This is a genomic window from Pantoea sp. USMM079 (assembly GCF_037153115.1).
In the GTDB taxonomy this organism is placed as follows: Bacteria; Pseudomonadota; Gammaproteobacteria; order Enterobacterales; family Enterobacteriaceae; genus Pantoea; species Pantoea communis.
The window spans coordinates 1-115,343 of record NZ_JBBCKX010000013.1 but is presented as its reverse complement, the minus strand read 5'-3'; the positions used below and the strand labels follow the sequence as shown (position 1 = coordinate 115,343).

Here is a 115,343-nt window from a genome sequence, read left to right as displayed (position 1 = left end):
CATGATCAATAGCAACAGCAGTACCATTCCCACCACATTGGCAGGCAGCGGCAAATGCAGCCAGCTCACCAGTTTGTCGCTGGCCATAAACAGGCCGATATACAGCACCAACTGCAATGGCACAAAAACACGTTGCAGGATGTCCGTTCTGCGCGGACTCAATGCAAGCGCCATTTTCCTTCTCCCCTGAATTAAACGTTGGGCTTAGTATAAATCCGCGTCAAACTGTGAAAGAAATGAATTAAAATTATTCAAACTATGCCAAAAAGGAATGCTTGATGGACGTCCGCGCCCTACGCTATTTCACCGAGGTGGTACGCCAGCAAAGTTTCACCCGTGCCGCTGAGAAGCTGTTTGTCACGCAACCTACCATCAGCAAAATGCTGCGCCAGTTAGAGGAAGAACTCGGCTGCACGCTGCTGCTGCGTGAGGGACGCAAGCTGCATCTCACCGACAGCGGTCAAGCGGTGTATCAGCGCGGGCTGGCGATTTTGCAGGAGTTTCATCAACTGGAAGCGCAGATTGGCGATATCAATGAATTGAAAACCGGTGAACTGCGGCTGGGCATCCCGCCGATGGTCGGGATGCAGATCGCCGGTTCGATCTCCGCGTTTCGCCGCCGCTATCCGGGTGTGCAATTGAAGATTGTCGAATCCGGCGGCTTAACGGTGCAGCAGGCCGTGCTGAACGGCGGGCTGGATATCGCCCTCACTGCGCTGCCGGTCGATGCGGATTTGCCGCTCAATACGCTGGAACTGATGCGTCATCCTTTGTGCGTGCTGCTGCCGCGCAGCGCGCAGTGGCTCAATCGCAGCAGCCTGGGTCTCAAGGAACTGGCGGCTCATCCACTGCTGATCCTGAATGAAGAGTTCTCGCTTAATCGTCAGTTGATGAAGGCATTTCAGCGTCAGGGGCTGACGCCGGAGATTGCGGTGCGCAGCGCGCAGTGGGATTTCCTGGCAGCAATGGTACAAGCCGAAATGGGACTGGCAATTTTACCCGAGCCGATTTGCCAGCGGCTGGATAAGCAATCGCTGCTATGGTTGCCACTGGAATCGGAGTTGCAGTGGAGTCTGGGTTTGATCTGGCGAGAAGGCAGCTATCTGTCGCGCAGTGCGCAGGCGTGGATCGATTGCTGCCGCGAGCATTGGCCGGACGCGCCGCCACGGTTATCGGTGTAGCGGCGCTATATGCTAGCTGTTGAGCTGTGCTTACTCCTCTTTCTCAATCAACAACGCTTCCAGCAGGTCGAGATCGCGCAACAGCTTCTGCATCGTCTCGTTGGAGATCTCCTGCGTCGCGCGCAGATGGTAAACCTCGGCGCGCTCGGCACGCAGGGCATTGAGGCGGAAACGACGCTCCAGGTTTTCGGCAAACAGCGCCTGATCCACCTCATCTTTGCCCACCACGCGGCGGCGCAGATTGCCAATCACACGCAAACTGACCTCTTTCAACAGTTCCGGATCGATATTCTCTTCTGCATCGTTTTCCAGTCGCTGCTCCATTTTGTGCAGGCTCTCAATCGCCACATTGGCCATTGCCGCACGCGCATGCTGGATTTCACGACGATGTCCCGATTTGTCGGTGCTTTCCATACCGCGTAACAATATCGGCAGCAGAATCACCCCGACAAACAGCGAGAACAGAATCACGCCGGTGGCAATAAACACCAGCTCATAGCGCGCCGGGAACGGTTCGCCATTGCTAAGAAACAGCGGAATCGACAGCACACCGGCCAGCGTAATGGCACCACGCACACCGGCAAAAGAGGCGATGAGCAACTCACGGAATGAGTAGTTTGAGAATTCCAGCGGCTTCTTCTTCAGGAAACGCAAACTGGCACGTTGCATCATCCACAACCAGCCAAAGCGCACAATCATCAAAGCGACATACACCAGGGCAACATCGGTGAACAGCATCCACAGCTCGACGTTCGGATCGGCATTGGCTTGCGCGACGGAAGTTTCCAGAATGTCCGGCAGTTGCAGGCCCAGCATCAGGAACACCATGCCGTTAAACACAAACTCCAGCATCTGCCATACGCTATTCGCACGTAAACGCATTGCCAGTGGTGCCTGGCGGATAATGCCAGAGCGCGTGATGGTCATACCCGCCGCAACTGCCGCGAGGATACCTGACACGCCCAGATGTTCAGCAATCAGATAAGAGGCGAAAGGCAGCAGCAGCAGTAGCACGGTTTGCGTCGCCGGATCGTCACCGCTCCAGCGGCTCAGCAGACGCAGCGAGCGGCCATATAGCCAGCACACCGCCACACCGGCGACCAGACCGCCGATCGCCACTTTGAGGAACTCCACGCTGGCTCCACCCCAGGTAAACACCATGGTGCCCATCGCCACCGCGACCGCAAACTTCAGTGATACCAGGCCGGATGCGTCGTTCATCAGGGCTTCGCCCTGCACAATCGACATGATCTTTTTCGGGATGCGCCCTTCCCCGACAATGCCGGAGAGCGCCACGGCATCGGTAGGTGACAGCACCGCAGCCAACGCGAAGGCAGGGATCAGCGGAATACCCGGCACCAGCCAGTAAATCAGATAACCAATTCCGACCACGGTAATCAGCACCAGCACCAGTGCCAGGCCCATGATTTCGCGTCCGTGGTGCAGGAATTCGTTAATCGGTGTTTTCCAGCCATCGGCAAACAGCAACGGCGGAATGAACAGCACGAGGAACAGTTCGGGGTCAAAATCGACATGCAGGCCAAAGCTCGGCACGGCCAGCAATGCACCAGCGGCAATCTGCACCAACGGCAGGGGAATTTGGAACGGCAATATGCGCGCCGCCACGCCGGAGAGTGACACCACCAGCGTCATGATGAGAATAGTAAAGAAGATTTCCATGCTTTCCTTAGGCGAATCAATTTCATTAAAGCGATGTTGTTGCGCAGGAAAGTGTAAAACAAAACGCCGCACAAAGGGGCAACCCTGCGTGCGGCGTGAACCAGAAAGAGACTTATCTGGAAATAAGCGCGTTCAAAAGTCAGATGGCCCAGCCACCCGCGTAGAAGGCCACCAGTGCAACAGCAATCACCACGGTGCCCACGTTCAGCCTGCGCCATTCACCCGCAAAGAGGCGGCCAATCACCAACGAGCCGAAGCCGAGCATGATGCCAGTCACGATGTTGCAAGTCAGGACGATGAACACGGCAGTGACCAAACCCGACATCGCATCGACAAAGTCATTGAAGTCAATCTTCGCCACGTTGCTCAGCATCAGCAGGCCAACGTACATCAACGCTGGCGCCGTCGCGTAGGCCGGAACCAGATAGGCCAGCGGGGACATAAACAGAATCAACAGGAACAACAGACCGACGACAATCGCTGTCAGGCCAGTTTTACCGCCCGCAGCCGTTCCGGCTGCAGATTCGATATACACCGCCGCAGGCGAAGCACCGACTAAACCGGCAAACAGGCTGCTGACGGAGTCGGTGGTCAACGCGCGGCCACCGTTAATGATCTGGCCGTCTTTATCCAGCAGATTCGCCTGGCCCGCCACTGCACGAATGGTGCCGGTGGCATCAAATACCGCGGTCATCACCAGCGCCAGCACACTTGGCAGCACCACCGGTTGCAGCGCACCCATGATATCGAGACTAAACATCGCGGATTGGCCGTTGGCATCCTTCAGGCTCGGCATAGCGAATAGCCCCTGATAGGTGACAGCCGGATCAAAGATCAGACCCACCACAGAAATCGCTACGATGGTCAGCAAAATTCCGCCTGGCACACGACGTTTTTCCAGACCAAAGATGGCCGCCAGCCCGATCAGCGCCATAATCACCGGGAACGAGGTGAAGTGGCCGAGTGCCACCGGCAAGCCCGGCGCTGGGTTCTTCACAACCAGGCCAATACCATCGGCCGCAATCAGCAGCAGGAACAAGCCAATACCGACTCCCGTGCCGTGCGCCACGCCCATCGGCAGGTTACGCAAAATCCAGGCGCGAATCCCGGTGACCGAAATTAACGTGAACAGCAAGCCCATCAGGAATACCGCGCCAAGGGCAACCGGGACGCTAATGTGCTGGCCCAGCACCAGGCTAAACGCGGTGAAGGCGGTCAGGGAAATCGCACAGCCGATCGCCATTGGCAGGTTGGCCCACAATCCCATGATGATCGAACCAAAGCTGGCGACCAGGCAAGTTGCCACAAACACAGCGGTCGGTGAGAAGCCGGCTTTACCGAGCATACCCGGCACGACAATGACGGAGTAGACCATGGCTAAAAAGGTGGTTAAACCCGCCAAAATTTCCTGACGCACGCTGCTGCCGCGTGCCGAGATGTTGAACCAGGCGTCCAGTTTTCCACTGGCCGGGCGTGAGTCGCCAGACATAGTAAATCCTCTGCGTTTTTTAAGATGTAATGAGCCCCACGGCCCGCGTTTGCGCATCATCCTGGTGAAGGTTCTCAAAGAGAAAAGAGGCAAACGTTTACGTGGCCGCGTATTCCAGGTCGTAAAAGGGGGACACGGAAAAAGGCAAACGATTATCTGGCGTTTGCTATGGGGTTTTCAACTACTAATAGATTATCAGGCAGGATAAAGCGCAGACTGGCGCGGGTTAACAATGTGGTTACACTGCTTTTAGCGAAACTTAAGGGGTCGGAACTGGCTGGAAAATATCGATATTTTTCATTCATCGCACAGTTTTCCTCCCCAACTGCACCGATGGTAAGAGGTGGATGCCTCATGAAGCGATAATTAACTTGAGGCCCAGCAAAGGCCCGCCCGAAGAGCAAAGCGTCCGCGCCATGGACGGCGCGGCCGATCTGCATGGATGCGTTATTCCTTTGCGATCGGGCGGGCCTTTGCTGGGCATGGCACCCAACTCACAGCGATAATCCACAGCACCCAACCCACAACGACTAACCCACAGCACTCAACCTATAGTACCCAACTCACAGCACCCAACCCACAGCACTGCAGCGACAAACTAACTAAACGTAATCGCCCCGCCCTGCTCAATCGCGCGTTGCCAGGCAGCACGTTGCTGCATCGATTCCAGCCAGCGTGCCGTGGCCGGCATCTCTTTCAGCGATCCCCGCACTTGCAACGCCAGCAGCGGGAAACTCATCTGCACATCGGCGATGCTAAACCGTGACCCGGCGAAATAACGATGCTGGCTAAGATGCTGCTCAATCACGCCACTGTGCAGTTTTAGCTGCTTGTTCAACCAGGCCTTCTGAATCCCTTTGCTCAACGCCACGCCTGCCGGACGTAAAATCCACGGCACCGGCTTCTTCCCGAGTTGCCCAAACACCAGCTTCATCACCAGCAATGGCATCAGCGACCCTTCTGCGTAATGCAGCCAGTAACGCGCCTGAATCTGTTCATCCTCGTCCGTGATGGCGAACAAATGCTCGCTGTCATATTTCTGCTGCAGATACGCCAGAATCGCCCCTGACTCGGCGATCACCCGATTGCCATCGGTAATCACCGGCGACTTCCCCAACGGGTGAATTTTCTTTAATGACTCTGGCGCCAGCAGCGTGTCCTCGCGCTGATAACGTTTAATTTGATACGGCACCGACAGCTCTTCCAGCAGCCACAACACGCGATGCGAACGGGAATTTTCCAGATGGTGAACGGTAATCATGCGGTTTTCCTTGCCGGTCAAAGTCTCCCGGCAAGTATAGCGGATTAACCTTTGTGCTCGTCTTGCTCAGGATCGAGTAACACCGCCCCCGAACCTTGCTGTGCCAGACGGTCACCGGGATTGCGCAGTGGACAATCGCGCATCGATAAGCAGCCACAGCCAATACACCCATCCAAATCGTTGCGCAGGCGCGTCAGGGTTTCGATACGCTTATCCAGCTCTTCACGCCAGTGCTGCGTCAGCGCATCCCACTCCTGCGTCGACATACGCTTGTTGGCTGGTACATGCATCAAACTGTCGCTGACAGTGGCCAGCGGAATACCGATGCGCTGCGCAATCTTGATAATCGCCACACGGCGCAGCACATCGCGGCTGTAACGCCGTTGATTGCCGCCATTGCGCGAACTGAAAATTAAACCTTTGGTTTCATAAAAGTGCAGCGCGGAAACGGCCACGCCGCTACGTTTCGCCACTTCACCCGGCGTTAACACCGGTTTTGGGTAATTGCGTTCTTTTTTCATTTAGGGCCTTTACCTCAAGTTAACTTGAGGAATTATACTCGCACCCCATCAAAACTTCGAATTTCAAACCCGATAAACCTTTCAGAAGGATGAGGCTATGATGCAACAGGAAATCATTCATTCACTGACACACTGGATCGATGAAAATCTGGATAAGGCCCTGTCGATCGACGAAGTGGCAGCAAAATCCGGCTACTCAAAATGGCACCTGCAGCGTATGTTCCGTACCGTGACGAAACAAACGCTGGGTGGCTATATTCGTGAGCGCCGCCTGACTCTGGCCGCTGAAGCGTTACGCCAGACTCAGCGTCCAGTGTTCGATATCGCGATGCAATACGGTTACGATTCACAGCAAACTTTTTCGCGCGTGTTCCGCCGTCAGTTTTCCCAGACGCCGACCGCCTATCGTCACACCATGCGCCGTCAGGCGATGATTCAGCGTCCGCGTCTGCTGAGTTTCGATTGCAGTGAAAACATGAACAGCTTTGCCCAGCGCACAACCGGCGAGTGCTGCCCGGTTCAGTGACATTCTGCGCGCCCTTCACGGGCGCACCTTCCCGCTTTGCCTCTGCCATCTCCCCCGCTTCGATAAAAATCTTTCTACCATACCAGGTATAAATTTTGTTCAAACTTTCAAATCGGGTGATATAATGTGACCCAAGTCACAGATTTACCCCCGCGTAAGACGGCCAGAAGGGCCTCCCTGACCCTCCTTCTTTGCCGCCAGTGATGTCCAATCAATGTCAGGGATATTACTGATTTGAAGAGGTTTTTGCAGATGGCTACGTTAACCACCAGTTTAATCGTCATGCGTTGGGAGCTGCTCAGCGCCATCATGATGTTCTTTGCCAGCACCATGAAAATTAAACTGCGTCAGAATAGTCACCACGTGATGGCACTGATGTGCGGCGGTATTGGTGTAGGCATGTCATGCTGGTTCGTTACCGGCCTGCTCGGCATTACCCTGAGCATGGAAAATCTGCACAACTTCATGGAAATCTCCAAAAACGCCTTCGTAGAAGTGATGAGCCAGACGCCTGCTGATTGGCCGATGCCTTAATCGCAGCCAATAAAAAACCCCGCTAAGCGGGGTTTTTTATTTTGCTGTGTGATACTCAAATTTTCTTCAGTACGGCTGGAATAGCGACTTCCGGCACCGTCACACCCGGTATCTGCGTACCGCGGCGGTCTTGAATCCACATATCACCCATCATCTGGTTTAATCCACGGTCCAACCCGGTCACTAACCCGGCACCTGGCGTAAACGTCAGCTCGCCAAAGTAAATCCGATCACCATCGATATACCAGTCCACACGCACATAATCAAAATCGCTCGCCAGGGTTTTACTGAGCGCTAATGCGTGCTGTAACTGCGCCATTTGTGGATTCACATCCAGCCCGGTATCGCGAATTTTGTGGTACGCCTCATTGAGGTTGTTCACATAAAAATTCATCGACAGTAACGGGTTACATCGGTTGTAAATCACCTGCAGCACATATTCAAAGCTGCCGTCCCGCTTGTTGAACATGTGAAACTTGTAATCAATCGGCGCGGTTTTGCCATCCCCAATGTACTGCTCCACCAGGATACGCGGCTTGATGTAGCGATAGTGAATCTCACGCGCTTCATTGGCAAAGTCGGTCTTCAACCAGCGATGGCAGTCACTGATAATTTTCTGCTTCTTCAGCGCATCCGGCTCTTCCAGCAGGATTTCCACCATATTGGAGCCGTGATTGGGCTTAATTACCGTGTTCTTCCAACTCGGCAGCGTATGCAGCGAGTGCGGGTCGCTGGTCTCATACACCAATGGGATCAGGTATTCGCTGCCCACTTTCTCGGCGATGTATTCGCGCACCGAATATTTATCCGACAGGCGGCCATAGATTTGGTAATCGCCAAAAACGAATTTCCGGTACAGCACCTTCTCATTAAACACTTTCGGTTGACGCAAATTGGGCAGTTTGCGGAATTTATGAAAGTAATAGATGCGGTCCTGGTAAGCCCAGGGCATCTTCTTGATGAAGTACTGGACACTTCTTCTGAGTTCATCTTTCAACTTGAGCATATCGGACCTCATTTGTAGGTTTTGTAGTTGAGTGAGGAAACTTGAATCTTCTGAATGACGCCGTTATTGAAGAAGTAATTCATTACGGTGAGGGACAGAAGTTCAGAGATAAAGACGCTCCAGGCGGCACCCATGATGCCGTAGCCCTGGATCAGCCACCACGACAGCGGCAGACTGATCACCATCAGGCAGATGATCTTCTTCAGCAGATAGTTAAATCCGCCCTCTTTCACCATGTAGCGATACGCTACGGTCCCCATTGCCGAAAAGCAGGTTGCTAACGACAGTAACGTAATGAGACTCCCTGACTGTGTGTACTCGTGACCATACAAAGCGATGATGATTTGCTCGCCATACAGCGCGATCACCGCTAACAACAACAATGAAACACCCATGACATAGCCGTTCAGCCGCGCAGTGAGCTTGATGGCGGCTGCTCCGCGCTCCCGGAAGATCTCCGAGAAGCAGGAAGTGATGATGGCAACCGGAATGAATATCCAGGACGCCGAAATGGTATTGGCGGCAGCAAACAGGCCGAGATCGCGAGCGGAGGCTATACCCGCCAGAAACATCTGGGCCGCCTTAACCTGCACGGAAATGAAGATGCTGGAAATTGCCAACGGTAAACCGGCGTACAGCAGATAACGCAGGTAGGTTTTGCGCTTCTCCTGCGGTGGCGCCATGTCCTGGTTTTCGCGGTAAAAGTTAGACCGTTTAATGACGTACGGCACCAGCGTGACCATGACAATCGACAGCGTCAGCCACAAGGGATTGAGATGCAGCCAGGCAATGGCGAAACTCAGGGTAAAGCCCAACAGCAGGCCGACCGAGTTGGCCACGGTATTGAGTCGGGAAGCCAGACGCGCATTGTTATAAACGCTGAACGTATCCTGAGTCACAAAAACGGAGGAGATAAACGAGGCCAGGGCAAATGCGAGGAAATTTTCCTGCATGTTGTACCACACCCAAATCAACACCGGGATGGAGGTCAGCAACAACAAGACCAACCGCATGGTGCGGGCCACCGCCATCAGCCGCAGGCCTTTCGGCGCACTTTTGCTGATGCGTTTGAACAGGATGGTTTCGGTACCGAAAATCGCTACGGTCTGTACCATCGAGAACAACGAGGTTGAAAACGCCATCTGACCGAATATGGTCGGGCCAAATGACTTCGCCACGTAGGAGGTCACAAATATGACGCCAAACACCGAGACGATCTTCTCAGACATCATCCAGGCGGCATTAGACATTACGCTCAATTTCATCGACTGATCCTTAGTATTACTTACAGCAACTGCCTTTCGGTACAACGTCCTTGAAATGAATTAACAAGCGCTCAGTGGGCCTGACTTAAATTAATAACTTCAAACCAAACTGGTCCGAAAAATGAGACTCCCGTCAGGATTCTTTGAATGAATTCAGGAAAATTCCGATTAAACCTGGTGCGAAACTCTGCGGATGTAAACGATTTCAGCCTGAATTCGAAGCAAAGGTTTACTGGCACACCCTGTGATTTTCACAAACAGGTTATGCCGTATTTCCAATGATTGTAGTATTTTTCTGCATTTGGGATGGAATGAATCTATATCAAAAACCCAAAGCCAGGAAGGCGTTCAATGGCATTCAGAATAAAATAAGATTTATCCCATGATGATATTTATTCTAAATAACTTAATTTAAACCTCGCAATTCTAATCGCGCACTTTAATACTGCATTAATACTCTTTTTGCAGTACCAGATATTAATACAGTAATTCTCATCCACTAATTGATAAGAAAGGTAAGAGCATTTATGAGAAAGTCACGATATAGCGAAGAGCAAATCACAAATGCCATTAAAGCTTCTGAAACGGGAGTGAAAGTCAGGGAGATTTGTGAAGAGCTTGGCATTTCCGAGGCCACCTTCTACAGCTGGAAGAAAAAGTTCTCTGGGCTTTCTTCCGAAGAAGGACGAAAAATCAAAGAGTTGGAGGATCAACTACAAAACCTTACCCGTGAACTGCAGTCGTTGAGTTCCGATAAAGAGATGCTGCAAAGCGTGCTGAAAAACTTCTTCACTACAAATGAGAAGCGGCAAGCCGTTAACTTCCTTCAAACCACCTTCGACATTGGAACGCGTCGCAGCTGTCGTTTGCTGGATATTAGCCGCAGCGTTTACCACTATCCTTCAGGCTCCGATAATCGCTAACACCATTAAGACCGTTGTTATTTGACTTAATGCTGAGATTTGTTCTTACCAGAAGAGATGAAGATCATTTAATTCGGCGTTCGTAACATAACAATTCGCACCATTTTTTCCTGATGAATATCATCGCGGATTTGCTTCCTTTTTTGCGGTAAAATTGATTCACATCAGCAAAAGTCTCGCTATTCAAGCCTTTTAGACGCAGCCCAATCTCATTACGGTGAGATTGGTGCTTCGTTTTATTACTTAACTGATATTAATGATCAGGACTGAATACAGATAAATCTGTTAAGCAGTCATGAACAACGGCATGTAATCGCTCACACAATGACTCTTATTTTTATTGGACCTATCACTTTAGGTGATGATCACGGGTTGCCATCTGGCCAGAGCAATACGCTGATAACCGCACCAGGATTATTCCGGATTAGAAACGTTATCACACCTAAACAATAACAGTAAAAAATGGCGACTTTTTGGAAATATCGCCCGGTAATTCATCGCTGTGTTTAATCATTTTTTCATGCAAATTCAGCGGATGTTTCTCAACACCGGAGCAGCATCTTGAGAAAATGGTGGCTTAAAGCGGTGATTTTCAGTGCCAAATCGCAGTAAAAGTGCAGACAGAACACCTTTTTAACCCTGCCGGCGCCGGTTTTTTTACCCTTCCCCGCGGGTTATCACCTCGTTTCCACCCACTTGAGTGACCAGATTGCCCCCCTGAATGCAACATGGGTTATGACAAAGTGGGGTAAAAACAGGCAAGGATAAGCGAGGGAAAGTTATATCGCGGTGGTGACTGAGGATATAAATGGCGAAGAGGAGCGCAAAACAGAGGGGGCAAATTCCTAAAAACACTGAAGAAAGGGCTGCTGAGCCCCTCTACTCAGCAGCCAGAAATTCATGTTAAAGCGCGCTGACTTTCGGCTGCGGTTTAATACGCATGGCATAGATTACGCCAACGATGAGACAGCCAATGCCAATGCCAGTGAGCAGCGGCGGCAAGCTCTGTCGCCAGAGGAAGGTCCACAGCAGACCCGCCAGCGTTTCGAACACAATCAGCGGCCCCATGATGACCGTTGGCACACGCTGGCTGGCCGCATTCCAGCATAGCGTGCCTAACCATGAACATATCAGCCCAATCGCCAGCATGATGAGGAGAAAACGCGTGGGCTGTGGGCCAAATGGCAGAGCGAACTCAGGCTGCTGCCAATAAAGCTGACCGCACACGAATAAATAGAACACCAGCGCCAGCGGTAAGGTCACCAACCCTTGTGCCGTTGCCCAGCTACCGGCTTTATGCTGTGGATGCGCGCGCAGCCAGATGCCATTACGCAGCGGATACCAGGTCCAGCAGGCGACCGCTAAAATCGCCAGTAACAGCCCTGTAAGATAGCGCGACCAGTCAAATTCCGGCCCCTGCATTTGCATCTCAGCGGCATTCACGCAGCCCAGGCCAGCAGCAATAATCAGTAGCGCCGGAAAGAGTTTACGCCAGGAAAGTCGCCCTTCAAGATGGCCGTAGCAGAGGTTGGCCGTCACAGTGATGACCACCGGCAAAGTGCCAATTATCATGGTCGAGATGGGCGCACCGGTGCGCTGGATAGCACTGGCGAGACAGGCGTAATAGAGCAGATTACCGACCAGCGACAATTTCAGCGCTTCCAGCCAATCTTTGCGCGCCAGTTGTTTCAGACGGCGGCGATCCAGCCACGCCAGCGGCAAGACGACCAGACCGAATGCCACATAGCGTCCGGCTGATTGTAGGGTGCCCGGATAGTCTGGGATCAACAGTGGGCCGACAAAAATCAGCCCCCACATCAGTCCTGCGGCAAGTGCAAATACGATTCCAGCAAACATTCTCTTTTCCTTTATGACCTTTCCGCCGCAGTGTGGCGTAACCGGATAATAAAGGCTTGTAGCAGATTGCGGTTAACGTGAGGGGAAAACTTGCTTTTGATAACGCCCTGGCGTGATGCCATAACGGTGAGCAAACGCGCGCGTGAGGTGTGCCTGATCGGTCAATCCAACAGCCGCCGCTACCGAAGCCGCGCTTTCTCCCATTCCTAAACGTTGCTTGGCTTCGAACAGGCGAAAGGCCATCAGCATCTGATGTGGCGTAACATGGAAGTGGTGTTTAAAACTGCGGAGAAAATGCCACGGCGACAAAGACGCCAGGGCGGCCAGCTCATCAAGACGAACCGGCTCCGCCAGGTTTTCACGCAAATAGGCTTTTACCGCATCAAAGCGATGGGCGCCCTCTTCGGGTCGGGATCTTCCCTGATGTGCCAGCGGGCGTAATAGCTCCAGCAGTTCCAGCAACAGACTCTCGCGTTCTAGCGCGCTGGTGGCTTGCCACATCTGTGCCAGTCGCTGGGAAAAGGGCTGCGCCAGGCGGACATCTGTGCGCAGCGCCTCACTAAACCACCAGTGACGATCGCCGGTAAGCCGCTCCATCTCCTGCGGATCAATATAGATCATGCGATAACGCCAGCCCTCATCACAGGCCGATTCCCCGGTGTGCAATTCATCAGGGTTCATCATCACCAGTGAATGCTGCGGTGCCGTATAGTGCGTGCCGCGGTAGCGAAAACGCTGTGCACCCGATTCAATGGTGCCGATACCGAAGGCTTCATGGGTATGCGGCTCAAAAGCGTAACGCGAGATGTGCGCCTGATACAACTCGATACCGGGCAGTTCAGCAAAATGCTGGAACTGCGCCTGATCGCACTTATCAGGAAAGATTTCCGGAACCACCTTCACGTCACACCTCCTAAAAACAGGTTAATTAGCATGCGCGGCGGCGAGCTGAAATGCAAAACAGATTTGCTTTACCTGCATGCGTAACAATCGCGATACTGTCATCCACTATATAAAGGAGGCAGTGATGGCTAATCGGGTTGTCGTGGTAGTGGATATGCAAAACGGCGTGCTGGCTTCGCCACGTTTCGATCGTGACGGGCGTTGTCAACGCATCAATCAACTGACGGCAGCGGCCGATCAGGTGATTTTTTTATCCAGCACGTTGAGCCAGGCCTGGAAGTGAATAGCGAAGGCTGGCAAATCGTGCCGGAATTGGATCAGCCAGCCAACGCGATCTACGTTAACAAAACCGCCTGTGACAGTTTTTGGCAAACCGACCTGGCGGCTCAGCTTGATCAGCATGGCATTGAAAGCTTTGTGATTTGCGGCTGCGCGACCGATTACTGCGTGGATACCACCATCAAGGTGGGTGCCAGCCTGGGCTATCACATCACCGTTGCTGCCGATGCGCATACCACCGCTGACCGGACTTACGTTTCCGCACAACAGCAGATCAATCAGCACAATGAAATCTGGGCGGATTTGATTCTGCCGGGCAACCCGGTGTTAGTGCGTGATACTGAGGTATTGCTGCGGGAGTGGCGGCCGCATTAGCAGTCACTTTGCCGGGCAGAATTGTCCGGCTTCCATTATGGGCGGCATTCAGCAGCTAGATTTTACGCTTCCATTGATAACGGTTTGATCCTGCCAGCTGTTCAATCAGCCCCTCATGCTCCGCGCGCTGCAACCATTCAGTCAGCTGAATCTGATGCAGACCGGTTCGCAAGCCCAGATCTTCAATCGTGACCGGATAGGCGGCCAGTGCAGGCAATTGCGCCTGAAAAATCAGGTAAAAATCGGATGGATGCCAGATTCCTTCTGGTTCCTGAGCCACATTAGCATCCGCGATCTTGTCAGGCATCGTGTGCCATGCGCCGCTCAATAGATCATCCTGCTGGTAAGGCTGATGACGGTGAGTCGTCATCCATTGCGCAACATCAATGTCATCGGGGTGAGCAGCGCACCATTGCCCACCCTGTGCGACCAGCTGGGCGTTGCTGGCCTGTACATCGTCGGTCGGCTTAACCCACAACGGTACCCATTTCTTGCGCAGATTCTCTTCCGCACCCGCCAGCGTACCGCCCTTGTGACCCGCGTGTACGACCAACGCACTCTTCGCCAGGCAATAAACATATCGATTGCGCGCCATCGCGTGACCCACAGTAAAGCCTGCTTCCGGATAGAAAGGCGAAAGCAGCAATAACTTTCCTGCCATGAGACCTTTACGCCATTTGGCGCTGGTCGCAGCGGTGAGCAGACTATCACTGAGAACACCAATGACGGCTCCGTTATGTTGCAAAGCGCCCAGCATCGCGGCTTCATCAATGCCTCGTGCACCACCCGAAATCAGATTTATATTCGCAGAGACAATTCTTGCCGCAACCTGACGACTGAACGTTAAATCCCGCTCGCTGGCATTTCTTGACCCAACCACCGCAAGGCCTGGGTGATTCAACAGAGTGATATCACCACAGCCGAACAGCACCGGCGGCGCGTCAGTGCGCAGCTGTTGCTTTAGCAGCCTTGGATATTCAGTGTCAGAACGTGTTAACACCCACAACCCCGCACGCTGCCAGCGTTCAATCGCTAACGCCAGGCTATGTCCACGGCTCAGTAGCGCTTCAATACGCTCGCGCGTGATATGAGAATCAACCCAGCTGGCTAGCATGACATCAGCACCAGAGCCGAGCAGATCGGCGGGTGTTGCAGATTGTTGTTTCAGCCACAGGGCGAATCGCCCCCATTCAGCATTACCTAGCGGCTTCACCTCATCCTCACTCTGGCGCGAGAAGTCGCTGGTTAACAAAAGCGTTGCCTGTGCAACAGGAGATAAATTCATCACTCTTTCACCGTTGAGGTTGCCAGCGCCAGTGGATAGACAATGCCGCTACCCGCTTGCTGAAGCAGGGCTGCAGTCACTGCCATCGTCCAGCCTGAATCGACAATATCGTCTACCAGTAACACGGCAGTGGCAGGCAGGTCAGCGCTGGTGGAAAATGCGCCATCCAGATTACGACATTGATGGAAGCGATTATTCTGCAGACGTTGCTGAGGGTTATCTTTCACTTTCTGCAGTGCATCGACAAAGGGTATGCCGAGTCGCTCTGCCAATCGGCGGGCAAAATCCGCTACCAATTGAGGCTGACGCAACGACGGTACGCAGCAAACCCACCGTGGCGCAGGTGCTGGCTGCCAGCGCTGTTCAATCATTTCCACTATGGCAGCAACCAGTTCATCACTGAAATGACCGGCTGCTTTCTCGGCCACTACGCGAGATCCCCATCCGGCATCTCCCCAGCGCGAAAGCACCCGACCTTCCTGCGCACGCAGAGCGGCAGGTAAATTGCCGCGAAAACCGTACTCTTCAAATGCCTGAGCAGCCACCTGAATTTTGGGCAAAATCACCGTTTCGGCGCGCTGTAGAAAGGTCGCTGCCTGATGAGCCAGTGTCGCATCCACCTGCGGGTCAATCAAAGGTCGACCGAGGCAGCTGGCACATTTGCCACAGGATACGGGGTCTGTGTCATCCAGTGATAATCGCAGAAACGTCATCAGGCAACTGCGCTGTGAGATATAACGCTGCACCTCCTGCCACTCTTGCTCGCGCTGTTGCGTCAGATGCACGATACGTTCGCGATCCAGCAGATAAGCGACCGGCGTTCTCCGCCATTGGGATTTGACCTTAATCACCGGTGCAGGATTCTCAACGCTGAGCAATTTCAGCACTTTTTCAATTTGCACCTGGCGCAGATTGGTCTGCTGTTCGATATCACGAATCGACAACCCATCACTCTCCTCCAGCACTTGCAAAATATCATATACCTGAGTTTCTGCTGGAAAAGCAGACTGCCGGAAAAACTGGTGAATATCGCGATCTTCACCGCCTGACATCAGCACGCCAACCGCATGGTCGATGCCACGTCCCGCACGCCCTACCTGTTGGTAGTAAGCAACAATGGAAGCGGGTGCCTGATAGTGCAGCACGAAGCTCAAATCAGGTTTGTCATATCCCATTCCCAGTGCGGTGGTCGCCACCAAAACTTTCAATTGGTTAGTTAGCAGCAAGGTCTCAAGGTGTTGACGATAGTCGTTGCTGCTGTCGAAACCAGCGGCCTCAACGCTGCCATGATAGGCGCGCGCATCAATGTGCTGCGTGCGTAACCAGGCCGCAACCTGCTCGGCATCCCGCACGGTGAGCGTATAGACGATACCGGTTCCCGGAAGAGAGGGAATGACCTGCGCCAGCCAGGCAAGGCGAGAGGCCTGATTCGGCAAAATGAGCGTTTGCAGCGCCAGACTTTTACGAATCAGCTCACCGCGCTGAATCACAATGTCGCCCATCTGTTGCTGTATATCTGCAACGACACGATTATTGGCGGTAGCGGTGGTACCGAGCACTGGCGTATTCGCCGGTAGTTGCCGCAAGATGCTGACAATGCGCCGATAGTCAGGACGGAAATCGTGCCCCCAATCGGAGATACAGTGCGCCTCGTCAATCACCATGAGCGCGATACGGTTGGCAATCGGCTGCAGTACGGTTTCGATGAATTGATCATTGGCGAGACGTTCTGGAGAGATGAGTAAACAATCGACCTGATTGTCCAGCACCCGTTGTGTCACTGAAGACCAGTCACTGCTGTTCGAAGAATTGAGGGTTTCAGCAACAATACCCAGTCGACGAGCCGACTCAATTTGGTTACGCATCAGCGCCAGTAGCGGTGAAACAATGATGGTCGGACCCATACCGCGATCGCGAAAAATTTTGGCGCTGATAAAATAGACGGAGCTTTTACCCCAACCCGTGCGCTGCACCACCAATAATTTCTGTCGATGATTGACCAAAGCATCAATCGCTTCCCACTGCCCATGACGAAACTGAGCCTGCTCATCCGCCAGTGCGGTTTTTAATAACACTTCTGCCTGATGCTGTTTCATTATCACTCCTTGATGGGAAATGCGTCCCTTCTTTTGATTGAGAAACCTGAGAGCCAGATACAAAAAAGCCCCGTAAAACGAGGCCTTAGCGAGAAGTTATGCGTGAGCGTTGACTCAGAACGGGATGTCGTCGTCAAAGTCCATTGGCGGTTCGTTGTTCGCCGGTGCGCTCTGCTGCTGCGGACGCTGTTGTGCGCCGCCGCTGAACTGGTTGCCGCCCTGAGGCTGCTGCTGAGGTTGCTGTGGCTGGCCCCAACCGTTGTTATTGCCGCCGCCCTGGCCGCCCATCGGTGCGCCGCCTGCGTTCGCGCCCTGCTGACGTCCACCGAGCATCTGCATGGTGCCGCCAACGTTAACAACCACTTCGGTGGTGTATTTTTCCTGACCGCTCTGATCCTGCCATTTACGGGTACGCAGCTGGCCTTCGATGTAAACCTGAGAGCCTTTACGCAGGTATTCACCCGCCACTTCAGCCAGTTTGCCGAACAGCACAACGCGGTGCCATTCAGTGATCTCTTTATTTTCACCGGTTTGCTTGTCGCGCCAGCTTTCCGACGTGGCCAGCGTAATGTTGGCTACCGCGCCACCATTTGGCATGTAGCGCACTTCCGGATCCTGACCCAGATTCCCGACAAGAATCACTTTGTTTACGCCACGACTGGCCATGTTGCTGTCTCCCGATGAGTTGATGCTAAAAGTCTAAGCCAAAAATTGTATCACGTCACAATGACGGTGCCCACTTCAGAGCAGGCTCGCAATTTTTATTTGGCACACAGAATAGCAAAAACACTGGATATTTATTCAGTTTATTTTTTGTGCCATACTAACGCGTTTCTGCTGGTCATGCTGGCAAGGCATGGCGAGTGTTGTTCAATCCGGGAAAGGTGAATGGATAAGATCGAAGTCCGCGGTGCTCGCACCCATAATTTGAAGAATATCAACCTGATCATCCCTCGCGATAAGCTGATTGTGGTCACCGGTCTGTCGGGTTCCGGTAAGTCTTCGCTGGCGTTTGATACGTTGTATGCCGAAGGTCAGCGTCGCTATGTTGAATCGCTCTCGGCCTATGCGCGCCAGTTTCTTTCATTAATGGAGAAACCGGACGTGGACCATATTGAAGGTCTCTCGCCCGCCATTTCTATTGAGCAGAAATCCACATCGCATAACCCGCGCTCGACGGTCGGCACGATTACTGAAATCCATGACTATCTGCGTCTGTTGTTTGCCCGTGTGGGTGAGCCGCGCTGCCCGGATCACGATGTTCCGCTGGCGGCACAGACCGTGAGCCAGATGGTGGATCAGGTGATGGCGCAGGAAGAAGGCCGTCGTCTGATGCTGCTGGCACCCGTGGTGAAAGATCGCAAAGGCGAACACACCAAAACGCTGGAAAACCTCGCGGCGCAAGGCTACATCCGCGCCCGTATCGATGGCGAAGTCTGTGATCTCTCCGATCCGCCAAAGCTGGAACTGCAGAAGAAACACACCATCGAAGTCGTGGTGGACCGCTTCCGCGTGCGCGATGACCTGGCAACGCGCTTAGCCGAATCCTTTGAAACCACGTTGGCACTGAGTGGTGGCACCGCCATCGTCGCCGATATGGATGACAGCGATACCGAAGAGCTGCTGTTCTCGGCTAACTTTGCCTGCCCAATTTGTGGCTACAGCATGAGTGAACTGGAACCGCGCCTGTTCTCGTTCAACAACCCGGCTGGTGCCTGCCCAACGTGTGATGGGCTCGGCGTGCAGCAGTATTTCGATCCCGATCGTGTGGTGCAGAACCCTGAACTGTCACTGGCTGGCGGTGCAATTCGTGGCTGGGATCGCCGCAACTTCTATTACTTCCAGATGTTGCGCTCGCTGGCAGAGCATCTGGATTTCGATGTCGAAGCGCCGTTCAACAGCCTGAGCGACAAAGCGCGCGAAGTGATTCTGTACGGTTCCGGCAAAGAGAGTATCGAATTTAAATACATCAACGATCGGGGCGACACTTCGGTACGTCGTCATCCGTTTGAAGGTGTGCTGCACAACATGGAACGTCGTTATAAAGAGACGGAATCCAATGCGGTGCGTGAAGAGTTGGCGAAATTCATCAGCAACCGCTCCTGCACCAGCTGCGAAGGCACACGCCTGCGCCGTGAAGCACGCCATGTATTTGTTGAGAATACCAACCTGCCGACCATCTCTGAGATGAGTATTGGCCATGCCACCGACTTCTTCCGCAATCTGAAACTGAGCGGGCAGCGTGCGCAGATCGCCGAAAAAATCCTGAAAGAGATCGGCGATCGCCTGAGCTTCCTCGTTAATGTCGGTTTGAATTATCTGTCGATGTCGCGTTCCGCAGAAACCCTCTCTGGCGGCGAAGCGCAGCGTATTCGTCTGGCAAGTCAAATCGGTGCGGGTTTGGTGGGCGTGATGTATGTGCTGGATGAGCCCTCAATTGGTCTGCATCAGCGCGATAACGAACGTCTGCTTGGTACGCTGATTCACCTGCGCGATCTCGGCAACACCGTGATTGTGGTCGAGCACGATGAAGATGCGATTCGCGCCGCTGACCACGTGATTGATATCGGTCCTGGCGCGGGTGTGCACGGCGGTCAGGTGGTGGCTGAGGGTGACGTGAATGCCATTATGGCTAACGAAGCTTCGCTGACCGGTCAGTATCTGAGTGGCAAGCGCGAAATCGCCATTCCGCAACAGCGCGTGAAAGGCGATCCGGCAAAAGTGCTGAAACTTACCGGCGCGCGTGGCAACAACCTGAAAGACGTCACGCTGACGATCCCGGTGGGTCTGTTTACCTGTATTACCGGTGTATCCGGTTCCGGTAAATCCACGCTGATTAACGATACGTTGTTCCCGATTGCCCAGCGTCAGCTGAACGGCGCGACCACCACGGAAGTGGCGCCGTATCGCGAGATCGCCGGTCTGGAGCATTTCGATAAAGTCATCGACATTGACCAGAGCCCAATTGGCCGTACGCCGCGCTCGAACCCTGCTACTTACACCGGCATTTTCACCCCGGTGCGTGAGTTGTTTGCCGGTGTGCCGGAAGCACGTTCCCGTGGCTACAATCCAGGACGCTTCAGCTTTAACGTGCGCGGTGGACGTTGCGAAGCCTGCCAGGGCGATGGCGTGATCAAGGTCGAAATGCACTTCCTGCCGGATGTGTATGTGCCGTGCGATCAGTGCAAAGGCAAACGCTATAACCGCGAAACGCTGGAGATTAAATACAAAGGCAAAGGCATTCACGAAGTGCTGGATATGACTATCGAAGAAGCGCGTGAGTTCTTTGATGCTGTCCCTGCGCTGGCGCGTAAACTGCAAACGCTGATCGACGTGGGCTTGTCCTACATTCGCCTCGGCCAGTCAGCCACTACGCTGTCAGGCGGTGAAGCGCAGCGTGTGAAACTGGCGCGTGAGCTGTCAAAACGCGGCACCGGGCAGACGCTCTATATCCTTGATGAGCCAACCACGGGTCTGCACTTTGCTGATATTCAGCAGTTGCTGGAAGTGCTGCATCAGCTGCGCGATCAGGGCAATACCATTGTGGTGATTGAACACAACCTCGACGTGATCAAAACGGCTGACTGGATTGTCGATCTCGGCCCAGAAGGTGGTAGCGGCGGCGGCGAAATCCTGATTTCTGGCACGCCAGAAACCGTGGCGGAGTGTGAAAAATCCCACACCGCTCGCTTCCTTAAGCCGATGTTGAAGAAGAAGTAAAATTGAAGGCCCGCAGTGCGGGCCTTCTTATTTCTTTCAATCCACAGACGCCGCACTCTCTAGTTTACTCGCTGAATATTGCAGTCAGTCGGGCCTGATACCTCGCTGTCAGATTCCGCAGCAAAATGCAGAAACAGGCAAGAATCAGACAACTTCAGGCATATACGCATCTCATCCTGCTGACTATCCTTACACAGTTCCTTTTTGGCGTAGCTCGTTACGCCTTTGTCCCTTCAGCTCGCTGAACGGGATCCCGCAAAACACTCACGACACACCCGATTGGAGACACCATGAATATTACGCATGCCTATGCCGCACAGGACGCGAAAACTAAACTCGCCCCGTTCGACTATAAGCCGCGCGAGCTGCGCGCTCATGATGTGCAGATTGAAGTGTTGTACTGTGGCGTTTGCCACTCTGACCTGCATCAGGCGCGCAACGAATGGAAAAACACCATCTTCCCGGTGGTGCCAGGCCATGAGATCGTTGGACGCGTTACCGCCGTTGGCGGCCACACTCACAAATACAAAGTGGGCGATCTGGTCGGTGTCGGCTGTATGGTTGACTCCTGCCGCAGCTGTCCAAGCTGCCAGGAAGGACTGGAGCAGTATTGCGAAAACGGTTTTGTTGGCACCTATAACGGTGAAGATCGCGAAACCGGCGCCATCACCTACGGCGGTTACTCCACCAGCATGGTGGTTGATGAAAGCTTTGTGCTGCGCGTGCCGGAAAACCTTGAGCTGGCAGGCGTTGCCCCGCTGCTGTGTGCCGGTATCACCACCTACTCACCGCTGCGTCACTGGAACGTCGGTCCAGGTAAGAAAGTGGGCATCGTCGGTCTGGGCGGCCTCGGCCATATGGGCGTGAAAATCGCGCATGCGATGGGCGCGCATGTGGTGCTGTTCACCACTTCACCATCGAAGATTGAAGACGGTAAGCGCCTGGGTGCTGATGAAGTGGTGATTTCGAAAGATGCTGATCAAATGGCGCAGCACAACAACAGCTTCGATTTCATCCTCAACACCGTGGCTGCTCAGCACGATCTCAACCCGTTTATTGCCCTGCTGAAACGCGATGGCAACATGACGCTGGTGGGCGCGCCAGAGCACGATCATCCGGCTCCACAGGTCTTTAATCTGATCTTCAAACGTCGCAGCATCGCCGGTTCACTGATCGGTGGTATCGCTGAGACACAGGAGATGCTGGATTTCTGCGGCAAGCACGGTATCACTTCAGATATCGAGCTGATCGCCATGAACCAGATTAACGAAGCCTACGAACGTATGCTGAAAAGCGACGTGAAATACCGCTTCGTGATTGATATCAACACCCTGCGTGAAGAGTCAGCGGCTTAATTAGCGCGCGTCTTCATCATGGCTGACGCCCGCCGCGCGCGTGGCGTCAGCCTGTTGCCAGGAAGCCTCCACCAGATAATAAATCTGCGAATCCTTTAGGGATCCATCCAGCCACAGCGTGCTCCAGTGCGACTTATTTAGATGCTCGCTCGGGAATACATCATTGTGCTCTTCGCGCAATAAATCAGCCAGCGCAGGCGAGGTTTTCAACGAGAGCGCCGGACGCCCTTTCACCTCATGCACCATGGCAAACAGTACGCCTTCGCTTTTTACCTGTGTGGCATCCCATTCATTTTTATAGCTCTGCTCCGCACCCGATTTGCTCATGCAGTAGGTGAGGAGGTCCGAAATGTTCATGCTGTTTTCTCCTTGGTAGAGGCCGATTTGAGGCCCGATGACGCCTGCCATCGGTTTCGATACAGACGTCATTACACCGTTTAAGTGTGCAGCAAGTCAGCCAAAGGTAAAGGCGATGGCACCCGATTACGAGCATAAAAAAACCGCCAGCCCGGAGGCATGACGGTTTTCTCGTGCTGCGTAGTGCGTTACATCACGGCAGCAAAGGCTTCAGCAACCTGGTTAACGTTACGGCTGTTGAGGCCAGCCACGCACATACGGCCGCTGGCAATCAGATACACGCCGAACTCATCACGCAGACGGTCAACCTGCTGCGCACTTAAACCGGTGTAGCTAAACATACCGCGCTGCTTCAGCAGGTAATCAAAGTTTTTGCCCGGCAGTTTGGTGCTCAATACGTTGACCAGCGTCTGGCGCATTTCGATGATGCGCAGGCGCATCGCTTCCACCTCGGCCAGCCAGTTGTTCAGCAGCGCTTCATCGTTCAGTACGCAAGAAACCACCTGCGCACCAAAGTTTGGTGGGCTGGAGTAGTTGCGACGCACGGTGGCTTTCAGCTGACCAAGCACGCGTGCAGATTCTTCTGCGCTCTCGCACACGATGGACAGGCCGCCAACGCGTTCGCCATACAGCGAGAAGATTTTCGAGAATGAGTTACTGACCAGCGCTGGCAAGCCCGCAGCCGCAATCGCGCGAATCGCGTAAGCATCCTGCTCCATACCGGCACCAAAGCCCTGATAAGCGATATCGAGGAACGGAATCAGTTCCTGCGCTTTCAATACTTCGGTGGTTTCATCCCACTGTGCGTTCGTCAGATCCGCACCCGTCGGGTTGTGGCAGCATGGGTGCAACAGCACGATAGATTGCTTCGGCAGCGTTTTCAGCTTGGCAATAAACGCATCAAACTTCACGCCGTTGGTCTCTTCGTCGTACCACGGATAAGTCTGTGCGTCGAAACCGGCACCGTTGAAAATTGCGATGTGGTTTTCCCAGGTCGGATCGCTCACCCAAACATTTGAGTTCGGGAAGTAACGCTTGAGGAAATCCGCCCCTACTTTCAGTGCACCGGAGCCACCCAACGTCTGGATGGAAGCAATGCGGCCGGCCTTCAGCATCGGGTGTTCTTTGCCAAACAGCAGCGGTGCAATCGCATTACGGTATGGGCCCAGGCCTTCCATCGGCAGGTAAAGTGACGCCTGATGCGGCTGCGCCTGCAGGCGTTCTTCTGCGGCAGCCACGGCTTGCAACTGAGGAATGATGCCCGCCTCGTTGTAATAGAGACCAATGCTCAGATTCACTTTATTGTCGCGTGGGTCCTGTTTGAAGGTTTCCATCAGCGACAGAATTGGATCGCCAGCATAAGCATCAACGTTTTGAAACACGGTGCAGATCTCCATGATTGGTCATAAATAGTCGGTAAAGAGGCGTCATTAAACCATGTAGCGGCCGGGACGATGATTCATAGCGATGATGAGATTGAGGATCACCGCGCCCGCAATTGAGGCCAAAAGTATCGGCAGCGACACCACGAAAAGCGAAGCGAGTACCACGCAGGTATCTACCGCCATTTGCAGTTTGCCGGCGCGCAGACCGATGCGGTCCTGCAGCCAGAGTGCCAAAATATTGATACCGCCGAGACTGGCTTTGTGACGAAACAACACTATAAACCCAATCCCCATCACCACGTTACCGAACAATGTCGCATAAAACGGATTTAACGCAGAAAAATGGATGAACATCGGATGCATGTGTGTGAACAGTGAAACCAGCCCCACCGCGCAGAACGTTTTAATCGTGAATTCCCAGCCCATGCGGCGCACTGCCAGCCAGTAAAACGGCAGGTTAATCAGGAAAAATGCGCTACCAAAAGAGAGGTGCGTCAGATAGCTGATTAAGAACGCGATACCTGCAGTGCTGCCAGTCAGCGCGCCCGCCTGTTTCAGCATCATCACGCCAAAGGAAACCATTAACGTGCCGAGCACTATCGCCAGCGCATCTTCAATACGTGAATGAGGAATTTTAGTGGGTTGAACAACGTTATCCATGGAGTAATCTCAGTGCAAATGATGCGGTTCAAATGCAAAAAACGCACCACATAGGCGGCGCTAAGTCGCCACCTATGGGGTGCCAGCGATTATCCAATTGATATCTAAGGCGCTTTTATTGCAGGTTTTTGTGCATCAACCCAAGCTTCAATCGTTGATTCATGCACAAATCTGTTTTCTGGTGCGCGTTGTTTGCATTCAATGTGCGTTAATTGCACCAGATTAGCACATCATGCACTTTTTTGGCGCGTTTTGTGCTCGGGGATAATCATCAAGCCGTTCTCTTTTAAACGGCTCAACACCACGGAGGTTTTCACATGGGCCACACTCTGATGGCCAGCCACCAGCTGACTGATCAACGCACTCAGCGAGGCTAAATCAGCCACGGCCACTTTCAGCAGATAATCAGCATCACCGGTGGTTTTAAAGGCATCAACAATCGCATCCTCTTCTGCCACCATGCGATGGAAACTCTCTTCATAATCTGGCGTGTGATTCTTTAAACGCACTTCAATCAAGCCCACCATGCCAAGACCCACCGCGTCCGGCGAGAGCCGTGCGTGATAGCCGAGGATGAGGTTTGCCTGTTCGAGATTGATGCGGCGGCGTGAACATTGAGACGCCGAAAGACCGACTAAATCACTGAGTTCCTGATTGGTAAGGCGGCCGTTAGATTGTAATAGTGTCAATATCTTAAGGTCGTAATCGTCTACCTGAGTCATTCTGCTTCCACAGCGTTATAGGGTGCGCTTTGGTACAGATAACCTGATTAAAGCCAAGGTTGTCCAACACTATTTTCTGATGACGTGAAATGCATGCACAAATCGTGCATGCATCTCGTTGGAAAGGATTATTCGTCGTCGTAAGACGGCCCTGCGTAGTTATCAAAACGCGACCACTGGCCATTGAAGGTCAATCGTACTGTGCCGATAGGGCCGTTACGCTGCTTACCGAGGATGATCTCGGCGATCCCTTTAAGATCGCTGTTTTCGTGATACACCTCATCGCGATAGATGAACATAATCAAGTCAGCATCCTGCTCGATCGAACCCGATTCACGCAGATCCGAGTTCACCGGACGTTTATCGGCGCGCTGCTCCAGTGAGCGGTTAAGCTGCGACAGCGCCACCACCGGAACATTCAGCTCTTTCGCCAAAGCCTTGAGCGAGCGCGAGATCTCTGCGATCTCCAGCGTACGGTTGTCCGATAGCGCCGGCACGCGCATCAACTGGAGATAGTCGATCATGATCAGGCTTAAACCGCCATTCTCACGAAACACGCGGCGCGCGCGCGAACGCACTTCCGTGGGCGTCAGACCAGAAGAATCATCGATAAACATGTTCTTCTTCTCAAGCAGGATGCCCATGGTGGCAGAGATGCGCGCCCAATCTTCGTCTTCCAGCTGGCCGGTACGAATGCGCGTCTGGTCCACGCGCGACAATGACGCCAGCATACGCATCATTAGCTGTTCGCTGGGCATCTCCAGACTGAAAATCAGCACCGGTTTGTCTTGTAGCATCGCGGCGTTTTCGCACAGGTTCATGGCGAAAGTGGTTTTACCCATCGACGGACGCGCCGCCACGATGATCAAATCTGAACCCTGCAAACCGGCGGTCTTTTTGTTGAGATCCTGATAGCCGGTATCCACTCCGGTGACACCATCGTGCGGGGTCGACACCAGCGCTTCAATACGCGATACCGTGGCTTCCAGAATTTGCTCAATGTTCTGCGGGCCTTCTGCTTTATTGGCGCGCTGTTCAGCAATCTTAAAGACGTTGGATTCTGCGAAATCGAGCAAATCTTCACTGCTGCGCCCCTGCGGATCGTAACCGGCATCAGCAATTTGGTTCGCGACCGAGATCATTTGGCGCACAACGGCACGTTCACGCACGATATCCGCATAAGCGCCTATGTTCGCCGCACTTGGCGTGTTTTTCGCCAGCTCTGCCAGATAAGCAAAGCCACCGGCCATCTCCAGCTCGCCCAGTGTTTCCAGCGATTCAGAGAGCGTAATAAGGTCAATCGGCTGGCCCATTTCCAGCAGACGCTGCATCTCAGAGAAGATCATGCGGTGCGAACGGTTGAAGAAATCATCCGCCACCACGCGCTCGGAGACGTTATCCCAGCGTTCGTTATCCAGCATCAACCCACCGAGCACCGACTGCTCCGCTTCAATAGAGTGCGGCGGCATTTTCACGCCTTCCAGCTGACGATCGCGGGGTTCGTTGGATTTGTTGGTGGGTTTATTTCCTGCCATAGTGAATGCATTACCGATCGTGAAAGGGACGCGCAAGTATACCGTCCCAGGATGAACAATCACAGGAGTCAGAATGGCAAAGCGTATTCAGTTCAACCAACACGGTGGCCCGGAGGTACTGCAATGGGTCGATTTTGAGCTGGCCGATCCCGCCGAACATGAGGTTCAGGTCGAAAACAAGGCGATTGGCATCAACTATATCGACACCTATGTGCGTAGCGGGCTCTATCCGGTGGCAGCTTTCCCGTCCGGACTGGGCACTGAAGCCGCTGGCGTGGTGAAACGCGTTGGCTCAGGCGTGACGCGCTTTAAGCCCGGCGACCGCGTGGTCTATTGTCAGGCTGCGCTGGGTGCCTATAGCGAAATGCATAACGTGGCGGAAGAGCGCCTGGTGATCCTGCCGGAGAGCATTAGCTTTGAACAAGGTGCTGCCTCGTTTTTGAAAGGCTTAACCGTACAGTATTTGCTGCGTCAGACCTACAAAGTGAAAGCCGATGAAATCTTCCTGTTCCATGCCGCAGCGGGCGGCGTGGGACTGATTGCCTGTCAGTGGGCTAAAGCGCTGGGCGCGCATCTGATTGGTACCGTGGGCTCCGCCGAAAAAGCGCAGATTGCAAAAAATGCCGGTGCCTGGGCGACCATTAACTATCGCGAGGAGAATATCGCTCAGCGCGTCAGTGAATTGACTGACGGTGAAAAGGTCGCGGTGGTGTATGACTCGGTGGGGAAAGACACCTGGGAGCCTTCTCTCGATAGCCTGCGTCGTCATGGCTTAATGGTGAGTTTTGGTAATGCCTCGGGCCCCGTCACCGGCGTTGATCTTGGGATTCTGAACAAGAAAGGTTCGCTGTTTGTCACACGCCCTTCGCTATTTGGTTACATTACCAATCGTCAGGAACTGGATAATGCCAGCAACGAGTTGTTCTCGTTAATTGCCAGTCGTGCGATTCAGCTGAAGGTACCAGAAGAGCAGAAATTTGCCTTGAGCGATGCGGTGCGCGCGCATCAGGTTCTTGAGAGCCGCGCCACGCAAGGTTCCAGCTTGCTGATTCCCTAAAAAGTTAAGGGCTTCCCGAAGGAAGCCCTTTTTTCTTTCTTTTTATAGTTCGCGCTGGTGTAGGGTCAGCGGCGATGAATTCGTTTTGAATTACTTTACGCATCCTGACAGAAAACATAAGTAAAAAATATGTTTAATTGCAGATTCGTACTAAGCAATTACCGACTCTGTGATCGCTCCCGCATTTAGCGCCAACCACGACGCTCTAACTTACTGATTTTTCTTTTCAGTCTGTTCAATTTCACTTCACCGCTCGGTGTCGTAAAGGCGCGATAAAGCCACACGGCTACCACCGCCAACACCAGCCACGGTAACGACTTGATAATAAGCGCGAATAACCCGCCGAGGAACATCACAACGGTGGCAACAACCAATGCAGCGATAACGCCCAGCAGTGAAACGCCAGTCAGCAACAGCATCAGAAAAAAGCCGATAACAAATAAAATTTCCACGAAGGCTCTCCTGTGTAAGTAACACAGAATGTATTACAAGATACGTGCCAATATAGGCATACGGTTAATACATTGAAAAATAAGATGTTATATTCAGAGGAGGTATTTCAGCAGTGATGAAATTCACTAATTATTGGTGCATTTTAAACCGTATTAACGGCAGCGATGCTCCTCTGAAGGGACAGAAATGGCCCGTCAGAAAAGCAAAGCTTCCGCGCCAGAGACAAATACGCTGAGAGCGTTTTCAGCCATGCGCAGCATCGGGCCGTTTCCCAAAAATGGGGCGAATGTTCGCGCGGCAGATCGGCACAGAGGTGCTTTCCCTGGCGTTCGGACTGCCCTTTTATGGCCGGGCACACCGGCCCACCGCAACTCACCTACAATCAGGCTTCCTGTGGAATCTTATCCGCGACCAGCGCCAGTGCCGCTTCCAGCACCCGTACATCGGCACCCGGCTTATGGGCATTCTCACTTAAATGACGACGCCACTGGCGCGCACCAGGAATGCCCTGGAACAGGCCCAGCATATGGCGTGTAACGTGCCCCAGATAGGTGCCTTTGCTCAGCTCCGCTTCGATGTAAGGGTACATCGCACGCACCACCGCGACCGGATCGACAGACGGCGTATCGCGGCCAAACAGTTCACGATCCACTTGCGCCAGGATGCCGGGGTTCTGATACGCTTCACGGCCCATCATCACACCATCCATATGCTGCAAATGCGTTTTCGCCTCTTCCAGCGTCTTGATGCCGCCGTTAATCGCCATGGTCAGCGCCGGAAAATCACGCTTCAGCTGATAGACACGCGGATAATCCAGCGGCGGAATCTCACGGTTCTCTTTCGGGCTTAAACCAGAAAGCCATGCCTTACGCGCATGGATAATAAAGGTATCGCAGTTGCCCTTATTGGCCACCGTACCAATGAAATCACACAGAAATGCGTAGCTGTCCTGCTCATCAATTCCGATACGGGTTTTCACCGTCACCGGAATACTGACCACATCGCGCATCGCTTTAATGCAATCTGCGACCAGCGCGGCGTCAGCCATCAGACAGGCACCAAAGCGCCCATTCTGCACGCGATCGGATGGGCAACCGACGTTAAGGTTAATCTCGTCGTAACCGCGCGCTTCCGCCAGCTTCGCACATTGCGCCAGGGCTGCCGGATCGCTGCCGCCCAACTGCAGCGCCAGCGGATGCTCCTCTTCGCTGTAAGCCAGATAATCGCCTTTGCCGTGAATAATGGCGCCCGTGGTCACCATTTCGGTATACAGCAGCGTATCGCCGCTCAGCTTACGGTGAAAATAACGGCAGTGGCGATCGGTCCAGTCCAGCATCGGAGCGATAGAAAAACGTTGCGAAGAGAAAGTATCGGTCATGAAACGCAGTAAATCCGGAGTTAGTGAGTGACGAGAAACTGCGCAATGATACCACAGCAATAATGGGCGACACAGCCGCCCGTTATTTCACTCACACCGTCGGGGCTGTTGAGGTTGATGAGGCTGGCAGAGAGGGCTCGCCCACTTTCACCGGCGCGGTTTCCCGTGTGTTGAAGGCGACCCAGGTTGAAATGACACCCAGTAACGAGAACATCACCGCCGGTCCGATCCAGCCGACCATGCCGTACACGCCTGTTGCGATGAACGGTAACAGCCCCGCCACTACGGACGCGCCGTTGTAGCCCAATGAAATACCCGAGGAGCGGACGTTAGCCGGAAACTGCTCGGAGAACCAACTCGACTCCACCGCAAAAATCGGGTCATGGCTAAAGAGCAGAGACATAGCGACAGCGACAATCACCATCATCACTGCACCGGTGTTGATCAGCATAAACATAGGAATGCCAAACAGAATGGTGAAGATGGCGCCAATCAGGAATATTGGGCGACGTCCCACCTTATCACTTAGCGCGCCATACAGCAGATGGCTGCCGAGCCCCAGCGCTGAACCAATCAACGTGCCCCATAACACATGGCGCGTATCTGTGATTTCCGCCAGCACCACATAGGACAACATAAAACTGGTCGTGATGTAGTAGCCACCCGTCTCTGCCAGGCGTAGCCCCATAATTTTGACGATGGTGCGCCAGTCGCGACGAATCACTTCCAGCGCGGGCTGTTGCACAATCTGCTTATCTGCTTTGGCTTTCTCGAATTCCGGCGATTCCGCGACCTGCATTCGGATAAAGATGCCAATGGCCACCATCACAAACGAGATCAGGAACGGCATGCGCCACACCCAATCACCTTCAAACAGTGCCGCAGAGAGCAGGAAAGAGCCATTCGCCAGCAGCAGGCCGAGTGGTATCCCGAGTTGCGGTACTGCACCATAGAAACCGCGCTTTTTCACGGGCGCATGCTCAAATGCCATTAACACCGCGCCGCCCCACTCTGCGCCGAATCCGATCCCCTGGATCATGCGTAATAAGATCAACAAGATCGGTGCCAGCACCCCAGCCTGCTCATAGGTTGGCAACGCACCGATCAATACGGTGGCACCGCCCATGGCCAGTAATGACCAGAACAGCACGGTTTTTCGGCCATAGCGATCGCCGAAATGACCGGCGAGGTAACCGCCAAACGGGCGCATCAGGAAGCCGACCGCTAAAGTGGCGAATGCCGCCAGAATGCCGACGATAGGCTCTTGCGTGTGGAAAAAGATCTTACCAAACCAGGCTGCAGCGGCGGTGCCGTAGATAAAGAAATCATAGCTCTCCACCGCTGAGCCAATCATTGAGGCGAAAGAGACTTTCGCCGCATTGTCGCGGGTGTTTGCAGGTACAGAAGTCGTGTTCATGTGTTACCCCGGTATTATCGTATTTTTCGGGCAGCAGTGATGGAGCGGTTAATTTGCAGGTTTGCTCCAGGTCTCGATCACTCTGCTGTCATCACGTTGCCCCAATCCGGCTTCTGCTGCCGCCAGATAACGAGCATGAGCGACCTGTAACAGCGGAACCTCAGCGTGGCAGGCGGTCGCCGCCTCTGCCACTAACCCGCTATCTTTGACAAAGATGTTGATGGCGCTGGAGACCGGGACATCTGTCCCCTCCAGCATGCGCGGACCACGATCTGACAACATCCACGATCCCGCCGCGCCGCGCTCGACCAGTTTCAATACCTGAGCGGGTGCTAACCCCAGCGACTTTGCCAGACTTAGCGCCTCCGCGGCTGCCACAATATGCACCGAGCAAAGGTGCTGATTGATCACCTTGATCCCCTGCCCCTCGCCAACCTCGTCACCCACTATCGACACCGATCCCATGGTTTTGAGTACTGGCTCAACAAAGGCAATGGCGGCAGATGCGGCGGAAGCAAAAATCACTAACTCACCGGTGCTGGCGCGGGCGGTTCCGCCCGTGACCGGTGCATCCACGACCTGCGCACCGGCAGCAATCAGTGAAGAAGCCGCCTCACGTACCGCCTGCGGCCCGACAGTGGACATGATGACCCAGTGCTGACCAGCCACCTGCGGCAGCGCTTCCGCCACCAGCGCCTGCAGCTGTTGTGGCGTGGCGACCATCACCACCACTACATCCGCTTCAGGTGCTTCTGCAATGCGACTAACCGCTTCAATTCCCTGCGCCTGAGCACGCTGGCGCGACGCTTCAAACACATCCACTCCGATTACCGCATGCCCTGCACGCTGAATCTGGCAAGCCATAGGAACACCAATTGCCCCGGTGCCGACAAATATCACCTTCATGCTGTTCTCCTTTCGCGCCGTTATGCCAGCCAGACGCGAATCGCGCTGACCATCGCGTCTGTGGAAATGCCGTAGCGGTCGTGCAAAGTGGGCAACGCGCCCGCATCCAGGAACTGATCGGGCAAGCCGATTTGACGAAACACGGGCATGACCTGCGCATGCATTAACGTGGTCGCCACCGCCTCACCCAAACCACCGACCACGCTATGGTTCTCAACCACCACCACTAAACGCCCGGCACGGCGGCACTGGGTGATAATGGTTTCAGTGTCCAGAGGCTTGATAGTCGGTACGTGCAATACCGCAACATCGACGTTATCGGCTGCCAGCGCTTTTGCTGTCTCCAGTGCTCGCATCGTCATAATCCCACTGGAAATCAGCAGCACATCACGGCCATCGCGCAGCAATTTGGCTTTGCCCAGTTCGAATTGATAATCGTATTCGTTCAGCACCAGCGGCACCTTACCGCGCAACAGACGCATATAAACCGGCCCCTGATGGTCAGCGATAGCGGCAACGGCTTGCTCCGTGTCCAGCGCATCACAAGGATCAACAATGGTCATGCCCGGAATACCCCGCATCAGCGCGATATCTTCAGTGGCCTGATGGCTTGGGCCGTAGCCGGTGGTTAACCCCGGCAGCGCAGCGCAGATTTTCACATTCAGCTGCTCTTCCGCGATCACCTGATGGATAAAGTCGTAGGCACGACGCGTGGCAAACACCGCATAGGTGGTCGCAAATGGCGTCATGCCCTCCTTCGCCATGCCACCGGCTGCGCCCATCAACAGCTGCTCCGCCATGCCCATCTGGAAATGACGCTCGGGGTAGGCCTGAGCAAAGATGTGCAAATCGGTGTATTTTGACAGGTCGGCAGTCAGCCCGACGATCTCCGGTCGGGTGGCTGCAGCTTTGACCAGCGCATGACCAAAGGGCGCGGCAACTGTGGCTTGTCCTTCTGCGGCAATTGAGGCAATCATCGCCGACGTTGTCAGGCGTGGCTTTTTCTCTGTGATGATGCTGCTCATTGCGTAGCCTCCTGAGCCTGATCGAGGATGGTGATGGCCTGTTGCCACTCGTCAGCATCCACACGAATAAAATGATTCTTTTCACGCGCTTCCAGGAATGGCACGCCTTTACCCATTAGCGTGTCCAGCAGAATGACGCGCGGCTTGGGTTCGCTTAACGCGCGTGCCCGATCAAATGCCTGCTTCACAGCAGCAATGTCATTGCCATCCACACGCTGCACATGCCAGCCAAATGCCTGCCACTTATCTGCCAGCGGTTCAAATCCCATGACTTTGCCAGAGGGGCCATCTGCCTGCTGCTGGTTGATATCCACCATGACGATCAAATTACTCAGTTGATGATGTGCCGCTCCCATCGCAGCTTCCCAGGTTGCCCCTTCATCCAGTTCGCCATCTGACATTGAGTTGTAAACAAAAGCCGGATTTCCTTTATGACGCAATGCCAATGCCATACCGACACCAATCGTCAGCCCCTGTCCGAGCGATCCGCCTGAAATTTCCATGCCTGGCGTGTAGGTCGCCATGCCCGACATCGGTAAGCGACTATCATCAGATCCATACGTTTCCAGCTCCTCCACAGGAATCACGCCCGCTTCAATCAACGCCGCATAAAGTGCAATCGCATAGTGGCCGTGGGAAAGCAGAAAACGGTCGCGGCCTTCCCATTCGGGTTCTTCCGCGCGGTAATTCATCGCATGGCACCATGCCACGGCCAGCATATCAGCCAGTCCCAGAGCCTGGCCGATATAGCCTTGCCCCTGTACTTCGCCCATTTGCAACGCGTAGCGACGAATACGATAAGCGTGCTGTGACAGCCGCTGTGTAAGGCTCAATTCCGGTTCTGCAAGAGTCGTCATATCTGTTCCTGAAAGAAGAGAAAATCAGCAGAGTTGGCAAGCAGAAGAGCGATCTGTCATGGTGAAAGCTGCAGCGGATTCACGTGCCATTTTCACCTGCTTGCCGTTTAGCAGCAGATTACTCAGCCCTGGCGCCTGCCGACAAAAGCAAAAAATGCATCAACTGTTGAATGGGATTCACAAATGACATTATTAAAAAAAGCCCCACTGTCGCTGTTGCGCGCGTTTGAAGCCGCAGGCCGCACAGGGGCATTTACCGCCGCAGCGCAAGAGTTAGATTTGTCGCCTAGCGCCATTAGTCATGCGATTCGTAAGCTGGAGGAGACGCTCGACACGCGCCTGTTTCAGCGCAGTACGCGCGAAATCATGCTAACCAAAGAAGGGGCAATCTTGCTGGAACATATCCAGCGGGGATTTGATGAGATGCAGCGTGGGCTTTCGCTCGTCACTGCTGATGAATCGCGGCCACTGCGTCTGCACACCGCGCCAAGCTTTGCCCATCAGTGGCTATTACCCCGCCTGGGAAGCTTTATTGCCGCACACCCACATATTGATCTGCGTCTTTCAGCCAGCACCGAATATGCGCGCTTTGAGCAGGATGACTATGATTTAGATATTGTTTATGGCGAGCCGCGTCCTTCGCCTTACGAGAAAATCCCGCTGGCCGTGGAGGAATTAACACCGCTTTGCTCACCAGAGATTGCCGCACGCATCCGCTGCCCGGAGGACCTCTATCACCAATCGTTGATTCAGTGCGATGTGCAACTCTACCAATGGAAGGGCTGGTTTGAAGCCAATCACCTGACGCCTCCGCGCCATTATGGTTTGCGCTTTGACCGCAGTTTTATGGCGATTGCCGCTGCCGTTGATGGTCTGGGAGTGGTGCTGGAATCCAAATTATTAGCAGAACGAGAGCTTGCCAGTGGGCGCTTAGTTTGTCCGCTGATTGAGACCACCCAGGAGATTCACTATATCGGCCATTACCTGGTGTTGCCACGGCATCAGCATCGCCACTTTGCGTTAGATAGCTTTAAAGATTGGCTACTTTCCCAGTTGAATCTGGCACAGCTTCGCTGATTGATAACGATCACAAATTCTGCGCCCAGGAATGAAACAGGCCGCCAATGGCGACCTGTTTTTGTGAGCATGTTCACGCCATTTCAGGGTGAATGTTAGCGTGATGTGAAATGACGCAATCAGAAGTTAAATCCGAGCTGCAGCATGCCGCCCCAGGTATTATCGTCACCCACTGAACCAGCAAGATCCAGATGCACCGTGTTGTTAAACGGTGAAACGCCCAGACCTGCGGTAAACACATTGGCATCATTTGATTTCATATCCGCACGATAACCCGCGCGCAGTGCTAACCAATCCAGCACGCGATACTCGGCACCCACTCCCGCATATTGGCTGCTTTCTTCCGATTTGAAACGCTTGGTTTGCGTCAAATCAACATCGCCTGCCAGGGTGAACGCGCCGTAGTTCCAGGCCAGACCTGACGTGACCAGCGGACGGATTTGATAGGTATCGCGGTAGCCTTCCACTGTTTTGGTGTCGATGTCGCGTGAGATCAGGTTCTGCCCTGTCACACCCAACGTCCAATGCTCACCAAAGTCGGTCGCGATGCCTGCATCAATATTGAAGCCGGTATCGGAACTGCGGTATTGGCTGTTGTTGATATTACTTTTATCAAAGTTATAAATACTGGCGGTGTAGTTATACAGCCAGGTTTTTTGCAGCTTTGGTGTCACGCCCACAGAAACCGGATGGCCAGCGACATCAAATTCATGTGCCAGTGCCACACCATAGTCCGTGACTAGTGCTGCCAGACCATGACCGCTCGAACTCAGTTTATCCTGATCGCCTGGCACGGGGATCACCGTGCCGTTAGCCACACCGCGCAGATAGGTAATATCGCTGTCCACAACGTTAGCCTGCACACTGGCCGTGCCGTAGGCTTTGGTAATAAAGGCAAAAGGCAGTGTTTCATTCGGTACAGTAACAGCAAAAGCGACACCCGCAGTACCGTGTGCTTTATCACCCTTTAAGTCATCCAGCTGATTAGCCATATCACCAGCCGCAGCCTTTAATTCCGGATAACCTCTTAAATAGTCGGCAAACGTCAGGTTGTCGATCACGTTTTTGTAGCGATCAACACTGTCCGTGATGTCATCAACTTTGTTAATTAATTTGTCTTTGTCGGTAACCTGCACACCGGCTGAAGGGAATATGACGCTGACGTTATCTTCAGGTTTGGCTTTGGTCATCAATGCCGGGTTAGCCAGCACCGCTGAATTCCAGGTTGACGAAGCGACGCCGGTGCCACCCATGGCATCGTTACGCGCGTCATACCATGTACCTGCTGCCAGAGCTGAAGAAGAAAGAAATACTGCATTCAAACCAACAAGATAAGCTACTTTTTTGTGCCTGAATAATGTCTTCACCATGAGCCTGCCATCACCTTTGAAATGTCGCTGAATAACTCAGAAACGAAACAGTTTAGTTAGCCGCTATTCTGAACCCTGGCTAACGCATCATTGCTGTGAATTAAAAGGAAATAGCATTGCTGTTCGCAGAATTGGATACAACCACACCATTCTGCTGTTTAGTTATGCAGAAAAATGAACAAAGCCTAAATTGATGCCAGATATTACTTAAGACCTTTTGAACCTTAGACGCTAACCCGGTGAGTTGCAAAGCAAAAATAGCGTGATAATTACGCTATATGACTGATCTCATAGAGGGTCTGAAATGAGCAGTTTTATCAGCACAACAGGAAGGTTAAGTTAATTTATTGATTAGCGGGATTTTTCCAGGTCTTTAACAGGGTAAAAAGCAATCACAGCAGGGTAAAAGTTTGTGTGATAAAATAACATCGCCTGCAACCTGGAGAACACTTATGTCAAACCTCACGCCCGCACAACTGCTTACTCAGGCAGAATCCCTTTGCCTTGACCGCGGCGTGCGCCTGACCACTCAACGCGCTGAAGTGTTGCGTTTAATGGCTGAGCAGAATGGTTCGATCAGTGCTTACGATCTGCTGGATCAACTTCGCATCAGCGAGCCGCAGGCTAAACCTCCGACCATTTACCGCGCGTTGGATTTTCTGCTGGAGCAGGGTTTTATTCATCGTGTCGAATCAAATAACAGTTATGTGGTTTGCCACCATTTCGACGAGCCTGCGCATACTTCGGTGATGCTGGTGTGTGATGGTTGTGCGGCAGTCAGTGAAAAACACGCACAGGGCGTAGAAAAGATTATTTCGGGATTGGCCGATCAGGCCGGTTTCTCATTGCGCCACACGGTTATTGAAGCCCATGGTTTGTGTGAGAACTGCGCAGAAGTCGCAGCGTGTAATCATCACGATAGCTGCGATCACGATCATGAGATTGATACGAAAAAGAAAGTGAGAAAAGGGTGAGTGGCACTTCCTTGTGCCTTGCCGACGGGTGATCGGCGGGGTAGGAGCATCTTCCTTAATTCCGGTTACCAGCGGTAATCTTTATTGTGACTTTCCCAGTCTTTCACTTCGCTTTCGGCCTGGTCTTTCGCGTAGCCGTAGCGTTCCTGAATTTTACCGACAAGCTGATCGCGCTTACCTTCGATGACCGTCATATCGTCATCCGTCAGCTTGCCCCACTTCTCTTTCATTTTCCCTTTAAACTGCTTCCAGTTACCGCTCGCTTCGTCTTTGTTCATCATAATCCTCCACATCATCCTGAGTGAGATGCGATGATCTCCTGATAAATCAGGTAATCACCCACACAACGCGCTACTCAATTGCGCCGTTTGAGATAATTATAGTAGCCAGATAGGATTACGCAAAAAAATACAGAATAATCTGTAGGTTACGCTTCGCTTATTCAAACAGTGAACCAGCTGTCGTGTCGCCAGTGGCGTCGCCACATCCACCAGAGCGTCAAGCCACGCAAGGCAAGAAACACCGTCACCGCCAGCCATAAGCCGTGATTGCCGAGCCACGGGAGTGTCAGTAAGGCAAGCCCATAACCCACTGCCGCCATCACCATGCTGTTGCGCATTTCGCGCCCGCGCGTGGCGCCGATAAACATACCGTCCAGCAGATAACACCAGACACCGATCAGCGGCAGAATCACCTGCCAGCCAAGATAGCGATCGGCCATCTCTCGCAGTGGCTCAAGCGAGGTGAGCAACGCCACAATTTGGGGGCCGGTTATCGCATAGATGGCTGCGAACGCCAGGGCAACGATACCAGCCTGACGGCAGGCAGCATGCCAAATCAGTAATAAGCGACTGCGATCTCGCGCCCCCACCGCTTCACCGGAGCAGGCCTCCACGGCATAGGCAAAACCATCCAGCGCATAGGCCGTAAACGTCAGGAACATCAGCAGTACGGCATTCACCGCAACAACATCTGGCCCTAAACGCGCGCCCAGCAAGGTGAGTGACGCGAAACAGATTTGCACCATCAGCGAACGCAGCATGATGTCGCGGTTGAGCCGGAACAGGCGTGCCGCATCACCACGCCAACTCTGTTTTAGCAGATTGAAAGAAATGCCACGCAACTTAAGCACACGTACCACCATCCATAACCCCACACCCAGCGTGACGTACTCTGCCACCGCCGTTGCCGCCGCCGCACCTGCAACGCCCCAGTGAAGCTTCAGCACAAACAGGAGATCGAGCAGGATATTCACCAGGTTACCGACAATGAGCAGCACCATCGGCGCTCGCGCATATTGCACGCCAAGCAACCAGCCCAAAATCACCAGATTGGCTAAGGTCGCCGGTGCGCTAAGCCAGCGAATGTTGATAAAAATTTGTGCCTGGTGTTGCACTTCCGGGCTGCCGCCCATTAATGAGGCTGCGATCAAACTGAAGGGCGCGCGCAGTAATAAAAACAGCACGCCCGCCACCAGGGCGATCAGCAGAGGTTGCGTCAACGCCCGCGCTAAGGCGGTTTTATCGTTCGCGCCAAACGCCTGCGCAGTCAAACCCGTGGTGCTCATGCGCAGGAACAACAGCAACATAAAGATGAAACTGGTCGCCGTTGCACCTACCGCCACGCCACCGAGGTAAATGGGGCTATCGAGATGGCCAATCACTGCCGTATCGACGACACCGAGCAGAGGAACGGTAATATTGGAGAGAATCATCGGCAGCGCCAGCCGCCACAATGCTTTATCTGAAGAGGAAAACAGCCGCATTCGCCCGTTCCATTGTTGCGCTGGTCAATAGGACCATTAACCGACAATCAGCCTGAGGAGGAAAATCAATGTATCAGACTGCGGTCAGCACAGCGACCAACCGCAGCGGGGGAATTCAATGAGAGATTACAGCCATTCGCCGTTACGTACGATGCCCACAGCCAAACCTTCAACGGTCAGAGCCTGCTCACGGGTATCGACCACAATCGGCTGGAATTCGGTGTTTTCTGGCAGCAAATGCACAATGGCACCCTGCTTTTTCCAGCGTTTGACGGTCACTTCATCATCAATGCGCGCCACCACAACCTGACCATTACGGACTTCCTGGGTTTTATGCACGGCAAGCAAGTCGCCGTCCATAATCCCGATGTCTTTCATCGACATACCACTCACCCGCAGCAGAAAATCGGCGGTAGGTTTAAACAGATTGGCATCAACCTGATAGTGCGCTTCGATGTGCTCTTGCGCCAGCAGCGGCTCACCGGCGGCCACGCGACCGATCAGCGGCAACCCTTCGGAGACTTCTTCTTCCATTAGCAGGCGGATGCCGCGAGATGCGCCGGATACAATCTCGATGACGCCTTTACGCGCCAGTGCTTTCAGATGTTCTTCCGCAGCATTGGGCGAGCGAAAACCCAGTTGCGCAGCAATTTCCGCACGCGTTGGCGGCATGCCGGTCTGGTTAATGTGGTCGCGAATCAGATCATAGACCTGTTGCTGCCTGGTGGTTAACGCTTTCATCCCGCCCCCTGGTTGTTTATACAGTCGCTGTGAGTATATACAGGTATTGGCGAAATGAAAACCAAAACAGAGGTAAAAATCAGCGGTTTGAAGATTCTGGAATACCTATCGCAAATGCGACCAGAGCAGTGCGATCCAGATAAACAGAGCCAGTAAGATAGCCAGCAACACCGCCGCTGAGCCCATATCTTTTGCTCGTCCGGCTAAAGGATGGCGCTCTTGCCCAATGCGGTCCACCACCGCTTCAATGGCGCTATTCAGGATTTCAACAATGATTACCAACACCACGGAGCCAATCATCAGCACACGGGAAATCGCATCAACATCCAGCCAGCAGGCCACCACAATCGCCACCAGTGCAGCAATGGCTTCCTGACGAAATGCGGCTTCATGTTTCCAGGCGGCGCGCAAGCCCTGCCAGGAATAACCGGCTGCATTCACTATTCTTTGAATACCGGTGACGTTATTTGCCATGGTTTGGAACCCTTGATGTGATTTGGCGTCAATATGTGGGCTATCTGAGGTCGTGTAAGCCACAGATCTTCGTTGCACTTTCTGGTATGCTTGCCGCGCTTTGCTAACAAGAGGCTTTAAGTTGTCTATGTCAGGTTGGCGTAAACTTTATTACAAACTATTGAATTTACCACTCTCTTTTTTGGTAAAGAGTAAGGTCATTCCGACCGATCCTGTCTCAGAACACGGGATCGATCCTACTCGTCCAGTGATGTATGTTTTGCCTTATGATTCAAAGGCTGACCTGCTCACTCTTCGGGCACAGTGCCTGAAACATGATCTGCCCGATCCGCTGGCTCCGCTGGAGATCGACGGCACGCTACTGCCGCGTCACGTGTTTATTCATGATGGCCCACGCGTATTCCCCTATTTCGTTGCCAATCCTGAATCCGTGAAGCTATTCCACGACTACCTCGATTTGCACCGCAGTAACCCGGATCTCGACGTTCAGATGTTACCGGTTGCGGTGATGTTTGGTCGTGCGCCGGGACGCGAAATCCAGGGAGAAGATACGCCACATCTGCGCATCCTTAATGGTGTAGAGAAATTCTTCGCCATTCTGTGGCACGGGCGTGACAGCTTTGTGCGCTTCTCACCGACCGTCTCCCTGCGCCAGATGGCGACGGAGCACGGTACGGATAAGTCGATTGCCCAGAAGCTGGCACGCGTGGCTCGCATTCACTTCGCGCGTCAGCGCCTGGCTGCTGTAGGCCCACGTCTGCCTGCGCGTCAGGATCTGTTCAACAAGCTGCTGCAATCCAAAGCGATTGAAAAAGCGGTTGAAGATGAAGCGCGTAGCAAAAAAATCTCGCACGAGAAAGCCCAACAGAATGCTGTTGAGATGATGGAAGAGGTCGCAGCGAACTTCTCGTATGAGGCCATTCGCGTCACAGACCGCGTCATGGGCTGGCTGTGGAGCCGCCTTTATCAGGGCATCAACGTCAACGGTGGCGAGCGAGTCCGTCAGCTGGCGCAAGATGGCCATGAGATTGTGTATGTGCCCTGCCATCGCAGTCACATGGACTATCTGCTGCTCTCTTACGTGCTCTACCATCAGGGGCTGGTGCCGCCACACATCGCGGCCGGTATCAACCTGAACTTCTGGCCAGCAGGTCCGATTTTCCGTCGTCTGGGTGCTTTCTTTATTCGCCGTACCTTCAAGGGCAACAAACTCTATTCCACGGTGTTCCGTGAATATCTGGGCGAGTTGTTCAGCCGCGGATATTCAGTCGAGTATTTCGTTGAAGGCGGGCGCTCGCGCACGGGCCGACTGCTGGATCCTAAAACCGGCACGCTGTCGATGACCTTGCAAGCCATGTTGCGCGGCGGTAGCCGTCCGATTACGTTTGTTCCGATCTACATCGGCTATGAACACGTCATGGAAGTGGGTACTTACGCCAAAGAGTTACGTGGCGCGGCCAAAGAGAAAGAGAGTTTCCTGCAGATGGTGCGCGGGTTACGTAAACTGCGCAATCTTGGCCAGGGCTACGTTAACTTCGGCGAACCCCTGCCGTTGATGAACTATCTGAACAAAAACGTGCCGGAATGGCGTGATGCGATCGATCCGATTGAACCACAACGCCCGGCATGGATGACGCCGACCGTAAATGATATTGCGGCACGTCTGATGGTGCGTATTAACGAAGCCGGTGCCGCCAACGCCATGAACCTGTGCGTCACCGCGCTGCTGGCTTCTCGTCAGCGTTCCCTGACGCGTGAGCAGTTGATTGAGCAACTGGAATGCTACACCCAGCTGCTGCGTAACGTGCCTTATTCACCGGAAGCGACTGTGCCGGAGATGAGTGCTGAAGCGCTGCTTGATCACGCCATGGGCATGAACAAGTTCGAGACGGAACAAGACAGCATTGGCGATATCATCATTCTGCCGCGCGAGCAGGCCGTCCTGATGACCTACTACCGCAACAACATCCACCACATGCTGGTCATGCCATCGCTGATTGCCGCTATTGTGCAGCAGCATCGTGAGATCAGTGAGGCGGAGCTGCTGCGTCAGGTGAGTCTGGTTTACCCGATGCTGAAGAGTGAGCTGTTCCTGCGCTGGGATAACGCAGAGCTGCCAGGCGTGCTGAATGCCCTCTGTGCTGAGATGGCGCGACAAGGCCTGATTACCGAGCATGATGGGCAGTTACGCATGAATCCGGCCCGCCATCGTTCATTGCAACTGCTGGCTGCCGGTATCCGTGAAACGCTGCAGCGTTTTGCCATCACCTTCGCCATTCTGAGTGCCAAGCCGACGATTAACCGCGGCACGCTGGAGAAAGAGAGCCGCACGCTGGCGCAGCGTTTGTCAGTGTTGCATGGCATTAACGCGCCAGAGTTCTTCGACAAAGCGGTGTTTACCGCGCTGGTGCTGTCACTGCGTGATGAAGGCTACATCAGTGATTCAGGCGATGCCGATGCGGAACGCACCCACATTATGTGGCAGATGCTGGCAGAGCTGGTGACCAGTGATGTCCGTCTCACCATTGAAAGTGCTGTAGCCCACGAATAACGTCGGGCATAAAAAACAGAAAGGCGACCCTCAACGGGTCGCCTTTTTTATGGCAGCAACCCCTTAAAACAGGTTAATAAACGGCTGAGTATTGAGAAGTACGCCGATAAACAGCACCAGACCAACGTAGTTATTATTCAGAAAGGCCTGGAAGCAAGGATCGCGTTCACGTTGAGCAATCAGCTTTTGTTGATACACAAAGAAGCCGCCCGCCACCAGCAATGACCAGTAAAACGCCCCGTTCAGATGCAACATCAATCCGACTAGCGCCATTAGCCCCAACGTGGCCAACTGCAATAAGCCGATGATCAACTTATCGAAACGACCGAACAGAATCGCTGTGGATTTCACGCCAATCTTCAGGTCGTCATCACGATCAACCATCGCATATTGCGTGTCGTAAGCCACCGTCCAGCAGATATTCGCGAAGAACACCAGCCAGCAAACAAGAGGTAAGGACTCACTAACCGCCGCCCAACCCATTGGAATCGCCCAGCCGAATGCCGCTCCCAATACCACCTGGGGTAAATGGGTGTAGCGCTTCATAAACGGATAGACCCACGCCAGTGCCAGGCCACCAAATGACAGCAAAATCGTCATACGGTTCATGGTCAGCACTAGCGCAAATGCCAGCAACCCGAGCACGACAAACAGGATTTTAGCCTCTTTCTCCGTCACCGCGCCGCTCGCCAGCGGACGCGATGCGGTCCGTTTGACATGACCATCCACCTTACGGTCCGCATAATCATTGATCACGCAACCCGCGGCACGCATCACAATGACGCCGAGCACAAATACCACCAGCACAGACAAAGGCGGCACCGCCATGCCTGATAACCACAGTGCCCACATGGTGGGCCACAGCAGCAACAGCGTGCCAATCGGTTTATCGATGCGCATCAGGCGCCGATAAGCCTGCCATTTGGTCATGGTTAAGGTTTTTTCCACAATCCTTTATCCTTGATTCAGCGCGCGGTACAACGGCGACGCTGGTAAAAACAGTTCAGTTAGCAGCAGCGGTTTGCCTGATAAACGCAGGCGCGAGCGACGTCCCCACAGATCGTCCACCTGACCGGGATCGATAAAATCGCGGCTCAGCGTCGAGGAGGCGAAAAGATAGCGCCCCAGCGGACGAGTGCCAAGATTTTGCAGCATCTGCTCCGGGCCGTTCAACGTGCTTTCTGGCACCACGGTTCGCCCAATCAACCAGGGTTCGCCATCGCCGCACAGCACGATTTCACGTAACCAAAAGCGCTCATCGGCGGGCAGGAATTCCGCTTCTGGCGCCATCTCGTCAGCGGTAATAAAGCTTTCGCGGATCAGTTCCACCGTCACCTGCTGGCAATGCTGCTCGAAGCGACGCGTCATGGAGTCTTCCTCCAGCAACCAGTCAAGCAGAGGGGGGGAAAGCAAGGGGGAAGTGGCTGGCAGCCAATGCAGTGCGAGTAACTGGCGCAGCGCGTGATGCGACATCAGGACATCTCCGGAGAAAAAGTTGCCCTAGTTTAACGCAGAGAATCGGGCGTGGCACTGCTGGTTGTGCCACGCCAGACAGAAGGGGGGATTATTCGCGCTTTAAGCGATTGCTATTGGCTAACCACAGCGTGACCACCAGAATTAAAATCGCCGCTGAATAATAAAGCGTGTCGAACGGGTTTTTATGGTCAACGATAATCAGACGAATGATTGCGGTGATGCCGATATAGATGAAATAGCGCAGCGGGAAGTGATAGCCGGACTGGAAGTACTTCACTATCAGCGCGATAAATTCGAAATAGAGAAAATAGATCACGATGCCTTCGATCAGCAGGTAAGAAGACGCCTGCTCACCAGTGCTAAACAGCACATTAGCTAAATGAATCGTCTCTTTGCCAAGAAACACCACCAGGATGATGGCCAACGTCACCAGGCCAATATTCAGAACCCACTGTAATACCGAAGCAATAAGCTGCCCCGGTGCTGATTTTGTTGTCATTTTTATGCGCCTCAAAGTACGGAAACTCTCTGGCGTTATCATGCTGTAGTGTGATCAAAATCACAATATGCTACACATCAACATCCACACAGAGTGCGTCATAGCGCCAGTACTCGCAGTCACAGTCGATGACCCGTTTGTGCTGATCGCGGTTAATGCGTGTAATGAGTAATCCGGGAGTTCCGCTGGCGACATTGAGTGCAGGTGCCGCGCGCGCAGGAAGCGGGCCGGGCAGAATGGTAAAGCGAGCGCCGCCGTAGCGAATTCCATAGCGCTGATCGTAGAGATCGGTAAGTGAGCGGGTGAGGTCTTCCTCTAGCAGGCCGGGAAAAAAGGCTGGATTGAGGTAATGCTCCACGTACAACACCGCGCGCCCATCAATACGTCGCAGGCGGCGAATGCGAAACACGCTATCCCCTTCCAGTAACTGCAAATGCCGTGCAATCACCAGCTGTGCCGGGACTTCCCGTGCCTCAATCACTTCAGTGAGAGCGATGCGCCCTTGCTCGGCGGCCATGGCATGAAAGTGGCTGTGATGGGCCGGGTTATACACCAGCCTGGGTGGGGCGAGAAACCAACCTCGACGCAGTTCACGGTAAATGACGCCCTGCGCTTCCAGTAAGCCCAGCGCCTCACGCAGGGTAATACGCGTGGTGGAATAATGTTCACTTAAACTGCGCTCTGCCGGCAAACGTCCGCTGGCAAATTCACCGTTTTCAATGCGTTCGCTCAGCGCCGCAGCAATCACATCCACCGTTTTCGACGACATTTTTTTAGCCTCATTTTGGGGCAATTCTGCACTATGACAGTTCGATGACTACAATATGACAGGCATATCCCACGCTTTCGCGCGCTGTATCCGCATGTGGAGCTACGCGTCACACCACATTTCACCACCATGGTCATAAAACCTTCATCTGATCGGGCTACATTGGCTCGGTTCTTGCTGGACTAGACCAAGACGTCCCACAACTTACACCCGGAGCAACCGAGATGAAAGCGTTTATCTCCTCTGTAGTAGCCAGTGCCGTACTGCTTGCGCTGCCCGCCGCGCACGCCGCCGATAACGACCTTGCCGCGCTGGAAAAAGCCGCGCGTGCTGAGGGCCAGGTCAACAGCGTCGGTATGCCAGACAGCTGGGCGAACTGGAAAGACACATGGAATGACATCAACAGCAAATATGGCCTGAAGCACAGCGATACCGATATGTCATCGGCGCAGGAGCTGGCTAAATTTGATGCAGAGAAAGAGAACGCCAGCGCCGATATCGGTGATGTGGGTGCCGCGTTCGGTCCGGTCGCTGTGACCAAAGGTCTGGCACAACCGTACAAACCGACGCATTGGGATCAAATTCCGAGCTGGGCAAAAGACAGCGAAGGAAACTGGATGCTGGCTTACACCGGCACCATCGCCTTCCTGATCGACAAGCAGCAGGTGAAAGATGCACCGCACAGCTGGGCCGATCTGAAGAAAGGTAAGTATGTGGTCACTATCGGTGACGTCGGTGTGGCTGCTCAGGCGGCTAACGGCGTACTGGCGGCCAACTACGCGATGGGCGGTGATGAGAAGAACCTGAAGCCAGCCCTGAAATTCTTTGGCGAACTGGCTAAAGAAGGCCGTCTGGGCGTGACCGATCCGGTGATTGCCAACATTGAGAAAGGTGAAATTCAGGTTGCCGTGGTATGGGACTTCAACGGTCTGAATTACCGCGATCAGATCGACAAAAACCGCTATGAAGTGGTGATCCCGTCTGATGGCTCCGTGATTTCCGGTTACAGCACCATCATCAACAAATACGCCAAACACCCGAACGCCGCCAAACTGGCGCGTGAATACATCTTCTCTGATGCCGGTCAGATCAACCTGGCGAAAGGTTATGCACGTCCAATCCGCGCTGAGCATTTAACTCTGCCAGCCGATGTGCAAGCCAAACTGCTGCCGCAGTCTGAGTACAAAAATGCCCGCCCGATCAAAGATCAGGCTGCATGGGATAAGAGCTCGAAAATGCTGCCGCGTCTGTGGCAAGAGAACGTGATTATCAATATGAAGCAGTAATTTGCACACACCCTGGCGGCGCGATGTCGCGCATCGCTCTGTAGCGACAACGCTGCGCATCGATACGCAATACGTTGCGCCGCTAAGCGCAGTGCCCGCAATTTGAATGATGTAAGGAACGGGAATGAAAACAATCCTGGTGGTACTGGATGGCCTGAGCAATCAGGTGGCACAGCATGCGATGGGCTATCTGTTTGCTGAATGCAAACAGGGCAACGGCCAATACTACACGCTGACCTGCGAACTGCCTTCGCTGTCACGTCCGCTGTATGAATGCATTCTGACTGGGATTCCGCCGGTGCAGAGCGGCATTATTCATAACGGCGTCAATCGATTGAGCAATCAGCGCAGCATCTTCCATTACGCCCGCGCCGCCGGTTTAACCACGGCCGCTGCCGCCTATCACTGGGTGAGTGAGCTGTATAACCAATCCCCGTTCAACAATGCGCGTGATCGCCACACCGTCGCCCCCGATTTGCCGATTCAATACGGCCACTTTTACTGGGACGACAGTTATCCGGATTCCCACTTGTTTGAAGATGCCGAGAGCCTGCGTCTGAACCACGATCCGGACTTTTTACTGATTCACCCCATGAATATCGACGATGCCGGGCACAAGCATAGCCTGTCATCGCCACAATATCGCAACCGCGCACGTATGGCCGATGGCTATCTGTCGCAGTGGATGCCCGGCTGGCTCGCTGCGGGCTATCAGGTGATCGTCACCGCCGACCACGGCATGAACGATGACCGCTCGCACGGCGGCATTTTGCCGGAAGAGACGCAGGTGCCGCTGTTTGTGTTTGGTGCGGGCTTCTCCCGTCAGCCCGATCTCGAACCGCAGCAAACTGAACTGTGTGGCATCGTTTGCACGCTGCTGGGCATTGAGCACGATAAACCGGTGTGCCACGGTTTGCTGGCGGAGCCGCGTTAATGAAGGGCAAAACCCTCGCCACGCTGTTGCTGCTGCCGTTCGCCTTCTTTTGGGTTGCCTTCCAGCTCGCGCCGCTGCTGTGGATCGCCATCAACAGCTTCTGGAGCGACATGAACGAGCGTTGGGGTATCGATAACTACACCGATATCCTCACTTCACCGTTTTACCTGCAGGCGTTTCGTCTGTCGCTGGATATCTCCATCTGGTCGAGCATTTACGGCCTGCTGATCTCGTTGATTGCCGGCTATTCGCTGCATCAGCCAGGCAGCGGCCGCTTTCAGCGCTTCCTGATGTCGTTTACCAACATGACCAGCAACTTTGCGGGCGTGCCGCTGGCGTTCGCCTTTGTGATTCTGCTGGGCATGAACGGCTGTCTGACGCTGCTGCTGCGCCACTTCGGCATGCTGGAAGGGTTCAAGCTGTTCTCGCGTGACGGCATGGTGCTGGTTTACACCTGGTTCCAGATCCCGCTCGGTATTCTGCTGCTCTATCCGGCGTTTGATGGCTTACGCAAAGATTGGGAAGAGTCAGCCGCACTGCTCGGTGCCAGCCGCTGGCGCTACTGGTGGCATATTGGCTTACCCATTCTGTTCCCGGCGCTGTTGGGCACCTTCGTGATTCTGCTGGCCAATGCGCTGGGTGCTTACGCCACCATTTATGCGCTGACCACCGGTAACTTTAACGTGGTGCCAGTGCGTATTGCGGCGCTGGTGTCGGGTGATATCTCGCTCGATCCGAATACCGGCGGTGCGCTGGCCATGTTGCTGGTGTTCATTATGGCGCTGATTACCGTGGTGCAGCAGTATCTGGTGCGCCGCAGTTATCTCAACGCGAAATCACAGGAGTAGAACGTGTCTCGCGCGGAAAAAATTTATCATCGCCTGATTATCTGGCTGCTGCTGATCATCCTCGCCGCCCCGTTGCTGGCGACGTTGCTGTATGGCATCTCGACTGACTGGAGCGACACCATTCTGCCGCAGGGCTTTACCCTGAAGTGGTTGATTGAGCTGTGGAGCGATCCGCGTTTCCTGACCGCATTGGGCCACTCCTTGCTGATTTGCTTTGGCGCGCTGCTGTTCTCATTAGTGCTGGTGCTGCCTGCGATGTTTGTAATCGCTTACTATTATCCGAAGCTGGATGCGGTGATGAACGTGCTGATTCTGATGCCGTTTGCCGTGCCGCCAGTGGTGTCATCCGTTGGCCTGCTGCAGCTTTATTCCTCGTCGCCGCTGATGATTACGGGGACGCCATGGATTCTGGTTGGCTGTTACTTCACCATCGCACTGCCGTTTATTTACCGTGCCATTGCCAACAATATGCAGGCGATCAATCTAAAAGAGCTGATTGATGCATCTCATCTGCTGGGTGCCAGCACCTGGCAGGCGGCACTGTTTGTGGTGCTGCCGAATTTACGCAAAGGCGTGTTCATCGCGGTGCTGCTCTCCTTCTCATTCCTGATAGGTGAGTTTGTGTTCGCTAACCTGTTAGTCGGTACCCGCTATGAAACCTTGCAGGTGTATCTCTACAATATGCGTAACGGCAGCGGCCACTTTACCAGTGCGCTGGTGATCTCTTATTTTGCTGTCGTCCTGCTGGTCACCTGGCTGGCGAATGCCCTCAATCCTGAACGAGGCTGACCATGAGTTATCTGAACGTCACCCAGCTGAACAAAAGCTACGGCCCCACCAGCATCTTTGAAAATATCGATTTCAGCGCCGATGAAGGTGAGTTTGTTACCCTGCTCGGCCCGAGCGGCTGCGGCAAATCAACGCTGCTGCGCTGCATCGCCGGTCTGACCGATGTCGATAGCGGCAAAATTCTGCTGCAGGGTCAGGATATCGTGCCGCTGCCACCGCAGAAACGTACCATCGGCATGGTGTTTCAGAGCTACGCACTGTTCCCCAACATGACGGTGGAGAAGAATGTGGCGTTTGGCCTGAAAATGCAGAAACTGCCAGGCGGCGATATTCAGAAACGGGTAATGGAAGCGCTGGCACTGGTCGAGCTGACCGATTTCGCCCGCCGTTATCCGCACCAGCTTTCTGGCGGACAATGCCAGCGTGTTGCCTTAGCTCGCTCGCTGGTGACGCGCCCTCGTTTGCTGTTGCTGGATGAGCCGCTCTCCGCACTGGACGCGCGCATCCGCCGCCATCTGCGCGAACAGATCCGCAATATCCAGCAAGAGTTGAAGCTCACCACCATTTTCGTGACTCACGATCAGGAAGAGGCGCTGACGCTGTCTGACCGTATCGTGCTGATGAATCGTGGCAAAATCGTACAGAACGGTAACGCCGAAGCCCTCTACACGCAGCCAGCCGACCTGTTTGCCGCCGGGTTTATCGGCAACTACAACCTGCTGAGTGCGGAACAGGCAACGCAGCTCACCGGCCAGACATTCACGGGTCAGGTAGCGATTCGACCTGAGTCAATCCGCTTGGGTGCACCGCAGGATGGCATTCCGGCCACTATTCTCAGTCACAGCCTGCTAGGTAACGTGATCCGTTATCGTGTACTGGCGCATGGGGTTGAATTGTCAGTGGATGTGCTGAACCGCAGCGTGGCGGATTTGCACCCTGCTGGCATGCAAATTGGTCTACAGTTAGAGATGTCGACGTTGCGCCAGGTTGCTTAAATTTAACGAGAAATTGGCAACGCAACGCGGCAGTATTCAGCGTTAATGCAGCCTGTTAATCGTTGTCGCGGCGGCCTTTAGGCTGCCCATGGCCGCACTTCGGTGCGCCAGACACCTCGGTACTCACCCACAGGCTTGCAGTTGGTGCAATGTAAGTCTGAGGATAAGGAACCGCCCGACGTGTTGACCCTGCTCAATCTCTTGTCCGCCGTGGCCCTGCTGGTATGGGGCACGCACATTGTGCGCACCGGCATCATGCGCGTGTACGGCGCCGATTTGCGCCGGGTGCTCAGCCGCAGCGTGGAAAAGAAGCCAATGGCGTTTCTCGCCGGGATTGGCGTCACCGCGCTGGTGCAGAGCAGCAATGCCACCACCCTGCTCGTCACCTCGTTTGTCGCACAGAATCTGGTGAGTCTGACGCCTGCGCTGGTGGTGGTGCTCGGTGCCGATGTCGGTACCGCCATCATGGCGCGTATCCTGACCTTCGATCTCTCCTGGCTATCGCCGCTCTTCATCTTCTTTGGTGTGGTGTTCTTCCTCAGCCGTAAGCAGACGCGGGCCGGACAAATGGGTCGAGCTGCCATTGGCCTTGGCTTAATTCTGTTAGCGCTACAGTTGATCGTGGCCGCTGCTAAACCCATTACCCAGGCGGCGGGCTTACAGGTGCTGTTCTCCACGCTAACCGGCGATGTCATGCTGGATGCACTGATTGGCGCGGTATTCGCCATCATCAGTTATTCCAGCCTGGCGGCGGTGCTGATCACCGCTACACTGACGGCAGCGGATGTGATTTCCTTCAAAGTGGCGCTCTGTTTGGTGATTGGTGCCAACCTCGGCAGTGGTTTGCTGGCAATGATTAACGCCAGTGGCTCAAATGCTGCGGGAAAACGCGTGGCACTGGGCAGCCTGCTGTTCAAGCTCATTGGCAGCCTGGCGATTTTGCCACTGGTGAATTATATCGCTGATATTCTGGACAAGATGCCGGTCGATGACGAAGAACTGGTGATCTTTTTCCATGTATTTTACAACCTGATTCGCTGCCTGATTATGGTGCCATTCGCCGAACCGATGGCGCGCTTGTGCCGTCGTATGATTTCCGACGAGCCGGAAACCGATGCCCATTTACGCCCTAAACATCTCGACCGCAGCGCGCTGGATACCCCTGCGCTGGCATTGGCCAATGCGGCGCGCGAAACCTTGCGCATCGGTGATGTCGTTGAACACATGATGGAGTCCTTCAATAAAGTAGTGCATGGCGAACTGCGTGAAGAGCGCGCGGTGCGGCGTCTGGATGATGATGTCGATGTGCTGTATACCGCCATCAAACTCTATCTGGCGCGCATGCCGAAGGAGGATTTGGCCGAGGAGGATTCGCGCCGCTGGGCCGAGGTCATCGAGATGGCACTCAACCTTGAGCAGGCGGGCGATATCATTGAACGCATGTCTGCGGACGTGGCGGTGAAATCGCTGAACGCCCGTCGGGCATTTTCCCCCGAAGGGCTGGAAGAGCTGAACACATTGCAGGAGCAGGTACTCAACAATCTGCGCCTCAGTTTGTCGGTGTTTCTGTCGAAAGATATCCCCAGCGCGCGCCGACTACGCCGCTCCAAACACCGTTTTCGCATCCTGATCCGTCGTTTCTCACACGCGCACGTTGAGCGGTTGCATCAGAAGAATGTGCAGAGCATCGAAACCAGCTCCCTGCATCTAGGGTTGCTGGGAGATATGAAGCGGCTGAACTCGCTGTTCTGTGCGGTGGCTTATACGGTGCTGGATCAGCCGGATGATGAGCGGGATGAGGATTAACGAACAGTCTGGTGCGATGATCAACGGCTGCGGGATGCAGCCACATCGTCATACATGCGCGACCAATCGGCTGTGCTATTCGGTCAGGTCGCCATCAATGGCAACCTGCCGTGCGGATAGGTGAATTTTATAGGGTGCGCATTGCGGCGCACCTAAAAATTCTTACGACAGCAGAGTGAACGCGATCATCCCGACAATGGCACCGGTGGTACCCAGAATGGTTTCCATCAGCGTCCAGGTTTTCAGCGTTTCACCTTCCGTTGCACCGGTGAAGCGGCCAAACAGCCAGAAACCGGCATCGTTGACGTGACTAATAATGATGGAGCCACCCCCGATGCAGATCGACAGCGCCGCCAACTGCGCGCCGCTGTAGTGCAACGGTTCAATCACTGGCATCACCAGGCCCACGGTCGTCAGACAGGCCACGGTCGCCGATCCCTGAATCACACGGATCGCACCGGAAAGGATGAAGCACGCCAGCGCAATCGGCATCCCGGCGCCAGTGAGCGCGTGCCCCAATACCGGGCCGACGCCAGAATCCACCAGCACCTGCTTGAACACACCGCCCGCACCGATCACCAGCAGAATAATGCCTGCCGGTTGCAGCGCACTGCCGCACACCTGCATCACCTTCTCTTTGTCCATTCCCTGGCGATAGGCCAGACCGTAAATCGCTACCAGACACGCCAGCAGGATCGCCGTAAACGGATGGCCGATAAACTCCAGCCACTCGTAGAGACGTGAATCCGGTGAGGTGAAGCGCGCCCCGATGGTTTTCAGGCCCACCAGCAGCAGCGGGAACAGGATCAGTGCCAGGCTGAAGCCAAACGACGGCAGCTTACCCTCTTCCACTTCTGGCTGATGATCTTCCGGCGGCGCACTGAAACTGACATGGCGGGCAATAAAATTGCCAAACAGCGGACCCGCAATGAGCATACCGGGAATCGCTGCACACAGGCCCAGCAGGATCATCCAGCCAAAGTCCGCGTGCATCTGGGAAGCCAGCAGCATCGGGGCCGGCCCCGGCAGCAGAAACGCCGCAGAGGCCGCCACACCAGCAAACAGTGGAATGACCAACTTCACTAAGTTGCCATGGGTACGACGCGCCACGGCAAAGGCGATGCTGATCAGCAAGACCACCGCCACTTCAAAGAACAGCGGCAGCGCGCAGATCAGCCCGGCAATCCCCATCGCGTAGTGCGCCCGGTTTTCACCAAAGGCTTTCAGCATGCGGATAGCGATTTGATCGACTGCGCCGGTTTCATGCAGGATTTTGCCGAACATCGCGCCCAATGCCACCACGATGGCGAGAAATCCGAGCGTTCCGCCCATGCCTTTTTGCATGGTGTCAGCAATTTTATCCAGTGGCATGCCAGAGAACAGACCGGCACCAATTGAGACTAACATCAGGGCGACAAAGGCGTGCATACGCGCTTTCATCACCAAAAACAGCAGCAGCAGGACGGAGCCTGCTGCGGTTAACACCAGCGTTGCGGTACTCATTACTAACCCTTGTTGGTTGCTTCCTCAATGGTCGCAACCGTGGCCGCAACGACTTCATCCAGTGAATGATTGATATCAACCACCAGTACATCGGGCTCGTCAGCCCCAGGCTCTTGCAAGGTCTCAAACTGCGTCACCAGCATCTGCGGCTTAAAGAAGTGACCTTTACGTGCTTTCAGACGCGATTCGATGGTTTCGAAATCGCCCTTCAGATAGATGAATTTCAGGTTTTGGTTGCCCTGTCGCAGGATGTCGCGGTAGGACTTTTTCAGCGCAGAGCAGACGATAATCGAAATAGCCTGGGTGCGCTGCATGGCGAAGGCGGCATCATTCAGCGCCTGCAGCCACGGCTGGCGATCGTTATCATCCAGCGGATGACCGTCGGCCATTTTCATGATGTTGCTACGCGGATGCAGGAAATCGCCATCCAGAAATGCCGTGCTCAACTGATGAGAAACCTGATTAGCGACAGCAGACTTTCCGCTGCCGGAAACGCCCATCAGGATAAAAACGTGGTGCGATGGAGATGGCGTGGTCATGGTTTTGCGCTCCGGCAGGTTGACTGCCAATGTTACCGATAACAAATTTGATTATCATTGTCGGAGGCCACTGCAGGACTGGCAACCCTTGTTAGGTGGAAAAGCACGAAAGTGTGAACTGACTCAAATAATCGCCAAAATCAGATGCTGCCACCTTCTGCAATTTCAAACCCGACATCCAGCGGCTCGGTCACGCTGCGGTCGCCGCCGATGCGCGCCAGCAGCATCGCAGCCGATTCGCGTCCCATGCGCTCACGCGGGGTCAGCACCGTGGCCAGGCGCGGCGTGACCACTTGCGTAATATCGTGGCCGTGGAATCCGGCAATCGCCATTTGCGCAGGTACGTTTAACCCCTGACGCTGGCACTCAAACATCGCGCCGACCGCCAGGTCATCGTTGGTACAAAACAGGCTGTCGGTTTCGGGATAGCGTTTCTGCGCCTCACGCAGCAGCTGCGCGCCGGCACTGAAGGAGGAAGCATCTTCCATCATCACACTGTGCGGGGTGAGCCCGGCTTCACGCATTGCCTTTTCGTAGCCCTGCTGTTTTTGCAGAGTACGTTCATCAAGACGCGCGCCAAGATAAACGGTGTGGCGGTGGCCTTTTTTCAGAATAGCATGCGTCATCTGGCGCGCCGCTTCGACGTTATCGAAGCCCACCGCCATATCGAGGCACGGCGTCACCGAATCCATCATCTCAATCACCGGAATGCCGGCCACTTCCAGCATACGCAGCGTGCCGGGCGTGTGGGTGCGTTCGGTCAGGATAACGCCATCGATGTTCCAGCCCAGTAACGAACGCAGCTGTAGCTCCTCTTTATCAGCGTTATAGCCAAAGTGCGCCACCAGCGTTTGATAACCGGCCTCATCGGTGACAGTTTCAATGCCGCGTAACACGTCGGCGAACACCTGGTTGGTGAGCGAAGGCAGCAGCACGCCGATGGCGCGACTGGTGGCATTGGAGAGCATATCGGGGGCGCGATTGGGGATATAACCGAGTTCATCCAGTGCGACGGCGATCTTATCGCGCAGCGCCGCAGAGACCTGATCGGGGTTTCGCAGGTAGCGACTGACGGTCATTTTTGTGATGCCGACGCGATCGGCAACGTCCTGTAGTACCGGCCTTTTCTTCTTCATCGTATGCGCCTGAGGTCAGAGATACGATGAGTCTATCATTTTTTTTTCAATTTCAGGCTTTGCGGAAAACCATGAATTCACGCTCTGATTTTGTGCACATCGGTACGCACCCAACGAAAAGTCGGCAAAAAATGCAAGGTCGCCATAGAGGGCAACCTTGCACGATTTATTGACAGGCTGTTACACCGGCGGCAGATCAAACAGCAGAATCTCTGCATCGCTGTCAGCGTTGATGGTCAGCGCGCTTTCATCCCAGATCGCCAGCGCATCGCTGGTGCCTACCTGCTCGCCATTGACGCTCACCAGGCCTTTTACCACCTGAATCCACACACGACGACCCGCTTCGACAGTCACCGCGTCGCTTTCACCTTCGGCAAACACCCAGCGCGACAAGGTCATATCCTGGAACACTTTCAGCGATCCTTCACGCTCATCCGGAGACAGCACAAACTGGCGTCCTTTCACGTCTTCAAAGCGGCGCTGCGCATAGCGCGGCTCAATGCCTTTGCGCTCTGGGATGATCCAGATCTGATACAGATGCAGCGGATCTTTGTCACTGGCGTTGTACTCTGAATGGCGCACGCCAGTACCGGCGCTCATGATCTGGAACTCGCCCGTGGGGATCTGCTCTTTGTTGCCCATGCTGTCCTGATGTTCTACGGTGCCAGACAGCACATAGGTCAGGATCTCCATATCTTTATGCGGATGAGTACCAAAACCCTGGCCGCCATCGATCACGTCTTCGTTGATGACGCGCAAGGCCGAGAAGCCCATGAAGTTGGCGTCGTAGTAATCGGCGAAGGAAAACGTGTGCCAGCTATCGAGCCAGCCGTGGTTAGCGTGACCGCGTTGTTCTGCTTTGCGTACGTAGATCATGTTCAATTCTCCTCAATGTTTTTTACAGTGTGGGCTTGAGAGAGATTGATTGATAGCTGAAAAACTTCACGCCTCTGTTCAAAAATGCTGAACGTTTTGGCGGTGATCGGACAATGAGGATGAAAGAGGCAAATAGCAGGCAAAAAAAAAGCCAGCACCCGAGCTGGCTAAGAAACACTGGAAGCAATGTGAGCAATGTCGTGCTTACCCGGTAGTCAGGAGACGTTCCCGGTCCGCATGACAATAATAATCATTATCATTCGCGTCTGTAAACCCCTTTTGAGAATTATTTTCGATTGACGACTTGCGAGAATTCCTTGATGTTAAAGGGGATTTTATTCACTTTGCACAAGGAGTCGCTTTATGAGTCAGATCGTCATTCGCCACGTAATCCCAGAAGATGCTGCTGCACTAACACGTCTCTACAGCCAACCGGAGACGCAGGCGAATACATTGCAACTGCCACACCAGTCACCCACGCTATGGCAGGAACGCCTTAGCAATCCACGTCCGGGTGTGCATATGCTAGTGGCAATGATTGACGATCAACTGGCTGGGCAAATCACGCTAGAAGTGCAATCTGTCGCACGACGTCGCCATGCCGCTACCTTTGGCATGGGCGTTGATCCCGCCTTTCACCGTCGCGGCGTAGGCTCGGCGCTGATGGCCGCGATGATTGACCTGTGTGACAACTGGCTACAAGTGACACGAATCGAGTTAACCGTGTTCGCTGATAACCATAAAGCGATGGGTCTTTATCAGAAGTTTGGCTTTGAGATCGAAGGGACGGCGAAGCGTTTTGCCATGCGCGACGGCGAGATGATTGATACGCATTACATGGCGCGATTAAAATAACTTGCGCGATGAATCGCGCCGCTACAACTCGTACTGAGGCGGTAGCGGCGCACTTTATTACGCTAAATTAATACCCGGCACTCAAATCATCCACCGAGCGCGGATCCGAAGCACCATAGCGCATGCCGTCCGGCCCAATCATAATGCTCTGCGTGCTGCCCATCGCGGGCATCACTTTTACATGCTGACCTTTAGCTTCCAGCAAACGCAGCGTATCCGGGCTAAAGCCTTTCTCCACGCGCAACTGATCCGGCAACCACTGATGGTGGAAACGCGGCGCATTGGTCGCTTCCGCCACGTTCATACCGAAATCGATGCTGTTCACCACCATTTGCAGCACGGTGGTGATAATACGGCTGCCGCCAGGGCTACCTGTCACCAGCCAGGTTTTGCCGTCTTTGGCAATGATAGTCGGTGACATCGATGACAATGGACGTTTAGCCGGTTGCACCGCATTCGCCTCGCCGCCCACTAAACCATACACGTTTGGTGTGCCCGGCTTAGCGGAGAAGTCATCCATTTCGTTGTTCATCAGGATACCGCTCTGCCCGGCAACAATCCCGCTGCCGAAGTAGGTATTCAGGGTGTAAGTCACCGCCACTGCGTTGCCGTCTTTATCCACCACCGAGAAGTGGGTGGTCTGGTTACTTTCGTACGGCTCCAGCTTGCCCGGTTTAATTTCGCTGGAAGGACGCGCTTTGTTGACGTCAATCTGCTGCGCCAGGGTTTTGGCGTAGGCTTTGCTGGTCAACGCCTGCTGCGGCACTTTGACGAAATCCGGATCGCCAAGGTATTCCGAGCGGTCGGCATAAGCGTATTTTTCCGCTTCCGCCATCACCTGCATAGCGTCCGCACTGCCAAAGCCCCACTTCGCCAGATCAAAGTTCTCCAGGATGTTGAGGATCTGCACGATGTGAATCCCACCTGAAGACGGTGGCGGCATTGAGAACACTTCATAGCCGCGATAGGTGCCGCTGACCGGTTTACGCTCTACCGCACGGTAGGCGGCCAGATCCGGTTTGCCAATCAATCCGCCATGCTGTGCCATTTCTCCGGCGATCTCATCGGCAATTTTGCCTTTGTAGAACGCATCCGGCCCTTGTTGCGCAATCAACTGCAGGCTATGAGCGAGGTTTTTCTGCACCAGACGCTCGCCTTTTTGATACGGCTTACCGTCTGCTTTGTAGAAAATCGCCCGGCTGTTGTCATGGTTGATCAGCGTCTCTTTGCCGTAGGTCGCCAAATCGTCCGCCAGCGCATCGTTAACAATGATGCCCTCACGCGCCAGCTTAATCGCCGGAGCAAGCAGTTTGCTCAGCGGGAGCGTGCCGTATTTTTGTGCCGCCAGCGCAAATCCAGCAACAGTTCCCGGCGTGCCGGAGGCTAAGTGAGAAGTGAGCGACAACTTCGGATCGGCATTACCCTGCTTATCGAGGAACATATCGCGTGAGGCACGCGCTGGCGCCATTTCACGGAAATCGATCGCCGTGGTGCGTCCCGATGCGGTACGCAGCATCATAAAGCCACCACCGCCGAGATTACCGGCTTGTGGATGAGTGACGGCTAATGCGAAGCCCACTGCAACGGCCGCATCTACGGCATTACCGCCCTGCTTCAGAATATCGACGCCCACCTGGGTGGCTATCGCATCCACCGACGCCACCATACCGTGCTGCGCCTTCACCGGATGGAAGGTGTCACTGTCCACGCCGTATGACACCGGTGGCGCGCTGGCGGGCGCGGCAAACGCCCCCTGTACCACGGTAAAACTCATCAATAATGCCCAGCCAACCTGACGCACGCTGCCCTTTAGTCTCATTTGCGATCTTCCTTTGCGATTATTTACATTTGTTATTTTTTGATGCAAGTGTTTGCAAACACGATAAAAAGCGTAGCAGTAAGCCAAATTCGGCGCACTCCTGGTTCAGGACTTTGTGACATCGCATAAACTTATGACAGCAGCCATTGTTGCCATATTGATGGCGACAGCACACAGCAGGCTGCATTAATGGAGGAAGACCATGAAAAAATGGCTAATCGTTATCGCTGCGTTGCTGCCGTTAAGCAGCATGGCAAATATGCTGAACAGCACAAATGACCCGAACAAGCCTGGCTATAACCCGAGCCAGCAGCGCATGCAGTCGCAAATGCAGACTCAGCAGCAACAACAACAGTTGAAGCTGAAACAGGATCAGCAGCAGCAGAATCAGGAGTTACAGCGGAAAATGCAGGAGCGAAGGGATAGCGCCCAGCAGCGCATGATTCAGCAACAGCCGGGCCAGCAGCAAAACCAGAATTAACGGAAGTCGGGACCGATAATGTCGATGCGGTCAGTACAGATGGCATCGACGCCCCAACTCAGCAGCTCGCGCGCTCGCGCGGGCTGATTCACCGTGTACGCCAAAATATGCAATCCGGCGGCTTTCAGCTGCGCGGTGCGTTCGGCATCCAGCAGTTTGTGATTGAGATGGATAGAGACGCAATCCAGCGCGCTCGTCAGCGCCAACCAATCTTCGCGCCACTCATCCAATAGCAATCCGCGTGGCAACTCAGGCACCGCCTGCATTGCCGCTTCCAGTGCTTCATAAGAGAAGGAAGAGAGCAGCGGCGCCGTTTGCCCCTGCCACAGTTCTCGCGCGGCCAACGCCACATCGCGTCCGGTTTCCACCTCTTTGCCGGTGGTCGGCTTGATCTCAACGTTCGCCATCATCTGATGCTGGCGGCAGCGATCGGCCACGTCACGCAGCAGTGCCAGCGGCTCGCCTTCATACTCACGGCTGTACCAGCTACCCGCATCCAGCTGCGATAGTTTACTCCATGAGAGATCGCCCGCCACACCCCAGCCGTTGCTGGTGCGATCCAGCGTATCGTCATGCAGCAGGAACACCTGTTTATCATCCGACAGCTTGGCATCAAACTCGATCATGGTATGACCGTACTGCGCGCCGACATCTATTGCCGCCAGCGTATTTTCCGGAGCCAGTTTACCGCCGCCGCGATGGGCGACGATCTGTGGGTATGGCCAATTTTCTACACTCATTCCAGACGCTTTCCATGGGTTGAATCGAAGAAGTGTAACGCATCTGGCGGCAGTTGCAGCCATAAGGTGCTGCCCGATTGCGGACGCTCACTGTGCGGCAAACGTACGACCAGGCGAGTGTTGCCGATGCGGCCGTGCGCGAGATTATCCGCACCCAGCATCTCCAGCGTATCGACCACTAATGGAATGCCGCCCGCTGCTTGCGAGCTGAGCACCAGATGCTCAGGACGGATGCCCAACGTAAGGGGACGATTCGCCCACTTCGCTTTGCTCTCGCCCAATGGCAAGCTATTAAGCGCATCGAGCGTAAAGCGCGTGCCGTCGCTGTTGATCTGGCCTGGCAGCAGATTCATTGCCGGTGCACCGATAAACGACGCCACAAACTGGCTCGCCGGACGCTCATACACTTCCACCGGCGTGCCGACCTGCTCGACCACGCCTTTGTTCATCACCATCACGCGCTGGGCCAACGTCATGGCTTCTACCTGATCGTGCGTCACATACAGACTGGTGGTTTTCAGGCGACGGTGCAGTTGTTGCAGCTCAAGACGCATCTGCACACGCAGGCGCGCATCGAGGTTCGACAGCGGCTCATCGAACAGGAACACCGCTGGTTCACGCACGATGGCGCGGCCCATTGCCACACGCTGGCGCTGTCCACCGGAAAGCTCACGCGGACGACGTGACAGCAGGTGATCCAGTTCCAGACTGCGCGCGGCTTCCATTACGCGTTGATCGATCTGCTCTTTACCCATGCCGCGAATTTTCAGGCCATAGGCCATATTCTCACCCACGGTCATGTGCGGATAAAGCGCATAGTTCTGGAACACCATGGCGATGCCACGATCTTTCGGTTCCATGTTAGTGACGCGTTTGTCGTCGATGTAGATATCGCCGGAAGTCACACGTTCCAGGCCTGCCACCATGCGCAGCAGCGTCGACTTGCCGCAGCCGGAAGGGCCCACCATCACCATAAATTCGCCATCGTTGATGGTGATATTCAGTGGCTGAATGATCTGATTTTTGCCGTCATACGATTTGGTGACGGTCTGAAGGGTTACGCCTGCCATTTATTTATCACTCTCCACCAGGCCACGCACAAAGGCACGTTGCATCACGAGTACCACCACCACCGGTGGGATCAGGGTTAATAACATTGCCGCCATCACTTCGTTCCACTGCGTCGGCCCACCGCTGGTGTTGATCATACTTTTCACCCCGGCGACCGCCGTGCTGAGACTGGGATCGTTGATGATCAACAGCGGCCACAGATACTGGTTCCAGCCGTAGATAAAGGTGATCACGAACAGCGCCGCGAGGTTGGTTTTGGACAGTGGCAAAACGATGTCCCAGAAGAAGCGCATCGGGCTGGCGCCATCAATGCGCGCCGCTTCAATCAGCTCATCCGGCAGCGACATAAAGAACTGGCGGAACAGGAAGGTCGCAGTTGCTGAAGCCATGAGCGGCAGGGTTAAGCCACTGTAGCTGTCGAGCATGTGCAGGTTTGAAATCACTTCTACCGTCGGAAAGATACGCACTTCCACCGGCAGCATCAGGGTGATGAAGATCAGCCAAAAGAACAGTGAGCGCAACGGGAAACGGAACCACACCAGTGCAAACGCGGAGAGCATCGATACCGCGATTTTACCCACCGTAATGCCGAGCGCCATGATCAGGCTGTTGAGCATCATCATGCCAAAGGCCGGACCGCTGCCGTTGACGCCCTGGGTCCAGATGCGCGAAATGTTGTCCCACAGATGTGTGCCGGGCACTAAGGTCATCGGCACCTGATACACCGCTTCGTTATCCAGCGTGGCGGCGACTATCGCCACGTACAGCGGGAACAGAATGGTCAGGACACCGAGCACCAGCAGGGTATGGCTGAAGATATCCAGCCCGCGTCGATTCTCAATCATTGGTATTGCACCTTACGCTCGACAAAGCGGAATTGCAGGATCGTCAGGCCAATCACCAGCAGCATCAGCACCACGGATTGCGCGGCAGAGGATGAGAGATCCAGACCGGTAAAGCCTTCGCGATAAATTTTGTAGATCAGCGTGGTAGTGGCCTGCACCGGACCGCCGCCGGTCGCGGCATCGATCACCGGGAAGGTGTCGAAGAAGGCATACACCAGGTTGACCACCAGCAGGAAGAAACTCACCGGGGTGATCAGCGGCAGTGACAGATTGAAGAAGCGACGCACCGGCCCAGCACCGTCAATCGCCGCCGCTTCCACCAGCGATTTGGGGATCGATTGCAGTGCGGCAAAGAAGAACAGGAAGTTGTAGCTCATCTGCTGCCAGATGGATGCCAGCACGATCAGGAACATCGCCTGACCGCTGTTTTGCGCGTAGTTCCAGTTATAGCCAATCTGGTTCAGCAGATGGCTGAACAGGCCGAGGCCGGGGTTGAACAGGAACATCCACAGCACCGCCGCAACGACCGGCGCAACGGCGTAAGGCAGCAGCAATAGCGTTTGGTACAATTTTTTCAGACGCACCACGTAGTCGACCAGCGCCGCCAGCAGCAGCGAGAAGGTCATGCCGCACACCGTAACCAGTGCGCTGAATTCGATGGTGGTCCAGAAAGAGTCGAGATAATAGCTGTCACTGAACAGGCGTTTGAAGTTATCCAGCCCGACGAAGGTGCTGGAAATACCAAAGGGATCGATGCTTTGCAGCGAATACCACAGCGCTTCACCGGCCGGCCACAGGAAGAAAATAGCGGTAATCACCAGTTGTGGTGCCACCAGCAAATAGGGCAAAAAACGGGAGCGAAAAACGGGGCGTGATGAGGACATAGCAGACTCGCCAAAAGAGAAATCGGGGCTGACGCCATGCGCCAGCCCCGAGACAACGGAATTACTTCACTTGCTGTTCAAAACGACGCAGCAGTTCGTTTCCGCGCTTCACAGCGTTATCCAGTGCAGCCTGTGGAGCCTGTTTGCCCGTCCACACGCCTTCCAGCTCTTCGTCCACAATGGTACGAATCTGTGGCATGTTGCCCAGACGCATGCCTTTGGTGAACGGCAGTGGATCTTTGTTCAGCATCTGACGCGTGGCGATGTCTGCGCCTGGGTTCTTGTCATAGAAGCCCTGTTGCTTGGTCAGCTCATATGCAGCAGTGGTGATTGGCAGGTAACCGGTCTTCTGGTGCCATTCTGCGGCGATTTCTGGCTGAGCCAGGAATTTCATGAACTCTGCTACGCCTTTATAGGTGTCGGCATCTTTGCCTTTCATCACCCACAGGCTTGCGCCGCCGATGATGGCGTTCTGCGGTGCGTTAGGCACAGTTGAGTCGTAAGGCATCATGCCAACGCCGAAGTTGAATTTCGCGTAATGCTTGATATCCGCCAGTGAACCGGATGAGGCCGTGGTGATGCCGCAGTCGCCGTTATAGAACTTAGCGGTAGACTCATCTTTACGACCGAAGTAGGTGAAATCACCCTTCTTGTTCATGTCTTCCAGCATCTGGATGTGGCGCACCTGAACCGGCTTGTTGAATTCCAATACCGCATCGGTACCGTCAAAGCCGTTGTTTTTGGTGGCAACCGGCAGTGCATGCCAGGCGCTGAAGTTTTCGATTTGAATCCAACCCTGCCAGCCGCTGGCGTAACCACAAGTCATGCCCGCTTTACGCAGTGCGTCGGCGTCTTTTGCCAGTTCCTGCCAGGTTTTAGGCGGCTGGTCTGGGTTCAGACCGGCTTTCTTGAAGGCATCTTTGTTGTAGTACAGCACTGGGGTTGAGCTGTTGAACGGCTGAGAGATCAGCTGGCCATTGCTGTCGCTGTAATAACCTGCAACCGCTGGCACGAACTGTTTTGGATCCATCTGCACGCCCGCGTCTTTAAACACGTCATGCACAGGCACGATAGCTTTTGAAGCCATCATGGTCGCCGTACCCACTTCGTAAACCTGCAGAATCGCCGGTGCTTTACCGGTACGCACAGCAGCGATACCCGCTGCCAGGCTCTGCTCGTAGTTACCTTTGTAAGTCGGTACGATTTTGTATTCTGGGTGAGCCTGGTTAAAACGTTGTGCCAGAGAATCGACTTCTTTGCCTAACTCGCCTTCCATTGAGTGCCAGAAAGGAATGTCAGTGGCAGCCAGCGCGTTACCACTGAGCGCCAGACCAAGCAAAACACTCATCAGGCGGGGACGAAGCGTAAAAGCGGACATAAGTTTTTTCCTGTGCTGTTAGGTACGCGCGATATCACGCATTTTTTTGTTCGCGAAGTAACATGACACGGGGAAATGACGGATTAATAACAGGTTTATGACGGGAATGTGACGGAGATTGCGCGTATTAGAAAGTTTAAAGTGGCACAAGTTATCTCAAACTTGAGCCACTGTTTAGACCGCCAGCGTTGCAGTCAGACCGCACCTTTTATCAGACCGTCGGCGGCGCAGCCAGATTGCGGGCGGACAGCGCACAGCCACCGGAACGTACTCTTAGTACGTGAGGATGGCGAGCACTGCCCAACCGCAAGCTGGCAAGTAAGCCAGGTCAGGCGCCCAGATAAGCGCTGCGTACCGCTTCGTTGGACAACAGCGCTTCACCACTGTCTTCCAGCACCACATGACCGTTCTCCAGCACGTAGCCGCGATCGGCGAGCTTCAGCGCCTGGTTGGCGTTTTGCTCCACCAGGAAAATGGTCATGCCCTCTTTACGCAACTGTTCAATCGTATCGAAAATCTGCTGAATAATAATCGGTGCTAAACCTAAAGAAGGTTCGTCGAGTAACAGCAAACGCGGCTGGCTCATTAGCGCACGACCAATCGCCAGCATCTGCTGTTCACCACCGGACATGGTGCCCGCGCGCTGCACTTTACGTTCAGCCAGACGCGGGAACAACTGATACACCCGCTCAATGCGCTCCTGATACTGCTGACGCGTGGCAAAGAAGCCGCCCATCGCCAGGTTCTCTTCCACCGTCATCCGGGAAAATACGCGGCGGCCTTCCGGCACAATCGCAATCGCTTCACGCATGATTTTGGCGGTTTGCCAGTCGGTGATCTCTTTGCCGTCGAAGATAATAGTGCCACTGGTGGCACGCGGTTCGCCGCACAGGGTGCCGAGCAACGTGGTTTTACCCGCGCCGTTAGCCCCAATCAGGGTGACAATTTCACCCTGACTGATGTGCAGGTTAATGTTGTGCAGTGCCTGAATCGGGCCGTAATGGGCACTCACCCCTTGCAACGTTAAAATTGGGTTTGCCATATTACGCCTCACCTAAATAAGCACGGATCACATCCGGATTGTTACGCACTTCTTCCGGCGTACCGTTAGCCAGCGGCGTCCCCTGGTTCACCACATAGATGCGGTCAGAAATCCCCATCACCAGCTTCATATCGTGTTCGATTAACAGCACCGAGACCTTATGCTCACCGCGCAGTTCGGCAATCAGTTCGTCCAGTTCGTGGGTTTCGCGTGGGTTAAGTCCTGCGGCAGGCTCATCCAGCATCAGGATTTCCGGACGCGTCACCATGCAGCGCGCAATCTCCAGACGACGCTGCTGGCCGTAAGCGAGGTTGCCCGCCTGGCGATTGGCCAGCTCCAGCAGGCCGATGCGATCCAGCCAGGTGGCAGCACGATCCAGCGCTTCACTCTCCCCGCGACGGAACGCCGGGGTTTTGAACAGGCCGGAGAACACGCCACTTTTCAGGTGCTGATGCTGCGCGACCAGCAGGTTTTCAATCACCGTCATCTCACGGAACAGTCGCACGTGCTGGAAAGTACGCACGATGCCCATACGCGCAATCTTCTGGCCTGGCTGGCCCTGCAACTCCTGATCGCGCAGTTTGATGGTACCGCCGGTCGGCTTGTAAAAACCAGTCAGGCAGTTGAACACCGTGGTTTTACCGGCACCGTTCGGCCCGATCAGTGACACGATTTCCTGGGGATGCAGTTCCAGCGCCACATTGTTGACGGCCAACAGCCCGCCAAAGCGCATCATCAAGCCTTCAACGGCTAACAAAGGCTGACTCATGCCTGCTCTCCTTGTTTACTGCTTTTCAACTTCAGGTGTGGGCGCTTCATCGGCAACAATCCTTGCGGACGCCAAATCATCATCAGCACCATCAAACCACCCAACACCAGCATGCTGTACTCGTTCAGATCACGCATCAATTCGCGCGACACCACCAGCAGCACGGCCGCGAGGATCACCGCAAACTGCGAACCCATGCCGCCCAGTACCACAATCGCCAGCACAAAGGCTGATTCGACGAAGGTGAAGGATTCCGGGCTAACAAAACCCTGACGTGCGGCAAACAGCGTGCCAGCAAAACCGGCGAACACGGCGCTGATGGTGAAAGCGGTCAGCTTGATGCGTGTTGGGCTGAGTCCCAATGAACGACAGGCGATCTCATCTTCACGCAGCGCTTCCCACGCACGGCCTAATGGCATACGCAGCAATCGGTTGATGACGAACAGCGTCAGCACCACCAGCAGCAACGCCACCAGATAGAGGAAGATTACGCGGTGGTTAGGATCGTACTGCAGGCCCGTTAGCTCATGGAAAGTAGTCCAGCCGCCTTCACTGACGCGACGCCCAAACTCAATGCCAAACAGGCTTGGTTTAGGAATCTGCGCGATACCGTTTGGACCGCCGGTAATAGAGGTGCTGTTGAGCAGCAGAATACGCACGATCTCACCGAAGCCGAGCGTCACAATCGCCAGATAGTCACCGCGCAGACGCAGCACCGGGAAGCCTAGCATCAGACCAAACGCACCGGCGACAATCCCCGCCAGCGGCAGACTTTCCCAGAAGCCAAAGCCGTAATAGTGATTGAGCAGCGCGAAGGTGTAAGCGCCGATGGCATAGAAACCGCCATAGCCCAGCACCAGCAGGCCAGAAAGACCGACGACCACGTTGAGGCCGAGACCGAGCATCACGTAGATCAGCGTTAATGTGGCGATATCGACACTGCCGCGTGACACCAGAAACGGCCACAGCACCGCAGCAACAATCAACAGCGCCATCACCAGCTTTTGCTTTGGCGTCGAACCATCGAAGCCCGGCAGCACGAAGCCTTTACCGCTGCGTTTGAATTTGCCATGGAACAGCGGACGCAGCAGTTGGAAAACAAACACCACGGCACAGCCGATGAAAATCCAGTTCCAGCGTGCGGCCCCGGCGTTAGCCACCACCAGTTTGGTACCGTCCAGATCGAGACGGACGCCCATAAAGAAGGTGGCGAGAATCAATAACATCACCGTTGAAATCACGGCGTTGACCAGTCCGAGGCGTTTCATACTTTCTCCACCTCCGGACGGCCCAGAATCCCGGTCGGCATCACCAGCAGCACCACAATCAGCAGCGCGAACGACACCACATCTTTGTATTCGGTCGACAGATACGCCGAGGTCAGCGCTTCCGCGATACCCAGCACCAGACCACCAATCATCGCGCCCGGAATACTGCCGATACCGCCTAATACCGCAGCGGTAAACGCCTTCATCCCGGCCATAAAGCCGATGAACGGGTTAATGGAGCCGTAGAACTGGCCGAGCAGCACGCCCGCCACCGCCGCCATCGCCGCACCAATAATGAAGGTCAGTGAAATCACGCGGTCAGTGTTAATCCCCAGCAGACTGGCCATTTTCAGGTCTTCCGCACAGGCGCGGCAGGCGCGGCCCATACGTGAATAACGAATAAACAGCGTCAGGGCCAGCATCGAGAGGAAGGTCACGACCCAAATCACCAGTTGCATGGTGGAGAGCGTGGCAGCAAAGCCGTTGCTCTCGCCCAGCGTCCACTGGCCGGTAATCAGGCTTGGCAACGCCAGATCGCGCGAACCTTGCGTCAGACTGACGTAGTTCTGCAGAAAGATCGACATCCCAATAGCCGAAATCAGCGCGATCAAGCGCTTAGAGGAGCGCACGGGTTTATACGCCACGCGCTCAATGCTCCAGCCGTAGGCGCTGGAGATGATCACCGCCATCACGAACCCGGCGGCAATCATCAGCCACGTGGTATCGATACCCATCATCATCAGGGCGGCAATCACAATAAAGGAGACATAACTGCCGATCATATACACCTCGCCATGGGCGAAGTTGATCATGCCGATGATGCCGTAAACCATGGTGTAACCAATGGCGATCAGCGCGTAAGTGCTCCCGAGGGTGACCCCGTTGAACATCTGCTGAATGAAATAGAGAAACTGCTCGGACATAGTGAGGACCTGCATGTGGACTAAAAATCCCCTCTCCCTTTTGGCAGAGGGTTAGGGTGAGGGAACAGGCGCGCGGGATCTCATCAAGACGGTACGCGCTGTCCCTCCCCCAGCCCTCTCCGGCAAAAGAGAGGGCCAATCTATTTAAGGTTGGGAATTACTTAACAGCGGTAGAGGAACCGTCTTTGTGCCATTTGAAGACACCAAATTCGAAGCCCTTCAGGTCGCCTTTCTGATCCCAGTTCAGGTTGCCCATCACCGTTGGAACCGCTGCGCCCTCTTTCAGGTTTTTAGCAATGGCATCTGGCTCAGCGCTCTTGCTACGTTCAATACCGGCCACCAGCGACTGAATGGCCGCATAGGTGGTCCAGACGAACGGACCGGTTGGATCTTTACGGTTAGACGCGGTATTGGCTTTGATGGCTTCAACAATCGCCTTGTTCTCTGGCAACTGGTCATAACGTTTCGGCAAGGTGACGTACAGGCCTTCAGATGCATCACCGGCAATGTTAGACAGTGAGGCGTTGCCCACGCCCTCTGGCCCCATGAAGCCCGCAGTCAAACCGGCTGATTTTGCCTGACGCAGAATCTGGCCCAGCTCTGGGTAGTAGCCGCCGTAGTAAACGAAATCGACGTTCTCTTTCTTCAGACGCGCAATCAGGGTTGAGAAATCTTTATCGCCCGCAGTGATACCTTCGAACAGCACCACATTGCCGCCTTTGGCTTTCAGGGTTTTCTGCACCGACTCTGCCAGGCCCTGACCGTACTGCTGCTTGTCATGCACCACAGCGATACGTTTTGGTTTGATCTCATTGAGAATGTAAGTAGCAGCGGTTGGACCCTGATCGGAATCCAGACCGGTAGTACGCAGCACATCTGCATAGCCACGCGCGGTCAGCTCTGGTGCGGTTGCCGCTGGGGTGATCATCAGAATGCCTTCATCGTTATAGATGTCGGAAGCAGGCTGAGTAGAAGAGGAGCACAGGTGGCCGATCACATACTTGATGCCGTCGTTAACCACTTTGTTGGCCACTGCAACCGCTTGTTTCGGGTCACAGGCGTCGTCATATTCCACGCCAACCAGTTTGTCACCGTTCACGCCACCTTTGGCGTTGATGTCCTTAATGGCTTGCGCTGCACCGGTGAACTGCATATCACCGTATTGTGCAACCGGACCAGTTGCTGCGCCAACGATGGCAATCTTGATATCTTTCGCCAGTGCCGCGTGGCTCAGCGCCAGCGCAACGCAACCCGCCAGTAATGCGCGTCCTTTACTCATTTTCATGCGAACTTCCCCATCTGTTGTGTCGTGTGTCGTTGTGTTTGGTTTATTTTCTGCCAGTCAAAGAGGAAAACTGATTCAAGAATAATGAGTTAGCGCTCTTTTCTGGCATTTATTGGTAATAAGGCTTTATTTTTCAGGTTATTAAACAGGAACTTTCTTCTGTAAATCAACTGACATATTCAGTATTAGTCGCGTTGCACAGCAGAATCATCTGGTTTTTATGGCCGGTTTTTAGCCAAAATGCCAGCGCGTTATGCTGGCTTTTTCAGCCAACATTGATGGCTTCCTCCACAATCCTGGCAAAGTGGCTGGCATTTGACCTATTTTCATCGCAAAAAAGTGACAGCACGCTGACTGTCTAAATTCGCTACACTATGGCCTTTCTGGCAGTACAGGTAAGGGTAATGAAGCTCACTATTCAGCGAATCACCGCACTCACGCCGCAGGATCGGTTGGATTTAGCTAAAGTCTGGTCGCAGATCGATATTTCGCAACTTGAGGCTGCATTAAGCGAGACGCAGCGGTTGTATGCGGCAAGGTTTAACGATCGTCTGTTGGGCGGGTTGCAGCTGGAGATTTGTGGCACGCAGGGGAAGATTTCACACCTCACCGTGCGCGAAGTGACGCGCCGCCGTGGAGTCGGGCAATATTTGCTGGAAGAGACTATCGCGCAGAATCGCGCGCTGGCAGATTGGTGGGTAGCCGATGACGGCGACGACGATCAGAGTGTGCGCGCGGCCTTTATGCAGGCCTGTGGTTTTCGCGCGCAGGCCGATGGCTGGGTGCGCTAATTATTGCGGACACGTAACGGCGCGATTTATCGCGCTGTCCTGAAGCGCCAGGGTTGGTGACTGATGCGCAATACATTGCGCGGCTACGGACTGCGTGCAAATAAAAAGGGCGACTATAAAGTCGCCCCGTTTTTCACCTGATGGTTCTCAGGCTTCAATCGCCATACGCAGTTTCTTCATGGCGTTCTTTTCCAGCTGACGCACACGCTCTGCAGAGACGCCATATTTGTCGGCCAACTCCTGCAGCGTGGTTTTGTTCTCATCATCCAGCCAACGGGCGCGGATGATGTGCTGGCTGCGCTCATCAAGGCTCAGCATGGCATCGCTCAGCTTATCAGCAGCGTGCGCATCCCAGTTATCCTCTTCAATGCCGTCGGCAAAGTCTGAGGTTTTATCCTGCAGATAGAGTACCGGTGCCATCGGCTTACCTTCGCCAGCTTCGTCATCCGAAGACATGTCGAAAGTCATATCCTGCGCGGCCATACGAGATTCCATCTCGAGGACATCTTTGCTGCTCACGCCCAACTCGCGCGCAACCATCTCCACTTCATCCTGATTAAACCAACCAAGACGCTGTTTGCTTTTACGCAGATTAAAGAACAGCTTGCGCTGGGCTTTCGTGGTCGCGACTTTCACGATACGCCAGTTACGCAGCACGTATTCGTGAATCTCTGCTTTGATCCAGTGCACGGCAAATGACACCAGACGCACGCCAACTTCAGGGTTGAAGCGACGCACCGCCTTCATCAGACCGATGTTACCTTCCTGAATCAGGTCCGCCTGTGGCAGGCCGTAACCGGAGTAGTTACGAGCAATATGAACAACAAAGCGCAGGTGAGACAGGATCAGCGTCTTAGCTGCATCCAGATCGCCCTGGTAATGCAGTTTCTCCGCTAATGCCTTCTCCTCTTCTGCCGTTAATACCGGCCAGTTGTTGGCAGCCCGGACATAAGATTCCAGGTTACCCAGAGGCGCAATCGCTAAAGTTTGCATTTCTTTGGTCATTCAAACCCTCACAAATTCAATGGACTTGCTGCGCGGTATTTTGCGCAGACGTTACATTATGTCAACGTCGCGAAAAAACCAAAAGCAATCTGTGCTACTTGGACGACAAAGTTATCCACAAGTTCAATATTAGCAGTGAATATTTTACACACAGATGACGGCGGGGAAAATAGGAAGATTCCTCTGCTCCCAGATCGTCGGCAGCAGAGGAAGAGTATATCAAAAAACGTTGCTGTTGGTTACTGCGGCGTAAATCGGCGTAAATGTTGTACAGTGGCTAACCATGCGGCAACCCAGCCAATAATGGCGGCGATGAGCAGCAGTAGCAGCCCTTCGTCCCAGGAAAAACCTTCAAGAACAAAGGTGGTGCCAAACACCGTCGCCACCTGCGCTACGACTGATTGCAGACGCAGTACCAGCACTTCGGACAGCAGCAGTGAAAGCACTGCACCACTGAAACCTAACAGCGCGCCGCCATACAGGAACGGACGCAAGATAAAGCCGTCGGTGGCACCAATCAGCTTTTGCACGTTAATGGTATCGCGACGGGCAAAGATGCTCAGGCGCACGCTGTTACCAATCACCAGGAACACCGCCACCACCATCAGCAGACCAATCATCGAAGCAATTTGCCCTACCAGCCCGGTTAACGCCGCTAAACGGGCAAACCAGCTGTCATCCATGCGCACTTCATCCACACCCTGCACTTTCGACACGCGGTCGCGCAGGTTAGCCATAGTGTCTGAATTCTGGAAATTCAGTTTCGGCGTGATGATGGCCACGGCAGGCAGCGGGTTTTGCTCCAGCATGTCCATTGAACCGCCGAAACCAGACCAGTTACGGAACTCATTCAGCGCTTCTTCACGGGTCAGATAGTTAACGTTATCCACGCCATCTAACTTTTTCAGCTCAGCAGCGACATTCTCAGCCGCCGTATCATCCAGCGCTTTATCCAGATACACCGTCAACTGCGGTGCCGGATACCACTGCGTCGCCGCCTGGCTGACGTTTTTCCACACCATATAGCAGACGCTCGGCAGCGTCAGCGAGATGGCAATCACCATCACGGTCAGCAGCGTGGCCAGCGGCTGACGCCACATATCCGAGAGCGTACCGCGCAGCGCATAGCGCCACTGCTCCTGCCAGCCGCCTTTCAGCGCCTTACTTTTTGAAGGCGCCTTCGCCGCCTTCGGCGCCGCTGGGCGCTTATTGCGTTTATTGACCATCATGGCCTCCGTGCAGGCGTCCCTGATTCAGCGTCATCAAGCGGTAATTGCGGCGGGCAATCAGCCCGGTGTCGTGCGTCGCCATTAAGACGGTCACACCAACGCGATTGAACTCTTCAAACAGGCGCAGAATGTCTTCTGACAGGGCATCATCCAGATTACCGGTGGGTTCGTCCGCCAGCAGCACCGCAGGTTTGTTCACCACCGCGCGGGCAATACCCACACGTTGCTGTTCACCACCAGAAAGCTGGATCGGATAACTCTTAGCTTTGTCGAGCAAGCCGACTTTATCCAGCGCTGCCGATACACGGCGACGAATATCTTCACCACTGGCGCCGGAAATGATTAGCGGAATCGCCACGTTGTCATAGACCGAACGATCCATCAGCAAGTGGTGATCCTGGAAAATCATCCCGATCTGACGTCGCAGGAAAGGCACTTCGCTGCGACGCAGACGTGAAATATCGTGGCCACTAAACCAGATTTGCCCGGCGCTCGGGCGCTCAATGCCACAAATCAGCTTTAGCAAGGTACTTTTCCCTGCGCCGGAGTGGCCGGTCAGGAATGCCATTTCGCCGGGGCGAAGATGGAAATCCACTCCCTGCAGCGCCTGACGTCCTCCCAGGTATGCTTTACTGACCTCTTCAAAGCGAATCATCCCAATCATTCCTCTCGGGCAAACAGTGCCTCAATAAAGTCTGCGGCCTTAAACGGCCGTAAATCCTCGATGCCTTCCCCGACACCGATATAACGAATCGGAATGCCAAACTGATCGGCAACCGAGAAGATCACACCACCTTTGGCGGTGCCGTCGAGCTTGGTCAGCGTGATACCGGTCAGTCCCACCGCTTCATGGAACAGTTTGGCCTGGCTGACGGCGTTTTGCCCGGTGCTGGCATCAAGGGTCAGCATCACTTCATGCGGCGCATCCTCATCCAGCTTTTTCATCACGCGGGTGATTTTTTTCAGCTCTTCCATCAGATGGGCTTTGTTCTGCAGGCGACCAGCAGTATCTGCAATGAGTACATCGACGTTGCGCGACTTCGCGGCCTGAATGGCGTCGAAGATAACGGAAGCCGAGTCAGCACCCGTATGCTGAGCCACCACAGGAATGTTGTTACGCTGACCCCAGACCTGAAGCTGTTCCACTGCTGCTGCACGGAAGGTATCACCCGCCGCCAACATCACTGATTTGCCCTGAGCCTGATATTGACGCGCCAGCTTACCGATAGTGGTGGTTTTACCCACGCCGTTGACGCCTACCATCAGGATAACAAATGGCGCTTTGCCGCCCACATCCAGTGGCTGATCCACTTTTTCCAGAATGCCGGCCATTTCAGTTTTCAGCAGTCCGTACAATGCTTCAGCATCGCGCAACTGTTTGCGGTTAGCCTGCTGCGTCAGATTGGTGATGATGCGGCGCGTGGTCTCTACACCCACATCAGCAATCAGCAACTGCTCTTCCAGCTCTTCAAACAGGTCATCATCGATTTTTTTGCCGCGGAACAGGCTAACAAAACCGGAACCGAGGTTTTCTCGGGTTTTGACCAGGCTGCGCTTGAGGCGAGCAAAGAAGCCCTCTTTGGTCGGACGATCCTGCTCCTGCGTGACCAGCGGCGCTGCGGCCAGCGGTAAATCGCTGACGGTATCCTGCGCTTCGGCTTCAGCGTCTTCCGCATAGGTTTCGGCCAACGCCAAGGCTTCAAGTTCTTCGTCGCTTAACGCGTCGTCTTCCGATTCAACGGCTGCTGCTTCGATTTCCGGCTCATGCTGCGCAACTACTGGCGCAACGGACGCTTCTTCGATCTCTGGCTCATGCTGCGCAACCACTGGCTCAACGACCGCTTCTTCGATCTCTGGCTCGTGCTTCGCAATAACTGGCTCAACGACCGCTTCTTCGATCTCTGGCTCGTGCTGCGCAATCACTGGCTCAACGACTGCTTCTTCGATCTCCGGCTCGTGCTGCGCAGCAGGCGCTTCAACAATCAGTTCTTCTGCCTGAGGCTCTTCTTCGACAGGTGCTACGTCCGGATGGATTTCCTCCTCCGGTAGCACTTCCTCTTCAATTGCCGTGATCGGCTTGGACACCACCGCTTCCGGCTGTGCCCGTTGTTCTTCGGCTACGTGCTCAGTGACGGCAACCGTCTCTTCCGCCTGCGCTTCGGCGCTTGCTAACGCGCTCTCTTCAGCGATCGGCTGTTGCGCCGCTTCGGCCGGTTGCTGCTCTTCCGCAGGCTGCTGCTTCTCTTCTTCTTTGCCAAAGCCTAGCCAGGAAAAAAAGCCACGTTTTTTCTCTTTTGCCATTGTGTAACCACACTCCTCGATGGCTTATTCCCGGTAGCACGCTGTTCCCAGGGGATAAAAAATTCAATTTTTTGTTCGTGAGCGGCGTAAAAATCAGGCAATTACGCGCGCCATATCAACTCAGTAGTCTAACACTTTCCAGCCAGCGCACCACAGCACCCTTTTTTACGTTTCTTCTGCCTGCCACGCCCGTTAAACTACGCAACAAATTATGACGAGTTGTGAGCAAAATGAGTAAATCCCCCCGCAGCAGCGGCGCTGCTGGCCAGATTCGTATCATTGGCGGACAGTGGCGCGGTCGCAAATTACCGGTGCCGGATAGCGCGGGTCTGCGCCCGACCACCGATCGCGTGCGTGAAACCCTGTTTAACTGGTTAGCGCCGGACATTCAGGAAGCGCGCTGCCTCGATTGCTTCGCCGGCAGCGGTGCGCTCGGCCTGGAAGCACTGTCACGCTATGCGGCGTCTGCTACGCTGCTTGAGATGGAACGTTCCGTCGCCCAACAGCTGTCGCAGAATCTGCAAACCCTGCGTGCGACGCAAGGCAACGTCGTGCAGACCAATACGCTACAGTGGTTGAGCCAACCCGGAGAGCCGTTCGATGTGGTGTTTGTTGATCCACCATTCCGTAAAGGATTACTGCTGGAGACGCTAACGCTGCTGGAAAACAACGGCTGGCTGGCGGAGAACGCACTGATTTACGTCGAAAGCGAAGTGGAGCACGGCACGCCTGTGGCGCCCGCTAACTGGGACTTGTACCGCGAAAAAATTGCCGGTCAGGTGGCATATCGCCTTTATCAACGCCAACAGGAGACGCACGATGTGGCTTAATCTGGGACGATTACTGATGATTTGCGTCTGGGCATTTCTGCTGCTGAATCTGGTGCACCCTTTCCCGACACCGCTGCGCTACTTTGTGCATGTGGCACTGTTCTTTATGGTGATTATGCACGGCTTGCAGCTGGTCCTGCTGCGCGCGACTCAGCCGAAAGAGGCGCCAAAACTCAGTGGCGTCACGCAAGCGAAGATTTTCTTTTTTGGTGTGTTTGAACTGCTGGCGTGGCAGAAAAAGCATTACCCGAAGATGTAACGATACGGGCCGCTGCAGCGGCCCGTTTTATTGCGCAGGCGTGAAACTGACAAAGCGACTGCCCTGCATTTTCAACTCTCCCTTCGCGCCCTTATCGATATGATGATAGTCATCGGCGCTCACCACCACCTTGATATCACTCGCCCCATTGAGTGGATGAAACCAGGCTTCGTACTTCATATCTTCAGCCACAATCTCTTCACGCTGGCGCGAACGGCGATTGGGGGAAGGGAACTCACGTTTGGTTTTCACTTCAACACTCAGTGAGCGAACCGGTGAAGCATCATTTACCGCAGTTTCACGGCGTTGCTTAATAAACTGACGGGTCGCCAAAACGGCAATAATCGCCAGAACGATGAAAAAGATTAGCGGTGGTTTGCTCATGTTTTCTCTCGCACTTTGCGTTAATGTCGGAACAGTAAAAGACGACAAAGCATACAACCAGAGTTGACCGATTGTCACATTCGTCGCCGGTAACTTACACTGAGATCGCGATTTTGGGAAAATTCATGACTCTGGACGTCGCGTTCAGAAAAGGGAGAAAACATGCTTTGGTCTTTCCTTGCCGTACTTTTTTCCGGTTGGCTGTACGTTGATGCTTCATACCGTGGCCCGCAGTGGCAACGCTGGCTGTTCAAACCTGTTACCTTGCTGTTGCTGGTCGCCTGGGCCTGGCAAGCGCCCACGCTCAATACCACCGATTACCTGATTCTGGCTGGCCTGGTTGCCACTCTGGTCGGTGATGCACTGACGTTACTGCCTCGCCAGCAAATGCTCTATGCACTGGGTGCATTCTTCCTGTCACATCTGCTCTACACCATCAGCTTTGCTGCCCACATGACCATGAGTTTCTTCTGGCCGATTCCGGTCACGCTGCTGGTCATTGGGGTGGTGGTGATTGGCATTATCTGGTCGAAGCTGGAGGATTTGCGCTGGCCGATCTGTACCCTAATTGGGATGACGCTGGTGATGAACTGGATGGCGGCAGAGAATTACTTCTTCCGCCCGACGGATTACAGCTTCTCACTATTGGTTGGCGCCGGACTGCTGCTATTAGGCAACATTACCTGGTTTATCACCCATTATCGCCGCCGTTTCAGTGCCGATAGCGCCATTGTTGCCGCTTGCTACTTCGCCGGCCACTTTATGATTGTGCGTTCGCTGTGGCTGTATTGAAGAAAAGATGACCTTTTGCTTGACTCTGGAGTTGACTCCAGAGTGTAGCATTTGGGATGCGGGCAGTGGCCCGCATTGATCCCGGAGGCTCTATGCACGCCCATTCTCATTCATGCCGTTGTGGAAAATCCCACAGCAAAACCCAGCCGCTGTGCGCCATTCGCAGTGTTTCACCTACGACGCTGAAAATCTCAGCCGCCCTCCCCGCCACACCAGAAAGTGGTTGCGGTTGCTGTGACAACGACAGCGGCAGTCCCGGCGGCGAAAGCGACGCCGAAAGCGACAGGCCCTCATCCACATCTCATCAATTCCGCTGGCAGATTGCCGGAATGGATTGCCCCAGCTGCGCGCGAAAAATTGAAAGTGCTGTACAACAGCTGGCGCAGGTGCGCACCGCTCGGGTGATTTTTGCCAGTGAAAAACTGGTGGTGGATGCCGACCAGGATATTCGCCCGGCCATCGAACAGGCCGTCAAAAATGTCGGTTTTACCCTGACCTCAAACGATCCGCAATCTCAGCCCGAACCGCAACGCCGCTGGCAGGAAAATGCCGGTTTGCTGTTACTGGCACTGCTGATGCTCGCCAGTTGGCTGCTGAGCCAGGTTTCTCCGGTATGGGGCGATCGCCTGTTTGTGATGACCACGCTGATCGGCCTGGCGCCGATTGCATTCAGCGCGTGGAAACTGCTGCGAGGCGGTTCACCCTTCAGTATCGAAACCCTGATGACCCTTGCCGCCACCGGTGCGTTGGTGATTGGCGCACATGCCGAAGCCGCGATGGTGCTGTTGCTGTTCCAGCTGGGTGAACGGCTGGAGTCATTTGCAGCTTCTCGCGCACGACGCGGTGTGACGGCGTTAATGGCACTGCGCCCCGATACTGCTACGCGTTTGAAAGGCACGCAGCGCGAGCAGGTGGCGCTGGCTGACTTGCATCCTGGCGATACGATTGAAGTCGCGGCTGGCGGTCGTTTGCCGGCCGATGGCGAGCTGCTGAACCAGAGCGCCAGTTTTGATGAAAGTGCGCTAACGGGCGAGTCCGTGCCGGTTGCCCGTCAGCCGGGCGAAACGGTGATGGCGGGCGCCACTAGCGTGGATCGCCTGGTCACGCTGAAAGTCATCTCCGAACCTGGCCAGAGCGCGATTGATCGCATCCTGCAGCTCATCGAAGAAGCTGAAAGCCACCGTGCACCGGTTGAGCGCTTTATCGATCGCTTCAGCCGCATCTATACACCCGCCATTATGTTGCTGGCGCTGTTGGTGATGGTGCTACCGCCACTACTGGCAGGGGCCGCCTGGTTGCCATGGATTTATAAAGGCCTGACGCTGCTGTTGATTGGTTGCCCTTGTGCACTGGTGATTTCTACCCCCGCTGCAATCACCTCTGGCTTAGCGGCGGCCGCGCGACAGGGCGCCCTGATCAAAGGTGGCGCCGCGCTGGAACGTCTCAGCCGCATCCAGACCATCGCATTCGATAAAACCGGTACCCTCACACTGGGTAAACCGCAGGTGACCGAGGTCGAATCTTTCAGTGCGATGGAAGCAAATGCAATGCTGAGCATTGCGGCGGCAGTGGAGCAAGGTTCCAGCCATCCATTGGCGATCGCCATCGTGCGTGAGGCCGAAAAGCGCCAGCTCAGGCTACCGCGCGCCCGGCAGCAGCAAACGCTGGCTGGCAGCGGCATCCGGGCGCAGATTGATGGCGTGACCTATCAGCTGCTGGCACCACGCGATGCCAGCACGCTCACGGTCGATCAGCAGCAGGCGATCGCGCAACGGGAAGCTCAAGGTAAAACCGTGGTGGTGCTGTTACAGGATGAGACCGTCATCGGCACCCTGGCGTTGCAGGATCAGCTACGCGAGGAAGCCGTCACGGCGCTGGCACAGTTGCAAGCGCTGGGCATTAATAGCCTGATGTTGACCGGTGATAACCCGCGTGCGGCGGCGTCGATGGCGACGCAACTCAACATCGATTATCGCGCCGGCTTGTTGCCTGCCGATAAAGTGGAGATGGTGCGCAAACTGGAGGAGCAGCAGCCGCTGGCGATGGTAGGCGATGGCATTAACGACGCCCCGGCGATGAAAGCGGCCACGATTGGCATTGCCATGGGCAGCGGCACCGATGTCGCGCTGGAAGCCGCCGACGCCGCGCTGACACAAAACCGTCTGGCAATTCTGCCACGCACTATCGCACTGGCCCGTCGCACGCGCGCCATCATCCGTCAAAACATCGCGATAGCGCTGGGGCTAAAAGGCATTTTCCTGATCACCACACTGCTCGGTTTCACCGGTTTGTGGCTGGCGGTGCTGGCAGATTCAGGTGCGACAGCGCTTGTCACGGCCAACGCCTTGCGATTGCTGCGGCAGCGTTAAGCCGTGCCTTTCTGAATCAGATACTGGTACGGCAACGTTTCCGTCTGCTGTGCCAGTAGCTGATGTTCCATAAAGCGGCAGAAACCGGGAATATCACGCGTGGTGGCCGGATCGTCAGCAATGATCAGCAAGGTTTCGCCCGCCTGCATGGTGCGCACGGTTTTGCGCACCATCATTACCGGCTCAGGGCAGCGCAGGCCAAGGGCATCAAGCTTGTGGTCCGGCGCAGAAAAGGGATCGCTCATGATTCTCTGTCTTCATTTAAGATGGGCGCTCATTCTAGCGCGCTAAATGCACAGCGCAAGGCGATAACGATTGCGTTAAAATTAACCATTGCATTAATTGCGCAACGCGCTAAGATGCCGCCGTTTTTTTACCAAATTGCTTAATCCTCGAAATAATTCGCGTTTTAGCAAGGCGGCAAGTGCGTGTATCCCCAGGAGCTTACATAAGTAAGTGGCTGGGGTACGCGAACGTAGCCAACGAAGCGACAACGCGAAGTATGAAGAGGATTGTTGGGTTCCCTCACCCCATTACTCAAAAAGGTCAGACATGATTGATTTCTCTGCACGTCAGCGCATGCATGCGCTGTTTTGGCTTTCCCTATTCCATCTGCTGGTGATCACTTCCAGTAACTATCTGGTCCAGCTGCCGGTTTCCATCTTCGGCTTCCACACCACCTGGGGTGCCTTTAGCTTTCCATTTATCTTCCTCGCTACCGATCTCACCGTGCGCATCTTTGGCGCGCCGTTAGCCCGTCGTATTATTTTGGCGGTGATGATCCCGGCGCTGTTTATCTCTTACGTGGTGTCCTGTGTGTTTTACCAGGGCGAATGGCAGGGATGGGCATCGCTGGAACAGGTGAATCTGTTTGTCGCACGTATCGCCAGTGCCAGCTTTATGGCCTATGCGCTCGGTCAGATTCTGGATGTCCACGTTTTTAACCGTTTGCGTTGTTTACCGCAGTGGTGGATCGCCCCTGCTGCAGCCATGTTCCTCGGCAATATCAGCGATACGCTGGCCTTCTTTTTCATCGCCTTCTACAAGAGCCCGGACCCGTTCATGGCCGCGCATTGGGTGGAGATCGCACTGGTGGATTACAGCTTCAAAGTGCTGATCTGCATGATTTTCTTCCTGCCCGCTTACGGTGTGTTGCTGAACAGCCTGCTAAAACGTCTGGCAGAGCGCTCGACACAGCGTCAGATCAATTTCGGCTAATTGCACATAGACGAAACGCCGCAGCGCGCTAAGATTTCCTGACAAACCGGCGGTTGCTTTTGACCGCCGATTCCGTTTTTATACCGGGTAGAAAGCACCTGACTGGAATCATCAAAGGGAAAAGAATGCGTAACTTAGTGAAATATGCGGGTATTGGTTTGTTGGTGTTAGGTCTTGCGGCCTGTGATCAGAAGAAAGAAGATGCGGCGGCAGGCAGCAACGGTGCCAGCGCCAGCCAGTCAGCCCAGACGGTGAACCTGATGGACGGCAAGCTGAGCTTCAGTCTGCCGGCGGGCATGTCTGATAAAAGCGGTAAACTCGGTTCTGAATCTACCAATATGCATGTGTACGCCGATGAAACCGGCCAGCGCGCAATTATTGTGATTGCGGGCGATCCGACCAACGAAGCGCTGGATGCCTTGTCACAGCGTCTGGAACAGCAGCAGCGCGGTCGCGATCCGCAGTTGCAGGTCGTTTCTAACAAAGCGGTGACGCTGAAAGATCAGCCAGCTCAGCAGTTGGATACCGTGATTTCGGCCAACAACCAAACCTCATGGTCTTCCGTGATTCTGGCAAAAGTGGATGGCAAACTGCTGACCCTGCAGATCACTCTTCCAGCCGACAATCAGCAGCAGGCACAGAGCGATGCTGATGCGATCGTGAAAAGCATCACTCTCAAGTAATGCTTTATAGGTGCGTATAAAAGCGCACCCTTCGAAAATCTCATCCATTGCGTTCAGGGTCGCCTTTAATGGCGACCCATTTCATACCTTACAATCTCACCGGCGAAATATGCCAAATCTCGTCCGCGTACTCCTGGATCGTCCTGTCTGCTGAGAAGTAGCCCATGTTGGCGATATTCAATGCCGCACGGCGCTGCCACTCATCCGGCTGACGATAAAGCTTGTCCACCTTATCCTGCGCATCCACATAGCTGCGATAATCGGCCAGCAGCTGGTAGTGATCGCCGAAGTTCACCAGCGCATCAAACAGATTGCGATAGCGACCTGGCTCTCCCGGGCTGAATGCACCACTGGCAATTTGCGTTAGCGCCTGGTGCAGCTCGGCATCTTCCTCATAATATTTACGCGGGTTGTAGCCATCCTTGCGCAACTGCTCGACCTGCGGCGTGGTGTTGCCGAAGATAAAGATATTCTCCGCACCCACATGCTCGCGCATCTCGACGTTCGCGCCATCCAGCGTACCAATCGTCAACGCGCCATTGAGGGCAAACTTCATGTTACTGGTGCCGGACGCCTCGGTGCCCGCTGTAGAGATCTGCTCGGACAGATCCGCCGCCGGAATAATGATCTGCGCCAGGCTCACGCTGTAGTTAGGAATAAACACCACCTTCAGCTTGTTCTTCACCTGCGGATCGTTGTTGATCACGTTGGCAACATCGTTGATCAGATGGATGATGTGCTTCGCCACGTAATAGGCCGATGCGGCTTTACCGGCGAAGATATTGACGCGCGGCACCCAATCCGCAGTGGGATCGGCTTTGATGCGGTTATAACGGGTGATGACGTGCAGCACGTTAAGCAGCTGACGCTTATATTCATGGATACGTTTGATCTGCACATCGAACAGCGCATGCGGATCCAGCACGATATCCATGTTCTTCGCCACCCAATCCGCCAGACGTTTTTTATTGGCGAATTTGGCGTCGGAAATTTGCTCGATAAAGACCGGATAATCAATGTGTGGCGTCAGATCACTCAGCTGACTGAGGTCGGTTCGCCAGGTGCGACCAATCGTCTCGTCTAATACATCGGACAGCGCCGGGTTAGCCAGCGCCAGCCAGCGACGCGGTGTCACGCCGTTGGTTTTATTACAGAAACGCCCCGGGAACAGGCGCGCAAAATCAGCAAACAGCGACTGCACCATCAGATTGGAATGCAGCTCTGAAACGCCATTCACTTTATGGCTGACCACCACCGCCAGCCACGCCATGCGCACCTTACGGCCGTTGTTTTCGTCGATGATCGAGATGCGTGACATCAAATCCCAATCATCCGGATAGTATTCCTGGATGGTTTTCAGGAAGTAATCGTTGATTTCAAACACAATGCTGAGGTGGCGCGGCAGAATCTTGCCGAACATATCCACCGGCCAGGTTTCCAGCGCTTCACTCATCAATGTGTGGTTGGTGTAAGAGAACACCTGGCAAGTGACCTCAAAAGCGTCATCCCAGCTGAACTTGTGATCGTCGATCAACAAGCGCATCAATTCAGGGATGGCTAAAACCGGGTGGGTGTCATTGAGATGGATAGCAATTTTATCCGCCAGATTGTCCCAGGTTTCATGCATTTGCCAGTGGCGACTCAAAATATCCTGCACCGTGGCGGAGACGAGGAAATACTCCTGACGCAAACGCAGTTCACGACCAGAATCGGTAGAATCATCCGGATAGAGCACGCGCGATACGTTCTCTGAGTGGTTTTTATCTTCTACCGCCGCAAAGTAATCCCCCTGGTTAAACTTGCCGAGGTTGATCTCATTACTGGCCTGCGCGCTCCACAAGCGCAGCGTGTTGGTGGCATCGGTGTCGAAACCCGGAATGATTTGATCGTAAGCCGCCGCGATAATCTCTTCGGTTTCCAGCCAACGTACGCGCGCACCTTCATGCTGCAGACGGCCACCAAAGCGGACTTTGTAGCGGGTATTGAAGCGCTGGAACTCCCACGGATTGCCGTATTCCAGCCAGTAATCCGGCGATTCACGCTGCTGACCGTCGACAATGTTCTGCTTGAACATGCCGTAGTCATAACGAATGCCATAACCGCGTCCCGGTAAGCCGAGGGTGGCGAGCGAGTCGAGGAAACAGGCCGCTAAACGACCCAGGCCGCCATTGCCAAGCCCCGGATCGTTCTCTTCGTCCATCAGTTCACTGAGGTCGAGCCCCATCTCGTCCAGCGCCTGATTGAGATCGTCATAGATGCCCATCGCCAGCAGTGAATTGCCCAGCGTGCGTCCCATCAGGAATTCCATCGACAGGTAGTAAACCTGACGCACATCCTGCGACAGCTGCGCACGGCTTGAGCGCAACCAACGTTCCACCATACGATCGCGCACTGCCAGCAAGGCGGCGTTAAGCCACTCATGCTGATTGGCGATCGACGGGTCTTTACCAATAGTAAACATCAGTTTATAGGCGATTGAGTGCTTCAGTGCGTCAACCGTTAGCGTGGGTGAGGCATAGGTGAAAGGTGCATTCATATCCAGTATCCCAATCTCTGATTACAGCAAACGTTGATAAAGATCGCGGTAGGCTTGTGCGGCCACCTGCCAACTAAAATCCATCCCCATCGCCTGCCGCTGAACGTAGCGCCAGAGAGAAGGACGGGACCAGAGGACAAAAGCACGTCGAATCGCCCGCAGCAGCGACCAGGCGTTACTGTCTTCAAAACTGAAACCGCTTGCGACCCCGTCAGCGAGGTTCTCCAGCGAACTGTCCTGCACGGTATCTGCCAGCCCGCCGGTGCGGCGCACTAGCGGCAACGTGCCGTATTTCAAACCGTACAACTGAGTTAAGCCGCACGGTTCAAAACGGCTCGGCACCATAATCACATCGGCGCCACCGACAATGCGGTGTGAGAAGGCTTCGTGATAACCGATCTGCACGCCGACGCTGCCTGGATGTTCCGCCGCCGCAGCGAGGAAACCTTGTTGTAACTCTGCATCGCCCTGGCCCAACAGCACCAGCTGCCCGCCTTGCGCCAATAGCCCCGGTAACGCTTCCAGCACCAGATCCAGCCCTTTCTGTTTGGTCAAACGGCTGATGACACAAAATACCGGCACTTTGTCATCCACCTTCAGGCCCATGGCGATCTGTAGTTGGCGCTTGTTCTCCGCTTTGCTCTCCAGCGTTTCCCGGTCGTAACGCGCCGTCAGCAGCAGGTCGTGCGCCGGGTCCCAAATACCCGGGTCAACGCCATTCAGGATGCCACTCAGCCGCCCCTCTTTCAGACGCTGCTCTAGCAGCGCTTCCATGCCATAACCGAATTCTGGCCGGGTGATTTCCAGAGCATACGTCGGGCTGACTGCGGTTATATGATCGGCATAAAATAATCCCGCCTTGAGGTACGAAATTTGTCCGTAGAACTCCAGGCCATGCATGGTGAAGAAACTGCGCGGGATCTGGATCTCATCCAGATGACGCGCATTGAACAGCCCCTGATACGCGAGGTTGTGCACGGTAAACACCGTTTTTGCCGGGTGTCCACGGGCCGCGATGTAAGCACAGGTTAACCCCGCGTGCCAGTCATGCGCGTGCACCACATCGGGTTGCCAGTAGGTATCCAACCCGCTGGCCAGCTCGGCACCCATCCAGCCCAGCAGCGCAAAACGCAGATAGTTATCCACGTAGGCAAACTGCGATGTGTCGTGATAAGGGCTGCCGGGACGCTCATACAATCCCGGCGCATCAATTAAATAAATGCCAACTCCATTGAATTGTCCAAATAATAAACGGACCGGGCCAGCAAAAGTATGCAATTCCGCAACGATCTCGGTGTCAGGAATCCCTTTACGCAGATCCGGATACGCGGGAAGCAATACCCGCGCATCCGTACCACCCGCAATCTGAGCCTGAGGCAATGCGCCGACGACATCAGCCAACCCGCCGGTTTTGAGCAGCGGGAAAAGTTCTGAACAGACATGTAAAACCTGCATCCTGGACCCCTATTGTGTTATCGCGCGCGTTCCCCGCGGCGATTATGTGCTTGCTCGTTGCATTCGTGGTCAGCCAGCCAATTTGGCCAGCATGGCGCGCGTCACCAAAACGATGCCTTCTTCTGAACGGTAAAAACGGCGGCTGTCTTCATCAGGGTTTTCACCAATCACCATGCCTTCCGGAATCACGCAGGCGCGATCAATCACGCAACGGCGTAGACGACAGGAACGATTGATCACCACATCCGGTAACAGCACCGATGAGTCGATATTGCAAAACGAGTTAATGCGCACGCGTGGGAACAACACCGAATTCACCACCACGGAACCGGAGATAATGCAGCCGCCGGAAACCAGTGAATTCATCGTCATGCCATGGCTGCCCGAGCGATCCTGCACAAATTTGGCGGGCGGCAAGGGTTCCATATGCGTACGGATTGGCCAGTCGTGGTCGTACATATCCAGTTCCGGCGTGACCGAGGCCAGATCGAGATTAGCGCGCCAGTAAGCTTCCAGCGTTCCGACGTCACGCCAGTAAGGCTCGGCGTTTTCATCGTTCTGTACGCACGACAACGTAAAGGAGTGCGCGTAGGCTTCACCGCTGGCGACAATTTTTGGCAGCAAATCCTTGCCGAAATCGTGGCTCGATTCAGGGATTAGCAAATCCTCTTCCAATAGCTGGTAGAGGTAATCAGCGTTGAACACGTAGATCCCCATACTGGCTAACGCTTTGGTGTCATCGCCCGGCATTGACGGTGGCTTCGGCGGTTTTTCCACAAAATCCACCACGTTGTTGTCCGCATCCACCGCCATCACACCAAACGCCGTGGCTTCGTCGAGCGGCACCGGTAAGCAGGCGATGGTGCACTTCGCGCCACGTTCAGCGTGATCGAGCAACATCCGCGAGTAATCCATTTTGTAGATATGATCCCCGGCGAGAATCACGATGTATTGCGCTCGATAGCGGCGAATGATGTCGAGGTTCTGCGAAACTGCATCGGCGGTACCGCGATACCAATGCTCGGTGGATGCACGCTGCTGCGCCGGCAGCAAATCGACAAATTCATTCATCTCTTCGTTGAATAACGACCAGCCACGCTGGATGTGCTGCGTTAACGTATGCGACTGATATTGGGTGATCACGCCGATGCGCCGAATACCCGAATTGATACAATTCGACAGCGCAAAGTCGATGATGCGGAACTTGCCGCCGAAATGAACGGCAGGTTTGGCGCGTTTCGCGGTGAGATCTTTCAGACGCGTACCGCGCCCGCCAGCAAGGATCAACGCCACCGTTTGTGTAGGGAGCTGGCGCGCCAGCATCAGTGGATCTGTTCTATCTAACTTAACCATGTCTGACTCCTTATGATTGCTTTAGGAACACACACACGCCGTGTGCGGGCCCGTGCCAGACAGTTGTCAGGATGGGGTTATCTTCCCCGGCGAAAGGAGGAATGGCACGCCACTCTCCGTCTGGTAAGGCAAGGTCACTCACCGATTCCGTGGCGTTGATTGTTATTAACCAGCGGCTGGAGAGCAGGATCTGCATTCTGTGCGCCCCCTGTTCCCACTCCTCATTTCCCAGTGGTTTGCCGCTGGCATTGAACCACTGCACATTGCCATCGCCCTCCTGCCACCAGCGATCCGCTGTCAGTGCAGGAATGCGCTGACGCAGCCGGATTAACGCGGCAGTGAAGTCGACCAGTCCAAAATCATCCTGATGCCAGTGCAACCAGGTGAGTGGGTTATCCTGACAGTACGCGTTATTGTTACCGTGCTGGCTGTGACCGCGTTCGTCCCCGGCCAGCAGCATCGGTGTACCTTGCGCCAACAGCAGCGTGGTCAGCAGAGCATGCACGCTACGCCGACGACGTTCGACAATATCGAAATTGACCTGTAGCCCCTCTTTGCCATGGTTGTGGCTGAAGTTACTGCTACTGCCGTCACGATTGTCTTCGCCGTTGGCCTGATTGTGTTTATTGTTGAAGCTCACCACGTCGCGCAGCGTAAAACCGTCATGCGCGGTGATCAGATTGATACTGGCGTGCGGCAAGCGTCCCTCTCGCTGGAATACATCGCTGGAGGCGGCAAAGCGCCGGGCAAATTCGCCATTATTGAGCTGGCCGTGCAGCCAGTAACGGCGCGCGGCATCTCGGAAATGGTCATTCCATTCCGCGAATCCTTCGGGAAAATTGCCCACCTGATAGCCGCCGGGGCCGATATCCCACGGTTCAGCAATCAATTTGACCTGTGACAGCACCGGACAGGCTTTAATGGCGATGAACAGCGGCGCATCCTGCCGATAGTCCGGCGTACGACCCAGCACGCTGGCGAGGTCAAAACGGAAGCCATCGATATGGCAGTCCCGCACCCAATAGCGCAGCGCTTCTAATGCCCATTCCATCACCTGCGGATCGCTGAGATTGAGCGTGTTGCCGCAGCCGGTCCAGTTTTGATATTCACCCTGCGCGTCGAGCCAGTAATAGCTGGCGTTATCCACGCCGCGCAGTGAAATGTTGGGGCCAATCTCTTCCAACTCGGCAGTGTGGTTGAACACCACATCAAGGATCACTTCGATACCCGCCGCATGCAGCGCTTTGACCGCCTGCTGAAACTCCTGCAAGGGCGTTAAACCCTGCTCGCCGGACGCGTAGCGGGGATCCACCGCCCACAGCGCGAACGGGTTGTAACCCCAGTAATTGCTCAGCCCGAGTCGTAGCAGACGCGGCTCGCTGGCGAAGTGCGCTATCGGCAGCAGTTCCAGCGCGGTAATACCGAGATGGCGAAAGTACTTCACCATAGCAGGATGGCCCAGTGCCGCATAAGTCCCGCGCAGCCTTTCCGGAATTTCCGGATGTTGCCGGGTTAAGCCGCGCACGTGCGCCTCATACACCACCGTCTTGCCCCACGGCGTACGCAGTGGTTTCTCATCATCCCAGTCAAAATCTTCAGCGATCACCAGTGATTTGGGCGCAATGGCAGCGTTATCCTGCTCATCCGGCTGCTGCTCACCTCCGCTAAAACGCGGATCGTCGGGAATATCCCCCACCACCGCTTTTGCGCAGGGATCGACCAGTAATTTGGCCGGGTTAAATCGATGTCCTTGTTGCGGTGCCCATGGGCCGTGCACGCGATAGCCGTAACGCTGGCCGGGCTTTAATGCCGGAAAATAGCCGTGCCAGATATCCCCACTGCGCGCGGGCAGCGCAAAGCGCCGTTCAACGCCGTGCGCGTCAAACAGGCACAGCTCCACTTGCTCGGCATGGCGGGAAAACAGCGTGAAGTTTACGCCGCGCCCATCATAATGGGCGCCCAACGGCATCGGCTGCCCGGTCTCCAGCATCAGTCGCCCTCCCGCACCAGCCAAATCGTGGCCAGCGGCGGCAAGACCAGGCTAAGCGATTGCGGCCGACCGTGGCTCTCAATCACGTCGGTATGCACCACCCCATGATTGCGCACATCACTGCCGTGATAATCCTGTTGGTCGGTGTTCAGTACCTCACGCCAGCCGCCTTGTTGATTAACGCCAAAGCGATAGTCATGGCGCGCCACCGGCGTGAAATTACTGGCGACAATGATTTCATTGCCGTCACGATCGCGACGTGCAAACACAAACACCGAGTTTTCATGATCGTCGACCACCAGCCATTCAAAGCCCTGCGCATCGAAATCAAGTTGATGTAATGGCGTGAAGTGTTTGTAGCTGTGGTTGAGATCGCGCACCAGACGCTGTACGCCGTTGTGCCAGTTGTCTTCGCCCTCCAGCAGATGCCAGTCGAGGCTCGAATCGTGATTCCACTCGCGGCCTTGAGCAAACTCGTTGCCCATAAACTGCAGCTTTTTACCGGGGAAGCCCCACATCCAGCCGTAATAGGCACGCAGGTTGGCAAACTTTTGCCACGCATCGCCGGGCATGCGATCAAGAATCGAGCGTTTACCGTGCACCACTTCATCGTGCGACAGCGGCAGCACGAAGTTTTCGGTGTAGTTATAAAGCATGCCAAACGTCATCAGGTTGTGATGATAACGACGATGCACTGGATCGAGTTTCATGTAGTCGAGCGTGTCGTGCATCCAGCCGAGGTTCCATTTGAACCAGAAGCCAAGACCGCCATCCTCAGAGGGACGTGTCACGCCAGGATAGTCGGTGGACTCTTCCGCCACGCTGATGGTGCCCGGTGCCGCGCGGCCCAGCGTGCGGTTGGTGTGACGCAGGAATGAGATGGCCTCAAGATTCTCGCGACCGCCGAAGTGATTGGGCACCCATTCGCCCTCTTTGCGGCTGTAATCGCGGTAGATCATCGATGCCACGGCATCCACACGCAGGCCATCAATGCCAAAGCGCTCCATCCAATACAGCGCGTTGCCGGAGAGATAGTTACTGACTTCGCGGCGGCCAAAGTTGTAGATCAGCGTGTTCCAGTCTTGATGGTAGCCTTCACGCGGATCGCTGTGCTCATACAGTTCGGTGCCATCAAATTTCGCCAATCCGAAATCGTCACTGGGAAAGTGACCCGGCACCCAATCAAGCAACACATTAAGGCCGGCATCGTGCGCTGCGTCGATAAAGTGGCGGAACTCATCGCGGGTACCAAAGCGGCGCGTGGGTGCATACATGCCAAGAGGCTGATAGCCCCAGCTGCCATCAAACGGATGTTCGTTGATCGGCAGCAGTTCAATGTGGGTGAAGCCCATCTCTTTGACGTAAGGCACCAGCTGTTCGGCCAGCTCTTTGTAGCTCAGCCAGAAGTTGTTGTCGGTGTGGCGGCGCCAGGATCCCAGATGCACTTCGTAAATCGAGATCGGCTGATCAAAAGTATTGGCGGCTTTGCGCTGCGGCTGCATCTCCACCTTCGGCGGTAAACCACAGATCATTGAGGCGGTTTGCGGGCGCATCTGTGCTTCAAAGGCAAACGGGTCGGCTTTGATGCGCATCTGCCCTGATGCATCAATAATTTCATATTTGTACAGCTGGCCATTCACCGCGCCCGGCACAAACAGCTCCCAGATACCCAGCTCACGGCGGAAGCGCATCGGGTGACGACGACCGTCCCAGAAATTGAATTCGCCCACCACGGAGACGCGACGTGCGTTCGGTGCCCACACCGAGAAACGGGTGCCGCTGACGCCATCGATGGTCGCGTTATGAGCACCTAGCGTTTCATACGGGCGCAGATGCGTGCCTTCGCCGAGCAGCCAGGCATCCATTTCGGCCAATAGAGGACCGAAGCGATAGGCATCATCGATCAGGTTTTGCTGGCCGTGCCAGGTGACCGCCAACTGATAGCGAAACAGGTTTTTACGGCGTGGGATCACACCGCAGAAGAAGCCGCGTGAATCGAGGCATTTAAGCTGCGCGCATTTGCGTCCGGTGTTGGTTTCAATCACCCAGACTTCGGAGGCATCGGGCAGCAGCGCGCGGACTTCGAGGCCTTCGACAGTTTGGTGCATCCCCAAAAAAGAGAAGGGATCGGCATAATTCCCGGCAAAAAGGGCATTGATCGCCTGGCGATCGGGAAGCTCTGACATGACTTTCTTCCTATGATTTTGCGCAGGCGACCGGAGTGGACAACAATGCCGCCTCTGGTGCGCTGCTTTTCATTGAGCCATACATACACCAGCAAGAGAGGACACCGTCCATGGGAGAAGATCTTTGCCGTGTACAACAACCATTCAGTTCGGAAAGCAAAAACAGTTAACAACCGGCACATCACTGTTAAATCATAGCTTGGGGCTGGCAGAAGCCAGGGGGGAAAGCAAAAAAATCTTGTCGGGCAAGCAAAAAGGGGAAGCGGATCACTTGTCAGGCGCAATTTGGGTTAAGTTTTGCAACCTGGTTGGCATAAAAAAGGCCGGGAAATCCCGGCCTGTCTGGTTTGTCGCTGCGCTTAGTCGATCAGCAAACGCAACATGCGGCGTAGCGGTTCAGCCGCGCCCCACAGCAGCTGATCGCCCACGGTAAAGGCGGAAAGGTATTCCGGCCCCATGTTCAGTTTGCGCAGACGGCCCACTGGCGTGGTCAGCGTACCGGTCACCGCTGCAGGGGTCAGTTCACGCATGGTGATTTCGCGGTCATTTGGCACCACTTTCACCCATTCGTTATGAGAAGCCAGCAGCTGTTCGATTTCGTTCAGCGGGATATCTTTTTTCAGCTTCAGGGTGAATGCCTGGCTGTGGCAGCGCAGTGCACCGACGCGCACACACAGACCATCCACTGGGATCACGCTGCTGGTGCGCAGAATCTTGTTGGTTTCTGCCTGGCCTTTCCACTCTTCGCGGCTCTGGCCGTTATCCAACTGCTTGTCGATCCATGGAATCAGGCTGCCCGCCAGCGGTACGCCGAAGTTGTCGGTCGGCAAAGTGCCTGAACGGGTGAAATCGGTGACGCTGCGTTCGATATCCAGAATCGCCGAAGCCGGATCCTGCAGGGATTTCGCCACGTGGTCGTGCAACATGCCCATTTGGGTCAGCAGTTCACGCATATGGCGCGCACCGCCGCCCGACGCCGCCTGATAAGTAGCGACAGAGGCCCACTCCACCAGATCGTTAGCGAACAGGCCGCCGAGTGACATCAGCATCAGGCTGACGGTACAGTTACCGCCGACGAAGGTTTTGATACCGTTGTCGAGGCCCTGACGAATCACATTGTGGTTAACCGGATCGAGAATGATGATGGCGTCATCTTTCATGCGCAGCGTCGAGGCCGCATCAATCCAGTAACCCTGCCAGCCGCTTTCACGCAGCTTAGGGTAAACTTCACTGGTGTAGTCACCGCCCTGGCAGGTGATAATAATATCCAGCGCCTTCAGCGCCTCGATATCAAAAGCATCCTGCAGCGCACCGGTCGACTTGCCGCCGAATGTCGGTGCTGCCTGACCAAGCTGAGACGTGGAGAAGAAGACCGGATTAATCACATCAAAATCGCGTTCTTCACTCATGCGTGACATCAGCACAGAGCCGACCATGCCACGCCAACCAATAAAGCCTACATTCTTCATTTTCTGTCCGTCCGGGGCGTTTTCACTGTGCCCTTCGTGGTGCGAGGAAAAGACCAAGCGGAATATCCAGTTGATCTGCGTAATAATCAGGTTTACCTGCGACCTCCAACTCTACAAAATGCAGGCTTTCTGGCAAGTGAATTAATTCGATTGCGCCAACTTTTTCAGCAGTACAACTAATACTCCCCTCAATGAATCGAGGTACGGGCAGGCGGAAATTCGGAGTATCTCGATCGGCTACACGATTCAGCGCTCCGCAAGCCCATCGCCGCCAACGCACCTGAGTTGAAGAATGACGGGAACAAGGGATGGCTTTTACCTATGACTGAAATGATATCTGCGACCATATTGCTGCTGTTGATTATGGATCCGCTAGGCAACCTGCCGATTTTTATGTCGGTGCTTAAGCATCTCGAACCCAAGCGCCGGCGCGCGGTGCTAATACGTGAAATGCTGATCGCACTGATCATCATGCTGCTGTTCCTGTTTACCGGCGAACGTATTCTGGCGTTCCTGAATTTGCGCACCGAAACCGTCTCGATCTCCGGCGGCATCATCCTGTTCCTCATCGCCATCCGCATGATTTTTCCCTCTGGCGAAACCAGTACCAGCGGATTACCTGCAGGTGAAGAACCGTTTCTGGTGCCGCTGGCGATTCCGCTGGTTGCAGGCCCTTCGCTGTTAGCCACGCTGATGCTGCTGTCACATCAATATCCCAATCAGATGTCACATTTGGTTGGCGCATTGCTGATTGCCTGGGGCGTTACCGTGGTCATTCTGCTGATGTCAGGACTGTTTTTACGCCTGTTGGGTGACAAAGGCGTTAACGCGCTGGAACGGTTAATGGGCTTGATTTTGATTATGCTGGCAACGCAGATGTTCCTGGATGGGATCCGCGCTTATCTGAAACTGTAGCCATAGGAAGGGAAGATGCTGATAACCCGATTTTTTACGATTATCAAAGATGGCTTTCTCAAGACGTTTAACTTTAGTGGGCTGGAAAGACGTGCAGGCTACGTGGTGTTCGTCGTGTTTCAGGTGATCTGGTTTTGCCTTTACCTGCAGCTGTTTGCCATGAAGAGTGGCGAAATTGCTTTAGTGCCGCTGCTGCTGTTTATCCTGCCGTTGCTGGCCTGTGGCAGTCGAAGGATTAATGATGCGGGTTATTCGCGAGGTGTTTTTATTCTTTTGCTCATCGCGCCCTATCTGCTGTTCCCTTTCCTCGCATTCCCTGCTTCGGTAGCGCGTAAGTAAATAGACAGCGGGCGGCACTTTGGCCGCCCGCTCGCAGGATTACTTCTGCTTCTTCTCAATCGGTTTGCCCGACCAGTAACCGGCCAGCAGCGAACCTGAAAGGTTGTGCCACACCGAGAACAGCGCACCCGGCAAGGCGGCCAGTGGCGAGAAGTAGAGTTTGCCCAGCGTTGCCGCCAGACCGGAGTTCTGCATACCCACTTCCAGTGCCAGCGTGCGGCAGGTGGATTCGTCAAAGCCAAACAGCTTGCCGCCCCAGTAACCGCCCAGCAGGCCGATGGCGTTATGCAGGATCACCGCCGCAATCACCACCAGGCCGACAGAACCGATAAAGCCCTGAGAACCCGCTACCACTGCGCTGATAATCAGCAGAATGCAGACCATGGAAAATGCCGGCAGATAGGGCTCAACACGGCGCACCACGCTGTTCATTGAGTGGTGGATGATCAGACCCAGACCAATCGGGATAACCACGATTTTAACGATGCTGAGCAGCATGCCGATCACATCGACCTGAATGTGAGTATCGACATAGAAGCGCGTCAGTAGCGGCGTGGCGAAAACACCCACCAGCGCAGACACTGAAGAGATGGTCACGGACAGGGCCACATCGCCCTTCGCCAGATAGATCATCACGTTGGACGCGGTACCGCTGGCCACGCTGCCCACCAGGATCATCCCGGCTGAAAGGTCCGGCGGCATGTGGAATAGCTTAGCCAGGCCCCAGGCGGCGAGTGGCATCACCAGATAGTGCAAAAAGGTGCCGGCGATAACCGGTGCCGGACGTGTCAGCACACGTTTGAAATCATCAATATTCAGCGTCACACCCATGCCGAACATGATCAGCATTAGCAGGTAAGTGACCCACGGCCCAATGCCGAGGAATGTCGAGGGCGAGTAATACGCCGCGACCGAGAGCAGCACGGCCCAGAGCGGGAACAGGCGGGTTAACTTGGCGAGCATGGAGAGACTTCCTTAGATATTTTTTAATTTATTTCATATGCCACAGATGAAGTGCCGCGCGGGGAACGACCACAGCGACGGACGCGGGATCATAACATTTCATTATCGTGACGTAAGGCGGGAAGTCGCTGGCAGGATAAAATGCGGATCGTCTGCGGTCGATCCGCGCTTTGTAGAGAAATTACTCTGCTTTTTCCAGTAAAACACGGTAGATCACACCACCGATTGCCGCACCAATAATCGGCATCAGCCAGAACATCCAGAGTTGCTGCAATGCCCAACCGCCCTGGAAAATCGCCACACCGGTGCTGCGTGCTGGATTGACGGAGGTATTGGTCACCGGAATGCTCACCAGGTGGATCAGCGTTAGCGCCAGCCCAATGGCAATCGGTGCGAAACCGGCCGGTGCGCGTTTATCGGTCGCGCCCATGATCACCACCAGGAAGATTGCCGTCATCACCGTTTCACAGATCATCCCGGCATGCAGGCTAAATCCGCCCGGTGAATGCTCACCATAGCCATTCGAAGCGAACCCGCTGGCAGCGGCATCAAAGCCGGGTTTACCGCTGGCAATCAGATACAACACGCCGCCTGCGGCTGCGGCGCCGATTAACTGCACGATGATGTAAGGGATCACCTGAGCGGCCGGGAAACGCCCTCCCACCGTCAACCCTATGGTGACGGCCGGATTAAAATGCCCACCGGAAATGTGCCCTACGGCGAACGCCATCACCAGCACCGTTAAACCAAATGCCAGCGCCACGCCCGCAAAACCAATCCCGACTTGTGGGAAGGTGGCAGCTAATACCGCGCTGCCACACCCGCCTAACACCAGAACAAACGTGCCTACCCCTTCAGCAACCAATCTTTGCATAGCCATTCCCTCAAAAATTGAATGTTTTCTCATTGGGACAATCGATAAGAGCGATTAAAACGTAACCGCTGATTAGCAGCGTAGTGGGATATGAAGACAATTCCAGTGGGGAAAACGAAGTAAATAGCTATGAATCATGGGGTTATCAAGAAATCACTGGTGCGAAAAATGCGCTGCCGTTTGGCTTAATTTATTGTTTAACGAAATTTATAAAATAAAAAAGCCGGACCAGGTCCGGCTTGATGGATTGCGCTAAAAATTTGCCTTAAGAACCAAAAAGATTCTTATGCAGCGCGCGCACCACTTCTTCTGCGTCTGGCGTTGGTACCAGGAAGCACAGGTTATAGCTGCTGGCTCCGTAACAGATCATGCGCAGGTTAAACGGCTCAAGGGCACCAAACACCTCTTTGCCAACGCCGCAGGCTTTCGACAGGTTGTTGCCGATAATCGCCACCAGCGCCAGGTTCTCTTCCACTTCCACGCGGCACAGTGAAGAGAGTTCGGTCAGCAGTGCTTGCGTCAACAAGCTTTCACCGGTGGTCGAAGAACCGGTGGTATCCAGCGTCAGCGCCACGCTCACTTCTGACGTGGTGACCAGATCGACGGAGATGTTATGGCGAGCCAGAATCGCGAACACTTCAGCCAGGAAGCCGTGCGCGTGCAGCATGTTCAGGCTGTGCAGCGTCATCAGGGTTTGCTTACGACGCAGTGCCAGCGCACGGAACAGCGGTGGATTCTGGGTTTCATTGCACACGCGCGTGCCACCGGCAGCCGGATCTTTGCTCGAACCCACGAACACCGGAATGTCACTGCGCACAGCTGGCAGCAAGGTCGCCGGATGCAGCACTTTCGCGCCGAAGATTGCCATTTCAGCCGCTTCTTCGAAGGTAATTTCTTCGATGCGTTTCGCGGTGGGCACCACACGCGGGTCGGTGGTGTAGATGCCGGCCACGTCGGTCCAGATATCCACACGCGACGCCTGCAGAGCTTCTCCCAACAGTGCTGCGGTATAGTCGCTGCCGCCACGTCCCAGCGTGGTGGTGCGCCCTTTGCCTTCGCTACCAATAAAGCCCTGAGTAACGACCAGTGCTTCTGCAACACGTGGAGCCAGTTGCGCGGTGGACAGCTCTTTCAGCGTGGCAACATCAGGCTCAGCACGACCAAAACGGTCGCTGGTGCGCATCACTTTACGCACATCAAACCATTCGGCATTGACCTGACGCTCACGCAGCACTTCCACGAACAGCAGGGTCGACATCAGCTCACCGTGGCTTACCAACTCATCGGTCAGCGCATGTGAGGTCGCCAGCGCAGTCGCTTCCGCCAGCATCAGGATGTTTTCCAGCATGCGATCAATCTCCTGGCGAATCACTTCAGGGGATTGCAGGCGATCAATGATGGCGTATTGAATGTTGCGAATTTCGTCCAGCAGGTGCGCGCGCTGCTCCAGTTCCCGGCCTTCAGCCAGAGAAACCAGCAGATTAGTCACGCCAGCAGACGCAGAGAGCACCACTAAACGGGTATTGGCATCAGAGAGCACAACATCCGCACTGCGGTTCATGGCATCAAAATCGGCAACGCTGGTGCCGCCAAATTTTGCCACGATCAGGTTTTGAGACATGTTACGAACCTCGTGTCAGATTAGCTTTCTCCCATAGTTAAACGGAAGAGGTGATTTCAGCCTTGGCACAAGAGAAGAGCAGAATTGGACAGACAAGATCAGGAGATGAGTCACCAAAAGCACTTCACCTTGCGAAACGTCCGACTGCGGACGCTTCTGGTGACAACCCAGAGGATTCAGCCCCTGCAGCCGACAGGACAACACTCCGCGCGTTGTTCCATCTCGGCGTCGCACCCCATGATGTGTTGTCGTTGGATACGGATCCTCAAACACACTGCCTGGGCGACGCGCCTCTTCTGGCTTGCACCCAAAGGTGCAAGTCGCGGGCACAAAATACTGATTAATTTTGCTGCTGTCCAGCCTTGCAACACGCTGAAAATTCTTTTTTAGAATTACGCCAGCGCATCGCAGAACAAACGCTGGCAGCCACACCCGCCTAAAGTAGTCAACGGCGCGCAAAAACGCGGCTTTTTGCTGATGCGGCACAGGGAATTTTTTTGCCAGAACATCGACAATCACCGCCGGATTAACCTGAAACCTTGCGGCCACGGTCACAAATTTTTTCCCTTCGTTTGCAACTGTGGTCATACTGAAACCCGTTTGCGGTAGCGTATCAGCCACAAGAAATGCTTAGCACGCTGGGCCAGCAGGACGCGCCCGGCTGGAATGACGGTTCTTATTTCAACAAGAGTGTTGCCATGAAAAATATCAATCCGAAACAAACCGCAGCCTGGAAAGCGCTGCAGCAGCATTTTGACCAGATGAAATCGGTGCAGATCGCCGACCTGTTTAAAGATGATGCCGATCGTTTTGCGAAATTCTCTGCCACTTTCGACGATCAGATGCTGGTGGATTTCTCAAAAAACCGCATCACCCAGGAAACCCTCGATAAGTTACAGGCGCTGGCAAAAGAGACCGATCTGGCGGGCGCCATCAAATCCATGTTCTCTGGTGAGAAGATCAACCGCACCGAAGAGCGTGCCGTGCTGCACGTTGCTTTGCGTAATCGCAGCAACACGCCAATCATTGTTGATGGCAAAGATGTGATGCCAGAAGTGAATGCGGTGCTGGCGAAGATGAAAGGCTTCTCTGAGCGCATCATCAGCGGTGAGTGGAAAGGTTATACCGGCAAAGCGATCACCGACGTGGTGAACATCGGTATCGGCGGTTCGGATCTCGGTCCATTCATGGTGACTGAGGCGCTGCGCCCGTATAAAAATCACCTGAACATGCACTTTGTTTCTAACGTTGATGGCACACACATTGCCGAAACGCTGAAAGATCTCAGCCCGGAAACCACCCTGTTCCTCGTGGCGTCTAAAACCTTCACCACGCAGGAGACCATGACCAACGCCCACAGCGCGCGCGACTGGTTCCTGAAAACCGCGGGCGACCAGCAGCATGTCGCCAAACACTTTGCTGCGCTGTCGACCAACGGTAAAGCGGTGGGCGAGTTCGGTATCGATACCGACAATATGTTTGAGTTCTGGGACTGGGTCGGCGGTCGCTATTCACTGTGGTCAGCGATTGGCTTGTCGATCATCCTGTCAGTGGGCTTCGAGAACTTCGAACAGCTGCTGAGCGGCGCACATGCGATGGACAACCACTTCGCCAACACGCCAGCCGAGCAAAACCTGCCGGTGCTGCTGGCACTGATCGGTATCTGGTACAACAACTTCTTTGGTGCCGAAACCGAAGCCATCCTGCCTTACGACCAGTACATGCACCGTTTCGCAGCGTACTTCCAGCAGGGCAACATGGAGTCCAACGGTAAGTACGTGGATCGCGAAGGTAACCCGGTGGATTACCAGACCGGCCCAATTATCTGGGGCGAGCCTGGCACCAACGGTCAGCATGCGTTTTATCAGCTGATTCATCAGGGCACCAAACTGATCCCTTGCGACTTTATCGCCCCGGCGCAGACCCACAACGCACTGACCGATCACCATCCGAAACTGCTGTCGAACTTCTTCGCGCAGACCGAAGCGCTGGCGTTTGGTAAATCTCGTGAGGTGGTCGAGAAAGAGTTTACCGATGCCGGTAAATCCGTTGAGTCTGTTGCTCACATCGTGCCGTTCAAGGTGTTCGAAGGTAACCGCCCAACCAACTCCATCCTGCTACGTGAAATCACCCCGTTCAGCCTGGGTGCACTGATTGCGCTGTACGAGCACAAGATCTTCACTCAGGGCGCAATTCTTAACATCTTCACCTTTGACCAATGGGGTGTTGAATTGGGCAAACAGCTGGCAAACCGTATTCTGCCAGAGCTGGAAAATGAATCGCAGATCAGCAGCCACGACAGTTCCACGAATGGCTTAATTAACCGCTATAAATCCTGGCGATAATTTTCCTGCCAATCTGAATAAGGCGGCTTAATTGCCGCCTTATTTCTATCAAACATGCAATAAACCTCGCAATTTTGTTATTCAGCGATCCCGTTACGGTTAGATAATTCTTAAAATGCGCTAAGGAAAATCGGAGTTTGTTTAAAATGAATAGCATGGCACTCATCAAAAAATGGATCTAATTCGCCCACCTAAAATAAGCATCTATTTGATTAATCTATCATTAAAATTAAAGCACACTCAGGAAAATCTGATTAATCCTATTCCGTACCATTTTTTAATGCAAAAGTGAAAAATGCTGCCGTGTCAGCCACAACCACTCAAATATCCCGCCACCTGAAAAATATTCATTTAAAAAAAGCAGCTATCGCCAATTCGCCGTATTTATCACCAGAATAACCCCTGTTTTTCACCCTCTTTTACTGGCGATGAACTCTGGTAATTTGTTGCCCTATACTGAACGCGCCCGAAATTAGGGTACATCCTTCATTCATTTGTTTCTAAAAATGCAGGAAACGTTGTTATGAAAAAACTGATGGTTGCCGGTGCAGCCTTACTTTACGTTGCCGTTTCTTCCGCTGCGATTGCCGCACCGGAAGAAGCTGGTGCTGCAGCGGGCGCGCAGGCGGGAGCAATCTCGACCGGTGCCACGACCGCTGTGGGTATCGGCGCACTGGGCGCGTTAGTAGGACTCGGCATCGCTGCTGCTGGCGGCGGTGACGGCGCAAATACCGGCACAACAACGACCACCACAACGAGCACCACGCGTTGATGTAGCACCTTTAAACATAACCACACAGCCGTGTGGTTATTTTTTGCCTGGTTTTATTTTTGACAGGGATATACACAGTGCACCGACTCTCCTTGCTACTTTTCTGCCTGCTGCTGCAGGCCTGCACACAAACACAAAAAGGCCTGGAACAAACCGTGATGCTGGCCGTGAAAGGTCCGGATGATGTCACCGTCACCGATGAGCAGGTTGCCAGTCTCCCTTACGCCAGCCTGTATGCGCGCATCAATGAAGGACCGCGTATCTTCGTGGTACTTGGGTATGACGAAAACGGCCAGCAGAAATGGATCACCCAGGATAAAGCGATGCTGGTGATGCAGCACGGACGTCTGGTGAAGACCCTGGGGCTGGCCAGCAACCTCGATGACGTGAGTAATCTGGCGCAAGACCCGCTCGCCGATCCACTGCATCTGCAAAACAACGCCAGCTGGACCCGCGTGGTGCAGTGGCGCGAGAAAGATCGCGTGCGCGCCGCCACCGCCGTATCTCAATTTCAGCGCGGCGATGACGCGGTGCTGAATGTGACAGGCGAACGCGTGCCATGTCGCGTATGGATCGAGACAGTCCGCATGGAGAGTCTGGGCGCAGAATGGCAAAACACCTTCTGGATCGATAACCGTGATGGCGCGGTGTTGCAGGCAAATCAAATGCTGGCCGCAGACGCTTTCCCTGTTGAAACCACCATTCTGAAGCCGGCGAAATCATGAAAATAATCACACCCCTGCTAACGGCTGTCGCCTTACTGACTGCCGGTTATGCGCTGGCGGATAGCCAGGTGACCGTGCATGACTTGCATGGCCAAAACATCCTGCAGATCGATCATGCGCAGAATCTGGCGCAGCTGGTCACCAACCCGGCACTGCACACCTGGTGGCCCGGTACGGTGATCGCTGAACGTGGCGCAACGGCGGTGGCACAGCAACAACAGCAACAGTTGCTGGCTGATTTACGCACCTGGCAGGCCGAAAGCGGCGATGCGCTGGCAGCGACCATTGGCGCGGTGATCCACCAGCTCAGCGCGATACAGGTCACCGGACGCCAGTTCACTGAACTCGATCCTGATTGGGTGCGCTTGCGTCCAGAAGCCAATCGCACGCTACAGGGCAGCTACGACCTCTACACGCTGCCTCGGCCTGACCAGGTGCTGATTCTCGGCGCGCTGGAACATCCCGGCAAAGCAAGCTGGCAACCCGGTCGCACCGTGCGTGATTACCTTGATACCCACGATCGCCTGTCAGGAGCCGAGCGCAGTTTCGCCACGGTGATCTCGCCTTCGGGCCAGATGCAGCAGGTGCCGGTCGCCTACTGGAATCAACGTCACGTGGAAGTGGCACCCGGCAGCATCATCTGGCTGGGCTTTACCTCATGGAGCCTGCCGTGGGGAAAAGCTGATTTGAATGCGCGCATGCTTTCTGTTCTGACACACCGGATTCCAGACTGATGAAAAAACAATTACTTCTCAGCCTGTTGGCTGCTTCTGTCTCTGCGGCATGCCAGGTGCACGCGGAAACCTGGCCGGAACCCATCGGGCCATCACAATCGGATTTCGGCGGCGTGGGTTTGATGCAGACCCCCACGGCACGTATGGCAAAAGAGGGCGAATTCAGCCTGAACTTCCGCGATAACGATCAATATCGCTACTACTCTGCTTCGCTGCAGCTGTTCCCATGGCTGGAAACCACCGTGCGTTACACTGACGTGCGTACGCGCCGCTATAGCGCAGTTGAAGGCTTCAGTGGCGACCAAAGTTATAAAGACAAAGCCTTCGATGTGAAACTGCGTCTGTGGCAGGAGAGCTACTGGCTGCCTGAAGTGGCAGTCGGATCGCGTGATTTGGGCGGTACCGGCCTGTTTGACAGTGAATATCTGGTGGCAACCAAAGCCTGGGGACCGTTTGATTTCACCATGGGCATCGGCTGGGGCTACCTCGGTAACAGCGGCAGTATCAAAAACCCGTTCTGCTCCTACAGCGATAGCTTCTGTAGCCGTACCGGCGGTGGCTCGGCGGGTTCTATCAATGGTTCCCAGATGTTCCACGGCCCGGCAGCACTGTTTGGCGGCGTGGAGTATCAAACCCCCTGGCAGCCGCTACGTCTGAAGCTGGAATATGAAGGCAATGACTATCAGGATGACTTTGCCGGACGTCTGGAACAGCGCAGCAAGGTCAACGTGGGAGCGATTTATCGTCTGACCGATTGGGCCGATATCAACGCCAGCTATGAGCGTGGCAACACCTTTATGTTTGGCGTGACCGTGCGCACTAACTTCAACGATTTGCGCCAGTCGCACATTGATAGTGCCAAACCGGCTTATAACCCGCAGCCGCAGGGTGATCTGTTGCAACCGACGGTGGTAGCCAACCAGCTGACCGATCTGAAGTACAACGCCGGATTAAGCGGTCCGCGCATCCAGACCAAAGGCAGTACGCTGTATGTCTCTGGCGAACAGACGAAATACCGCGATACGCGCGAAGGCGTCGATCGTGCCAATCGCATCATCATGAACAACCTGCCGGCCGGCATTGATACCATAGATGTCACCGAGTCGCGTCTCAATATGCCGCAGGTGACCACCCGCACTGATGTCGCCAGTCTGCACAATGCGCTGAGCGGTTACCCGCTGGGTCATGAGCAGCCGCTGCAGCAGACGCGTGAGAATCCGGTCGATCCTGGCGAGACTGAACAAGGCTTCTTTATCCGCAAAGATCGCCTTCACTACAATCTGGCACCGGTGCTCAATCAGTCGGTTGGTGGGCCTGAGAGCTTCTACATGTACCAACTGGGCGTGATGGGCAGCGTTGATTACGCACTGACCGATCACCTGCTGGTTAGCGGCAGCCTGTTTGGTAACCTCGCCAATAACTACGACAAATTTAACTACAACGGCGCACCGGCTGACTCCACCCTGCCGCGCGTGCGTACCCATATTCGCGACTACGTCGAGAACAATGTCTACGTTAATGACCTGCAAGCCAACTACATGGGGTATCTCGGCAATGGCTTCTATGGCCAGGTGTACGGCGGTTATCTCGAAACCATGTACGGCGGCGTGGGTGGTGAAGTGTTGTATCGTCCGATAGACAGCAACTGGGCTTTTGGTGTTGATGCCAACTACGTGAAACAACGTGACTGGGACAACATGATGCAGTTCACCGACTACAAAGCGCCAACCGGACACTTCACCGCGTACTGGCGCCCATGGTTCATGCAGGACGTGCTGGTGAAAGCCAGCGTCGGTGAATATCTGGCGAAAGATAAAGGTGTGACGGTCGATGTGTCGAAGCGCTTCGACAGCGGTGTGATGGTCGGCTTCTACGCCACCAAAACCAACGTGTCCGCCGAAGCCTATGGCGAAGGCGACTTCACCAAAGGCTTCTATATCTCGATTCCAATGGATCTGTTTACCGTGACGCCAACCCGTGGCCGTGCGCAGGTGAATTGGGTGCCGCTAACGCGTGATGGCGGACAGATGCTGGGGCGTAAATATCAGCTGTATGACATGACCTCAGATCGTGATGCGCGGTTTAATTAACGACAAGTGTGGAAGGTTGAAACGGCGTTGACCTCCAGGCGCATACCTGGAAGTTTCGGGGCCTTGCCTGGTTGGGCCCCGACTGAATGCTCTGCGTATCCTTTTACGCCATCAGCCCATCAATCCGCGTCATAACCCAGATTCGGTGCCAGCCAGCGCTCAACCTCGCTGACACTCATTCCTTTACGCGCCGCGTAATCTTCCACCTGATCGCGCTGAATCTGCGCCACAGCGAAGTATTTGCTGTCCGGATGGCTGAAATACCAGCCGGATACTGCCGCACCCGGCCACATAGCAAAGGACTCCGTGAGCTTCATGCCAGTGTGCGTCTCCACATCCAGCAACTGCCAGATTTGCGCTTTCTCCGTGTGTTCCGGACAGGCCGGATAGCCCGGAGCAGGACGAATGCCCTGATAATTTTCGCGAATCAACTCTTCGTTACTCAGGTTCTCATGTGCGGCAAAGCCCCAAATCACCTTACGTACCCGCTCATGCAGATATTCGGCAAAAGCTTCTGCCAGACGATCTGCCAGCGCCTTGACCATGATCTTGTTGTAATCATCATGCTGCTGCTCATACGCTTCGGCCAGCGCATCCTCTTCCAGTCCACCGGTGACAGCAAACGCGCCGAGATAATCGGCTTTACCGCTGGATTTCGGTGCGACAAAGTCAGCTAAGCAGTAGTTGGCGAAGTCGGTTTTATCGGTCTGCTGACGTAAGTGATGGCTCACACCTATCACCTGATCGCGGTTTTCATCACGGTAGACTTCAATATCGTCTCCGACGCGGTTTGCCGGGAAAATACCGACTACGCCACGCGGATTGAGGGTGCCGGTTTCACTGAGCCTGTCCAACATGGCGTTGGCATCGGCAAACAGGCGTTTAGCCTCTTCACCCACCACTTCATCTTCGAGAATGCGCGGGTATTTCCCCGCCAGCGACCAGGTCATAAAGAACGGCGTCCAGTCGATGTAATTACGGAGGGTGTCGATACTGGCTTCAACCGCGCTGACCCCAAGGCGATGCGCGACCGGCGGCGTATAGCTTTCCCAGTCGATGGCGTAATCGTTGTCGCGTGCGGTTTGCAGGCTGACCGGCGGCGTGCGTGGCTTCTTACGTGCGTGCTGAATGCGCACCGTGTCGTACTCTTTGCGCGTGCGGGCCATAAACTCCTCTTTGAGGCTTTCTGAGAGCAGTGAAGAGACAACACCCACGGTGCGTGAGGCGTTTTGCACATACACCGTTGGACCACTGTAGTTCTGCTCGATCTTCACTGCCGTATGCGCTTTCGACGTGGTCGCACCGCCAATCAGTAACGGGATGGTGAAGCCCTGGCGCTCCATCTCTTTCGCCACGTTGACCATCTCATCCAGCGAAGGCGTAATCAGCCCGGAAAGCCCAATGATATCGGCATTTTCAGCAATGGCGGTTTTCAGGATTTTGTCACTTGGCACCATCACGCCAAGATCGATAATTTCGTAGTTATTACACTGCAGCACCACGCCGACAATGTTTTTACCGATGTCATGCACATCGCCCTTCACCGTCGCCAGCACGATTTTACCGTTGCTGCGCCCGACTTCTTTGCTGGCTTCAATGTAAGGTTCGAGATAAGCCACCGCCTGCTTCATCACGCGCGCGGACTTCACCACCTGCGGCAGAAACATTTTGCCTTCGCCGAACAGATCACCGACCACGTTCATGCCGGACATCAGCGGCCCTTCGATCACTTCAATCGGACGCGACGCAGCCTGACGCGCCTCCTCGGTGTCCAGCTCAATAAACTCTGTGATGCCTTTTACCAGCGAGTATTCCAGACGTTTAACCACATCCCAGCTACGCCATTCGGCCTGCTGCTTCTCCTGCTCACCGTCGCTCTTGCTACCGCGATATTTCTCCGCCAGCTCCAGCAAACGCTCAGTGCCATCGTCACGACGGTTCAGCACCACATCTTCCACCGCATCACGCAGTTCTGCGGGCAAGTCGTCATAGATCGCCAGCTGACCGGCGTTGACGATGCCCATATCCATCCCATTGCGAATCGCGTAATAGAGGAACACCGCGTGAATCGCCTCGCGCACTGGATCGTTACCACGGAACGAGAACGACACGTTAGACACGCCGCCGGAGATCATCGCATGCGGCAGCTCGCGCTTGATGTCTTCACAGGCGCCGATAAAGTCCATCGCATAGTTGTTATGCTCTTCAATACCGGTGGCGACTGCGAAGATGTTTGGGTCGAAAATGATGTCTTCTGGCGGGAAACCGACCTCTTCCGTCAGGATCTTGTAGGCTCGGCGACAGATTTCGATTTTACGTGCGCGGGTATCCGCCTGGCCGACTTCATCAAACGCCATCACCACCATGGCGGCACCGTAGCGTCGCACTTTACGCGCGTGTTCGATAAACGGCTCAACGCCCTCTTTCATCGAAATTGAGTTAACGATGCCTTTGCCCTGAATGCACTGCAGCCCTTTCTCGATCACCTCCCACTTGGAGGAGTCGATCATGATCGGTACGCGCGCGATATCGGGTTCACCGACAATCAGGTTGAGGAAGCGCACCATCGCAGCTTCCGCATCCAGCATGCCTTCGTCCATGTTGATATCGATAATTTGCGCGCCGCTTTCCACCTGCTGACGGGCCACATCCAACGCTTCGTTGTACTTCTCTTCTTTAATCAGACGCTTAAATTTGGCCGAACCCGTGACGTTGGTGCGTTCACCGACGTTCACAAACAGCGAATCAGCGTGAATATTCAGGGGTTCCAGACCGGACAGACGGCAGGCAACAGGGATTTCAGGCAGCTGGCGGGGGGCAACGCCCTCAACCGCCGCCGCCATCGCCGCGATATGTTCCGGCGTGGTACCGCAGCAGCCGCCGATGATATTCAGGAAACCGGCTCGCGCCCATTCGCCGATCTGTTCAGCCATGGTTGCCGCATCTAAATCGTATTCACCAAACGCATTCGGCAAACCGGCGTTAGGGTGAGCAGTGACATAGCCTTCCGCAATGCGGGATAGCTCCTGCACGTACTGGCGTAGCTCGTCTGGACCGAGCGCACAGTTCAGGCCAAACGACAGCGGCTCGGCGTGGCGCAGTGAGTTGTAGAAACCTTCTGTGGTCTGGCCGGAGAGTGTGCGACCCGAGGCATCGGTAATGGTACCGGAGATCATCACCGGCAGCTTCACGCCCATCGCTTCCATCTCGACCTGCACCGCGTAAATCGCCGCCTTGGCATTCAGGGTATCGAACACCGTCTCAATCATGATCAGATCTGAACCACCCTCAATCAGCGCATGCGTTGATTCGCGGTAGGCTTCCACCAGCTGATTGAAGGTGACGTTTCGGAAGGCAGGATCATTCACATCCGGCGAGATGGAGCAGGTGCGGTTGGTGGGGCCGAGCACGCCCGCAACATAGCGCGGTCGGTCAGGTGTTTTTACCGTCCATGCATCCGCACTGGCGCGCGCCAGTTTTGCCGCTTCAAAGTTAATCTCCGCTGACAAAGCTTCCATCGCGTAATCTGCCATCGCAATGGTGGTGGAGTTGAAGGTGTTGGTTTCCAGAATATCTGCGCCAGCGGCAAGATAAGCATCATGAATTTCGCGAATAACGTCCGGTTTGGTGAGCACTAACAGGTCGTTATTGCCTTTCAAATCGGAGGGCCAGTCGGCAAAACGGCTGCCACGAAAATCGGCTTCGCTGAGTTTATAACTCTGAATCATGGTGCCCATGCCACCGTCCAAAATCATAATCCGCTGTGCCAGTTGCTGATGCAGCATTTCTGTTTTATTGCTCACTCTCGCCCCGTCCACGTTATTGCGTTGGCTAATATGCCAGCCAAACATACTGGCATAACTTTCCGGTGAGCAAAAGTCACGACAGATGAGACATTTTCAGCCTGAAAGCATTACAGATCCGACCAGTAAAGCAGCGTTTGCATTCATACGCCCAAAAACGAAAATGGTTTCCAGCATTGATGCGATTGTGGAGACGTTATGGCAACCCCAGTACCGGCGAAACGTGGAAAAAAACCGCGTGCCGCAACAGCCACCAGCGCCCCGGCAGGTGGGCAAGTTCAATCCCTGACGCGCGGTTTGCGTTTACTCGAACTGATCGCCGAATCTCACGGCAGCGTCGCGCTGACCGAGCTGGCTCAACAGGCCGGTTTACCGAATTCCACCACGCATCGCTTGCTGACCACCATGCAGCAGCAGGGATTTGTGCATCAGGTTGGTGATCTGGGCTTCTGGACCATCGGCTCACATGCCTTTGTGGTCGGCAGCAGTTTTCTTCAGAGCCGCAATCTGCTGGCGATTGTGCATCCCATCCTGCGTAAACTGATGGAAGATGCCGGAGAGACAGTGAATCTGGCGGTGCTGGATCTCAGCGACTATCAGGCAGTGATTATCGACCAGGTGCAGTGTACGCAGCTGATGCGTATGTCGGCACCGATTGGCGGTAAGCTACCGATGCACGCGTCTGGCGCAGGCAAAGCATTTCTCGCCCATCTCAGCGATGAGCAGGTGACCGCGCTGTTGCATCAGAAAGGATTGCACCACTACACGCCGAAAACTTTGATGTCTCCGCACAGCCTGAAAGAGAATCTGGCGCTGATCCGTAAGATGGGCTTTTCGCACGATGATGAAGAGCACGCGCTGGGCCTGCGCTGCGTGGCGGCACCCATCTATGATGAGCACGGCGAGCCTTTTGCCGCCATCTCGATTTCCGGCCCGATAGCACGCATGACCGACGACCGTGTGACCGAACTGGGCGCGCTGGTGATCCGCGCCGCCAGGCAGGTCACGCAAACCTATTCTGGCCGCTAAGCAGCCACCGACGCATAGCGCGCGCTGAAACGCTGTCCGGCACGCCAGGCGATCACTTCTTCGATATGCCCTTCCCGGATGCGCGTTTGCAGCGCGCGCCACCAGCCCGGATCAAACAGCTGCGGGTGCAGCGCGAGCAATAACTTACCGGTGCCCGGCTCGCTGCAGAGTGCGTAGCGGAAAGTTTCCGGGAACACATCATCCGGCCCCACGCTGTACCACGGCTCGGCTTGCAGCTCATCCTCTTCGTAACGCGCTGGCGGCACATCGCGGAACTGCAATTCGGTCATGGGGCGAATTTCATCGTAGTCGTAAAACACCACGCGGCCGTGACGCGTCATGCCGAAGTTTTTAAATAGCATGTCGCCGGGGAAAATGTTCGCTGCCGCCAACTGGCGAATCGCATCGCCATATTCGCCAATCGCGTGCTGACGCTGTTCTGGTGTGGCCTGCGCCAGCCACAAATTGAGTGGCTCCATACGGCGCTCCAGCCACAGATGTCGAATGATCAGCACGTCGTCACGCAGTTCCATTTTCTCCGGAATGTCGCGTTGAAATTCCTCCATCAGCGCTGCCGGAATACGTGCGCGCGGTATCGCGAAGTACTCAAACTCTTGCGTATCAGCCATGCGTCCCACACGGTCGTGCTCTTTAACCATGCGATAGCAGTCACGCACCTGCGCATCAGTGACCTCTTTCTGCGGCGCGAAGCGATCTTTAATCACCTTAAATACGCGATCAAATCCGGGCAGTGTAAACACCAGCATCACCATGCCGCGGATGCCGGGCGCGATGGTGAACTCTTCGTCGCTGTGTGACAGATAATGCAGGTATTCGCGGTAGCATTCGGTTTTGCCGTGTTTCTGGCAGCCGATGGCCATGTAGCGTTCGGCGAGGGTTTTACCCGGCAGAATCGGTTGCAGCCAGGCAACCAACGCTGCGGGCACCGGTGCATACACCATAAAATAGGCGCGTGCGAAGCCAAACACGATGCTGGCGTCGTCGCTGTCGGTTAAGCAGGTGTCGATCCACAAGCGTCCCGCCTCATCACGCTGGATGGGCAGCAAGCAAGGCACCATGCCATCACTCAACTGTAATCGCGCCACGATCCAGGCGGTTTTATTGCGGTAGAACAGTTCACCGGCGACATCCAGCGTGGCGGTGGCCAGTTGAGCGGGGCTGAACTGTTCATGCAAGTGGCGGACGATCCAGCCGATATCGCGGGTGATATCCTGCCAGGGCAAGCGCAAAGGAATATCGTTCAGAACCTGCCTTAATACTTCATGCCAGCTGCTTTGTGGACGGTACAGCCGCGACAATGGACGTTGTGCCATCGGCGCGGCGACATAGGGCTGCGACGGGAAGATAAACAGCCGATTGGGATCGAGATGGCTGTGCCCCTGCAAGCGACAATAGACGGAATTAAAGAAGCTTTCGGCAATTTCATGGCGCGGATAACCGGGTAGCAGCGTCTCATAGTGGCTTTTCACCCGCAGCCAGAACGCTTCATCCCAGTTTGACACATCATTGAGGATGCGCAGTTGGTTGGTCACCAATCCAACATGGTGATCGTAAAGATGGATACGCGCTTTCATTGCCTGCTGCACGGCATGCCAGTCGGCCTGCTCGAAGCGCTGCTGGGCGCCTGCGGTGATATCCAGAAAGCGGCCATACTGCGCGTCGAAACCTTGCAGAATGGTGTGGGCGATCAGAGATTCTCTCGGTGTCATCGGCAACGCTCCGGCAAAGGGAGCCCATCCATGGGCCAGGCGTGATGAAAGTCCGCGATGCGGTTTTAGTCGGCATCAATGGCGACCCTACGAATGGGTCGTGCCATTTTCGTAGGGTACGCATGCAGACTGATCAGAACTGCGCGGCTTCTGTCGAACCGGTCAGTGCGGTCACGGAAGACTGGCCGCCCTGAATCACGTTGGTGATGCGATCAAAATAGCCGGTGCCCACTTCCTGCTGATGCGAGGAGAAGGTGTAGCCTTTTTCGCGCGCGGCAAATTCCGGCTGCTGCACTTTCTCAACGTAATGGCGCATCCCTTCACCCTGCGCATACGCGTGTGCCAGATCGAACATGTTGAACCACATGCTATGAATGCCGGCCAGCGTAATGAACTGGAAGCGATAGCCCATGTCGCTTAATGCCTGCTGGAAACGGGCGATGGTGCGATCGTCGAGATTCTTCTTCCAGTTGAATGACGGCGAGCAGTTGTAGGCCAGCAACTTGCCCGGATACTGCGCGTGAATCGCGTCGGCAAAACGTTGCGCCAGTTCGAGATCCGGCGTCGAGGTTTCGCACCACAATACATCTGCGTACGGCGCATACGACAAGCCACGGCTGATCGCCTGCTCAATACCGGCGCGAGTACGGAAGAACCCTTCAGCGGTACGTTGCCCGGTGATAAACGGCGCATCGCGCTCGTCACAGTCGGAGGTAATCAAGTCAGCGGCATCCGCATCGGTGCGTGCCAGCAATATCGTCGGCACGCCCATGACATCAGCTGCCAGCCGCGCAGCCACCAGTTTCTGAATCGCTTCCTGAGTGGGCACTAACACTTTGCCACCCATATGGCCACACTTCTTCACCGAGGCCAGCTGATCTTCAAAGTGCACTGCACCGGCGCCCGCCTGAATCATCGACTTCATCAGCTCGAAGGCATTGAGCACGCCACCAAAGCCCGCTTCTGCATCCGCGACAATCGGCAGGAAGTAATCGATAAAGCCTTCATCCTCTGGCGACAGACCATTCGCCCACTGAATCTGGTCGGCGCGCTGGAAGCTCTGATTGATACGCTCGACCACATTCGGCACCGAGTTCGCCGGATAGAGCGACTGATCGGGATACATCTGCCCGGCCATATTCGCATCCGCAGCAACCTGCCAGCCGGAGAGATAGATCGCCTCTATTCCGGCTTTGGCTTGCTGTATTGCCTGCCCGCCGGTTAAGGCGCCGAGGCTGTTGATATACCCTTTGGTGGACTCACCGTTGAGCAGCGACCACAGTTTATTCGCCCCGCGCTCTGCCAGCGTGCAGGCCGGATTCACCGAGCCACGCAGGTTGATAACATCTTCCGCGCTGTAGGGGCGGGTAATGCCCTGCCAGCGCGCGTCGTTCCAGCTCGATTCCAGTTGTTTGATCAGTTGGTGACGATTCATAGCGTTATCTCCAGGTTCATGGCAGCAGGCGGTAGCCCGGCAGAGTAAGGAAAGAAACCAGTTCGTTATCCGTGGTGATTTGCGCCATCAGCGCGGCGGCATCGGCAAAGCGTCCGCTACGGAAGCGCTCCTCGCCCAGCGTTTGTTGCAGGGCCAGCATCTCTTCATCGAGTAGCCGCTCAAACAGTTCGGCGGTCACCAGTTGGCCATCGCTGAGGATCTGCTTGTGATGAATCCACTGCCAGATGGAGGTGCGGGCAATTTCTGCCGTGGCGGCATCCTCCATCAACCCATCAATCGGCACGCAGCCGTTACCCCCAATCCACGCCTCAAGGTACTGCAACGCCACGCGAATGTTGGCGCGCATACCCGCTTCAGTGCGCAGACCCCGACATGGCCGCAGCAGACGTTCGGCGGTGATGGGTGCATCCTGATCACGACTGACCTGCAGCTGATTAGGCTGATTGCCGAGCTGACGGTCGAATTCAGCCATGGCGATATCGGCCAGCCCCGGATGCGCGACCCAGGTGCCGTCATGACCGTTGCCGGCTTCACGCGCTTTGTCTTCCTGTACTTTCTGCATCACCCACGCATTACGCTCGGCATCTTTGCTCGGAATCAGCGCGGACATACCGCCCATCGCCAGTGCGCCGCGGCGGTGGCAGGTTTTGATCAGCAACCGTGAATAGGCATCGAGGAAGGGCTGATCCATACTGATTTGCTGGCGGTCCGGCAGAATGCGATCGCCGTGCTGTGCCAGGGTTTTGATGTAGCTGAAGATGTAGTCCCAACGGCCACAGTTCAGGCCCACCACATGATCGCGCAGCTCCCATAAGATCTCGTCCATCTGGAATACTGCCGGCAGCGTTTCGATCAATACCGTGGCTTTGATGGTGCCGCGCGGCAGATCTAAGCGATCCTCGCTAAAGCGGAAGATCTCACGCCACCACGCCACTTCAGATGCATGCTCGGTTTTTGGCAGATAAAACCAGGGGCCATGCCCCTTCTCAAGCAGCGCATCAACGTTGTGGAACAGGTAAAGCGCAAAATCAAACAGCCCGCCGGGAATGGCCCGATCGCGCCATTCAACGTGTTTTTCATTCAGATGCAGCCCACGTACACGACACATCAGCAGAGCAGGATCGGATTTCAGCTGGTAGATCTTGCCCGCTTCACTGGTGAAGTTCAGCGTGCCGTTGACCGCATCCCGCAGTGTCAGCTGGCCATCCATCAATTTCTGCCAGGTGGGTGCCAGCGAATCCTCGAAATCGGCCATGAAGACGTTGACGTTCGCATTCAGCGCGTTGATCACCATTTTGCGATCCGGCGGGCCGGTGATCTCGACGCGACGATCGCGCAGCAATTGGGGAATCGGGCGAACCTGCCAGTCACGTTCACGAATGGAAGTGGTTTCCGAATCAAAGTCAGGTAAGGCACCCTGATCGTAACGTTGCTGGCGCTGCTGACGTGCTTTTAACAGGCGCTCACGTTCCGGTGCAAAACGCGCGACCAGTGTGTGCAGGAAGTCGATGGCTTGCGGGGTGAGCAGCTGCTTTTCCGCGTAGGTAAAGGGCTGAGTGAAGGTCAGCGTATTGTGGATAACCGAATCTGTCATGCGGGCTGCTCCTGTTATGATCCGTCCCCATTTACGGGATCCGGGTGTAGGGTGATTTTTAACCGGCAAGATCAGAGCATAATGATTTTCATCTTATTTTCAAAAACTATTTCCATTTTTATATTTAAACTGCCTTATTGTACTGATAAATATGTAATTTAAACTCTCAAATTAAAGGCAATGGATTCCACAAGATTGCGCAAGGCAAAAAAAATGCCGCGACAGCACGAGGCTGTCACGGCACATTTAACGAGAAAAGCGAGCTTTGCTTTAGTCGAGTGTGGGGTTCATATGACGCAGATCGAACGGTGTAATCTGGTAAACGTAATAGTTTAGCCAGTTTGAGAACAACAGATTACCGTGGCTGCGCCAGGTGGCACGCGGTGGCAGCTCAGGATTGTCTTGTGGGAAGTAGTTAAACGGTACTTCCGGATGCAGCCCGGCATCATAATCACGATGGTATTCACCGGATAACGTCAGCGCATCGTATTCAGGATGGCCAGTTACAAACGCCAGGCGCTTGTCTTTACTCGCCATCAGGTAAGCCCCGGTGGCGTCAGATTCGGCAAACAACTCGAGATCGGTATAGTCGCGAATTAACTGGCTCGGGAAATCAGCATAACGCGAATGCGGCGCGAGGAAATTGTCGTCAAATCCACGGGTTAACAAAGCATGCGGATGCAGGATTTGATGTTCATACACGCCTGAAAGTTTGTTCTGACGCGTTTGCTTTGGAATGCCGTACAGAATGTTCAGCGCGGCTTGTACCGCCCAACAGACAAACAGCGTGGATGTGACGTGTTCTTTCGCCCAGTGCAGCACACGCTGAATCTGCGGCCAGTATGCCACGTCATTGAAATCCACCAATCCCAGCGGGGCACCCGTAACGATCAGACCATCGAAATTATCGTGCTCAATATCTTCGAAGTTGCAGTAGAAGTTATTGAGATGCTCGCTCGGCGTATTGCGTGACTCACGGCTGTCGATGCGCAGTAGCTGTATGTCGATCTGCAGTGGCGAGTTGGAGAGTAAGCGTAAGAACTGATTTTCCGTTTCGATCTTTTTTGGCATCAGGTTGAGGATCAGTACTTTTAGCGGGCGAATCTCCTGAACACTGGCGCGCGATGAGGCCATGACAAACACGTTCTCATTACGCAAAAAATTCACTGCCGGTAATTCGTCGGGGATTCTGATTGGCATAGCTAACTGACCTCTTACTGATAACCGTATAAACGTTTAGACATCCAGATGCCCGAGGTTAGCCTGGCATCCGCTGAATGTCGAGTCTTCATGCGGATTATGAAAATGTTTCAGTTTAAAGCGGGATTTGGAGGTCTGATCCGTCTATTTATGCTACATCTTTGCGCGACCAACACGGTGTTTTATGCGTTTTTTGCATATAGATGAGGCGTAATGACAGTGTTTGAGAGGAAAAATGGGGGATTTTACGGAGCACTTCAAGCTTTTTTCGCAGCGCATTTAGCGGTATTTTGGCGATCTTCGTGGCTGTTAGCATTGATTTCGCCAATTTGCAGACGTAAAAAAACCCTGAACTTTCGTTCAGGGTTTCTTCACTTATTTAATGCCTGGCAGTTCCCTACTCTCGCATGGGGAGGCCCCACACTACCATCGGCGCTACGGCGTTTCACTTCTGAGTTCGGCATGGGGTCAGGTGGGACCACCGCGCTACAGCCGCCAGGCAAATTCTTGTGCTCTGTCCTGTGTCT

General features: G+C 54.6%; 101 protein-coding genes, 1 rRNA gene, 1 pseudogene and 1 riboswitch (1 of these 104 running past the window's edge). Of the genes and pseudogenes, 34 read left to right on the top strand and 69 right to left on the bottom strand.

Going from position 1 to position 115,343, the window contains the following annotated elements; translation table 11 throughout:
- Window positions 1-174 carry the 5' portion of a CidA/LrgA family protein gene (locus WFP70_RS17175; RefSeq protein ID WP_034826883.1) on the bottom strand. It extends 252 nt beyond the left edge of the window, so the window shows 174 of its 426 coding nt (coding positions 1-174); it begins with the start codon at window positions 172-174; its stop codon lies off the left edge, out of view.
- Window positions 175-278: 104 nt separating this feature from the next.
- On the opposite strand from WFP70_RS17175, the gene WFP70_RS17170 reads away from it, so the two are divergent.
- Complete coding sequence (locus tag WFP70_RS17170) at window positions 279-1,181, top strand: LysR family transcriptional regulator (protein WP_058960088.1); 903 nt, start codon at window positions 279-281, stop codon at window positions 1,179-1,181.
- 30 nt (window positions 1,182-1,211) lie between these two features.
- Here WFP70_RS17170 and WFP70_RS17165 read toward each other — a convergent pair whose 3' ends face one another.
- The 5 genes from WFP70_RS17165 to soxR form a co-directional block, all read right to left on the bottom strand.
- Entirely contained in the window at window positions 1,212-2,861 is a 1,650-nt protein-coding gene (locus tag WFP70_RS17165) for a Na+/H+ antiporter (protein WP_034826888.1), read from the bottom strand.
- Between the two features lie 139 nt (window positions 2,862-3,000).
- On the bottom strand, window positions 3,001-4,350 hold the full coding sequence (locus tag WFP70_RS17160) for an NCS2 family permease (protein ID WP_166933902.1): 1,350 nt from the start codon (window positions 4,348-4,350) through the stop codon (window positions 3,001-3,003).
- A 152-nt stretch (window positions 4,351-4,502) separates the two neighbouring features.
- Window positions 4,503-4,790, bottom strand: coding sequence for a hypothetical protein (locus WFP70_RS17155; protein ID WP_337023910.1), 288 nt, complete (start codon window positions 4,788-4,790; stop codon window positions 4,503-4,505).
- 158 nt (window positions 4,791-4,948) lie between these two features.
- A complete protein-coding gene (locus WFP70_RS17150; protein WP_337023909.1) occupies window positions 4,949-5,611 on the bottom strand; it encodes a glutathione S-transferase family protein in 663 nt (220 codons plus the stop codon).
- A 44-nt stretch (window positions 5,612-5,655) separates the two neighbouring features.
- The gene (gene soxR / locus WFP70_RS17145) at window positions 5,656-6,132 is read right to left on the bottom strand and encodes a redox-sensitive transcriptional activator SoxR (protein ID WP_034826898.1); all 477 of its coding nucleotides are present in this window, start codon (window positions 6,130-6,132) and stop codon (window positions 5,656-5,658) included.
- Between the two features lie 97 nt (window positions 6,133-6,229).
- On the opposite strand from soxR, the gene soxS reads away from it, so the two are divergent.
- Window positions 6,230-6,658 (top strand): superoxide response transcriptional regulator SoxS, encoded by a 429-nt coding sequence (soxS, locus tag WFP70_RS17140; protein WP_034826899.1) that lies wholly within the window; start codon window positions 6,230-6,232, stop codon window positions 6,656-6,658.
- A gap of 252 nt (window positions 6,659-6,910) precedes the next feature.
- Window positions 6,911-7,192, top strand: a complete 282-nt coding sequence (locus WFP70_RS17135; RefSeq protein ID WP_034826901.1) for a YjcB family protein — start codon at window positions 6,911-6,913, stop codon at window positions 7,190-7,192.
- Between the two features lie 55 nt (window positions 7,193-7,247).
- Here the strand turns inward: WFP70_RS17135 and WFP70_RS17130 are convergent, their stop codons facing one another.
- Together WFP70_RS17130 and WFP70_RS17125 are read right to left on the bottom strand one after the other, a co-directional pair.
- Window positions 7,248-8,198 carry an ATP-grasp fold amidoligase family protein gene (locus tag WFP70_RS17130; protein ID WP_034826903.1) on the bottom strand — a complete coding sequence of 317 codons (951 nt, stop codon included), beginning with the start codon at window positions 8,196-8,198 and terminating at the stop codon, window positions 7,248-7,250.
- Between the two features lie 8 nt (window positions 8,199-8,206).
- Entirely contained in the window at window positions 8,207-9,463 is a 1,257-nt protein-coding gene (locus tag WFP70_RS17125; protein ID WP_337023908.1) for an oligosaccharide flippase family protein, read from the bottom strand.
- Between the two features lie 527 nt (window positions 9,464-9,990).
- Here WFP70_RS17125 and WFP70_RS17120 point away from each other — a divergent pair.
- Entirely contained in the window at window positions 9,991-10,386 is a 396-nt protein-coding gene (locus WFP70_RS17120; RefSeq protein ID WP_097118957.1) for a transposase, read from the top strand.
- Between the two features lie 903 nt (window positions 10,387-11,289).
- On the opposite strand, the gene WFP70_RS17115 is transcribed toward WFP70_RS17120, so the two are convergent.
- Both WFP70_RS17115 and WFP70_RS17110 read right to left on the bottom strand, forming a co-directional pair.
- Window positions 11,290-12,243 carry a DMT family transporter gene (locus tag WFP70_RS17115; RefSeq protein ID WP_337023907.1) on the bottom strand — a complete coding sequence of 318 codons (954 nt, stop codon included), beginning with the start codon at window positions 12,241-12,243 and terminating at the stop codon, window positions 11,290-11,292.
- A gap of 72 nt (window positions 12,244-12,315) precedes the next feature.
- On the bottom strand, window positions 12,316-13,146 hold the full coding sequence (locus WFP70_RS17110; RefSeq protein ID WP_337023906.1) for an AraC family transcriptional regulator: 831 nt from the start codon (window positions 13,144-13,146) through the stop codon (window positions 12,316-12,318).
- A 124-nt stretch (window positions 13,147-13,270) separates the two neighbouring features.
- Between WFP70_RS17110 and WFP70_RS17105 the strand changes: the two are divergent.
- A pseudogene (locus tag WFP70_RS17105) lies at window positions 13,271-13,800 on the top strand (isochorismatase family protein).
- A gap of 55 nt (window positions 13,801-13,855) precedes the next feature.
- Here WFP70_RS17105 and WFP70_RS17100 read toward each other — a convergent pair.
- The 3 genes from WFP70_RS17100 to ssb1 form a co-directional block, all read right to left on the bottom strand.
- Window positions 13,856-15,085 carry a DNA-processing protein DprA gene (locus tag WFP70_RS17100; protein WP_337023905.1) on the bottom strand — a complete coding sequence of 410 codons (1,230 nt, stop codon included), beginning with the start codon at window positions 15,083-15,085 and terminating at the stop codon, window positions 13,856-13,858.
- Window positions 15,085-17,181, bottom strand: coding sequence for a RecQ family ATP-dependent DNA helicase (locus WFP70_RS17095; protein WP_337023904.1), 2,097 nt, complete (start codon window positions 17,179-17,181; stop codon window positions 15,085-15,087). Before WFP70_RS17095 ends, WFP70_RS17100 begins: the two co-directional genes overlap by 1 nt.
- Before the next feature lie 114 nt (window positions 17,182-17,295).
- Complete coding sequence (gene ssb1 / locus WFP70_RS17090; protein ID WP_034826920.1) at window positions 17,296-17,847, bottom strand: single-stranded DNA-binding protein SSB1; 552 nt, start codon at window positions 17,845-17,847, stop codon at window positions 17,296-17,298.
- Window positions 17,848-18,069: 222 nt separating this feature from the next.
- Between ssb1 and uvrA the strand changes: the two genes are divergently transcribed.
- Complete coding sequence (gene uvrA / locus WFP70_RS17085) at window positions 18,070-20,901, top strand: excinuclease ABC subunit UvrA (RefSeq protein ID WP_337023903.1); 2,832 nt, start codon at window positions 18,070-18,072, stop codon at window positions 20,899-20,901.
- Window positions 20,902-21,191: 290 nt separating this feature from the next.
- On the top strand, window positions 21,192-22,256 hold the full coding sequence (locus WFP70_RS17080; protein ID WP_034826924.1) for an NAD(P)-dependent alcohol dehydrogenase: 1,065 nt from the start codon (window positions 21,192-21,194) through the stop codon (window positions 22,254-22,256).
- Here the strand turns inward: WFP70_RS17080 and WFP70_RS17075 are convergent, their stop codons facing one another.
- The 5 genes from WFP70_RS17075 to dnaB form a co-directional block, all read right to left on the bottom strand.
- The gene (locus tag WFP70_RS17075; RefSeq protein ID WP_058960078.1) at window positions 22,257-22,613 is read right to left on the bottom strand and encodes an MmcQ/YjbR family DNA-binding protein; all 357 of its coding nucleotides are present in this window, start codon (window positions 22,611-22,613) and stop codon (window positions 22,257-22,259) included.
- Window positions 22,614-22,801: 188 nt separating this feature from the next.
- Window positions 22,802-23,995, bottom strand: a complete 1,194-nt coding sequence (locus WFP70_RS17070; protein ID WP_097119024.1) for an amino acid aminotransferase — start codon at window positions 23,993-23,995, stop codon at window positions 22,802-22,804.
- A 48-nt stretch (window positions 23,996-24,043) separates the two neighbouring features.
- On the bottom strand, window positions 24,044-24,658 hold the full coding sequence (locus WFP70_RS17065) for a YitT family protein (protein WP_337023902.1): 615 nt from the start codon (window positions 24,656-24,658) through the stop codon (window positions 24,044-24,046).
- 230 nt (window positions 24,659-24,888) lie between these two features.
- The gene (locus WFP70_RS17060; RefSeq protein ID WP_034826932.1) at window positions 24,889-25,380 is read right to left on the bottom strand and encodes an Lrp/AsnC family transcriptional regulator; all 492 of its coding nucleotides are present in this window, start codon (window positions 25,378-25,380) and stop codon (window positions 24,889-24,891) included.
- Between the two features lie 128 nt (window positions 25,381-25,508).
- Window positions 25,509-26,915: a replicative DNA helicase gene (dnaB, locus tag WFP70_RS17055; protein ID WP_034826934.1), complete on the bottom strand. Its 1,407-nt coding sequence runs from the start codon at window positions 26,913-26,915 to the stop codon at window positions 25,509-25,511.
- A gap of 73 nt (window positions 26,916-26,988) precedes the next feature.
- On the opposite strand from dnaB, the gene WFP70_RS17050 reads away from it, so the two are divergent.
- Entirely contained in the window at window positions 26,989-27,972 is a 984-nt protein-coding gene (locus tag WFP70_RS17050; RefSeq protein ID WP_038643631.1) for a quinone oxidoreductase, read from the top strand.
- A gap of 185 nt (window positions 27,973-28,157) precedes the next feature.
- Here the strand turns inward: WFP70_RS17050 and pspG are convergent, their stop codons facing one another.
- The 6 genes from pspG to WFP70_RS17020 all read right to left on the bottom strand — a co-directional run bounded on the left by pspG (window position 28,158) and on the right by WFP70_RS17020 (window position 34,008).
- Complete coding sequence (pspG, locus tag WFP70_RS17045) at window positions 28,158-28,424, bottom strand: envelope stress response protein PspG (RefSeq protein WP_337023901.1); 267 nt, start codon at window positions 28,422-28,424, stop codon at window positions 28,158-28,160.
- 383 nt (window positions 28,425-28,807) lie between these two features.
- A complete protein-coding gene (gene dusA / locus WFP70_RS17040; RefSeq protein ID WP_160868417.1) occupies window positions 28,808-29,803 on the bottom strand; it encodes a tRNA dihydrouridine(20/20a) synthase DusA in 996 nt (331 codons plus the stop codon).
- Window positions 29,804-29,894: 91 nt separating this feature from the next.
- A complete protein-coding gene (locus WFP70_RS17035) occupies window positions 29,895-31,220 on the bottom strand; it encodes an MFS transporter (protein WP_058960074.1) in 1,326 nt (441 codons plus the stop codon).
- A 48-nt stretch (window positions 31,221-31,268) separates the two neighbouring features.
- A complete protein-coding gene (locus WFP70_RS17030; protein ID WP_442956355.1) occupies window positions 31,269-32,150 on the bottom strand; it encodes an NAD(P)-dependent oxidoreductase in 882 nt (293 codons plus the stop codon).
- Window positions 32,147-33,151 carry a transketolase family protein gene (locus WFP70_RS17025; protein WP_442956354.1) on the bottom strand — a complete coding sequence of 335 codons (1,005 nt, stop codon included), beginning with the start codon at window positions 33,149-33,151 and terminating at the stop codon, window positions 32,147-32,149. Before WFP70_RS17025 ends, WFP70_RS17030 begins: the two co-directional genes overlap by 4 nt.
- Entirely contained in the window at window positions 33,148-34,008 is an 861-nt protein-coding gene (locus tag WFP70_RS17020) for a transketolase (protein WP_058960071.1), read from the bottom strand. Before WFP70_RS17020 ends, WFP70_RS17025 begins: the two co-directional genes overlap by 4 nt.
- Window positions 34,009-34,191: 183 nt before the next feature.
- Between WFP70_RS17020 and WFP70_RS17015 the strand changes: the two genes are divergently transcribed.
- Window positions 34,192-35,085, top strand: coding sequence for a LysR substrate-binding domain-containing protein (locus WFP70_RS17015; protein WP_337023899.1), 894 nt, complete (start codon window positions 34,192-34,194; stop codon window positions 35,083-35,085).
- A 119-nt stretch (window positions 35,086-35,204) separates the two neighbouring features.
- Here WFP70_RS17015 and traF read toward each other — a convergent pair whose 3' ends face one another.
- Complete coding sequence (traF, locus tag WFP70_RS17010; RefSeq protein WP_337023898.1) at window positions 35,205-36,455, bottom strand: conjugal transfer protein TraF; 1,251 nt, start codon at window positions 36,453-36,455, stop codon at window positions 35,205-35,207.
- A 452-nt stretch (window positions 36,456-36,907) separates the two neighbouring features.
- On the opposite strand from traF, the gene zur reads away from it, so the two are divergent.
- Complete coding sequence (gene zur / locus WFP70_RS17005) at window positions 36,908-37,429, top strand: zinc uptake transcriptional repressor Zur (RefSeq protein WP_337023897.1); 522 nt, start codon at window positions 36,908-36,910, stop codon at window positions 37,427-37,429.
- Window positions 37,430-37,494: 65 nt separating this feature from the next.
- Here the strand turns inward: zur and WFP70_RS17000 are convergent, their stop codons facing one another.
- The 4 genes from WFP70_RS17000 to WFP70_RS16985 all read right to left on the bottom strand — a co-directional run bounded on the left by WFP70_RS17000 (window position 37,495) and on the right by WFP70_RS16985 (window position 40,409).
- Window positions 37,495-37,707: a CsbD family protein gene (locus WFP70_RS17000; protein WP_034826959.1), complete on the bottom strand. Its 213-nt coding sequence runs from the start codon at window positions 37,705-37,707 to the stop codon at window positions 37,495-37,497.
- Window positions 37,708-37,871: 164 nt separating this feature from the next.
- Window positions 37,872-39,194, bottom strand: coding sequence for an MATE family efflux transporter DinF (gene dinF, locus WFP70_RS16995; protein WP_337023896.1), 1,323 nt, complete (start codon window positions 39,192-39,194; stop codon window positions 37,872-37,874).
- A 126-nt stretch (window positions 39,195-39,320) separates the two neighbouring features.
- Complete coding sequence (gene lexA, locus WFP70_RS16990) at window positions 39,321-39,935, bottom strand: transcriptional repressor LexA (RefSeq protein WP_034826962.1); 615 nt, start codon at window positions 39,933-39,935, stop codon at window positions 39,321-39,323.
- A gap of 105 nt (window positions 39,936-40,040) precedes the next feature.
- Entirely contained in the window at window positions 40,041-40,409 is a 369-nt protein-coding gene (locus WFP70_RS16985; protein WP_337023895.1) for a diacylglycerol kinase, read from the bottom strand.
- Window positions 40,410-40,536: 127 nt separating this feature from the next.
- On the opposite strand from WFP70_RS16985, the gene plsB reads away from it, so the two are divergent.
- Complete coding sequence (gene plsB / locus WFP70_RS16980; RefSeq protein WP_058960067.1) at window positions 40,537-42,960, top strand: glycerol-3-phosphate 1-O-acyltransferase PlsB; 2,424 nt, start codon at window positions 40,537-40,539, stop codon at window positions 42,958-42,960.
- A gap of 63 nt (window positions 42,961-43,023) precedes the next feature.
- Here plsB and ubiA read toward each other — a convergent pair whose 3' ends face one another.
- The 4 genes from ubiA to WFP70_RS16960 form a co-directional block, all read right to left on the bottom strand.
- The gene (gene ubiA, locus WFP70_RS16975) at window positions 43,024-43,890 is read right to left on the bottom strand and encodes a 4-hydroxybenzoate octaprenyltransferase (protein ID WP_337023911.1); all 867 of its coding nucleotides are present in this window, start codon (window positions 43,888-43,890) and stop codon (window positions 43,024-43,026) included.
- A 24-nt stretch (window positions 43,891-43,914) separates the two neighbouring features.
- The gene (gene ubiC, locus WFP70_RS16970; RefSeq protein WP_038643645.1) at window positions 43,915-44,433 is read right to left on the bottom strand and encodes a chorismate lyase; all 519 of its coding nucleotides are present in this window, start codon (window positions 44,431-44,433) and stop codon (window positions 43,915-43,917) included.
- Between the two features lie 91 nt (window positions 44,434-44,524).
- Complete coding sequence (psiE, locus tag WFP70_RS16965; RefSeq protein ID WP_058960065.1) at window positions 44,525-44,935, bottom strand: phosphate-starvation-inducible protein PsiE; 411 nt, start codon at window positions 44,933-44,935, stop codon at window positions 44,525-44,527.
- A gap of 70 nt (window positions 44,936-45,005) precedes the next feature.
- The gene (locus tag WFP70_RS16960) at window positions 45,006-45,704 is read right to left on the bottom strand and encodes a UTRA domain-containing protein (protein WP_097118935.1); all 699 of its coding nucleotides are present in this window, start codon (window positions 45,702-45,704) and stop codon (window positions 45,006-45,008) included.
- Window positions 45,705-45,928: 224 nt separating this feature from the next.
- Here WFP70_RS16960 and WFP70_RS16955 point away from each other — a divergent pair, with 224 nt between their 5' ends.
- From WFP70_RS16955 to WFP70_RS16930, 6 genes are all read left to right on the top strand, one after another.
- Entirely contained in the window at window positions 45,929-46,990 is a 1,062-nt protein-coding gene (locus WFP70_RS16955) for an ABC transporter substrate-binding protein (RefSeq protein ID WP_034826973.1), read from the top strand.
- 124 nt (window positions 46,991-47,114) lie between these two features.
- Complete coding sequence (locus tag WFP70_RS16950; RefSeq protein ID WP_058960062.1) at window positions 47,115-47,924, top strand: alkaline phosphatase family protein; 810 nt, start codon at window positions 47,115-47,117, stop codon at window positions 47,922-47,924.
- Window positions 47,924-48,772, top strand: coding sequence for an ABC transporter permease (locus tag WFP70_RS16945; RefSeq protein WP_160868406.1), 849 nt, complete (start codon window positions 47,924-47,926; stop codon window positions 48,770-48,772). The genes WFP70_RS16950 and WFP70_RS16945 overlap by 1 nt, the downstream gene beginning before the upstream one ends.
- A 3-nt stretch (window positions 48,773-48,775) precedes the next feature.
- Window positions 48,776-49,561, top strand: coding sequence for an ABC transporter permease (locus WFP70_RS16940; protein ID WP_034826980.1), 786 nt, complete (start codon window positions 48,776-48,778; stop codon window positions 49,559-49,561).
- Between the two features lie 2 nt (window positions 49,562-49,563).
- A complete protein-coding gene (locus tag WFP70_RS16935; RefSeq protein ID WP_337023894.1) occupies window positions 49,564-50,556 on the top strand; it encodes an ABC transporter ATP-binding protein in 993 nt (330 codons plus the stop codon).
- Between the two features lie 180 nt (window positions 50,557-50,736).
- A complete protein-coding gene (locus tag WFP70_RS16930; protein WP_337023893.1) occupies window positions 50,737-52,362 on the top strand; it encodes a Na/Pi cotransporter family protein in 1,626 nt (541 codons plus the stop codon).
- 162 nt (window positions 52,363-52,524) lie between these two features.
- On the opposite strand, the gene gntU is transcribed toward WFP70_RS16930, so the two are convergent.
- The 4 genes from gntU to WFP70_RS16910 all read right to left on the bottom strand — a co-directional run bounded on the left by gntU (window position 52,525) and on the right by WFP70_RS16910 (window position 56,416).
- Window positions 52,525-53,865, bottom strand: a complete 1,341-nt coding sequence (gene gntU, locus WFP70_RS16925) for a gluconate transporter (protein ID WP_337023892.1) — start codon at window positions 53,863-53,865, stop codon at window positions 52,525-52,527.
- A 2-nt stretch (window positions 53,866-53,867) separates the two neighbouring features.
- Entirely contained in the window at window positions 53,868-54,404 is a 537-nt protein-coding gene (gntK, locus tag WFP70_RS16920; protein ID WP_034826988.1) for a gluconokinase, read from the bottom strand.
- A 140-nt stretch (window positions 54,405-54,544) separates the two neighbouring features.
- Window positions 54,545-55,540, bottom strand: a complete 996-nt coding sequence (gene gntR, locus WFP70_RS16915; protein WP_034826990.1) for a gluconate operon transcriptional repressor GntR — start codon at window positions 55,538-55,540, stop codon at window positions 54,545-54,547.
- A gap of 180 nt (window positions 55,541-55,720) precedes the next feature.
- Window positions 55,721-56,416 carry a pirin family protein gene (locus WFP70_RS16910; RefSeq protein WP_337023891.1) on the bottom strand — a complete coding sequence of 232 codons (696 nt, stop codon included), beginning with the start codon at window positions 56,414-56,416 and terminating at the stop codon, window positions 55,721-55,723.
- Between the two features lie 363 nt (window positions 56,417-56,779).
- Between WFP70_RS16910 and WFP70_RS16905 the strand changes: the two genes are divergently transcribed.
- Window positions 56,780-57,271 (top strand): GNAT family N-acetyltransferase, encoded by a 492-nt coding sequence (locus WFP70_RS16905; RefSeq protein ID WP_058960055.1) that lies wholly within the window; start codon window positions 56,780-56,782, stop codon window positions 57,269-57,271.
- A 67-nt stretch (window positions 57,272-57,338) separates the two neighbouring features.
- Here WFP70_RS16905 and ggt read toward each other — a convergent pair whose 3' ends face one another.
- On the bottom strand, window positions 57,339-59,090 hold the full coding sequence (ggt, locus tag WFP70_RS16900) for a gamma-glutamyltransferase (protein WP_058960054.1): 1,752 nt from the start codon (window positions 59,088-59,090) through the stop codon (window positions 57,339-57,341).
- A 202-nt stretch (window positions 59,091-59,292) separates the two neighbouring features.
- Between ggt and WFP70_RS16895 the strand changes: the two genes are divergently transcribed.
- Entirely contained in the window at window positions 59,293-59,571 is a 279-nt protein-coding gene (locus WFP70_RS16895; protein WP_097118926.1) for a DUF2756 domain-containing protein, read from the top strand.
- On the opposite strand, the gene ugpQ is transcribed toward WFP70_RS16895, so the two are convergent.
- The 10 genes from ugpQ to WFP70_RS16845 form a co-directional block, all read right to left on the bottom strand.
- Entirely contained in the window at window positions 59,568-60,311 is a 744-nt protein-coding gene (gene ugpQ / locus WFP70_RS16890) for a glycerophosphodiester phosphodiesterase (RefSeq protein ID WP_337023890.1), read from the bottom strand. The two genes, WFP70_RS16895 and ugpQ, sit on opposite strands and share 4 nt — an antisense overlap.
- Window positions 60,308-61,381 (bottom strand): sn-glycerol-3-phosphate import ATP-binding protein UgpC, encoded by a 1,074-nt coding sequence (locus tag WFP70_RS16885; protein ID WP_058960051.1) that lies wholly within the window; start codon window positions 61,379-61,381, stop codon window positions 60,308-60,310. Before WFP70_RS16885 ends, ugpQ begins: the two co-directional genes overlap by 4 nt.
- Window positions 61,382-62,227, bottom strand: coding sequence for a sn-glycerol-3-phosphate ABC transporter permease UgpE (gene ugpE / locus WFP70_RS16880; RefSeq protein WP_034827014.1), 846 nt, complete (start codon window positions 62,225-62,227; stop codon window positions 61,382-61,384).
- Window positions 62,224-63,111: a sn-glycerol-3-phosphate ABC transporter permease UgpA gene (ugpA, locus tag WFP70_RS16875; RefSeq protein ID WP_034827026.1), complete on the bottom strand. Its 888-nt coding sequence runs from the start codon at window positions 63,109-63,111 to the stop codon at window positions 62,224-62,226. The genes ugpE and ugpA overlap by 4 nt, the downstream gene beginning before the upstream one ends.
- Before the next feature lie 61 nt (window positions 63,112-63,172).
- Complete coding sequence (gene ugpB, locus WFP70_RS16870) at window positions 63,173-64,489, bottom strand: sn-glycerol-3-phosphate ABC transporter substrate-binding protein UgpB (protein ID WP_034827028.1); 1,317 nt, start codon at window positions 64,487-64,489, stop codon at window positions 63,173-63,175.
- A gap of 328 nt (window positions 64,490-64,817) precedes the next feature.
- Window positions 64,818-65,531 carry a high-affinity branched-chain amino acid ABC transporter ATP-binding protein LivF gene (livF, locus tag WFP70_RS16865; protein WP_034827030.1) on the bottom strand — a complete coding sequence of 238 codons (714 nt, stop codon included), beginning with the start codon at window positions 65,529-65,531 and terminating at the stop codon, window positions 64,818-64,820.
- Window position 65,532: 1 nt separating this feature from the next.
- A complete protein-coding gene (gene livG, locus WFP70_RS16860; protein WP_034827032.1) occupies window positions 65,533-66,300 on the bottom strand; it encodes a high-affinity branched-chain amino acid ABC transporter ATP-binding protein LivG in 768 nt (255 codons plus the stop codon).
- Window positions 66,297-67,568, bottom strand: a complete 1,272-nt coding sequence (locus WFP70_RS16855; protein WP_058960048.1) for a high-affinity branched-chain amino acid ABC transporter permease LivM — start codon at window positions 67,566-67,568, stop codon at window positions 66,297-66,299. Before WFP70_RS16855 ends, livG begins: the two co-directional genes overlap by 4 nt.
- Window positions 67,565-68,491 carry a high-affinity branched-chain amino acid ABC transporter permease LivH gene (gene livH, locus WFP70_RS16850; protein WP_034827036.1) on the bottom strand — a complete coding sequence of 309 codons (927 nt, stop codon included), beginning with the start codon at window positions 68,489-68,491 and terminating at the stop codon, window positions 67,565-67,567. Before livH ends, WFP70_RS16855 begins: the two co-directional genes overlap by 4 nt.
- 157 nt (window positions 68,492-68,648) lie before the next feature.
- Window positions 68,649-69,776 carry a branched-chain amino acid ABC transporter substrate-binding protein gene (locus WFP70_RS16845; protein WP_337023889.1) on the bottom strand — a complete coding sequence of 376 codons (1,128 nt, stop codon included), beginning with the start codon at window positions 69,774-69,776 and terminating at the stop codon, window positions 68,649-68,651.
- A 404-nt stretch (window positions 69,777-70,180) separates the two neighbouring features.
- Between WFP70_RS16845 and panM the strand changes: the two genes are divergently transcribed.
- On the top strand, window positions 70,181-70,567 hold the full coding sequence (gene panM, locus WFP70_RS16840; RefSeq protein WP_058960046.1) for an aspartate 1-decarboxylase autocleavage activator PanM: 387 nt from the start codon (window positions 70,181-70,183) through the stop codon (window positions 70,565-70,567).
- 147 nt (window positions 70,568-70,714) lie between these two features.
- On the opposite strand, the gene rpoH is transcribed toward panM, so the two are convergent.
- The 4 genes from rpoH to ftsY form a co-directional block, all read right to left on the bottom strand.
- Entirely contained in the window at window positions 70,715-71,572 is an 858-nt protein-coding gene (gene rpoH, locus WFP70_RS16835) for an RNA polymerase sigma factor RpoH (protein ID WP_034827057.1), read from the bottom strand.
- Between the two features lie 239 nt (window positions 71,573-71,811).
- Window positions 71,812-72,798, bottom strand: coding sequence for a permease-like cell division protein FtsX (gene ftsX / locus WFP70_RS16830; protein ID WP_058960044.1), 987 nt, complete (start codon window positions 72,796-72,798; stop codon window positions 71,812-71,814).
- A complete protein-coding gene (ftsE, locus tag WFP70_RS16825) occupies window positions 72,788-73,456 on the bottom strand; it encodes a cell division ATP-binding protein FtsE (protein ID WP_034827061.1) in 669 nt (222 codons plus the stop codon). Before ftsE ends, ftsX begins: the two co-directional genes overlap by 11 nt.
- 5 nt (window positions 73,457-73,461) lie before the next feature.
- Window positions 73,462-75,102, bottom strand: a complete 1,641-nt coding sequence (gene ftsY, locus WFP70_RS16820; RefSeq protein WP_337023888.1) for a signal recognition particle-docking protein FtsY — start codon at window positions 75,100-75,102, stop codon at window positions 73,462-73,464.
- A gap of 230 nt (window positions 75,103-75,332) precedes the next feature.
- Here ftsY and rsmD point away from each other — a divergent pair, with 230 nt between their 5' ends.
- Entirely contained in the window at window positions 75,333-75,932 is a 600-nt protein-coding gene (gene rsmD, locus WFP70_RS16815; protein WP_058960042.1) for a 16S rRNA (guanine(966)-N(2))-methyltransferase, read from the top strand.
- The gene (locus WFP70_RS16810; protein ID WP_034827067.1) at window positions 75,922-76,191 is read left to right on the top strand and encodes a DUF1145 family protein; all 270 of its coding nucleotides are present in this window, start codon (window positions 75,922-75,924) and stop codon (window positions 76,189-76,191) included. The genes rsmD and WFP70_RS16810 overlap by 11 nt, the downstream gene beginning before the upstream one ends.
- Before the next feature lie 27 nt (window positions 76,192-76,218).
- On the opposite strand, the gene WFP70_RS16805 is transcribed toward WFP70_RS16810, so the two are convergent.
- On the bottom strand, window positions 76,219-76,575 hold the full coding sequence (locus tag WFP70_RS16805; RefSeq protein WP_058960041.1) for a DUF2500 domain-containing protein: 357 nt from the start codon (window positions 76,573-76,575) through the stop codon (window positions 76,219-76,221).
- Between the two features lie 162 nt (window positions 76,576-76,737).
- On the opposite strand from WFP70_RS16805, the gene WFP70_RS16800 reads away from it, so the two are divergent.
- Together WFP70_RS16800 and WFP70_RS16795 are read left to right on the top strand one after the other, a co-directional pair.
- Entirely contained in the window at window positions 76,738-77,367 is a 630-nt protein-coding gene (locus tag WFP70_RS16800; RefSeq protein ID WP_337023887.1) for a lysoplasmalogenase, read from the top strand.
- Between the two features lie 92 nt (window positions 77,368-77,459).
- Window positions 77,460-79,736: a zinc/cadmium/mercury/lead-transporting ATPase gene (locus WFP70_RS16795; RefSeq protein ID WP_337023886.1), complete on the top strand. Its 2,277-nt coding sequence runs from the start codon at window positions 77,460-77,462 to the stop codon at window positions 79,734-79,736.
- On the opposite strand, the gene tusA is transcribed toward WFP70_RS16795, so the two are convergent.
- Window positions 79,733-79,981: a sulfurtransferase TusA gene (gene tusA, locus WFP70_RS16790; protein WP_034827082.1), complete on the bottom strand. Its 249-nt coding sequence runs from the start codon at window positions 79,979-79,981 to the stop codon at window positions 79,733-79,735. The two genes, WFP70_RS16795 and tusA, sit on opposite strands and share 4 nt — an antisense overlap.
- A 307-nt stretch (window positions 79,982-80,288) precedes the next feature.
- Here tusA and WFP70_RS16785 point away from each other — a divergent pair, with 307 nt between their 5' ends.
- Both WFP70_RS16785 and WFP70_RS16780 read left to right on the top strand, forming a co-directional pair.
- A complete protein-coding gene (locus WFP70_RS16785; protein WP_337023885.1) occupies window positions 80,289-80,954 on the top strand; it encodes a 7-cyano-7-deazaguanine/7-aminomethyl-7-deazaguanine transporter in 666 nt (221 codons plus the stop codon).
- Window positions 80,955-81,079: 125 nt separating this feature from the next.
- Window positions 81,080-81,637 (top strand): DcrB family lipoprotein, encoded by a 558-nt coding sequence (locus tag WFP70_RS16780; protein ID WP_034827084.1) that lies wholly within the window; start codon window positions 81,080-81,082, stop codon window positions 81,635-81,637.
- 88 nt (window positions 81,638-81,725) lie between these two features.
- Here WFP70_RS16780 and glgP read toward each other — a convergent pair whose 3' ends face one another.
- The 6 genes from glgP to asd form a co-directional block, all read right to left on the bottom strand.
- Window positions 81,726-84,173, bottom strand: coding sequence for a glycogen phosphorylase (gene glgP / locus WFP70_RS16775; protein WP_337023884.1), 2,448 nt, complete (start codon window positions 84,171-84,173; stop codon window positions 81,726-81,728).
- A 21-nt stretch (window positions 84,174-84,194) separates the two neighbouring features.
- Window positions 84,195-85,628 carry a glycogen synthase GlgA gene (glgA, locus tag WFP70_RS16770; protein WP_160868394.1) on the bottom strand — a complete coding sequence of 478 codons (1,434 nt, stop codon included), beginning with the start codon at window positions 85,626-85,628 and terminating at the stop codon, window positions 84,195-84,197.
- A 69-nt stretch (window positions 85,629-85,697) separates the two neighbouring features.
- Entirely contained in the window at window positions 85,698-86,981 is a 1,284-nt protein-coding gene (glgC, locus tag WFP70_RS16765; RefSeq protein ID WP_097118916.1) for a glucose-1-phosphate adenylyltransferase, read from the bottom strand.
- A 10-nt stretch (window positions 86,982-86,991) separates the two neighbouring features.
- On the bottom strand, window positions 86,992-88,971 hold the full coding sequence (gene glgX, locus WFP70_RS16760; RefSeq protein ID WP_337023883.1) for a glycogen debranching protein GlgX: 1,980 nt from the start codon (window positions 88,969-88,971) through the stop codon (window positions 86,992-86,994).
- The gene (gene glgB / locus WFP70_RS16755) at window positions 88,971-91,157 is read right to left on the bottom strand and encodes a 1,4-alpha-glucan branching enzyme (protein WP_337023882.1); all 2,187 of its coding nucleotides are present in this window, start codon (window positions 91,155-91,157) and stop codon (window positions 88,971-88,973) included. Before glgB ends, glgX begins: the two co-directional genes overlap by 1 nt.
- A gap of 359 nt (window positions 91,158-91,516) precedes the next feature.
- On the bottom strand, window positions 91,517-92,626 hold the full coding sequence (gene asd, locus WFP70_RS16750) for an aspartate-semialdehyde dehydrogenase (protein WP_097118913.1): 1,110 nt from the start codon (window positions 92,624-92,626) through the stop codon (window positions 91,517-91,519).
- A 321-nt stretch (window positions 92,627-92,947) separates the two neighbouring features.
- On the opposite strand from asd, the gene WFP70_RS16745 reads away from it, so the two are divergent.
- Complete coding sequence (locus tag WFP70_RS16745) at window positions 92,948-93,541, top strand: YhgN family NAAT transporter (RefSeq protein ID WP_034827091.1); 594 nt, start codon at window positions 92,948-92,950, stop codon at window positions 93,539-93,541.
- A 15-nt stretch (window positions 93,542-93,556) separates the two neighbouring features.
- A complete protein-coding gene (locus WFP70_RS16740) occupies window positions 93,557-93,880 on the top strand; it encodes a DUF805 domain-containing protein (protein WP_337023881.1) in 324 nt (107 codons plus the stop codon).
- 39 nt (window positions 93,881-93,919) lie between these two features.
- Here the strand turns inward: WFP70_RS16740 and panS are convergent, their stop codons facing one another.
- From panS to lysC, 3 genes are all read right to left on the bottom strand, one after another.
- Window positions 93,920-94,843 (bottom strand): ketopantoate/pantoate/pantothenate transporter PanS, encoded by a 924-nt coding sequence (gene panS / locus WFP70_RS16735; protein WP_038643713.1) that lies wholly within the window; start codon window positions 94,841-94,843, stop codon window positions 93,920-93,922.
- 181 nt (window positions 94,844-95,024) lie between these two features.
- On the bottom strand, window positions 95,025-95,717 hold the full coding sequence (gene aqpZ, locus WFP70_RS16730; protein WP_166933964.1) for an aquaporin Z: 693 nt from the start codon (window positions 95,715-95,717) through the stop codon (window positions 95,025-95,027).
- Between the two features lie 265 nt (window positions 95,718-95,982).
- On the bottom strand, window positions 95,983-97,338 hold the full coding sequence (gene lysC, locus WFP70_RS16725; protein WP_034827106.1) for a lysine-sensitive aspartokinase 3: 1,356 nt from the start codon (window positions 97,336-97,338) through the stop codon (window positions 95,983-95,985).
- Window positions 97,339-97,447: 109 nt separating this feature from the next.
- Window positions 97,448-97,642: riboswitch (Lysine riboswitch) on the bottom strand.
- A gap of 394 nt (window positions 97,643-98,036) precedes the next feature.
- Here lysC and pgi point away from each other — a divergent pair.
- The 5 genes from pgi (at window position 98,037) to WFP70_RS16700 (ending at window position 104,004) form a co-directional block, all read left to right on the top strand.
- Window positions 98,037-99,683: a glucose-6-phosphate isomerase gene (gene pgi, locus WFP70_RS16720; protein ID WP_160834053.1), complete on the top strand. Its 1,647-nt coding sequence runs from the start codon at window positions 98,037-98,039 to the stop codon at window positions 99,681-99,683.
- 523 nt (window positions 99,684-100,206) lie between these two features.
- Window positions 100,207-100,455 (top strand): exopolysaccharide production protein YjbE, encoded by a 249-nt coding sequence (gene yjbE, locus WFP70_RS16715; RefSeq protein ID WP_034827112.1) that lies wholly within the window; start codon window positions 100,207-100,209, stop codon window positions 100,453-100,455.
- Between the two features lie 77 nt (window positions 100,456-100,532).
- On the top strand, window positions 100,533-101,180 hold the full coding sequence (locus WFP70_RS16710; RefSeq protein WP_337023880.1) for a YjbF family lipoprotein: 648 nt from the start codon (window positions 100,533-100,535) through the stop codon (window positions 101,178-101,180).
- A complete protein-coding gene (locus WFP70_RS16705; RefSeq protein ID WP_337023879.1) occupies window positions 101,177-101,914 on the top strand; it encodes a capsule biosynthesis GfcC family protein in 738 nt (245 codons plus the stop codon). Before WFP70_RS16710 ends, WFP70_RS16705 begins: the two co-directional genes overlap by 4 nt.
- Entirely contained in the window at window positions 101,914-104,004 is a 2,091-nt protein-coding gene (locus WFP70_RS16700; RefSeq protein ID WP_058960031.1) for a YjbH domain-containing protein, read from the top strand. The genes WFP70_RS16705 and WFP70_RS16700 overlap by 1 nt, the downstream gene beginning before the upstream one ends.
- Before the next feature lie 119 nt (window positions 104,005-104,123).
- On the opposite strand, the gene metH is transcribed toward WFP70_RS16700, so the two are convergent.
- Complete coding sequence (metH, locus tag WFP70_RS16695) at window positions 104,124-107,807, bottom strand: methionine synthase (protein ID WP_337023878.1); 3,684 nt, start codon at window positions 107,805-107,807, stop codon at window positions 104,124-104,126.
- A gap of 198 nt (window positions 107,808-108,005) precedes the next feature.
- Between metH and iclR the strand changes: the two genes are divergently transcribed.
- Window positions 108,006-108,836 (top strand): glyoxylate bypass operon transcriptional repressor IclR, encoded by an 831-nt coding sequence (gene iclR / locus WFP70_RS16690; protein ID WP_038643723.1) that lies wholly within the window; start codon window positions 108,006-108,008, stop codon window positions 108,834-108,836.
- On the opposite strand, the gene aceK is transcribed toward iclR, so the two are convergent.
- The 5 genes from aceK to rrf all read right to left on the bottom strand — a co-directional run bounded on the left by aceK (window position 108,833) and on the right by rrf (window position 115,316).
- Window positions 108,833-110,566 (bottom strand): bifunctional isocitrate dehydrogenase kinase/phosphatase, encoded by a 1,734-nt coding sequence (gene aceK / locus WFP70_RS16685; RefSeq protein WP_337023877.1) that lies wholly within the window; start codon window positions 110,564-110,566, stop codon window positions 108,833-108,835. The two genes, iclR and aceK, sit on opposite strands and share 4 nt — an antisense overlap.
- A 133-nt stretch (window positions 110,567-110,699) precedes the next feature.
- Window positions 110,700-112,001: an isocitrate lyase gene (gene aceA / locus WFP70_RS16680; RefSeq protein WP_337023876.1), complete on the bottom strand. Its 1,302-nt coding sequence runs from the start codon at window positions 111,999-112,001 to the stop codon at window positions 110,700-110,702.
- Window positions 112,002-112,017: 16 nt separating this feature from the next.
- Window positions 112,018-113,616, bottom strand: a complete 1,599-nt coding sequence (gene aceB / locus WFP70_RS16675) for a malate synthase A (protein ID WP_337023875.1) — start codon at window positions 113,614-113,616, stop codon at window positions 112,018-112,020.
- A gap of 270 nt (window positions 113,617-113,886) precedes the next feature.
- Window positions 113,887-114,816 carry a homoserine O-acetyltransferase MetA gene (gene metA / locus WFP70_RS16670; protein ID WP_034827128.1) on the bottom strand — a complete coding sequence of 310 codons (930 nt, stop codon included), beginning with the start codon at window positions 114,814-114,816 and terminating at the stop codon, window positions 113,887-113,889.
- A 384-nt stretch (window positions 114,817-115,200) separates the two neighbouring features.
- Window positions 115,201-115,316: ribosomal RNA gene (gene rrf / locus WFP70_RS16665) — 5S ribosomal RNA — on the bottom strand.
- Window positions 115,317-115,343 lie beyond the last annotated feature (27 nt).

Coding starts and splice junctions, on each gene's coding strand:
- WFP70_RS16785 (WP_337023885.1), top strand. CDS start 80,289: ATGATTGATTTCTCTGCACGTCAGCGCATGCATGCGCTGTTTTGGCTT.
- glgA (WP_160868394.1), bottom strand. CDS start 85,628: ATGCAGGTTTTACATGTCTGTTCAGAACTTTTCCCGCTGCTCAAAACC.
- WFP70_RS16910 (WP_337023891.1), bottom strand. CDS start 56,416: ATGATCTACGTACGCAAAGCAGAACAACGCGGTCACGCTAACCACGGC.
- WFP70_RS16935 (WP_337023894.1), top strand. CDS start 49,564: ATGAGTTATCTGAACGTCACCCAGCTGAACAAAAGCTACGGCCCCACC.
- WFP70_RS17065 (WP_337023902.1), bottom strand. CDS start 24,658: ATGGATAACGTTGTTCAACCCACTAAAATTCCTCATTCACGTATTGAA.
- WFP70_RS16705 (WP_337023879.1), top strand. CDS start 101,177: ATGAAAATAATCACACCCCTGCTAACGGCTGTCGCCTTACTGACTGCC.
- gntU (WP_337023892.1), bottom strand. CDS start 53,865: ATGAGTACCGCAACGCTGGTGTTAACCGCAGCAGGCTCCGTCCTGCTG.
- dinF (WP_337023896.1), bottom strand. CDS start 39,194: ATGCGGCTGTTTTCCTCTTCAGATAAAGCATTGTGGCGGCTGGCGCTG.
- WFP70_RS16895 (WP_097118926.1), top strand. CDS start 59,293: ATGAAAAAATGGCTAATCGTTATCGCTGCGTTGCTGCCGTTAAGCAGC.
- soxR (WP_034826898.1), bottom strand. CDS start 6,132: ATGAAAAAAGAACGCAATTACCCAAAACCGGTGTTAACGCCGGGTGAA.
- WFP70_RS16985 (WP_337023895.1), bottom strand. CDS start 40,409: ATGGCAAATAACGTCACCGGTATTCAAAGAATAGTGAATGCAGCCGGT.
- aceK (WP_337023877.1), bottom strand. CDS start 110,566: ATGACACCGAGAGAATCTCTGATCGCCCACACCATTCTGCAAGGTTTC.
- WFP70_RS16960 (WP_097118935.1), bottom strand. CDS start 45,704: ATGTCGTCGAAAACGGTGGATGTGATTGCTGCGGCGCTGAGCGAACGC.
- WFP70_RS17120 (WP_097118957.1), top strand. CDS start 9,991: ATGAGAAAGTCACGATATAGCGAAGAGCAAATCACAAATGCCATTAAA.
- traF (WP_337023898.1), bottom strand. CDS start 36,455: ATGGTGAAGACATTATTCAGGCACAAAAAAGTAGCTTATCTTGTTGGT.
- metA (WP_034827128.1), bottom strand. CDS start 114,816: ATGCCAATCAGAATCCCCGACGAATTACCGGCAGTGAATTTTTTGCGT.
- rpoH (WP_034827057.1), bottom strand. CDS start 71,572: ATGACCAAAGAAATGCAAACTTTAGCGATTGCGCCTCTGGGTAACCTG.
- WFP70_RS17130 (WP_034826903.1), bottom strand. CDS start 8,198: ATGCTCAAGTTGAAAGATGAACTCAGAAGAAGTGTCCAGTACTTCATC.
- WFP70_RS17150 (WP_337023909.1), bottom strand. CDS start 5,611: ATGATTACCGTTCACCATCTGGAAAATTCCCGTTCGCATCGCGTGTTG.
- ubiC (WP_038643645.1), bottom strand. CDS start 44,433: ATGTCGCATCACGCGCTGCGCCAGTTACTCGCACTGCATTGGCTGCCA.
- gntR (WP_034826990.1), bottom strand. CDS start 55,540: ATGAAGAAGAAAAGGCCGGTACTACAGGACGTTGCCGATCGCGTCGGC.
- tusA (WP_034827082.1), bottom strand. CDS start 79,981: ATGAGCGATCCCTTTTCTGCGCCGGACCACAAGCTTGATGCCCTTGGC.
- WFP70_RS17025 (WP_442956354.1), bottom strand. CDS start 33,151: ATGAGCAGCATCATCACAGAGAAAAAGCCACGCCTGACAACGTCGGCG.
- glgB (WP_337023882.1), bottom strand. CDS start 91,157: ATGTCAGAGCTTCCCGATCGCCAGGCGATCAATGCCCTTTTTGCCGGG.
- uvrA (WP_337023903.1), top strand. CDS start 18,070: ATGGATAAGATCGAAGTCCGCGGTGCTCGCACCCATAATTTGAAGAAT.
- ftsX (WP_058960044.1), bottom strand. CDS start 72,798: ATGGTCAATAAACGCAATAAGCGCCCAGCGGCGCCGAAGGCGGCGAAG.
- WFP70_RS16845 (WP_337023889.1), bottom strand. CDS start 69,776: ATGAAAATGAGTAAAGGACGCGCATTACTGGCGGGTTGCGTTGCGCTG.
- lexA (WP_034826962.1), bottom strand. CDS start 39,935: ATGAAAGCGTTAACCACCAGGCAGCAACAGGTCTATGATCTGATTCGC.
- panM (WP_058960046.1), top strand. CDS start 70,181: ATGAAGCTCACTATTCAGCGAATCACCGCACTCACGCCGCAGGATCGG.
- WFP70_RS16905 (WP_058960055.1), top strand. CDS start 56,780: ATGAGTCAGATCGTCATTCGCCACGTAATCCCAGAAGATGCTGCTGCA.
- WFP70_RS16800 (WP_337023887.1), top strand. CDS start 76,738: ATGCTTTGGTCTTTCCTTGCCGTACTTTTTTCCGGTTGGCTGTACGTT.
- WFP70_RS17170 (WP_058960088.1), top strand. CDS start 279: ATGGACGTCCGCGCCCTACGCTATTTCACCGAGGTGGTACGCCAGCAA.
- WFP70_RS17080 (WP_034826924.1), top strand. CDS start 21,192: ATGAATATTACGCATGCCTATGCCGCACAGGACGCGAAAACTAAACTC.
- WFP70_RS16945 (WP_160868406.1), top strand. CDS start 47,924: ATGAAGGGCAAAACCCTCGCCACGCTGTTGCTGCTGCCGTTCGCCTTC.
- glgX (WP_337023883.1), bottom strand. CDS start 88,971: ATGCTGGAGACCGGGCAGCCGATGCCGTTGGGCGCCCATTATGATGGG.
- glgC (WP_097118916.1), bottom strand. CDS start 86,981: ATGGTTAAGTTAGATAGAACAGATCCACTGATGCTGGCGCGCCAGCTC.
- WFP70_RS17000 (WP_034826959.1), bottom strand. CDS start 37,707: ATGAACAAAGACGAAGCGAGCGGTAACTGGAAGCAGTTTAAAGGGAAA.
- WFP70_RS17125 (WP_337023908.1), bottom strand. CDS start 9,463: ATGAAATTGAGCGTAATGTCTAATGCCGCCTGGATGATGTCTGAGAAG.
- glgP (WP_337023884.1), bottom strand. CDS start 84,173: ATGAATGCACCTTTCACCTATGCCTCACCCACGCTAACGGTTGACGCA.
- aceA (WP_337023876.1), bottom strand. CDS start 112,001: ATGAATCGTCACCAACTGATCAAACAACTGGAATCGAGCTGGAACGAC.
- WFP70_RS16740 (WP_337023881.1), top strand. CDS start 93,557: ATGCTGATAACCCGATTTTTTACGATTATCAAAGATGGCTTTCTCAAG.
- livH (WP_034827036.1), bottom strand. CDS start 68,491: ATGTCCGAGCAGTTTCTCTATTTCATTCAGCAGATGTTCAACGGGGTC.
- WFP70_RS16780 (WP_034827084.1), top strand. CDS start 81,080: ATGCGTAACTTAGTGAAATATGCGGGTATTGGTTTGTTGGTGTTAGGT.
- pgi (WP_160834053.1), top strand. CDS start 98,037: ATGAAAAATATCAATCCGAAACAAACCGCAGCCTGGAAAGCGCTGCAG.
- WFP70_RS17115 (WP_337023907.1), bottom strand. CDS start 12,243: ATGTTTGCTGGAATCGTATTTGCACTTGCCGCAGGACTGATGTGGGGG.
- yjbE (WP_034827112.1), top strand. CDS start 100,207: ATGAAAAAACTGATGGTTGCCGGTGCAGCCTTACTTTACGTTGCCGTT.
- zur (WP_337023897.1), top strand. CDS start 36,908: ATGTCAAACCTCACGCCCGCACAACTGCTTACTCAGGCAGAATCCCTT.
- WFP70_RS16810 (WP_034827067.1), top strand. CDS start 75,922: ATGTGGCTTAATCTGGGACGATTACTGATGATTTGCGTCTGGGCATTT.
- WFP70_RS17020 (WP_058960071.1), bottom strand. CDS start 34,008: ATGACGACTCTTGCAGAACCGGAATTGAGCCTTACACAGCGGCTGTCA.
- plsB (WP_058960067.1), top strand. CDS start 40,537: ATGTCAGGTTGGCGTAAACTTTATTACAAACTATTGAATTTACCACTC.
- ugpB (WP_034827028.1), bottom strand. CDS start 64,489: ATGTCCGCTTTTACGCTTCGTCCCCGCCTGATGAGTGTTTTGCTTGGT.
- ftsE (WP_034827061.1), bottom strand. CDS start 73,456: ATGATTCGCTTTGAAGAGGTCAGTAAAGCATACCTGGGAGGACGTCAG.
- panS (WP_038643713.1), bottom strand. CDS start 94,843: ATGCTCGCCAAGTTAACCCGCCTGTTCCCGCTCTGGGCCGTGCTGCTC.
- ugpA (WP_034827026.1), bottom strand. CDS start 63,111: ATGTCCTCATCACGCCCCGTTTTTCGCTCCCGTTTTTTGCCCTATTTG.
- dnaB (WP_034826934.1), bottom strand. CDS start 26,915: ATGGCAGGAAATAAACCCACCAACAAATCCAACGAACCCCGCGATCGT.
- WFP70_RS17165 (WP_034826888.1), bottom strand. CDS start 2,861: ATGGAAATCTTCTTTACTATTCTCATCATGACGCTGGTGGTGTCACTC.
- aceB (WP_337023875.1), bottom strand. CDS start 113,616: ATGACAGATTCGGTTATCCACAATACGCTGACCTTCACTCAGCCCTTT.
- soxS (WP_034826899.1), top strand. CDS start 6,230: ATGATGCAACAGGAAATCATTCATTCACTGACACACTGGATCGATGAA.
- WFP70_RS16855 (WP_058960048.1), bottom strand. CDS start 67,568: ATGAAACGCCTCGGACTGGTCAACGCCGTGATTTCAACGGTGATGTTA.
- WFP70_RS17015 (WP_337023899.1), top strand. CDS start 34,192: ATGACATTATTAAAAAAAGCCCCACTGTCGCTGTTGCGCGCGTTTGAA.
- livF (WP_034827030.1), bottom strand. CDS start 65,531: ATGGCAAACCCAATTTTAACGTTGCAAGGGGTGAGTGCCCATTACGGC.
- ubiA (WP_337023911.1), bottom strand. CDS start 43,890: ATGACCAAATGGCAGGCTTATCGGCGCCTGATGCGCATCGATAAACCG.
- asd (WP_097118913.1), bottom strand. CDS start 92,626: ATGAAGAATGTAGGCTTTATTGGTTGGCGTGGCATGGTCGGCTCTGTG.
- WFP70_RS16955 (WP_034826973.1), top strand. CDS start 45,929: ATGAAAGCGTTTATCTCCTCTGTAGTAGCCAGTGCCGTACTGCTTGCG.
- WFP70_RS17100 (WP_337023905.1), bottom strand. CDS start 15,085: ATGAATTTATCTCCTGTTGCACAGGCAACGCTTTTGTTAACCAGCGAC.
- ssb1 (WP_034826920.1), bottom strand. CDS start 17,847: ATGGCCAGTCGTGGCGTAAACAAAGTGATTCTTGTCGGGAATCTGGGT.
- iclR (WP_038643723.1), top strand. CDS start 108,006: ATGGCAACCCCAGTACCGGCGAAACGTGGAAAAAAACCGCGTGCCGCA.
- WFP70_RS17035 (WP_058960074.1), bottom strand. CDS start 31,220: ATGAACACGACTTCTGTACCTGCAAACACCCGCGACAATGCGGCGAAA.
- ggt (WP_058960054.1), bottom strand. CDS start 59,090: ATGAGACTAAAGGGCAGCGTGCGTCAGGTTGGCTGGGCATTATTGATG.
- WFP70_RS16700 (WP_058960031.1), top strand. CDS start 101,914: ATGAAAAAACAATTACTTCTCAGCCTGTTGGCTGCTTCTGTCTCTGCG.
- WFP70_RS17160 (WP_166933902.1), bottom strand. CDS start 4,350: ATGTCTGGCGACTCACGCCCGGCCAGTGGAAAACTGGACGCCTGGTTC.
- psiE (WP_058960065.1), bottom strand. CDS start 44,935: ATGACAACAAAATCAGCACCGGGGCAGCTTATTGCTTCGGTATTACAG.
- WFP70_RS17135 (WP_034826901.1), top strand. CDS start 6,911: ATGGCTACGTTAACCACCAGTTTAATCGTCATGCGTTGGGAGCTGCTC.
- WFP70_RS16885 (WP_058960051.1), bottom strand. CDS start 61,381: ATGGCAGGCGTAACCCTTCAGACCGTCACCAAATCGTATGACGGCAAA.
- WFP70_RS16795 (WP_337023886.1), top strand. CDS start 77,460: ATGCACGCCCATTCTCATTCATGCCGTTGTGGAAAATCCCACAGCAAA.
- WFP70_RS17050 (WP_038643631.1), top strand. CDS start 26,989: ATGGCAAAGCGTATTCAGTTCAACCAACACGGTGGCCCGGAGGTACTG.
- dusA (WP_160868417.1), bottom strand. CDS start 29,803: ATGACCGATACTTTCTCTTCGCAACGTTTTTCTATCGCTCCGATGCTG.
- WFP70_RS17060 (WP_034826932.1), bottom strand. CDS start 25,380: ATGACTCAGGTAGACGATTACGACCTTAAGATATTGACACTATTACAA.
- ugpQ (WP_337023890.1), bottom strand. CDS start 60,311: ATGAGTGTAGAAAATTGGCCATACCCACAGATCGTCGCCCATCGCGGC.
- livG (WP_034827032.1), bottom strand. CDS start 66,300: ATGAGTCAGCCTTTGTTAGCCGTTGAAGGCTTGATGATGCGCTTTGGC.
- WFP70_RS17095 (WP_337023904.1), bottom strand. CDS start 17,181: ATGAAACAGCATCAGGCAGAAGTGTTATTAAAAACCGCACTGGCGGAT.
- ftsY (WP_337023888.1), bottom strand. CDS start 75,102: ATGGCAAAAGAGAAAAAACGTGGCTTTTTTTCCTGGCTAGGCTTTGGC.
- rsmD (WP_058960042.1), top strand. CDS start 75,333: ATGAGTAAATCCCCCCGCAGCAGCGGCGCTGCTGGCCAGATTCGTATC.
- WFP70_RS16745 (WP_034827091.1), top strand. CDS start 92,948: ATGACTGAAATGATATCTGCGACCATATTGCTGCTGTTGATTATGGAT.
- lysC (WP_034827106.1), bottom strand. CDS start 97,338: ATGTCTCAAAACCTGATCGTGGCAAAATTTGGCGGCACCAGCGTTGCC.
- WFP70_RS17155 (WP_337023910.1), bottom strand. CDS start 4,790: ATGCAGATCGGCCGCGCCGTCCATGGCGCGGACGCTTTGCTCTTCGGG.
- ugpE (WP_034827014.1), bottom strand. CDS start 62,227: ATGATTGAGAATCGACGCGGGCTGGATATCTTCAGCCATACCCTGCTG.
- WFP70_RS17075 (WP_058960078.1), bottom strand. CDS start 22,613: ATGAACATTTCGGACCTCCTCACCTACTGCATGAGCAAATCGGGTGCG.
- aqpZ (WP_166933964.1), bottom strand. CDS start 95,717: ATGCAAAGATTGGTTGCTGAAGGGGTAGGCACGTTTGTTCTGGTGTTA.
- WFP70_RS16950 (WP_058960062.1), top strand. CDS start 47,115: ATGAAAACAATCCTGGTGGTACTGGATGGCCTGAGCAATCAGGTGGCA.
- gntK (WP_034826988.1), bottom strand. CDS start 54,404: ATGACCACGCCATCTCCATCGCACCACGTTTTTATCCTGATGGGCGTT.
- WFP70_RS16805 (WP_058960041.1), bottom strand. CDS start 76,575: ATGAGCAAACCACCGCTAATCTTTTTCATCGTTCTGGCGATTATTGCC.